The sequence below is a fragment of the Euzebyales bacterium genome (genome assembly GCA_036374135.1).
In the GTDB taxonomy this organism is placed as follows: Bacteria; Actinomycetota; Nitriliruptoria; order Euzebyales; family JAHELV01; genus JAHELV01.
This window is the reverse complement of record DASUUK010000045.1, coordinates 1-101,108: the sequence shown is the minus strand read 5'-3', so window position 1 is coordinate 101,108 and position 101,108 is coordinate 1. Positions and strand designations below refer to the sequence as shown.

The window sequence follows — 101,108 nt, the reverse complement described above, 5'->3', positions numbered from 1 at the left end:
CCCCCCCCCCCCACGCCCGGTCGTGGGTGTGGACCGCGCCTCAGTGGCGGGAGAGCGAGGCGCGGCGGACACCCAGGCCCGCACCGGCCAGCCCGATGGCGGCCAGCGCGGCGAACCACGGCAGCAGCGCGGCGCGCTGCTGTTCGGCGGCCTTGATGCCACCGGTACCTGATTCGACGCCATCGGGGTCGCCGTGCAGGCCGGAGATGGTCTGGACGAGCAGGTCGAGGGTGCCCTCCTCGGCACTGCCGATGGCGTAGATGATGGTGTTGACGCCCTCGGCCAGGTCGACGTCTGCCGGGCCGAGCACGGGGTCGGTGGTGCCGGCCAGCGCGACCGCCGCGGAGACGGTGCCGGCCGCGAGGTCGGCGACGCCCTCGTCACCGTTCTCCACACCGGTGAACACGGCCTCACCGTTGGCGAGGATGTCGACAGCCGGCGCGGCTGCCGTGTGGCGTACCGTCACGCGGGCCTCGCCTGCGTCCAAGGTGGACGTGTCATTGGCGAACACGCTGAGCGTCGGGCTGCCGCTGGCGTCGAGGTGCGCGACCAACGACACGTTGGCCCCGGCGGCCAGATCGGCCGACCCGGCGATCGCCGGATCCTCGGCCTGGGGGTCCGCATCCGCCGGGTAGATCTCGACGTCGTAGGTGCCGGCGGGAAGTTCCAGCGGATCGGTGACGGTGCCGGGGGCGAAGTCCTCCAGCGTCAGGTCCCCGTTGACGTACACGTCGACCGTCAGGCCGGGCACGCCGTGCACGACGGTCACCAGACCGACATGCCCATCGGCGGCAGCGGGCGCGGCCAGGATCATGAGGAGCACAATCGCGAGCAGGGCGGTCAGGCGTACACGCATCAAGAAACTCCTCAGAGTTGTCAGTGATCAGTTGCCGGGACATCCGGTGTAGGTGCCCGCCTCGGATGCACGGTCGGATGATTGTGGATGATGGCGCACGCAATGACGTACGAGCGCGCTCGTACCGTCGGACAGGTGTCCTGCAGATGTGAGTGGGACCGTGCGTGCATGCGCCCCGCGCCCGTGCGAGGGTTGACGCGTCGACTGCGGGGCACGCTGAACGCGTCGCTGCATCTGTGGTGGGCGTGCCCGCCGAGCGCGGCGGGGTGGAGGTGCGGTGTCTGACGGCTGGCGGATCCTGATCACTGGCATTTCTGGTGGGCTGGCGGGACGGCTGGCGCGGCGGCTGACCGCACACGACGGCGTCGATCTCGTCATCGGTGTCGACGCCCGGCTGCCCGCGCACGATCTCGCTGATGCGCGCGTGATCCGCGCGGACCTGTCGTCCCCGGTCCTGCCGACCGTGCTCGAACGCGAGCGCATCGACACCCTGGTGCATCTCTCGATCACTGCGGCACCGCCGGACACGGGCGGGCGTGACCGCAAGGAGCACAACGTCATCGGGACGATGCAGTTGCTCGCTGCGGCGCAGCGCGCGCCGCAGTTGCGCACGGTGATCGTGAAGTCGTCGACCGCCGTCTACGGCAGCGACCCCAGCAGCCGGTCGCTGTTCTCTGAGGAGACCGCCACCCACGCCGGCTCGGGGTATGCGCGCGATGTCGTCGAGGCCGAGGGGTACGCCCGCGCGTTCTCGCGCCGACGCGACGACGTGGTGCTCACCGTCCTGAGGTTCGCCAACCTGCTCGGCGCGGGCATCGACACACCGTTCAGCCGCTACCTTGCGCTGCCGGTCATCCCGACCGTGCTGGGCTACGACCCGCGGTTGCAGCTGTGCCACGTCGACGATGCGGTGGAGGTGCTCTACCAGGCGTGCCTCGACACACGTCCCGGCATCTTCAACGTCGCCGGCCCCGGCGTGCTGTACCTCTCCCAGGCGGCGCGCATCGCCGGACGGCCGCGCGTGCCGGTCCCGGTGCCGCTCGTTGAATCGGTCGCCGGTGTGTTCCGGCGCGCCGGGGTGGTCGCCGTGCCGACCGACCAGCTGCGGTTCCTGTCGTACGGCCGCGTCGCCGACATCACGCGCCTGCGTGAGACGTTCGGCTACTCGCCGCGCCACCGGGCACGGGAGACGCTGGAAGCCTTCCTGGCCGAGGAGGGCATCACGCCCTTGGTCGATCCTGGGCGGATCCGGTCGTGGGAGCTGTCGGCTGTGCGGGCGATCCGTCGGATCGCGGCAGACGGCGCGCCGGACGTGATGCACGCCTCGAGCGTCCCGAACGGTGGATTGGGTGGTCCTGATGAGCGGGCGTGAGGGCGACCTGGCGGACGTCATCGCGATCGACCGTTCCGTGCGTCGACGCTGCGAGCAGCCGTTGCCGGACGGTCGCCCTTGCCGCAACTGGGCGGGGCCCGGTGGTCGGTGCCGCATCCACGACCCGCAGGCCGGCCCTCCGGGTGACGCGGCCGACGATCCCGGTGCCGCGGGTGACGTCGAGCGGTTCGTCGTCGGACTGCTGCAGTTCCTACGGCGGCGGGTGACCGGCGACTACGACATCGACGTGTTCGGCTTCGACCGGGAGCTCACCGAGCAGGTCATCCTCCCGCTCGCCCGTCCCTTGTACCGCTCGTACTTCCGTGTGCGCACGACAGGGCTGGACAACGTTCCCGAGCACGGGGGTGCGCTGCTCGTCGCCAACCATGCCGGAGCCCTGCCGCTCGACGCGATCATGATCAAGATCGCCCTGCTGGACGACCACCCCGCGGGCCGCAACCTGCGTGAGCTGGCGGCCGATCTCGCCCTGCGCATGCCGATCGTCGGCGAGCTCGCGCGCAAGACCGGCAACACGCTGGCGCACGATGACGACGCCGTCCGCCTGCTGCGCAGCGGGGAGCTGGTGGGCGTCTGGCCGGAGGGCTTCAAGGGCATCGGCAAACCGTTCCGCGAGCGCTACAAGCTGGCGCGCTTCGGCCGCGGAGGCTATGTACGTGTGGCGTTGCGTGCCGGGGTGCCGATCATCCCGGTCGCAATCATCGGCTCCGAGGAGACGTATCCGATCCTCGGCAACGTCCGCTGGCTCGCGCGTCTGCTGAACCTGCCCTACTTCCCGATCACCGCGCAGTTCCCGTGGCTGGGCCCACTCGGCCTGCTGCCGCTGCCGTCGCGCTGGACGGTCGACTTCGGCGAGCCGATCCGGGTCACGGACCTGCCCGCGGACGCCGTCGAGGATCCGATGCTGATCCTCGAGTTGTCGGACCGGGTCCGCGACACGATCCAGCACATGCTGTACCGCAACCTGATGGGTCGGCGCTCGGTCTTCTTCTGAGGCGGGCGCGGCGGGGGGAAACGCAGCCGCCCGTACGCATGACGCAGGGCCGTAGGTGGGTAGGTGGACGGTCCGCGCCGACCGAGATCGTCGATGTCCACCGCGATCGTCCTGTTCACCCGTGACCTGCGGGTCCATGACACCACTGCGCTGGTCGCCACCAGCGCCGAGGCGGACCGCGTCGTTTCATCGTTCGTCTTCGACGACGCGGTCCACCGACCATGGGATCTCGACGACGACGTCCGCGTGGCTCGACCAAACCGGAACCCGTCGTCGACCACGTGGACGCGGTCGAGCGCCTCCGGGCAGCACGTGGGTTGGACCAGCCGCGCACACGATGATCACAGGAGCAAGGCGATGTCGGACACGCAACCGAGTACACGGCCCATCGAGGCGGCGTTCGCCGATGCGGCGCAGGCCGAGCGCGCCGCCGCACAGCTGCAGGAGCACGGCATCCCGCCGGACCGCATCGACGTCGAGCACGGCGCGACCGCCGCGCCCGGCCGCACCGCTGCGGAGGACGCCGAGACCGTCCGGCGGATGGCCGGCTCGTGGTGGGTCGGCGTGCTCGTCGGCGCCGTGGTCGGCGGCGTGATCGGCGCGATCATCGGCGCCGTGGTCGGTGGCGTCGGCAGCGGCGTGTTCTGGGGCCTGGCGTTCGGATGCGGTGGCGCCGGTGCGGGTGCGGGCGCGTTGTACGGCATGTTCACCGGGTTCGCCGGTCGGTCGCGACAGACGCGGGCGCTCGGCGACGAGCACCGCCCCGAGCTGGCCGACGCGGTGCGGTTGATCGTTGCGGCCGAGGCCGGTCAGATCGACACAGTGCGCCGCATCGTCCGGGACAAGGGCGGCGAGCTCACGTAGGTCGTCGGTGGGCGATCCCACGTGGTGCGCGCGGGGCGGCTCGGCTTAATGGGGAGACCTGTCAACGTATGGCGGGTGTTGTCTCCCCGGTTGCCCGGGCGCGGACGCTAGTGGGGAGACCTGTCAACGTGTGGCGGGTGTTGTTTCCCCGGTTGCCCGGGCGCGGACGCTAGTGGGGAGACCTGTCAACGTATGGCGGGTGATGTCTCCCCGGTGGACGGATGCGGCGGCAACTGCCGGGGTGGACGTCAGCGCGCGAGCAGCAGCTGGACCGCCATTGCCCCGACGATGACGATCAGCAGCACGGTGATGGTAATGGTGGTCGCGGGGCGCATGCTCACCTCTGCGGGGCGGGGCTGTGGGGTCGGCCGGCCCGCCGGTAGTCGTCGCCGGTCACGCCGATGCCCGTTTCGTCCAGCGCGAGCTCCTCGGCGATGCGTTGCGCGTCGGGGTCGGCTTCGTGATCCGCAGCGGGTAGCTCGCCACGCAGCCAGCGTTCGGCCTTGTGTCGCTCGCCGTCGAGGAAGCGCACGAGATCATCGCGGTCGTCGGCGTACGGTCGGATGTCCAGCTCGAGCGTGATCGTGCCCGTGTAGCCGCTCCTGCCGACGTGCGCAAGGAACCGGTCGATCGGCAGGACCCCGGTGTCGAGCGGGGCGTGGCTGTCCTTGCCGTTGCCCAGGTTGTTCGATACGTGTAGGTGGGCGACCCGGTCGGCGAGGACGTGCCAGGCGGCGAACAGGTCGACGCCGCTGACCGCGAAGTGGCTGGTGTCGAACACGACGTGCCGGTACGCGGCCATCTCGCCGGGTTCCACGACCGACGAGAACGGCACGCCCCACAGCGGGTACAGGTTCTCCATTGCGAATCGCAGGAGACGCGCATCGGCCTCGTCGGCGGCCTCCGACCGCGCCCACTCGGCGTGCGCCCGCTCCCAGCGCATGGGTGGGTGCGCCACCAGCGTGTGGGCGCCCACCTCGTCGGCCAGTTCGAGAGCCCGCCGGGACTTCTCGACGTAGTTGGCGCTGAAGACATTGCGCAGGAACAACATGTAGGGACCGTGCACAACCGGTACGGACAGGCCGGCCTCACGGGCGAAGTTGCAGATCTTGTCACTGTCGCGCGTCTCGGCGCTCTGCGAGAACAGCACCTCGACGGCCGAGTAGCCGGCGGCGGCGAACACGTCCATCGTCCAGCCAAGTGGGCTGAACATGAACGGTCCAGTGGCGCCGAGCACCTGCGGGGAGGTCGTCATGATCGGTGGCCCGCCGCTACGCTCGCCGGCGTCGCCTCGTGACCTGCTGCTGCGTTGCTCGCGGTCATGGTGCCAGGCTAGCGAGCGCGCCCGCGTCACCGTGCACCGTGGCGGACTCCATGGAAAGGCCGAGCACGTGACCGACCGACGCCCGAGGATCACCGTCTACACGAGGCAGGGCTGTCACCTGTGCGAGGACGCGATCGCGATCGTCAGGCGGGTGGCAGCGGGGCGGGGGGACATCGACCTCGTCGACATCGACGGCGACCCCGAACTGTTCGAGCGCTACACCGTCCGGGTGCCGGTCGTGGCGGTCGACGACGTCGAGATCGCCGAGTATCAGATCGCGCCGGAACAACTCGAGTGGGCGCTGCGCTGAGTGCGTGTCCGCGTGCCGACGACGTCAGGTTCGCGCGGGCGGGTTGGGAGGGTTCGAGGAGGAACGCAGCGTCCTTTGAGGGGGCGGGTCCGCGCGCCTACGCTGGGGGAGTCCAGCGCAGCGCGTCGGAGGCTGTCCGTGTCCGCTCGTCAGATCCCCGAGGCCAGCGTTTCCCGGCTGCCCGTGTACCTGCGGGCACTCGTCGACCTGGCCGAGCGGGGCGTGCACACGGTCTCGAGCGTCGCGCTCGCTGAGGCCGCGGGCATCAACTCGGCGAAGATCCGCAAGGATCTGTCCTACCTGGGTTCGTACGGCACCCGTGGCGTCGGCTACGACGTCGAGTACCTGATCCACCAGATCAGCCGCGAGCTGGGGCTCGAGCAGGACTGGGCGACCTGCATCGTCGGCATCGGCAACCTCGGCCACGCACTCGCGCGGTACGCCGGGTTCAGCGAGCGCGGCTTTCGTATCGCGGCGCTGTTCGACGCGGACGTCTCCAAGGTCGGCGAGCGGCTCGACGGCCTGACGATCACGCACATGGACGACATGGACCGCGTGATCAAGGAAGAGGAGATCACGATCGGCATCGTCGCCGTCCCGGCGCGCAACGCGCAGTACGTCGCCGACCGCCTGGTCGCTGCGGGCATCACCTCGATCCTCAACTTCGCCCCCACCGTGCTGGCGGTGCCCGACCACATCAGCCTGCGCAAGGTCGACCTGTCGATCGAGTTGCAGATCCTGTCGTTCTACGAGCAGCGCAAGGTCGCGCAGGAATCGGTGCTGCGGGGCACCACACGCCGCCGCCTCGAAGCGGCGGAGCGCGACGCGGAGATCTGACGTCCGGTCATGACGGATGACGACCCGCCCCCGGGCGGCATCCCGCTGCTGATCCATCCGTCCCGCCTGCGGGTCCTCTCCGTGGGCGGAGGTGATGTCGCCGCCGCCAAGCTGTTCGGGCTGCTCGATGGGGGCGCACACGTGCGCGTCGTCGCGCCGCAGGTCTGCCATCGGATCCACGACGCTGCGGAACGCGCGCTGCTGCAGTGGATCCCGCGGGAGTATGCGGCGGACGACATCGGTGACGCCCACCTCGTGATCGCCGCCACCGACGTCCCGGGTGCCAATGCCGCGGTGGCCGCCGATGCGGACGCCGCAGGACGGATGTGCATCCGCGTCGACGACGGTCGCGCCGGGACGGCGGCGATGATGGGTGCCGTGCATCGCGGGCCGCTTGTGCTCGGTGTCGCCACGACCGGGGCTGCGCCCGCACTGACCCGCCTGATCCGCAGCGAGCTGGCGGACGCTTACGGTCCTGAGCACGCCGAACTGGTCGCGCTGGCCGGCGAGCTCCGGAGTGACGAGCGGGTCGCGACCGCCCTGGCTGCGCTGGGCGTCGCGGACCGCCGCGCGCGTTGGCGCGCGTTGTACAGCCCGGATATCCTCGGCCACATCCGGGCCGGACGTCTCGATCAGGCAAAGGAAGCTGCGTTCGCGTGTCTGTTGTCGTCGTCGGACTGAACCACCGGCACGCCTCCGTTGACCAGCTCGAGCGGTTGGCGGTGTCCGCCGAGCAGGCGCCCAAGGCGCTGCGGTCACTCACCGAGCGACCGCACGTCGCCGGGGCCGTCGTGCTCTCGACGTGCAACCGCGTCGAGGTGTACGCGCTGGTCCACCGGTTCCACGGCGGCATCGCCGACCTACGCAACTTCCTGTGCGAGTGGGGCGGATTCGCCCCCGAGGACCTCGACGGACTGACGTACGAGTACCACGATGAGCGGGCGGCGTCGCACCTGTTCTCCGTCGCATGTGGGCTCGACTCGGTGGTCGTGGGCGAGCGTCAGGTGGCGCGTCAGGTGAAGCAGGCGCTGCTGACGGCGCGGTCCGAGCAGGCCTGCGGATCCCGCCTGGGGCTGGTCTTCGAGCGGGCGCTGCGGGTGGCGCGGCGTGTGCGCACCGGAACGCGGTTGTCCGAGACCGCGTCGTCGATGCTGGACGCGGGCATCGCCGCCGCGCGTGCGCACACCGGTCCACTGGCGCAGCGCACGGTGCTGCTGGTCGGGGCGGGCAAGATCGGCGCGATGGCCGCCCGTTCACTCGAGCCACCCGCGGTGCAGCGCCTGCTGGTCACCAACCGCACACCGGATCGCGCGGACCGGCTGGTCGAGCGCGGCGCGGTCGCCGTGCCGCTCGACGAGCTGTCCGACGCGCTCGGATCGTCCGATCTGGTCATCAGCTCGACCGCGTCGCGGTATCCGATCATCACCCGTGCCGTGCTCGACGACGTGATGCGCCGGCGGCCGGACCGTCCGCTGGTCATCGTCGATCTGGCGGTGCCCCGTGACGTCGCCGGCGACTGCCGCGACGTGCCGGGCGTGACCGTGCTCGATGTCGACGCCGTGTCGGCCGCCGTCACCGCAGACGACGCGACCCACGACACCGGCGAGGCCGGGAACGGTGGCGCCGCCGCCGAGGTCGACCGCGCGCGGGCGCTGGTGGCCGAGGAGGTCGCGGCGTTGACGGCCTGGCAGCGCGCCCGGCCGGTCGAGCCCACCGTCGCGGCGCTGCGGCGACGGGCCGAGGACGTCCGCGCGTCCGAGCTCGCGCGGCTGGCGTCCCGGCTGGGAACCCTGGACCAGCGACAGCGCGAGGCGGTCGAGCAGTTGACGCGCGGCATCGTCAGCACGCTGCTGCACGAACCCACGGTGCGGCTCAAGGCGGCGTCCGACGGCGACGACGCGGCCCACCAGGCGGAGGTCGTGCGCCACCTGTTCGATCTCGACGACGTCGTCGACGACGCCTGAGCGGCCCGGGCATGCTGCGCATCGCGACACGCCGTTCGGCGTTGGCGCGCGCCCAGGCGACACAGGTGGGCCTGGCGCTCGGCGGCGACTTCGAACTGGTGCCATTGGCGACCACTGGCGACCTGCACCCCGACCAGGCGGTGGAGGCCTTCGAGACCAAGGGACTGTTCGTCGACGCGATCCGCGCGGCGGTCGCCGACGGGACGTGTGATCTCGCCGTGCACTCCGCCAAGGACCTGCCGGGCGACCCCGTCGACGGGCTGAGCATCGGCGCCTATCCGCGCCGTGAGGACCCTCGCGACGTGCTCGTCACCGGCGACGGACATCTGCTGCGGTCGCTGCCATCGGTCGCGACCGTCGGGACGTCCAGCGCCCGCCGGAAGCTCCAGCTCCTGCGCGTGCGCCCCGATCTGCAGGTCCTGGCGATCCGCGGCAACGTCGACACACGGCTGCGCAAGGTGGTCGACGGCGAGCTGACCGCGGTGGTGGTCGCCCTCGCCGGCCTGCGGCGGCTGTACACGGATCCGTCGATCGGCGGGATCGGCCCGCTGGGCCTGCCACTGAAGGCGGTGACCCTCGAGCCGGGAGAGTGCCTGCCGGCACCTGCGCAGGGTGCGCTGGCCGTCGAGTGCCGCGCCGACGACGACGCGACGTTGGCCGCCCTCGCGACGATCGACGATCCGGCGACCCGGGCGGCGGTCGCCGCCGAGCGCGCGTTCCAGCGCACGCTCGGTGGCGGGTGCCTCACGCCGATCGGTGCGCTCGCCACGGTCTCGGGCGACACGATCGAGCTGGCGGGCATGCTCGCCGATCCCGTCCGCCGGCGGGTGGTGCGCCAAACGGCTTCGGGTCCCGTGGACGCCCCGACTGACGTGGCGCAGTCGCTCGCGGGACGGATCCTGCAGCTCGGCGGCGACGCGATGCTGCGCAACATCGACCAGCAGGTGCGGGCAGGCCATGTGGGATGAGGCGGCCGGCCTCGCCGGCCCGCCCGCCGAACCGGGCACCGTGCACCTGGTCGGCGGCGGCCCCGGCGACCCCGCACTGCTGAGCCTGCGCGCGGCGCACCTGCTGTCTACCGCGACCGTCGTCGCCTATGACCGGTTGGCGCCGGCCGAGGCGCTCGCGCTGTGCAGCACTGACGCGCGACTGGTCTTCGTGGGCAAGTCGCCGGATCGCCACGCGCTGTCGCAGGACGAGATCAACGCCCTGCTCGTGCGGGAGGCGGCCACCGGCGAAGCGGTGGTCCGCTTCAAGGGCGGCGATCCGTTCGTGTTCGGCCGCGGCTCCGAGGAGGCACAGGCGTGCCGTGCCGCCGACGTCCCGTACGAGGTCGTGCCCGGGGTCACGTCCGCGATCGCAGGGCCCGCGTATGCCGGCATCCCGGTGACGCACCGCGGCCTGGCCCCGGCGTTCGCCGTCGTCACCGGGCACGAGGACCCGACCAAGGACGCCACGCAGGTCGACTACGACGCACTGGCGGCGTTCCCCGGCACGTTGGTGCTGCTGATGGGCGTGGGCCGGATCGGTGCGATCGCGTCGGCGCTGCAGGCGGCGGGCCGCGCGGCGCGCACACCGGTCGCCGTCGTGCAGTGGGCGTCGACGCCCCGTCAGCGGACCGTCGTGGCGTCGTTGGAGACCGTCGCGGAGCGCATCGCCGAGGCCGGGGTGTCGTCGCCGGCGGTGATCGTGGTCGGCGACGTGGCGGCGCTGCATCATCAACTTGCGTGGTTCGAGGGCTCCGGGGTCGACTCGGTCACCGACCGGCGACCGCTGCACGGACGTCGCGTGCTCGTGCCGCGCACCCGTCAGCAGGCGAGCCAGCTGTCCGCCCGGCTGCGCGCGCTCGGTGGCGAACCCGTGGAGGCACCGACGATCGCGATCGAGCCGACGCGTGCACCCGAGGCGCTGGCGCAGAGGGTCGCCGAGGTCGCCGACGGCGCCTACGACTGGATCGCCTTGACCAGCGTCAACGGCGTGGCCGCGCTCTGGGATCAGATCATCGCGCTCGATGCGGACGCGCGCCTGCTGTCCCGTGTGCGCCTCGCGGCCGTCGGATCGGGCACCGCCGCCGCTCTGGCCCGGCACGGCCTGGTAGCCGATCTGGTGCCCGAGCGCTACACGACGCGCGGGCTCGCCGACGCGTTGATCGCCGCGGACGACCCCTCACGGGTGCTGCTGCCCCGCGCCGACATCGCCACGCCGACCCTGGCGCAGGCACTGCTCGAGGCCGACTGGGACGTCGTCGAGGTCGAGGCGTACCGCACCCGGCGGGTCGACGGCCTCGATGCGGACGCGCACGACGCGCTGCGTGCCGGGGCGATCGATGTGGTTGCGTTCGCGTCGTCGTCAACGGTGCGCAACCTCGTCGACCTGCTGGACGGTCCGTTGCACGACTCCGTCCGGGTCGCGTCGATCGGGCCGGTCACCTCCGAGACCTGCCGTCAGCTCGGTCTCCGCGTGGACGCCGAGGCGACGCCGCACGACATCGACGGACTGGTCGACGCCGTCGTTGCGGCCGCCCGCGAACCGGTCAGGTCGTAGCCAGGCGGCGGCGGGCAGGAGAACCAGGGCGGGGGAGAGGAAGGCGCAGCGACTGACGGAGTGGCCTGAGCCGCACCGATCGGCGTCCAGGACTGTCGTACACGTGTCGTAGGTTGCCGGCATGGGCATCTGCACACCACATCCGTCGCCCGAGGAGACCTGCGATGCGTACACGCCTGGCAGTGCTGCTGATGCTCGCCCTGTTCCTGCTGTCGGCCTGCGCCAACACCGTCGAGGGTCTGCAGGAGGACACCAACCAGAACATCGACGAGGCCCAGGAGGAGGTCCTGCAGGACGACGGCGAGTAACGTCGCGGGCGGGGCGCACGACAACACGATGCGCCGCGACTAGGCTCACGATCATGCAACCCGCACCGTTCCCGCACGCCCGACCACGCCGCCTGCGCCGGACGCCGGCGCTGCGGACGCTGGTCCGCGAGACCACGTTGACGCCGGACCGCCTCGTCGCCCCGCTGTTCGTCAAGGAGGGCATCTCCGAGCCTCGGCCCGTCGACTCGATGCCCGGGGTCGTGCAGCACACGGTTTCGAGCCTGTGCGACGAGGTCAAGGACCTCCGCGCGGCCGGCGTCGGCGCGGTGCTGCTGTTCGGCGTGCCGGCGCACAAGGACGCCGAGGGGTCCCAGGCCTGGAACGACGATGGGATCCTCCAGCAGGGGCTGCGCGCGCTCCGCGACGATCACGGCGACGGCCTCGTGCTGATCGCGGACACCTGCCTCGACGAGTACACGTCGCACGGTCACTGCGGTCCACTGCGGAACGACGGCACCGTGGACAACGACGCCGCCAACCAGGCGTACGGGCGCGCTGCGGTCAGTCAGGCCACCGCGGGCGCGGACATGGTGGCGCCGTCCGGGATGATGGACGGCCAGGTCGGCGTCATCCGCCATGCCCTTGACGATGCGGGGCACGCGGAGTCCGCCGGGATCATGGCGTACTGCACCAAGTACGCCAGCGCGTTGTACGGGCCGTTCCGCGACGCCGCCGAGTGCGCCCCGCAGTTCGGCGACCGCACGACCTACCAACTCGACCCGGCCAACGGTGACGAAGGCGTGCGCGAGGCGCTGGCCGACGCAGCGGAGGGCGCCGACGTGCTGCTGGTCAAGCCGGCCGTGGCGTACCTCGACCTGGTGTGGCGGGTCAAGCAGGAGACCGGCATGCCGCTCGCCGCGTATCACGTGTCCGGCGAGTACGCGATGATCCACGCCGCCGCCGAGCGAGGCTGGCTCGACGGGGACCGCGCGATGGCCGAGGTGCTGACGTCGGTCGCGCGCGCCGGCGCGGATCTGGTGATCACCTACGCGGCGGGGTGGATGGCGCGCCGCCTGACGAGTGTCTGACACGGGCCCGGCCGGACCCCACGGCGTCGTCGAGGCGCACATCGCGGCGTTCAACGCAGCGGACCTGCCGGCCGTCATGGCCGACATCGCCGACGACGCGGTGTTCTCCGTCGGCGAACAGACGGCCATCGGTGCCCGTGCGATCCGTGCGCTGTTCGCGGACAGCTTCGCGTCGCCGGTCACCGCACGCCTGACGGTGCAACGCATCGTCATCGATGGTGACACGGTGGCATGTGAGCTGACGGAGCAGCTGACCGTCGACGGCGCCGCGCACGACATCGCTGTCGCCGCCTTCTACACCGTCCGCGACGACCGGCTCGTTCGCGTACGCATCTACCGGGACCTCCCTGCGGCCTGACATCGCGCCGCGCACCGGTCGTGCGGCCGGCCGGTCTCCGTCAACCTGAGCGGGGGCCGGCTTTCTGCATGTTCCGATCACGGACGGGACGCCCGTCAACGCGGGGTCGTGTGGCGGAGCATTGCGCGAACGGGCATCGCGGGACGATGGTCCGGTGGCAACGAGGCGGTCGACACGCTGGCCGATTCGACGTGGGTGCGCGGGGCCCCGCGCACCGTCGCGCACTAGGCTCGGCGATGCCCGCTCGAACGAGGAGTCAGACGCCATGCGGTACCGCCAGCTCACACCGGACATCGATGTCAGCGAGATCGGCTTCGGCAACTGGACGGTGACGACGGGGTGGTGGGGCGACTACACCGAGGCCGAGGCGATCGACCTGCACCGCGCCGCCTTCGACGCCGGCATCACGTTCTTCGACACGGCCGACGCCTACGCCGAGGGTTACGCCGAGCAGGTGCTCGGCAAGGCGCTGGCCGGCGTGCGCGATCAGATCGTGATCGGTACGAAGTTCGGCTACGACATCTCCGACGCGTCGACCGCCAGCCGGCGCGGCCAGCAGGAACGCGCGAAGGACTTCTCACTCGACGGGGTCCGCCGGGCACTCGATGACAGCCTCCGTCGTCTCGGGGTCGAGCACATCGACGTGTGGCAGCTGCACAACCCGCGGATGCCCCACATCGATGACGACGCGCTGTTCGAACTGCTGGACGATGCCCGCCGCGCGGGCAAGATCCGCGCCTTCGGCGTTGCGCTCGGCCCCAAGATCGGCTGGCTCGACGAGGGCGTCCACGCCATGCGCACCCGCCAGGTGCCGGCCGTGCAGATGATCTACAACCTGCTCGAGCAGTCGCCGGGCCGCGAGCTGCTGGATGTCGCCGCCGAGACTGGCACGCAGATGATCGTGCGGGTTCCCCACTCCAGCGGGATGCTCGAGGGCAACCTGACCGTCGACACCGTGTTCGACAAGACCGATCACCGCCGACATCGTCCCCGGAGCTGGCTGGTCGAGGGCGTACAGAAGGTCGGCACGCTCGACTTCTTGAAAGAGCCGGGGCGCACGCTCGGGCAGGCGGCGCTGCGCTGGATGCTGGCCGACGACCACGTCGCGACGACCCTGCCCAACATCTACGGCCGCGATCAGATCGCGGAGTTCGCGGGCGCGTCCGACACGCCGGACCTCACCGCCGACGAGCTCGCACGTGTCGCCGCGCTGTACGCCGACAACTTCGGCGTGACGCACATGTCGGACCAGACGACGAAGGTGAACGCCTGACGCACCCGGTGCACTGGGGAGAGTTGTCAACGCGGGGCGGTGGATTGTTCCCCCGGTCGTGGGCGTCGCGCGCCATCTGGGGAGAGTAGTCAACGCGGGGCGGTGGATTGTTCCCCGGTCGTGGGCGTCGCGCGCCATCTGGGGAGAGTTGTCAACGCGGGGCGGTGGATTGTTCCCCGGCTGACGTGGAAGTTCGCGAACGAGGATCAGTGCGATGACGACATCCGAGCAGGCGGCAAGGTCGGCGGAGCTGTTCGCCCGCGCCCAGCGGGTGATCCCCGGTGGGGTCAACTCGCCGGTCCGGGCGTTTCGTGGCGTGGGTGGCACGCCCCGGTTCATCGCCCGTGGTGACGGGGCGTACCTGTACGACGTCGATGGACGCCGCTACATCGACTACGTGAACAGCTGGGGCCCGCTGATCCTGGGCCACGGTCGCCGCGAGGTGGTCGACGCCGCGCGGGACGCGCTGGAGCGTGGGTCGAGCTTCGGCGCGCCGACGGAGGCCGAGGTGGCGCTGGCCGAGGAGATCGTCGCGCGCGTGCCCGGTGTCGATCAGGTGCGGTGCGTGTCCAGCGGCACCGAGGCCACGATGAGCGCGATCCGGTTGGCGCGCGGTGCGACGGGGCGCCCCAAGCTGGTCAAGTTCGCGGGCCACTACCACGGCCACAGCGACGCGCTGCTGGCCGCTGCGGGCAGCGGCGTCGCCACGTTCGGCCTGCCGGACTCGCCCGGCGTCACGCCGGGCGCGGCCGCCGACACGATCGTCGTGCCCTGGAACGACTCCGAGGCGATCGACGCCGTGTTCGCCCGGGTCGGGGCGCAGGTCGCTGTCGTCATCTGTGAGCCCGTCGCGGCCAACATGGGCGTCGTGCCGCCGGAGCCCGGCTTCCTGCAGCACCTGCGCGACGTCACCCGCGCACACGGTGCTCTGCTGCTGTTCGACGAGGTGATGACCGGGTTCCGTCTCGCGCGTGGCGGCGCGAGTGAGGTCTACGGCATCACGCCGGACCTCGTCGCGCTCGGCAAGGTCGTCGGCGGAGGGTTCCCCCTCGCCGCGTTCGGAGGCACCGCCGACGTCATGGCGCAGCTCGCGCCGGTCGGTCCCGTGTATCAGGCCGGCACGCTGTCGGGCAACCCCGTCGCGGTCGCCGCCGGGCTCGCGCAGCTGCGCCTGCTCGACGACGACGTCTACGCGGGTCTCCGGGCGCGTGCGGACCGCGTGCTGGACGGCTTCGCGAAGGCGTTCGCCGAGCACGGCGTGCCCGCCCAGCTGCAACGGGTGCGCTCGCTCGCCGGCGTGTACTTCGCCGACGCCCCCGTCCGCGACTTCGATCAGGCGCGTGCCGCCGACCACGCCCGCTACGCTCGCTTCTTCCACGGCATGCTGGAGCGGGGGGTGTACCTCCCGCCGTCGGGCTACGAGGCGTTCTTCTTCAGCCTCGCCCAGTCCGACGAAGACCTCGAAGCGACAGTGGGCGCGGCCGCTGAGGTGGCCACGACCCTGTAGGCCGCGCCGATCGAGGGCTTGCACACCTGCGACTGGCCGGCGTGTCGCCCGTGGTCCGCGGTGGCTGCTGCGGCACATGCCGCCTGGTGGACCGTGCCACGTCCACCCTCGGTGGAGCGGCGACGACCGCGCACGCGCGCTGGTGCGATCAGCGCCGTAGCGATCCGTCCCGCCAATCGTAGGCTGGCAGGCGCTCCTCACTGCGTCGTCGGGTCAGCGGATGTCCAACGCGCACATCACCCACTGCAACGTCGCGACGCCGCGCTCGAAGGTCGTCGGCAACGGCATCGTGCAGACCGCGATCGACAAGCACCCCACAGACGGGCCGGTCGAGGTCGACATGGAGGGCTTCGTCACCGACCAGGTCGGTGACACACGGCACCACGGCGGCAACGAGCAGGCGCTGTACGCGTTCGCGGGCGAGGACTACGACCACTGGGAGCGCGAGCTCGGGCGTGCGCTGCGGCCAGGGACCTTCGGTGACAACCTCACGACCCGCGGAATCGACGTCAACGCCGCCCTGATCGGTGAGCGCTGGCGCATCGGGACCGTCACCGTCGAGGTCAGCGGCCCGAGGATCCCGTGCGCGACATTCGGGGCACAGGTGGGGGAGCAGGCCTGGCCGAGGCGCTTCGGTGCGCTGGACCGCACAGGTGCGTACCTGCGCGTCATCGCTCCGGGGCGGATCGGTCCCGGTGACGAGATCATCGTGCTCGACCGCCCCGACCACGACGTGACCGTGTCCGACACCCACCGGATCCACCGCCGCGACCGCGGTGAGGCGGCCCGTCTGATCGACCTGCCCGGCCTGGTGTCGTCCATGGCCGCCTGGGCCCGCCGACAGGCCTTCGCGGCGGGCTGACCCCCCGACCGTGTGGCCGCCGTCGTCGCGCCCGACGCCGCCGCTGACGCTCAGCTGCCTGCGCTGCGGTCCTTGGCGCTGATCGCCCGTGGGTCCCAGGTCCCCCGGGCGACCTGGTCACATCGGGACGGATCCGCCGGACGCCCGAGATCGTCGACGTCACGCGGCGCATGGCCGCGCGCGGCGCGCACGTCGTCGCCGTTACCAACGACGACACGAGCCCCCTCGCCACCGTGAGCCACAGCGTCGTCCACCTGGAGGCGGGACGCGAGCGTGCCGTGCCGGCGACCAAGACGTTCACCGCGCAACTGCTCGGCATGGCGGTGATCGCCGACGCCGTCGGCACCGTGCCCTGGGAGGACGATGACTGGGACCGGCTCCCGCACGCCGTCAGCGATGTGCTCGACGACGCCGCCGCGCTCGACACCCCGGCCGCCCGCATGGACCAGGTCCCGGGTCTGCTGGTGACCGGGCGCGGGTTCCTCCTCGCGATCGCCCTGGAGGCTGCGCTCAAGCTCAAGGAGTGCGCCGGGCTGCTCGCGCAGGGGTACTCGACCGCCGATCTGCGTCACGGCCCGATCGCCGTCGTCGAGCGCGACTTCCCGGTCATCGTGCTGTCGTCGCGCGGCGCCACTGCCGCTGACACGGCCGAGCTCATGGCCGAGCTGGGTCAGCGCGCTGCACGCCTCGTCGAGATCGGTCAGCGCGACGAGGCCGACGTCGCTGTTCCTTCCCGGGTACCCGAGGGGCTCGCGCCGGTCCTGACCGCCGTCCGCTGCCAGCAGCTTGCGCTGACGGCGGCGCGCCGTCGCGGTCTGGACCCTGATCACCCCGTTGGGCTGTCCAAGATCACCCGGACCCGCTGACTGCAGGAGGGCCGGCGAGCAGGTCGATGAGCTGTGCGGCGTTGCGCACGCCGTAGTCGGCGTAGCAGTTGTTGAAGATGGCGTGGGTCTCCGATGCCGACTCCGCCAGCTCGGCGACCTTCGGCGCCCACTCCCGCAGTTCCTCGCGCTCGTACAGGTAGCGGAACCGCTCGGCGGCCGAGATGCCGCGCGCCTCCCACGTGTCGGCATTGTGGCCGTGGAAGCGCACGACGGCCAGGTCGGACGTCACGGCCAGCACGGGCGGGACCGAGGAGTCGAAGCCCTGCGGCTCGTCCACGCACACGTACGCCAACCCGTGGTTCTCCAGCTGGCGCAGTGTCCTGGGGCCGCTCTCGCCGGAGAACCAGCTGGCATGGCGGAACTCGACGGCCACGTCGTACTCCGGCAGGCGGTCGGCGAGCGAGTCGAGGAAGCGACGGTTGTCACGGCGGTTGGTGAACCACTTCGGGAACTGCAGGAACACGGCGCCGAGCTTGCCGGCCGAGTGCAGCGGCAGCAGCGCGTCCGCGAACCGCTCGAAGGCCAGGTCCACGCCCGCCTCGGGCAGGTGGGACAGGTAGATCGACGACCGCTCCGCGTGCTCGGCGGGCAGCAGCGCCAGCACGTCGTCCCACACCGCGTCGCGCCGCGCCGGGTGGTGGGTCAGCAGCGCGAACGCCTTGACGTCCATGCGGAAGTCCGCGGGCGTCCGGTCCGTCCACAGGCCGGCCAGCTCCCGTGACGGCGGGTGGTAGTAGGTCGCGTCGACCTCGACGACGTCGAACTGCGAGGCGTAGTACCGCAACCGCTCCTCGGCCGACATCGTCTTCCGCGGGTACCAGTCGCTGTCGCGGGTCAACGTGGGGTCGGTCCACGATGCCGTGCCGACGCGGATGCTCATGGTGCCCCCGTGGTCAGTGCGCGCACGCCGCATCCTAGGGTGACCACGCGACGTCGCTGTCGCGGTGGGCCGCAAGGCGTCGCGGCCGCTCCGCGTGGCCCTGCGACGGCGGCGTGATCTCCGTGCCGGTCCGATCAGGAGCGCAGCGCGTGGTGGCAGCGCAGGATCGCATCGACGGACCGGTCGACGTCGCCCGGGTCGGTCTGCCAGTTCGAGACCGAGATGCGCATCAGGTGCTCGCCGCGCCAGGTGGTGCCGCTCATCCAGCACGTCCCGTCGTCCTGCACGGCGGCGATCAACCGGCCGACGTCGATGTCGTCGAACCCGACGAGCACCTGGTTCAACACGACAGTGGGTCTTGGCCGGAGGTCCGCCGCGTGTTTCGTGGAACCAGGCTCTACGAAGTTGCGGATGTGGACGCCCGGCTGCGCGCCGAGCAGCTCCGCGAACCGTTGCGCCATGGCGCAGCCGCGCTCGACCATGTCGATGACGCCCTGGCGGCCCAAGGACCGCAGCGCCGCCCAGACCGGCACACCGCGTCCGCGCCGGGAGAACTCGGGTGTCCACGTCACGGCGTCCCGCGTGCCTTCGCCGAACTGCAGATAGGTCGACTGGTGGGGATCGGTGCCCAGCGCCGCGGCATGGCTGGCGGGGTGCGCGGTCACCGCGAGCCCGGCGTCGTAGGGGACGTTGAGCCACTTGTGCGCGTCCACGGCCCAGGAGTCGGCACGATCGACCCCGTCGGTCTCATCGCGCAACCGGGGCAGGCACGCGGCCCACAGCCCGAAGGCGCCGTCGACGTGGAGCCAGGCACCGTGGTCGTGTGCGATGTCGCTGAGCGGGCCGACGGGATCGAGCGCCCCGGTGTTCACGTTGCCCATCTGCGCGCACACGATCGCCGGGCCCGCGACGTCGCCGAGAGCCGCCGCGAGGGCGTCCGGGACCATCGCGCCATCAGCGTCGACATCGACGAGCACAGGTCGGGCGCCGAGGCCGACCTGACGCATCGCCCGGTCGATGGACGAGTGCCGTTCGCGCCCCGCCAGCACCGTGACCTCGGGGCCGCCGGCCAGCCCGTCGAGCTCGACGTCCCAACCGGCGGCGGCCAGCACGTGGTGGCGCGCGGCCAGCAGTGCGGTGGTGTTCGCCATCTGCCCGCCGGTCACGAACGCCATCGACGCATCGGGCGGCAGCCGCAACAGGTCGAGCAGCCACGTGCGCGCCACCTCCTCGGCGACGGCCGCGACCGGCCCGATGACGTACAGCCCCGCGTTCTGGTCCCAGACCGGCGTCAGCATGTCGGCTGCCATCGCCGCGGGCAGCGCGCCACCGACCACGAACCCGAAGAACCGTGCCGAGGATGTGGCGATCGTGCCCCGTTCAGCCGTCGCCGCCAGCAGGTCGAGCACGTCGACCGGATCGGAGGCCCCGTCCGGCAGCGGGCCGCCCAGCGCCTCGCGCAGCTCCGCGGTGTCGGCCGCCGGCCGTACCGGGCGTTCGTCGAGGGACGCGAGGTGGCGCCCGGCGTGCGCGCGGACGTGGTCGAGCAGCAGATCCAGACGCGTGGGGTCGGGGCGTGGCATGGACAGCTCCTGACGATCGCTCGGCCGCACGACCGTGACAGTGTCGCCCAGCTGCCGTGGAGCCTGCCACCGGTCGGTGGCGTGCCATCCTTGGTCCCACGATGTCAACCCCGGACGCCTCCGCCCGCACCGACGCCGCCACCGAACCCGCGCCGCAGCCGTCGACCGGTCGCCGCACGATCGTGCTGCTGGCCGTCGTCGCGGCGCTGATCATGGGCGCGATCGTGGTCGTGGCCGCACTGCGTCCGACGGTAACCGACTCCGTGGGCACGGTGACGGCCGACACGCCGCCCCTGCTCGGCGATGCAGGCGCGATGGTCGGGCGGCCGATCCCCGCCGTGACGCTGCCGCCGTTGGCGGACCTCGGCCCGGCCGGCGGTCTGAAGCTGCCGGCGACGGGGAGGCCGATGGTCATCAACTTCTGGGCCAGCTGGTGCGCGCCGTGCGTCCACGAGATGCCGATGCTGCAGCGTGTGGCCGACGACGTGGGTCTGGCGATGGTTGGCGTCGACTACATCGACCAGGCCGACAAGGCGGTCGCGCTCGCCCGCGAACTGGGCATCACCTACCCGCTCGTCACCGACGCCGACGGCGCGTTCGGGCAGGACGTGCAGCTGCTCGGCACGCCTACGACCCTGATCGTCGACGCGGATGGTGTCGTGCGGCGCCAGCTGACGGGCGAGCTCACCGAACAGCAGTTGCGGGCGGCCGTCGACGACGTGCGGTGACCTCTGCGGACGGCGCGCGTGGTTGGCGTGTTCCAGGGGTGATCGGTACAGTTGCGCTACGCCAACGGGCCGGTGTCGGCGTCTGTTGCGACCCGGCAGCGCCACTGGACAAGCGATGAAAGGCCGAACGTGATCGGGGAGTTCTTCGCCAATCTGCCCGATGCGATCGCCGCTCTGTGGAACTTCGGCGACGGCCTCATCGGCCTCGTCCTGATGGTGGTCAGCATCGGCATGGTCATCGGCTTCGCCGTGGCCGCCTACGTCCTGCGGGAGAGGCAGGGCTGGCTGTCGGCGCTGTTCGGCTCGATGGCGGTGCTCCTCGGGCTCTGGTGGGCGCTCGGCATCATCCCCTCGGCCTGGGTCTACTTCGCGGACTCGCAGAAGGACCTGCTGGCCGACTCCATCATCCCCAGCCAGATCGTCATCGGTGATCTCGAGTTCGCGACCAACTTCTACAACGTGTTCCGGGACTCGATCGTGATGATCGAGGCCACCATCGTCCTTGCAGCGGGCGCGTGGCTGATCTTCGCGGTCCAGAAGCGTCTTCCCGGCGGACTCGCTGAGGGCGAGGAGAAGGGACCGACCACCGGTGGCTACAAGTAGACAGGACGGACGCACCCGATGGGCCTGACCGACAAGGGACTGCACCCGACGATCTTCGATGACTACCGCATCGAGACCGTCGACGCCGGATGGCTGCAGGAGCGTGTCAAGCCGAAGCGCCACATCGGGCTGACCGCCGAGCTGTGCATCCTGTGCCGGGCGTGTGAAGATGTGTGCCCCTGGGAGTGCATCTGGATGTTGGCGCCCAACATCGTGGCGGACGCCGAGTCCGACGAGGTGATGACCCTGGCGAACACGGCCTCGGCGGTGTTCGTGATCGACGACAACGAGTGCACGCGGTGCGCGATCTGCGTCGAGCGCTGTCCTTCGGACGCGCTCTGGCTGGGTCGCACCAGCGCGTGACGTCCGACGGAGAGACAGGACGAACCGCGTGGCGAACATCCCCAGCGCCGACGAGCTGAAGAAGCGGCTGCAGGACAACGTCATCTACAAGTCGGTGTTCCGGCCCGGCTCGATCTACCGCAAGGGCTACCGCGACACGTCGCGGGACCGCGCGCTCGCCGCGATGAACAACGTGCTCTACCACCTCCACCCGGTCAAGGTGAAGCGGCACGGGCTGAAGCTGACCTACACCTACTGCCTCGGCGGCACCAGCTTCTTCCTGTTCATCCTGCTGACCGTCACCGGCATCTTCCTCATGTTCTTCTACCGGCCCGCCGCCGGTGCCGGCAGCGAGATCGCCTACCTCGACATGCAGAACCTGCGCGCCAACGTCCAGTTCGGCGACCTGGTCCGCAACATGCACCGCTGGGGTGCCCACCTCATGGTCTTCACGACCTTCCTGCACATGGCGCGGGTCTTCTACCACGGCGCCTACAAGCCACCGCGGGAGTTCAACTGGGTCGTCGGGGTGATCCTGCTGCTGATCACCCTGTTCCTCGCGTTCACCGGCTACCTGCTGCCGTGGGACCAGCTGGCCATCTGGGCCGTCCAGGTCGGAACCAGCATGGCGGGGTTCACACCTGTGTTCGGTCAGCAGATCCAGTTCGCACTGCTCGGTGGGGTCGAGATCGGCCCGGAGACGCTGCTGCGCTGGTACGTGCTCCATGTGCTCGCGCTGCCGTTCATCCTGACGATCTTCCTGGCCGTGCACTTCTGGCGCATCCGCAAGGATGGCGGCATCTCGGGACCGCTGTAAGGGAGGTCGACGATGGCTGACGACCCAGGGATCGACCAGGAGACCTTCGACAAGCTGGTCGCGGAGGGCCAACCCGAGCGCGTCGCCCGCGCGAAGGCCAAGGCGGCCGCCGCGCGCAAGGCGCGCGCCGCCGACGCGTCCGCGGGCAACGGTGGTGGGTCCACCGGCGACGGCGGCGGCGAGACGCCCGAGCAGGTGCAGGAGCGCGTCTTCAACGAGCTCGTCGAGGAGGGCCAGCCCGAGCGCGTCGCGCGCGCCAAGGCCAAGGCCGCGGCCGCCCGCGCCAAGCGGGCCGCCGAGTCGGAGTCCAAGCCCGAACCGGCCAAGCAACCCGCCGGGGCAGGCGCCGGTGCCGGCGCCGCACCTGCCGCCGCCACGACCGGCAACGGCGCGAACGGGGCCGGCAACGGCGCGGGCGTCGCCCTCACGCCGGAGCAGCGCCAGCAGCGGGTCGCCGCGGCGCTCGCCGCGCGGACCGAGGGCGGTCCCCACGAGCGCACGGGTGGGCCCGAGACCAAGTACGCGGGCCAGGAGCACACCCACCGCCTGCTGGCGATGGTGCCGCCGACCGGCATCCAGCAGATCCGCGGCAAGCAGGACGACAAGGCCTACACCTGGCCACACCTGCTGACCGCCGAGTTCGTCTGCCTGATGGCGGTCACGGCGTTCCTGTTCGTGTTCAGCGCACTCGCGCCGGCGCCGCTGCGCGAGCTGGCGAACCCGAACGTCACGCCCAACCCCTCGAAGGCGCCCTGGTACTTCCTGGGCCTGCAGGAGATGCTGCGCTACTGGCACCCGATGATCGCCGGGGTCACCATCCCACTGATCTTCGGCCCACTCGGGCTGATAGCGATCCCCTACCTGGACCGCAACCCGTCGATGAGACCGGAGCGGCGCAAGTTCGCCTACATGCTGTTCACGATGTTCCTCGTCGCGTCGGCGTCGCTGACGATCTCCGGGTCCTTCTTCCGCGGTCCCGGGTTCAACTGGACGTGGCCGTGGACCGACGGCATCTGGTTCACCCTGTGAGGAAGGTGGCGTGATGATGCTCGAGATCCTCACCGCGACGGCCGCCGGGCTGGCGGTCCTCACGTGGGTGCTGCGGCGGTCGACGCCCCGGACCGTGCCGGTACGCGTCCGCAGGGACGCCCCGTCGTCCGCGGCGGTGGACCAGTCGCGCGGCGGTGTGCCGGACAGCGGGCGTGGGCCCCGGGCCGACGGCCGCCTGCTGATGGCGGCGCCACCGGACACCGCCACGGGCGCACAGCCCGCGGCACAGCAGACGGCTCCTGCGGCGAAGAAGCCACCCAAACGCAAGCCCAGCGGCCCGAGCCGCCGTCAGTTCCTCAAGTGGGCCAGTGGCATCGGCTGGCTCGGCGTGCTCGTCGGCTTCGGCGGCGCGAGCCTCGCGTTCATCTGGCCGAACCTGCGTGGCGGGTTCGGCGCCCAGATCCCGGTCGGCTCGCCCGACGACATCCTGGGCGAGATCGACGCCAACGAGGGCCGCGTCGAGTTCCCCGAGGCCCGCTCGCTCATCGTGAAGTACGACGAGAGCCAGGACCCCGACGGTCAGTACGCCGACCTGACCAACGGCACCGGCATCATGGCGCTGTACCAGAAGTGCGTGCACCTGGGCTGCAAGGTCCCGTGGTGCGCCGAGTCGCAGTGGTGGGAGTGCCCCTGCCACGGCTCGAAGTACAACCGGTGGGGCGAGTGGCAGGAAGGGCCGGCACCGCGCGGGCTCGACCGCTTCGTCGTGCAGGAGGTCGAGGGGCAGCTCGTCATCGACACATCGGCCGTGATCACAGGACCGTCGCGTTCGGCGGCCGTGTTCAACCAGCCGCCCGAAGGCCCCCATTGCGTCGACGTATGAGGTCACGCGTTCACGCTGACCTGCCACACACGGAAGGACCGATCTGGTGAGCCCTCTGGTAGCCGTTGCGATCCTGGCCCTGGCGGCCGTGCTCGTACCGGTCGTGCTGTACACGCGCAGCTCGCGCGGGCGCAAGCCGTGGATCGAGGACGTCCCCAGCGCCATGCGTCCCGGCTACTCGGACGAGGAGCTCGAGGGCCGCATCCGCATGCGCTACCTGACGTGGGGTGTGGTGCTGACGATCTTCTTCGCGCTCGCCCTGCCGATCTACTGGGTGCTCGAGCAGCAGCGCCTGTCCGAGGAGGTCGAGGGCTTCTTCACCGTTTCGGTCGAGCGGGGTGAGACGCTGTACGCCGAGAACTGCGCGCAGTGCCATGGCGCGGACGCCAGTGGCGGTGGCGCGCCATCGCCGTACAACCCCGACGAGACCTGGCCGGCCCCGAACCTGACCACCATCGCGGCACGCTACGAGAACAACCCGAACATCACCGACGTCCGCGAGTACATCATCAACACCCTCGCGCAGGGTCGCCCCGGCACGCCGATGCCCACGTGGGGTGCGGCGTACGGCGGACCGTGGAACGACCAGCAGATCGAGGAGGTGGCGGACTTCCTCCTCTCGCGGCAGGTCGACGACACCGCCGAGCCGCAGCAGGCGGCGGCGCTCAGCGGACAGGACCTGTTCGAGGGCAACTGTGCGCGCTGTCACGGCCAGGACGGCCAGAGCGGGGAGGGACGACCCGGACCTTCGTTGGTCGGCGTGTTCGAACGCCACGAGCCCGAGACGGTGCTCGGGATCCTGCGGAACGGGATCTACCTCGGCACCGGCGTGACGATGCCGCCATGGCAGAACGGCTACTTCTACCCGACGAGCCCGGGCGAGGACGACGGCCCGGCGGTCTACGAGGACGCGGCCCTCAACAAGATCATCGACTACCTCGAGACGCTGCAGCCCGATGAGCTGCCCGAGGACGCTGGGCAGTACAGCACGCCCGGCGTCGGTGAGGGCGAGGGCGGCCAGTCCGCTTCGGCCGGTGACGGCGAGGGAGACGCGTGATGCTCGCACTGCACAGGGTCGTGCTCGCGGTCGCGGCGGCCGAGGAGTACGTCCCGCCCGACGACTGGCGGGGTGCGATCGCGCTGCCGGCCGCCATCGTCATCTTCTTCGGCGCGATCTTCCTGCTGCTCAAGAGCAACCTGGGCACCCGTCGCGCCTACCTCGTCGAGGCGTCCACGTTCTTCGGGTTCATGTTGATCCTGAGCCTGTTCTGGGGCTTCGGTGCACCCGGCACGCCACGCAACACGGGACCGCAGTCGCTGCCGGGCCAGCCGGCCGACTACTACACGCCGAAGTGGGTCGCCTTCGCCCCCGACAGCACGTTGGCGCAGGAGCGCTTCGGTGTGGTCAACCAGTTCCCGGAGGGCTTCCAGGAGGAGGCCGGCAGTGCTGGCGCTGAGGAAGGTGCCGACGGCGCCCAGGAGGGCGGCGGCGAGGGCGAGGCCGACACTGAAGGCGCCGACGACAGCGCAGCCGGCGGTGCCGACGAGATCGGGGCGTTCTTCCGCGAGGAGCGAGGCGGCGAGCAGTTGATCGGCGACGACTGGGTCGTCGCCGGAGCACCGCTCGTGGCGACCGCGGAGGGCGGCGAGAAGGTTGTCGGCGCGACCTTCGCCAAGCCGTTCGCGTTCGACGACGCGGGCGAGGTCCCGACCGGTCCGGACGGGCAGCCGCTGTTCAGCGAAGAGGACGTCGGGCAGCCGATCCCCGAGGACTTCGAGGTGCCGGCAGGTGCGGACAGCGCTGTGACCGAGCTGCTGACCCCCGAGACCTACACGGCGTTCGCGTTCTTCGATCCCGGGTTCGCGTTCTTCCCGTCGCTGGTGATGATCATCATCTCGTTCGTCGGGTTCGTCCTGCACGCGTTGCTGCTGGGCTGGGACGAGAACCGCGAGAAGGAACGCAACGTCGAGGAGCTCGTCATCGAGCGCGAGCCGGTGGGCGCCAGCCGCTAGTTCCCGGGAGACGTGGCACGTGGCGCCGGACGCCCGCGGCCTAGACTGGCCTGCCATGCGCCGCACCGTGCTCGTGATCGTGCTCCTGGGCGTGCTGACGGCCGGGTGCTCGCTGGCGACCGCATCGACGGACGGCGGCGGCTTCGTCGCGGCCGACGGCACGACCGACATCGCGGCGGCCGAGCGCGAGCCCGCACCCGACGTGAGCGGTCCCACGCTGGACGGGTCGACCCTGGCGCTCAGCGACCTCGACGGACCCGTGGTCATCAACTTCTGGGCGTCGTGGTGCGGGCCGTGCGCCGCCGAGGCGCCCCATCTCGCATCGATCGCGGAGACCTACGGCGAGAAGGGCGTGTCGGTCGTAGGCGTGAACGTGCGGGACACCACCACCAACGCGCGCGCCTTCGAGCGCGAGCACGGCATCGCATATCCGTCGTGGGACGACGAGAGCGCATCGATCGCCTCGCAGTTCGGCGCGCTGGGTCCCGCCGGGTTGCCCAGCACGGTGCTGCTCGACGCCGACCATCGGGTCGCGAGCCGGCTGTTCGGCGCCGTCACCGCACGGCAGCTCGCCCCCCGGCTCGACGGTCTGCTGGCCGAGGCCGGCTGAGGTGCTGGAAGGCATCGGACCACCATGGTGTTGTCACTGATGCAGGCATTCAACGACCCGACGTGGGAGCGCGCGTGATCCGACGCAGCCACGACGACGGTGGTCGGCGATGACACCTGGTGAGCTGATCACCGACGCCAACGTGCTGGTCGCCGCAACGGTGGCGTTCGCGGCGGGCATCGTCTCGTTCGCCTCGCCGTGCGTCGTGCCGCTGGTGCCCGGCTACCTGTCGTACATGACCGGGCTGTCGGCGTCGGAGATCTCGGCGTCGGGCGGCAGTCGGATGCGGGTGCTGGCCGGCGGGCTGCTGTTCGTCTTTGGCTTCGCGATCCCGTTCAGCCTGCTCGGTCTGCTCGGTGGCAGCCTGTCCGCGACATTGCAGAGCCGCGGCTGGCAGATCGTGCTCGGCGTGCTGGTCGCGGCGTTGGGACTCGCCTTCACCGGCCTGCTGCCGTTCGATCTGCTGCGGCGCGAGGCGCGTGTGACAGATCAGGCGATCGATCGTGGCGTCCTCGGCGCCATGCCACTGGGATTCGTGTTCGGTGTCGGCTGGACCCCGTGCATCGGACCGGCGCTGTCGGCGATCTTCGCGCTGTCGGCGGCCACAGGTGGCACAGCCGTGCGTGGCGGCGTGCTCGGCTTCATCTACGCGATCGGCCTCGGTGTGCCGTTCATCCTGATGGGACTGGCGTTCCAGCGGGCGGGCAGCGCACTGAGCTTCCTGCGCCGCCACGCCCGCGCCATCCAGGTGGGCGGTGGGATCCTGCTGATGCTGGTCGGCGTGGCGATCGCGACCGGGCTGTGGAACGCGTTCATCCAGCGGCTCCTGCCGGTCATCGGGGGTTTCGAGACGGTGCTCTGACGCTCCCGGGTGGGGATGCGCCCGTACGGGCGGCATAGGGTGGGGGCCGATGGCCGAGACGACCACGCGAACGACCGACCCCGGCCCCGCCCAGCCCCCGCCTTCGGGTTGGGAGAGACTGCCGATGATCCCCGGTCCCTGGGAGACCGTGGTCATCGCCTGGCGCCGCCTCCAGCGCATGTCGACCGCCCTGATCCTGTTGTTCTCGCTGGCCATCGCGTCCGTCGTCGCGACGTTCATCCCACAGGAGCCGCTGGTCCCCGAGACGGTCGCGCAGTGGCGCACCGGTGCGGCGGGACCCGGCAGCGACGTCGCACGCGTGCTCGACGGCGCCGGCATGTTCGACGTGTTCGCGTCGTGGTGGTTCGCCACGCTCACAGCCCTGCTGCTGATCAGCCTGACCGGCTGCCTGCTGCCGCGGTACCGCGCGTTCATCAGGACCGTCCGACGGCAGCCGGTCGCCGGCCGCAACCTGACGCGGCTGAGCAACACGACCACGTTGACGACCCACGCCGATCCGAACGCCGCGCTGACGGCGGTCGATGCGGTGCTCGCGCGACGGCGGCTGCGGCGTCGACGCCTGGCCGCGGAGGAGACCGCCTCCGGTCACGCGCAGATCGCTGCCGAGGGGGGCCACTGGCGCGAGGGCGGCAACCTGCTGTTCCACACGGCCTTCTACGTGCTGCTGATCGGCGTGGCGGTCGCGCAGTTGTTCGGCTTCACCGGGCAGATCAACGTCGTCGAAGGCACGACGTTCACCGACACGCGCATCGTGTACGGCAACATCCGGGCGGGACGGTGGTTCGGCATCGACGATCACCGCGGGTTCCAGGTGCGCCTCGACGACTTCGACGTCACCTACCACGGCAGCGGCGTCCCCGACGACTTCATCTCGACGGTCACGATCCTCGACGAGGGCGAGGTCGCACGCGAGGGCTCCACGATCCGGGTCAACCATCCGCTGCGCTACGACGGCATGAAGCTGTTCCAGTTGCGGTTCGGAATGGCCCCCCGCGTGATCGTACGGGCCGGCGACACCGTCCTGTTCGACGACAGCGTCATGCTCGGAGACAACGGCGGCGTGTGGACGGGCACCGCCAAGGTGAAGACCAGCGGACCGGACCAGATCGCGCTCGACCTGGCGCTGCTGCCGGACTTCGGGCTCGATGCCCGGGGGCGACCGATCTCGCGCAGCCCGAGCGCCGACAACCCCGTCCTGTTCGCCGACCTGTGGGTCGGCGACCTGGGCCTGGAGCGCCCGATCGATGCGAGCCGGTTCATCCGCGACGGCGAGCCCGTCGCCGGCGTGTCGCTCGTCCCCGGCGGCACGAGCGATCCGTTGGTGGGCAACCTCACGGTCGAGTTCGCCGAGTTGCCGATGTGGTCCGGGTTCCAGGTGTCGCACGCCCCGGGGCGCTGGACGATGCTGGTCGGCTCCACGCTGCTGCTGATCGGGCTCGTGTCGTCGCTGTACAGCTACCGCCGCCGGGTGTGGGCCGAGGCGTGGCGTGACGACGACGGGACCACACGGGTCGTCATCGCCGGCGTCGCGCTGCAGCGTAAAGTGGCGTTCGCCGAAGCGTTCGCCGCGCTGGCCGACGAGGCGCGTGCCGACCTGACGACCTCGGACGCTCGCCCCGCACGGGAGACCACGATGAGCGATGCACACCATGGCTGAGTTGTCCGACACCTTGTTCTACGTCGCGCTCGGCGTGTACGTGCTGGCGATGGTCGCCTACTTCTTCGCGATGGCGTTCACGCGGGTGACCGTGGACGGTGTCCTGTCGTCGACAGCCGCGGGCACGCGGGCAGGACGTGTCGGGACGGTGCTGGCCCTGTTCGGGCTGACCACACACCTCGGCAGCAGCGTGCTGCGGGGGCTGGAGACTGGGCGCATCCCGCTCGGCAACATGTTCGAGTACTCGTCGGTCATCGCGCTGCTCGCGGTCGCGGGCGGCCTGTTCGTCGTCCAGGCCCGGTGGGGCCACGTCCACTTGATGGGGTTCGTGCTCGCGGGCGCGACCTTGATGATGGGATCGGGCTGGCTGTTGTTCGTGCCGGCGGGCCCCCTGGTGCCGGCGCTCGAGAGCTACTGGTTCAACATCCACGTGACCGCGATGGTCGGCTCCGCCGCGATCTTCATGCTCGCGTTCCTGGCGACGGCGCTGTACCTCGCGCGCGACACGGCCGAGCGCCGCGTCGCCGCGCGGTCGGGTCAGCGCTTCGGTGCCGGCACCGTCGGTGCCGCGAGCGTGGACGTCGGTGACGGTCGTGACGCGGTGACGGCCGATTCGGTCGTCGCGTCCCCGCTCGAGCTGCGTCGGGCGCTGTCGCCGGGGTGGTTCGTCGCGCTGCCCGCGATCCTGCTCGGCCTGTACGGCTCCCAGGGTGGAGCGCGTGGCGTCGTCGGCGCGGCCGCCGTCGGTGGTGCTCTGGGCGGCTGGGCGTGGTACGCCATGCCGCACCTGCCGTCCGCCGGGGAGCTCGACACGTTGGCGTACCGCATCACCGCGTTCGCCATGCCGATCTACACGTTCGGCGTCATCTGCGGTGCGATCTGGGCCGAGGAGGCCTGGGGCCGGTACTGGGGCTGGGACCCCAAGGAGACGGGCGCGTTCTTCACGTGGGTGCTCTACGCCGCCTACCTGCACGCCCGGGCGACCTATGGTTGGCGCGGCCGCCGTGCCGCGTGGGTCGGCATCACCGCGTACGTCGCGCTGCTGGTGACCTACTTCGTCGTGAACCTGGTCGTGGTCGGACTGCACTCGTACGCGACCTGACGTCCCGCCGCGCGAGGCCGGGCCGGGTTGGATGACTCGACGGCGCCGCATGTCCCGATGAGGGATAGGTCTGGTCCGCACAGGGGTATGGTCATCCCAGGTCAACCAGCACAGGTGTCGATCACGTGGATGATCCGCCACGTGCCACAGCACTGGGGTGCCGGCCGCGCCGGGGGGTCGGTCGGCACCCCTTCACTCGCGGACGGACCGGCGCGCCGTCCTACCGCGCGTACAGCTCCGACGGCCGCATCACGCCCTTGCCGTCGCGTGCGAGCACGACCACCTCGTCGGGCTCGGCGTACGGTGCCTCCCGCAGCAACTCGCCGAGGCGTCGTCGCTCGCGGTCGATGTCGGCGTTCGTGGTCCATTGCGCGGTGCCCGCAGCGACCGCGGCACCCCCCGCGAGGGCGAGGGCGTCGACCTCACCGTCCCCGGTGGTCGACCACCACGGTCCGCAGTCGGCCTGGTGCTCGTCGGCGAGCACGGACCGGAGGACGGCACGGAGGCTGCGCTGCTGGCTGGCCGCCAGCGTCGGCCGGTTCGCTGCCAGCACGCCAGCGCCGCGACCGAGTTCGAACGCTTCGCGATGCGGGAGCACGACCGCCAGCCACAGCCGCAGGAACGCATCCCGGACCTCGTAGCGGACCCGCCGCGTGCGTCGCGGATCCTCGCCGACAGGTGTGATCCGGTCGACGAGCCGGAGCGCCTCGAGCAGCGCCAGCGCCTCGCTGGTCGACGCCGGTGCGAGACCGGTCCGCTGCCGCAGCGTCGAGAAGTTGTCGGCGCCGAGCGCGATGAGCTCGAGCACGCGGGCGGCGGCCGAGCCCGGCGTGAGCTCCTGCAGCACGACGGTGCCCTCGTCACCCAGCGGTGCGCCGGGACCGTCCAGCAGTTCGGTCAGGTTGGTCAGAATGTCCTCACGGGGATCCCACAGCGTGAGGTAGCGCGGCATGCCGCCGAGCGTGCAGTACGCCTCGAGCCACGTGTCGGGATCGTCGCCACCGACCAGGAGCGGGGCCTCGAGCCACGTGAACGGTGCCAGTCGCAGGTGGGCGTCGGCACGTCCGAACAGCGGTGCGTCGGCGGAGACCAGATCCTCCATCAGCCCGACGTGGCTGCCGGCCAGCACGATCGACAGCCGGCTGTCGCCGCGGTGGTCCCACCGTGCCTGCAAGGTGCTCGGCAGCGTCGCATCCCCTTCGCACAGGTACGGGAACTCGTCGATGACGAGCAGCAGCGGCTCGGCGCGGCCCCGCGCCAGCAGGTAGCCCAGCGCGGCGTCCCAGCTCGGGAGGTGGCCGAGGTCGAGCAGGTCCCCGGGCTGTGGCGGCAGCGTGGCACGGATGCGCTCCTCGAGGCGGCGCAGGGCCTCGCCGATGGGGGCGCGTGTTCCGGGAAGGAAGATCGCCCGTCGCGACGATGCGAAACGATCGATCAGCGCCGTCTTCCCGACGCGGCGACGCCCCGAGACGATCGCCATGCCGCCGCTGTCGCCGCAGGCGCGCTCGAGTGACCGCAGCTCGCGTTCACGGTTGACGAACGTCTGCCGGACCCGCACGGCGACGTCCGGCCTCGGATGCGGCGCCGCGACATCTTCCATGCCCGGTGAGTGTGCCATCCTCGGCCTCCGTGCTGCGCGAGGCGCTGCGGCCACCGATGTTCGTCATCGCCGAACTTCGGGGTTGGTGAAGTAATGGTACCGCCTGGCCATCCGCCACAGTCCGCGTGTCCCGTTGCGCAGCAGGCGCACCCCGTGACGGCCGCTACCGTTGAGGTCCTCGGGTGGCGAGGAGCGGGACATGTCGAGATCCGCGGCGGGAGCGCTGTCTGCGCTGCTCGGCGCGCTGCTCGGTGTCGGCCTGCTCGTCGTGCTCGAGCAGCCACGGGACGGGTCGGAGGCGATCGCTCCACTGGCGGCGGCGGCCACCGCGGCGCCGTCGTCGGCGCCCGCCCCGAGCGGAGGGCCGACAGCCGCGCCCGTCGCCACCCCTGCCCGGGTGGTCATCCCGAGCATCGACGTCGATGCCGACCTCGTCGCGGTCGGCCTGAACCCCGATCGCTCCATGGAGGTGCCCGACTTCGGCGAGGCGGGCTGGTACGAGCCCGGACCCCGCCCGGGGGAGGTCGGGCCCGCGGTCATCACCGCCCACGTCGACTCGGTCGACGGACCGGACGTGTTCCACCGCTTGACCGACCTGGCGGTTGGCGACCAGATCACGGTCGAGCGCGCCGACGGCACGAGCGCGGTGTTCGTCATGCGCCGCGCGGAGCAGCAACTCAAGGAGGAGTTGCCCGTCGAACGCATCTGGGCCGAGACCGACGAGCCGGTCCTGCGGTTGATCACGTGCGGCGGCGAGTTCGACGAGGCGCGTCGCAGCTACCGTTCGAACGTGATCGTGTACGCCCGTACTGCGGGTGCCTGACCGGCGTCAGTCCTCGTCGGGATCCAGGGTCGACGGGCCGCTACCGGCCATCGTCCCACGCGACCGGTTGGCGATGCCGGCCCACAGCGCGGCCGCGAGGAACACGACGATGCCCAGCACCAGCACCCACGGGGAGCGGAACACAAAGACCGACGCGGCGATCAGAGCACCGATCGCCATCAGCACGATCGGACCGTTGCTGCTGGCCGCGGTCGACCCGTAGGGGCCGGCGCCCGGCTCGGTGAGCGCGTGGGTCTCGTGGTCGGGCAGCCTGGCGAAGTCGGACTTGGCGTCGCGCTCCTTGATGCGGTCGGCGCTCTGCTCGACGGGAGGGGGAACCTGATGCTCGTCGGCCACCGCGTCGTGCCTTCCGGGAGATCGTCTGATCGGTCAGTACGACGATAGCGGCCGCGGGGCCGCCGAAGCCAGACCTGTCCTGCCGATACGGCACGGCCACTGTCGCGCGGCCGGTGACCGTCGACACTCATGGTCCCACCGATTCGTCGAGCAGGGGTGGACACGTTGCGAGCCCAGGGTCGGACGCTCATCGTCGCCACGCTGTTGGTGGCGCTGCTGGTTCCCACCGCGGCGCTGGCCCAGGACGCGGGGACGCCGTTGTCCCAGGTGCCGGACGAGTACGAGCCCGCGCTGCGCCTCGTCGCCGACGAGCTGGGCGTGTCGTACGACGACCTGGCGACGGCGTCCGCCGGCGAGCTCCAGGGTGCGCTGTGCACACAGCTCGACGCGACGTCCACCGATGAACTGGTCGCGGACACGCGGACGGCGCTGGCCCAGGTCCCCGACAGCCAGCTCCAGGCGTTGAGCGACGCCGAACGGGCGCGACTCGACGAGAACCTGCCGGGCATCATCGCCCGGATCGAGACCGAGTACTGCGCCGGGGCGGGGGAAGCTCCGAGGAAGGTCGGCGACGTTCCCGTACCGGAACGCGTCGACACCGGTGGCGGGGGCACGGGCGACGACGCCGCGCTGCCGCTGGCGTTCGGTGCGCTGTTCGCCACCCTGTTCGGTGCCGTCGGCATCACGCTGACCGGCAGGCGCGGGCGCGCGACGTGACTGCGACGCCGTCCTTCTTGCGGGTGACGTCCTCCCAGTAGCAGCCGCTTGAGGACGGGCCCGCGCATCGGCCACCGCGTGTCAGACGCGGGCGGCGCCGGTTGCCTCGACCGTGTGGCTTTCGACCGAGGGGGCGCGCGTCGTCGACGTCAGCCACAGGTGCACGACCGCCATCCACACCAGGCACGCCCCGAGCAGGTGCGCGCCGACGAGCAGCTCCGGCAGGCCGGTGAAGTACTGCACGTAGCCGATCAGGCCCTGCGCCAGCTCGATCCCGAGCAGGGCCGCCGCGGCGCGGCGCACGCGTCGCGGGGCGTCCGTGGCACGCAACGCGAACACCAGGGCCACCGTCAAACCGAGCAGCAGGAACACGCCGTCCGCATGGAACTGGCTCGTCAGCCGCGGATCGAACGCCAGCCGCGGGGTCCCGGGGTCGCCCGCGTGCGGACCCGTGGCGGTGACCAGGGTCCCCAGCGTCAGCACGACCGCGACGACGCCGACGAGCGTGTGCTGGAGCCGGCGCAGCTGCGGATGCACGACGGCGCGGGCGATGCCAGGCGGTTGTCCGGCGCGGTGGTGCAGCACCAGCGCGACGCTGATCAGCACGATCGAGAAGAGGAAGTGCCAGGCGACGATCAACGGGTGCAGGCCGGTCAGCACGGTCACGCCGCCGACCACCCCCTGGGCAACGACACCGCCGACCAGCACGGCGGCCGGGCGCACCAGGTCGGACCGGCGCGGTCGCTGGCGCCATACCGCGACCAGTGCCGCCACGGCGACCGCCAGCACGACGAAGCTGAGCAACCGGTTGCCGAACTCGATCGCCTGGTGCCAGGGCGTGACCTCGGCCGACGGGAGCGGCACCACGCTGCCCTCGGTGCAGGTCGGCCACTCGGGGCATCCGAGCCCTGATCCGGTGAGCCGCACGGCGCCACCGGTCACGACGATCGCGACGTTCGTCACGACCGCCGCCAAGGTGATGCGGCGCATGCCTGCGGTGGACATGCGACTGATGGTAGCGACGGCGGGGCGGCCGGGTCGGCGCTCAGCCGCCCGTGACCTGGTCGCGTCCGGTCGTGGCGTCGCCCCGGCCCGCGTCCCGGCCCGGGCCGGGACGCGCGTCGCGCCGCAGTGCTCCACGATCGATCTTGCCCAGCGCGGTCCGTGGCAGCGCGTCGACGAGGAGCACGCGCCGTGGGGCCATGGCGTCGCCGGCGGCGTCCGCCACATGGCGCCGGAGCGCCTCCGGCGCGGGCGGCGTGGCACGGGTGACCGGCACCACGAATGCGATGGCCTGCTGACCCCACTCTGGATCGGCCACGCCGACCACCGCCGCATCGGCCACCCCCGCGTGCGACCGCAGCAGCGTCGCGACCGCCGCCGTCGAGACGTTGACCCCACCGCTGACGATGACGTCGTCCGCGCGGCCGCTGACCACCAGACGTCCGTCCACGAACCCACCCACGTCGCTGCTGCGGAACCAACCGTCGGCACCGGGCAGGGGCGTCAGACCGTCGGCGGTGCGGTAGCCGTCGGCGAGCACGTCGCCCCGCAGCAGGATGCGGTCATCGGGATCGACGGCGACCGCGACCCCGTCGAGGGGCAGGCCGCCGTACACACACCCGCCGCACGTCTCAGTCATGCCGTAGCTGACGGTGACGCGCGCGCCGGCGGCGGTGGCCCTGGCCAGCAGGTCGTCGGGCGGGGCGGCGCCGCCGAGCAGGATCCGATCGAAGCGCGCGACGTCGACGCCCGACTCGAGCAGACGGTGCAGCATCGTCGGCACGAGCGCGACGTGCGTGGCCGGAGCGGCGGCGACGGCGGCGACGTCGAACCGGTCGTGGACGATCGGGGTGACCCCGGCGACGCGGGCCCGCAGCACGACGAGCAGGCCGGCGACGTGGTGCACCGGCAGCACCGCGAGCCACCGGGCGTCGCCGGCATCGAGCCGGTCCACGCTGGCCGCGACCCCGGCGGCCAGCGCGGCGTGGCCGAGCACCACACCGCGCGGGGTGCCCGTCGCGCCCGAGGTGCGCACGACCAGCGCCGTCCCCGGTCGCACGCCCGTGCCGCCGCTGAGCGGCTGTCGACCGGTGCGGTCGACCATCGCGGCGGCGCCCAGGTACCTGGCCGCCGCGAGCGCGGCGTCGTCGGACAGCGACGGATCGAGTGGCAGCGCGGCGTCGCCGTCGCGCCACACCTCGTCGATCATGGCGACCGCGTCGCGGCTGTCGGCGCGGACAGCGACCAGACGTGCGCCGTCGGCGGGCGCGCTAGCCTGCGTTGGGTCCATCGGACGGACACGCTAGCGATCGAGGAAGGACGAGGCGGCACGTGGCGGCTGACGTGTGGGTCGATGCGGCCAGGCCACGTACGCTGCCGGCCGCGATCTCCCCGGTGCTCGTCGGCACCGCGGCGGCGACCCGTCTGGTGCCGTGGCGGATGGTCGCCGCACTCGTCGTCGCGCTCGCGGTCCAGGTTGCGGTCAACTACGCCAACGACTACTTCGACGGGGTCCGGGGTGTCGACACGCCGGACCGCCGCGGACCACAGCGGGCGGTCGCATCCGGCGCCGTCACACCATCGCAGATGAAGCGGGCAATGATCGTCGCCCTCGCCGTCGCGGGGCTCGCCGGCCTCGCCCTCGCGGCCGCGGTCGGCTGGGAGCTGCTGCTGGTCGGCGCTGCGTGCTTCCTGGCCGCACTCGGCTACAGCGGCGGGCCGCGACCGTACGCGTCGGCGGGTCTCGGCGAGGTGTTCGTGTTCGTGTTCTTCGGCCTGGTCGCAACCATGGGGTCGGCCTACGTCCAGGACGAGCAGCTGCGGTGGCTGCCGGCGGTGGCGGCGGTCCCAGTGGGCCTGCTGTCGGTCGCGCTGCTGGTCGTCAACAACCTGCGAGACATCCCCACCGACGAGCGGACCGGCAAGCGCACCCTGGCCGTGCGCCTCGGCCACAGGACGACGCTGTACCTGTACATCACCCTGATCAATACGGCCGTGCTGGCGACCGGCATGGTGGCGCTCGTGTCGCTGTCGCTGTGGCCGGCGGTCGCGTTCCTGTCGCTGCCGCTGGCGTTGGTGGCCCAGAACCGCACCGCGGCCGGCATGGAAGCCGGCGATCCCGGCCTGCTGGTCGACGGGCTGGTCGCGACGGGGCGTCTGCAGCTGGTCTATGGCCTGCTGCTCACCGCGGGGCTCGTGGCAGCGGGCGCCGGCCCGGCGGCGCTGCTCTAGCATCGCGACGATGCGGCATCCGGACGTGACGGTCGCCGACGGCCGTGTGTCGGTCGCCGGGGCGTTCGCCATCCCGTTGCGGCTGCGATTCCGCGGTGTCGACGCGCGGACCGGCATGCTCGTGCGGGGTCCCGCCGGCTGGGGCGAGTGGTCGCCCTTCGCCGGGTACGGGCCGCACCTGGCGGCCCGCTGGTGGCGCGCAGCGGTCGAGGCGGCGATGCGACGATGGCCCGCCCCGCGTCGCGACACCGTGCCGGTCAACGCCATCGTGCCCGCCGTCGCGGCAGACCGGGCGTACGAGATCGCCCGCACGTCGGGCTGCGCGACCGTCAAGGTGAAGGTCGGCGACGGTGACGACGTGGCGCGCGTGGAGGCGGTGCGCGACGCGCTGGGTCCCGAGGGCCGCATACGTCTGGACGTCAACGGCGCATGGGACCTCGACACGGCGGTGACCCGCCTTCGTGCGCTGGCCCGGTTCGACCTCGAGTACGTCGAACAGCCCGTCACCGACCTCGCCGACTTCGCGCGGCTGCGCGCCAGGGTCGACGTGCCGCTCGCGGCGGACGAGTCGGTGCGCCTGGCACCCGACCCGCTGCACATCGACGGCATCGACGCCGCCGACGTCGTGATCCTGAAGGTGCAGCCCCTCGGTGGGGTCCGGCGCTGCCTGCAGGTGGCCGAGGCCTGCGCCCGCCCTGTCGTCGTCTCGTCGGCCGTCGAGACGTCGGTCGGCCTGGCCGCCGGCCTGGCCCTCGCGGCGGCGTTGCCCGACCTGCCGTACGCCTGCGGACTTGGCACGCGTGCACTGCTCGCGGGGGACGTGGTCGACGATCCGCTGGACCCGGTCGACGGGGCGCTGGCCGTGCGCAGGCCGGTGCCGTCGCCCACGCTGCGCGAGCGATGGGCGGCGACCGACGCGGTCGCGGACGCCTGGACCCGTCGGCTCGACGCGGTCAGGCGGGAGCCCGCGACGTGAATCCCTCGACGGCGCAGGCCCGTGTGCTGATCGATGAGCTGGCGCGCGGTGGCCTCCGCGACGCCGTCATCGCGCCCGGCTCGCGCTCGGCGCCGCTGACGCTGGCGTCCGACCAGCATCCCGACGTGACGGTGCACGTCGAGATCGACGAGCGCTCAGCCGCATTCCTGGCGGTCGGCATCGCACGCGCCACAGGTCGGCCCGCCGCGGTCATCTGCTCGTCGGGCACCGCCGCCGCCAACTTCCACCCAGCGGTCGTCGAGGCTGCGTACGCCCGGGTGCCGCTCGTCGTGCTGACGGCCGACCGGCCGCCCGAGCTGCGGGCGACCGGCGCGAACCAGACGATCGACCAGCCCGGTCTGTACGGTGCCACGACCCGGTGGGCGGTCGACCTGAGCGTTGCGGAGGAGCGCGCAGGGCAGGTCGCCTACTGGCGGTCGATCGTCGCGCGCCTGCTCGCGGAGGCCGCCGGCCGTCCCGCGGGACCCGTCCACTGCAACGTCGGGCTGCGCGAGCCATTGGTGCCGGATGGCACTGACGACTGGGTCGAACCACTCGACGGCAGGGCCGGTGGCCGGGCGTGGACGGCGCGGGTCGTCGATCTCGCGCTGCCGACACCGGCCGACGTCGCCCTGATCGCCGGCGAGGTCGCCGCGCATCCCCGCGGGGCGCTGGTGCTCGGCGACGTCGAGGTCGACCCGGTCGTGGTCGCAGGGTTCGCGGCCGCCGCGGGATGGCCGGTGGTGGCGGAGCCCCACAGTGGCGCACGCACCGGCGATCATGTCGTGTCGACCGCGGACCTCCTGCTGGCGGACGCCCGGTTCGCCGATGCGCACCGCCCCGACCTCGCGATCGTGGTCGGGCGCCCCGTGCTCACCAGGGCGGTCCGACGCTGGCTCGACGGTGTCGCGCGGACCATCGTCGTGGACGCCGACGGCGCCTGGCTCGATCCCGGTCGGACGGTCGAGCGCATCCTGCGTGCGGCGCCGACGGCGCTGCTGCGCGACGTGACCGACCGGTTCGACGATCACCGCGTCACGCACTTCCTCGCGCAGTGGCAGCACGCCGAGCGGGCGGCGCGTCATGTCGTCGATGACCTGCTCGACGGGTGTGGTGAGCCCACCGAACCGCGCGTCGCCCGCGATCTCGCAGCCTGCGTGCCCGACGGCGCGGTGCTCGTCGCCGGGTCGAGCATGCCCATCCGGGACCTGTCAGCGGTCATGCGTCCCCGGCACGGGCTCCGGGTGTTCGGCAACCGTGGCGCGAGCGGCATCGACGGCTTCGTCTCGACGGTGCTCGGCGTCGCGATCGGCCATGACGGCCCCGTGGCGGGCCTGTGCGGCGACCTGTCGTTCCTGCACGACCAGAACGGCTTCCTGCTCGCCGGTGCGCGCGCGCTCGACGCCGTGTTCGTCGTGATCAACAACGACGGCGGCGGCATCTTCTCACTGCTCGAGGCGCGTCAGGTCGACGGCTTCGACCGGCTGTTCGGGACACCGCACGGCATCGGGCTGGCCACGCTGGCCGCGACCTACGAGCTGGCCTACCACCCGCTCGCCCGCGCGGCCGATCTCGCCGACGTCGTCACGACCGCCTTCGACGCCGGCGGCCTGCACGTCATCGAAGTGCGCACCGATCGTGAGGAGAACGCAGCGCTGCACCGGGAGCTGACCGCGCGCGTGGCGGCAGCGGTCACCGGTTGACGGCGGGGACGGGTCAGTTGGAGCTCAGAACGCCGACTGCATCGCGCGCAGCTTCAGGCGTGTCTCCTCGAGCTCGGCCTCGGGCAGCGAGTCCGCCACGATGCCGGCACCAGCGAACAGGCGTCCGCGTGCCCCGTCGAGCTGGGCGCACCGCAGCGCGATGGCGTACTCCCCGTCGCCACTCGCGTCCAGCCAGCCGACCGGACCCGCGTACCGCCCCCGGTCGATGGTCTCCAGCTCGCGTATGAGGTCCAGCGCACGGTCGGCCGGCATGCCGCCCACGGCGGCCGTCGGGTGCAGCCGCTGCGCCAGCGACAGCGCGTCCACGGGCGAGGCCAGCGTGCCCGTGACGCGGGTCGCGAGGTGCTGCACGTTGGCCAGGCGCAGCAGGTGCGGCGCGGCGTCGGTGTCGAGGTGGGTCGTCACCGGCCTGAGCGCCGTGTCGACGGACGCGACTGCGGGGTGGTGCTCTGCGCGGTCCTTGGTCGACGACAGCAACGCCGCACCGAGCCGCCGGTCCTCGTCCTCGTCGTCGCCCCGGCGCGTCGTCCCGGCCAGCACCAGGGATGACAGCTGCAGTCCCGTCCGGCGGATCAGCAGCTCGGGCGACGCGCCCACCAGACCCTCGACACGGAACGTGTAGCAGGACGGGAACCGCGCGTGCAGGCGCGTCAGCAGGGCCGGGGTGTCGAACGGGACGTCGCTGGACACCAGCCGGTCGCGCGCCAGCACGACCTTCTCGAGCTCGCCGCCGCGGATGCGGCGCACCGCGCGGTCGACAGCGTCGAGCCACGCGATCTCGGCAGCGGTGGCGCCCGCGTACCGGACGCGCTGCGGCGGTGACGGCGGAGGGGCCGGCGGCGGCATCACCAGGACGTCGTCGTGCACCGGACGGTCACGCACGACGGTCAGCCAGGCGCGCCCGTCCTGCACCCGCAGGACCGTCTCGGGGACCACCAGCACCGAACCGCCGACGGCACGGTCGAACGTGAGGCTCGCGAACGCCAGCGCGCCGGGACCGTCACCGTCGTGGTCCATCGCCGCCAGCAGCTGCCACATCACGTCGCCGGCGACGGCGCGCTCCGCGGGGTCGTCGATGTGCACCCGCTTCGCGACGCCCCAGCCGGCGACCGACGCCGTGGGCGCCATCCAGCACAGCTGCCCGGCGGGCACCGCCGCCTCGGCTGCGGCGGGGTCGATCTCAACTGTCCGCGACCAGCGGGGCGTGTCGTCGACCGGCTGTGCCATGCCGCCCGCCGGACCACGACCGGCCTCGGGACGCGACACATCGCTGACGCTATATGAGGTCATGGACGTGACCTACCGCTGCGCTACATGAGGTCATGGACGTGACCTACCGCTGACGCTACATGAGGTCATGGACGTGACCTACCGCTGCGCTATATGAGGTCATGGACGTGACCCGCCGTCGACGCCACCCGCGAGCCGCTCGTGCGCCGCGTTGACCAGCAGGCGGCGGAAGTGGTGGCCGACGAGGACGCTGGTCGCCGGCAACATGTGCCCGAAGGCGTCGAGCAGACGCGCCGCGGCGTCCTGTTCGTCGTACGCCTCCGAACGGATGGGATCGCGCACGAAGCGCACGAACAGCTCGACCGCGTGGTCGGCGATGGTGCGCATGGCAGCCGTGTGCTCCCGGGCGAGGCTGAACAGTTCGTCGAGCGGCAGCCCGGCCTCGACGAGGGTCAGCCCTGCGCGCAGCGCCTCGACGTCGGCCATGCTGTACCGGCGGTCGTCGTCGGTCGTGCGGGGGATCAGCAGGCCCTCCCGCTCGACGGCCTCGAGCAGCGACTCGGGCAGGTCGGAGCGGTCGGCCAGCTCGGCAAGGGTCAGCAGGTCGGCGTCGGTGCCCGTGTCCTCACCGGGCAGAGGTCCGGCGAGTGCAGCGGCGAGCGCAGCCTCCGCAGGCGGAAGTCGATCGGGATGTGACGCCATGACGCCAATGCTAAGGTGCCGCCGTCCGGCCGGGGCGACGCCGACGCGATCACTCGCACACGGTCCGTCGCAGCGCGGTGCCGCACCGACGCCACGCGCGCGCACGTACTACCCTGCGCGCGGTGTCCACCGTCCTGTTCTCCGCCAGGGTCGTCCTGCCGATGACCGGTCCGCCACTCGACGAGGGTGGTGTGCTCGTCTCGGACGCGACGATCGTGGCCGTCGGCGAGGCGACGGTGTTGCGCCGGGAGGCCGATCGCGAACAGCACGTCGACGGCGTGCTGCTGCCGGGTCTGGTCAACGCGCACACCCACCTGGAGCTGGCCGAGGCCGCACCGCTGGCGCAGCCGGGTCCGCGCCACCACTGGCAGCGCGCCGTCGACGGGATGACCGCCGGGTGGGACGCGGCTCGATGGAAGCACTCGGCCCGCCGGGGCGTGCTGTACGCGCTGCGGGCGGGGACCACCTGCGTCGGTGACGTCGTGCACCGCGGCCCCGGCGTGCCCGCGGCGTCGCGCGCCGGCCTGGCGGGCGACTCGTGGGTGCGGATCGCCGACGTCGACGTCCGCGACCAGGACGCCGTGCTGTCGGCGCTGCGCCACACCCTCGACCTTCCGGCTCCCGGGCGTCGGGTCGGCGTCGCGGTCGAGGACATCACGCGGATCGGCACCGGCAGTCTGCAGGCGCTCGCCGCCCTGGCCCACGAGCTCGAGGTCCCGCTGCACGCCCACGCGGCCGTGGACCAGGCGGAGGTCCGCGCCATCTGGCACGGTGACGGGCCTCTGGCCGAGGCGGCCGCGGACGTCGGCGCGGAGTACGAGTGGGTGGGGGAAGGCACCGGCTTCGGACCGGTGCGGTACCTGGCCGAGTGCGGTGCGGTGCGTCCCGGCAACTCGCTGGCCCATGCGGTGTGGGCCGACGACGCGGAGGCGCGCGTGCTCGGCGCGCAGCGGACCGCGGTCGTGCTGTGCCCCCGTGCGGCGGACCGGCTCCAGTCCGGTGCCCCACCGCTCGAACGCTTCGCCAAGGCCGGCGTCGCAATGGCCCTGGGCACCGAGAGCCTGGCGGCGGTGCCCGATCAGGATCCGCTCGCCGAGGCGGCCGCGTGGGTCGCGCTGGCGCGCGAGCAGCAGATCGCGCTCTGGCCGGGCGCGGGCGGACCGGTCGAGCTCGAGGAGCACGCGGTGCGCCTGCTCACCTGCGATGGCGCGCGTGCCATGGGATGGTCCACCCACAGCGGTGTGCTGGTCCCCGGCCGCCGGGCGGACCTGGTGGGCGTCGACCTCGCCACGACCGGCGCGGCCGCCTACCGCGACCTGATCACTTCCGGTGTGGGGCGCCAGGTGCTCACGGTCGTGGCCGGGGTGCGACGCTCCCGCCGCGGTGACGGCGACAGCGCGTGGCCGGAGCTCGACGACTTCGAGGAGACGGACGGGTGATGCCGGAGCACCCGGCACTGCCGGACCACCGCCCCGTCCGCGACAAGGACGCCGCGCTCGTCCAGCGCATGTTCGACCGCGTCGCTCCGCGGTACGACGTCGCGAACACGCTGCTGTCGCTGGGCCTGGACCGGCACTGGCGCGCTGTGGCCGTCGCCGCCGTCGATCCCCGGCCGGGGTCGGTCGTGCTCGATCTCGCCGGTGGCACCGGAGCGCTCGCCGCTGCTGTGGCGGCGCGCGGCGCCGACGCGGTCGTGGCCGATCTCAGTCACGAGATGGTGCGGGTCGGCATGGCGCGGGTGCCGGCGGTGCGCGCGTGGACCGTCGCCGACGCGCTGCGGCTTCCGCTTGCGGACGCCAGCGTCGACGCCGTCACGATCGCCTTCGGTCTGCGCAACCTCAACGACACGCTCGCCGGTCTGCGCGAGATGCGGCGCGTCGTGCGCCCCGGCGGGAAGCTGGCCGTCCTGGAGTTCAGCCGTCCGACCAGCCGGGCGTTCGCGCACGTCTACCGCCGTTACTTGCTGGAGGTCGTGCCGCGGCTGGCCAGAGTGGCGACCAGTGATCCGGCGGCGTACGGCTACCTGGCCCGGAGCATCCTGGCGTGGCCCGACCAGCCCGCGCTGGCCGGCATGATCGGCGACGCGGGCTGGACGGCGGTGCGCTGGAAGAACCTCACGGGCGGCATCGTGGCGCTGCACCACGCCGTACGTCCGTCCTGACCGCCGCGGTGGGGAGGTTCGTCAACGCGGGGCGCGTGTTGATTCCCCACAGGGCGGTGTCGGCGCCGTTGTGGGGAGGTTCGTCAACGCGGGGCGCGTGTTGATTCCCCACAACACCCGCACGGCTCGCGCGACGATCGCGTCACGGACGCCGACGAGCTGGAACGGCGACGCGCTTTGTGAAGCACTTCACATGCCCGCCCGAAACGCTACGCTGGGGCGTCGACCGAGCACCCGTGGTGGCTCGGCCCCTCGGATCGGACGGAGGAGCGCGTGGCCGACAGTGACATCGCCCAGCGCCGCCGGTCGGCGCCGGCGTCGCGGCTCGAGCCCGTGGGGCCGCCGGAGCGCAACGAGGCCGACGTCGTCGTCGTGGGCGCGGGCCCGGGTGGCTCGGCTGCGGCCACGTTCCTCGCCCGGGCGGGTCACGACGTGCTGCTGGTCGAGAAGTCGTCGTTCCCGCGCGACAAGGTCTGCGGTGATGCGTTGACCCCCCGCGCCGTGAAGGCGCTCGAACTGCTCGGTCTGCACGACGAGGCCGCCGGCACCCCACCCGGATGGGCGCGCCAGGAGGGCCTGCGCATGTACGGGGGCGGCGTCGTCCTCGACCTGCCCTGGCCGGAGCTCGATGACTTCCCCGCACACTCGGTGACGGCGACCCGTGCGATCTTCGACCACACGCTGGCGCAGCACGCGGTCGCCAATGGCGCGCGGCTGTGGGAACGGACGGAGGCGCTGGCACCCGTCCGCTCCGACGACGGCGGCCGCATCCACGGCATCCGCTACCAGCGCGACGACGGCCGGCACGGCGAGGTCCGCGCGCCCATCGTGGTGGCCGCCGACGGCAACTCGTCGCGCATCGCGGTGGCCGCCGGTCTCCACCGCGACCACTCCCGTCCGATGGGGGTGGCGATCCGCGGCTACTACCGCAGCCCGCGCGCGTCGATGGACGTGATGGAGGGCTACCTGGAGATGCGGGTGCCACCGTCCGGCGACGACCCCGGTGAGCTGCTGCCCGGCTACGGATGGATCTTCCCGCTCTCCGACGGGCTCGTCAACGTCGGCTGGGGCCTGCTCGACTCGTCGGCGCACTTCCGCTCGACCAACTACCGTGACGTCCTGACGTCGTGGGTCGCCGGCCTGCCGCCCGAGTGGCAGCTGCGGCCCGACACCTTGGTCGACCGCCCGCGCAGCGCGGGCCTGCCGATGGCCCACAACCGTCGCCCTATGGTGCTCGACGGGTTGGTGCTGCTGGGTGACGCGGCCGGCATGGTCAACCCGTTCAACGGTGAGGGGATCAGCTACGCCATCGAGGCGGCGGCGTTCGCGTCGGAGGCGATCGACCACGCGCTCACGACCGGATCGCCGGACCGGCTCGCGGCGTATCCGGCGGCGGTGGCCGAGGCGTGGGGCGGCTACTACACGCTCGGACGCGCGTTCGTCGGCCTCATGGGCCATCCCACCGTCATGCGGGTGTGCACGGTGTACGGCATGCCGCGCATGCGCCTGATGCGGTTCGTGTTCAGGACCATGGCGCACCTGGTCAACCATCGCAGCGGCGACGCGACCGACGCGGTGCTCAACCTGTTGTCGCGGGCCGTGCCGGCAGCGTGACCGCCGACCGTCCCGTGATGCATGGCCTCGAGCCGACTCCCGATAGGCTGGGCGCCGGCAACGCCGGCCGCCCGACCCGACCGCCGAAGGTCGCCGTCTAGGATCACCCGACCAGAACCGCCACCAGGAGGAATGCACCATGTTGGCCGAGTACCTGCCGCTCGCGCTGCTGGTGCTGGCGGCCGTGCTGTTCGTGGGCCTGTCGCTGCTCGTGTCGGCCCGTCTCGGACCCAGTCGGCCGAACCCCACCAAGCGCGCGGCCTACGAGTCCGGCATCATCCCCACCCAGAGCCTGACCGGCATTCGCTTCCCGGTGCAGTTCCACCTGATCGCCATCCTGTTCATCATCTTCGACGTCGAAGCCGTGTTCCTGCACCCGTGGTCGGTCGTCGTCCGCGATCTCGGGTGGTACGGCTTCGGCGTGATGGGCGTGTTCGTCGCGCTGCTGTTCGAGAGCTACTTCTACGTCCTGCGCAGGGGAGGCCTGGAATGGGAATAGAGGCTCGGCTGCCCGACGGGATCCTGCTGACGACCGTCGAGAAGGTCGTCCAGTGGGGTCGTGCCGGTTCGATGTTCCCGGCCACGTTCGGACTGGCGTGCTGCGCGATCGAGATGATGTCGACCGGCGCGGCGCACTACGACCTGGCGCGCTTCGGCATGGAGGTGTGGCGCGGCTCGCCGCGGCAGGCCGACCTGATGATCATCGCCGGTCGCGTCAGCCAGAAGATGGCGCCGGTCATCCGCAACCTCTACGACCAGATGCCCGATCCCAAGTGGGTCATCTCGATGGGCGTCTGCGCGTCGTCCGGCGGCATGTTCAACAACTATGCGATCGTCCAGGGCGTCGACCACATCATCCCCGTCGACATGTACGTGCCCGGCTGCCCGCCCCGACCGGAGATGCTGCTCGACGGCATCGTCAAGCTCCACGCCAAGATCAGGCAGGAGCAGTTCGTCGAGCGCAAGCGCAAGGGCGAGTCGGACGAGGAGTTCGCCCGTCGCACGGGCTGGCCCGTCGACGACGAGTCCGAGATGGAGGGGTGGGCCGCGCACCAGCCGACCCGCAAGAGCGGTGACACCGCGGTCGCGGCCGGGACCGGACACGGCCAGCACGCCGGGCACCGCGCGGCGGGGGAGGCGCTGTGACGGGAGAGGTATCGGGCCCGCGCACGGGTCGGAGGCGTGACTGATGGCGGGTGCAGGCTCAGGCAACCCGAACATGGCCTCGGGTGAGGCGACCAAGCTCCGATCACGTTCGGTCCCCGAGGCACAGCTGTCCGACCGTCTGCGCCAGGTGCGCGACCGGCTCACGGCGACATTCGACGGGCTCGAGGTGCTGGGCTTCCGCGGTGAGCTCACCGTCGTCTGCCCGGCCGAGCTCGTCCCCGACGTTCTGCGCCACTGCCGCGACGACGCGGACCTGTCGTGCGAGATGTTGATCGACGTGTCCGGCGTGCACTGGCCGGCCGGCCAGCGCGAGGAGCGCGCCGAGGAGACGACCGGCTGGCCCCGGTACGAGTTCGGTGACGAGGCCGGTCGCATCGAGTTGGACTACATCGTCCGGTCGTTGCGGCACAACTACGTCGCGCGGATCCGCACGTTCCTGCCCGACGACGAACCGCGCATGGCCAGCGTCGCGGGGATCTACCGGTCCGCCGATTTCATGGAGCGCGAGGTCTTCGACTTCTTCGGCGTCGACTTCGACGGCCACCCGGACCTGCGGCGGATCCTGATGCCCGAGGAGTGGGAAGGACACCCGCACCGCAAGGATTATCCACTCGGCGGCGTCGAGGTGCAGTACGAGGGCGCGACCATCCCTCCGCCGGACCAGCGCAGCTACTAGGAGGAGCCGCCGATGTCCGACCAGCAGCAGGTCGCTCCCGATCGTCCCGCCCAGGACCGGGAGAGCGACCTGACGACCGAGCAGTCGCAGGAGGAGCGGGCCACCGCCGCAGCGGCCGGCACGATCGTGGCGCCCCACACCTACACGGTCGCCTCCGGCCAATGGGAGGACCTCCCCGACGCCGTCGAGGACGACCTGATGGTCATCAACATGGGTCCGCAGCATCCCTCTACGCACGGGGTGCTGCGCATGGTGCTGACGCTCGACGGTGAGACCGTCGTCGACAACAAGCCCGTCATCGGCTACCTGCACACGGGCATCGAGAAGAACCTCGAGTTCCGCCCATGGGTGCAGGGCGTGACCTTCGTGACGCGGATGGACTACCTGTCGCCGCTGTTCAACGAGCTCGGGTACTGCCTGGCCGTCGAGAAGCTGCTGGGCGTCACCGACCAGATCCCCGAGCGCGCGTCCGCGCTCCGGGTGATCCTGACCGAGCTCAACCGTGTGTCGAGCCACATGGTGTGGCTGGCAACCGGCGGCATGGAGCTGGGCTCGACGACGGCCATGATCTACGGCTTCCGCGAGCGCGAGACGGTGCTCGACATGCTCGAGTACGTCACGGGGCTGCGGATGAACCATGCGTTCATCCGGCCGGGAGGGCTGGCACAGGACGTGCCACCTGAGTTCGGTGACCGCATCGGCACGCTCGTGTCCGAGCTCAACGACCGCATCGACGAGTTCGAGGACCTGCTGACCGGCAACCCGATCTGGGTCGAGCGCAACAAGGGCGTCGCGGTTCTGACGGCCGAGCAGTGCCTGGACCTGGGCGTCACCGGACCGGTGCTGCGCTCGACCGGCCTCGCCCACGACCTGCGCAAGGCGGCGCCGTACTGCGGCATCGACCAGTACGACTTCGATGTGGTCGTCACCGACACCGCTGATGCCTTCGGCCGCTACCTCGTGCGCATCAATGAGATGCGCGAGTCGCTGCGGATCGTGTCCCAGGCCGTAGCGCAACTGCCCGGCGGCCCGGTCATGGTCGCCGACAAGAAGATCGCCTGGCCCGCACAGCTCGCACTGGGCCCGGACGGCATCGGCAACTCCAACGAGTACATCTCGAAGATCATGGGCCAGTCGATGGAGGCCCTGATCCACCACTTCAAGATCGTCACGCAGGGGTTCGCTGTCCCCGAGGGGCAGGTGTACTGCGCGGTCGAGTCACCCCGCGGTGAGCTGGGCTACCACGTGACCTCCAACGGCACGAACAAGCCGTACCGCGTGAAGGTGCGCGACCCCTCATTCCTCCACATCGGGGCGCTGGCCGACCTGACCAACGGGCTGCTCGTCCCGGACGTGATCGCGGGCGTCGCCTCGCTGGATCCGGTCATGGGCGGTGTCGACCGGTGAGCGCTGATGCGCGGCGGCGGACCCGTGCGGCCGCTCCAGCAGGGACCCCGCCACTCGCCAGGGGCTCGCGGCACCCCGAGTCGCTTTCGCACGGGTCCGCCGCCGCTCCCCGCCATCGCCACGCCACACGCCCGCTATCGTCTCGCATGCGTCCGGTAGCGGTCGGTCCACGGCCGTGCGCAGGCGACTCGGCGTGGCGAGCCCTCAGGGCGAGCCGGGGTCCCTGCTGGAGCCGGAGCATGGGTGTGGACCGACCGCGGTGCAGCGAGGTCGCAGGAGGCGTTGGTGTTCAGTAGTGAGCTCAGGGAGAAGGCAGAGCAGCTGGTCGGGCGGTATCCGGTCGGCCGGTCCGCGCTGCTGCCGTTGCTGCATCTCGTGCAGAGCCAGGACGGCTACCTCTCGGACGACGGCATCGCCGAGTGCGCGGAGCTGCTGGGCCTGACGAAGGCCGAGGTGGCAGGCGTCGCGACGTTCTACACGATGTACAAGCGCGCGCCGCTGGGCCGGCATCTGATCAGCGTGTGCACCAACTTCTCGTGCAAGGTCAGGGGCGCCCAGGACGTGTACGACCGTCTGTCGGCCAAGCTCGGAGTCGGACACAACGGGACCACCGAGGACGGCACCTTCACGCTTGAACACGCCGAGTGCCTGGGCAACTGCGAGGGCGCCCCGGTCGTCACGGTCGACTACTACAACTACGAGTGCATGACCCCGTCCGGGGCGGAGGACCTGCTCGACCGTGTGGCCGACGGCGACGTCCCGCCACCGACGCGCGGGATCAGCTCGCCGGGCATCCGCATGGTCAGCCACCGCCTGGCCGGTCTGGGCCCCCATCCGGACGAGCCTTCCGATCGCGGCCACGCGCTGGGGTTCGCCACGGGGACCGACGGCGGAGCACCGCCGCCCGCGACGTCCGAGGTCGGGCCCCAGGCCGAGGTGCAGGTCGTCACGTCCGAGTTCGCGGGTGAGCGCGAGCAGGAGCGTGCCGAAGCGCAGCGCCAGGTGCGGACGGCCGGTCAGGATCCTGACGAGGTCGAGGCCGAGGGCGGTCCGGACGCACGCGAGTTCCCCACGCGGGACCCCGACGCGGCGACCGGCGAGGGCAGTGGCCCGGCAGCCGATGACGACGCCGGGGAGGACGGGACATGACCGACGACTACGGCGGCAAGCGGCAGGAGCCGATCCGGGTCCTCACGTCGCGCTGGGACGTCGAGGACGCCCACACGCTCGCGGGCTACGAGCGCACGGGCGGGTACAGGACGCTGCGCAGTGTGCTGGACGCCGACCCCGCCCACCTGCGTCAGCAGGTCAAGGACTCGGGGCTGCGTGGCCGCGGCGGCGCAGGGTTCCCGACCGGCGTCAAGTGGGGCTTCATGCCCTTCGACTCGGGCAAGCCGACGTACCTGGTCGTCAACGCCGACGAGGGCGAGCCAGGGACCTTCAAGGACCGCGAGCTGATGGAGCGCGACCCCCATCAGCTGCTCGAGGGCATGGCGATCTCCGGTCGGGCGCTGCAGTCCGAGCGCGGGTTCATCTTCCTGCGCGGCGAGTACCTGTGGCCGGGCATCCGCCTGTCGGAGGCCATCGCCGAGGCCTACGAGGCCGGCTACCTGGGCGCCGGCATCATGGGCAGCGACTTCGACTACGACATCACGCTGCACTACGCCGCGGGCGCCTACATCTGCGGTGAGGAGACCGCGCTGCTGAACGCACTGGAGGGCCGGCGCGGCCAGCCGCGCCTGCGTCCGCCATTCCCGGCCGTGGCCGGCGTGTACGCCGCCCCCACGGCGGTCAACAACGTCGAGACGATCATGAACGTCCCGTGGATCATCGAACGGGGTGTCTCCTGGTACAAGTCGATCGGCACCGAGAAGTCTCCGGGGCCCAAGGTCTACTGCGTGTCCGGAGAGGTGCAGCGGCCGGGCAACTACGAATGGCCGATGGGCACCCCCGCCAAGCAGATCGTCGAGGAGTCGTGCCTCGGCATGCTGCCGGACCGTGAGATGAAGTTCTGGGCGCCGGGCGGGTCGTCGACACCACTGCTGACCGCCGAGCACTACCACGACAACATCACGATGGACTTCGAGTCGATCCAGGCCGCCGGCAGCCTCATGGGCACCACGGCGATGATGATGTACTCGAACAAGACGAGCGTGGTCGACGCGGTGCTCAACTGGACCCGCTTCTATGAGCACGAGAGCTGTGGCAAGTGCACGCCGTGTCGCGAGGGCGTGTTCTGGCTGTCGCAGATCCTGGCGCGCATCCTGGATGGCGACGGGCGTCAGGAGGACATCGACATCCTGACCGACATCACGAAGGGGATCTTCCAGCGCTCCTTCTGCGCGCTCGCCGATGGTGCGTGCAGCCCGATCGACTCGTCGCTGAAGTACTTCCGCGACGAGTACGAGCACCTGGTCGAGCACGGTCGACTGCCCGACCACGTCGAGCCGCACGCCGGCCCGGTGACGGAGAACTCCGGGCACATCCGCCCGAACCACCGTGCCCCGCTGTACGACCCCGAACCGGCGAAGGTCTAGAGCGCCCATGGCAGACGATCAGGTCTCTCTCACGATCGACGGCCAGCAGGTCACAGTGCCCAAGGGCACGCTGGTGATCCGGGCCGCCGAGCAGCTGCGGATCACGATCCCGCGGTTCTGCGACCATCCGCTGCTCGCGCCCGCCGGTGCATGCCGCCAGTGCTTCGTCGACATCGCCCTGGCGCGAGCCCCCGACCAACCCCGGCAGATGACGTCGTGCACGACCGAGGTCGCCGAGGGCATGGTGGTCAACACCCACCTGACCAGTGACGCGGCGCGTGCGTCGCAGGAGGCCCAGCTCGAGTTCCTCCTGATCAACCACCCGCTCGACTGCCCGATGTGCGACAAGGGTGGCGAGTGCCCGCTGCAGGACCAGGCGCTCGCCCACGGCCCGGGGCAGAGCCGGTTCGTCGACCGCAAGCGGCGCTACCTCAAGCCCGTGCCGATCTCGCCACAGATCGGTCTGGACCGCGAGCGTTGCGTGCTCTGCGCGCGCTGCACCCGGTTCTCGTCGGAGATCTCGGGCGATCCGTTCATCGAGCTGTTCGAGCGCGGCGCGCTGGAACAGGTCGCGATCTACGAGGACGAGCCGTACCACAGCTTCTTCTCGGGCAACGTCGTGCAGATCTGCCCCGTCGGCGCCCTGACGGCGACCAGCTACCGGTTCGCGGCACGACCGTTCGACGTGCGCGCCGTCGACAGCGTGTGCAACCAGTGCGCCAGTGGATGCAACCTGCGGGTCGACACGCGTTCCGGACGCATCGAACGGCAGCTGGCGAAGACCAACATGGCCGTCAACGAGATGTGGAACTGCGACAAGGGCCGGTTCGGCTTCGAGTACGTCGCGCACCCCAGCCGCATCGTCGAGCCGGCCGCCCGCGACGAGCTCGGTTCGGTCGTCCAGACCACGTGGACCACGGCGATCCGCACCGTGGCGGACCGGCTGACGGCCGCGCGCGACGCCGGTGGGGTCGGTGTGTTGACGGGCGGCAACCTGACCGACGAGGACGCCTACGCGGTCAGTCGCTTCGCCCGTGACGTGCTGGGCACCGACGACGTCGACTTCCGACGCGTGACGCGCACCGCCGAGGAGCGGCCGGTCCTCGCCGCGGTCGCGGGATCGCCCGGTCCGACCTACGACGAGGTCGAGCGGGCCGGTGTGGTGGTCGTGGCCGGGCTCGACCCCGAGGAGGAGTCACCGATCCTGTACCTGCGGCTGCGGAAGGCCGCCAACAAGGGCGGCATGAAGGTCGTCACGATCGGGCCGACGCTCGGGTCGATCAGCGATCTCGCCTGGCGGTGGATCCGGACCGCTCCCGGCGGCGAGACACGCATCCTGCGGTCGCTGCGGGAGATGGCGAGCGCCAGCGAGCCGGCAGGCGGGGATCGTGATGGCACCGGTGACACGCCGAAGGACGACAGCGATCTCGCCGCCGTGGCCGAGGCGCTGACCGCAGCCGACGATGCCGCGATCGACGGCCCCGGCGTCGTCATCCTCGCCGGTGAGCGGCTCGCGACGACCGCGGGCGGACTGGCCGCGGCCGCCGAACTGGCGTCGGCAGGATCCCGCCGCGGCTTCGCATGGGTGCCGCGCAAGGCCGGCGCACGCGGAGCGGTTGATGCAGGGCTGATGCCGGGCCTGCTGCCAGGTGGCCGGGGGCTCGACAACGCGGGCCCGGTGGCCGATGCGTGGTCGCACGTGCCCGATGCTCCGGGTCGTGACGCCCATCAGATGCTGCGCGCCGCGGCGGACGGGGAGTTGTCTGCGCTGTACCTCATCGGCGTCGACCCGATCCGCGACTTCGAGGATCCGCTGCTTGCCCGACGGGCGCTTGAGACGGTCGACACCGTGATCCTGCAGGACCTGTTGGAGACCGACTCCACCCGTTACGCGGACGTCGTGCTGCCGGCGGCCGCCGCCCAGGAGCGCGTCGGGTCGTTCACCACATGGGAGGGTCGACGACAGGCGTGCGCGCAGGTGGTGCCGCCGCCGCGGCGCTGCATCGAGGACTGGGACATCATCCGCCAGGTCGCGCGCGCGATGGGCTCCGACCTCGGCTGGGAGACGGCGATGGACGTGCGCCGCGAGGCCGCTCCGCTGATGGCCGCCGAACGGTCGGTCGCCGACCGCTTGGCGGAGCTGACCGTCGATCGGGATCCGCCGGAAGGGGACAGCGTGCCGGCGGACGCCGATGATGACCGGCTCACCGTGGAGGCCGTCCCGGCCCTGCTGGGACACGGCGTGATGCTGCGCGGCGCCGATGCGCTCAACGCGACGGCGCGTCCGCCCGAGGCGTGGGTCCATCCCGACGATGCGGAACGCGCTGGTGTGCAGGCCGGCGACACCGTCGAGTTGGTGGGTACCGGCGGGCGCCTGTCGCTGCCGGTGCGCGTCACCGACGCCGTGGCCCGGGGCTGTGTGCGGGTGCCGCGCAACGCGCTGGAGACCCCGCTCGGCATGCTGGTCGATCCCGAGGCCGAGCCGGGTGCCCCCATGCGGGCGCGTCTGGGCGTCGCGGACGGATCCGAGGCCGCCGACACGTCCGAACCCCATCCGGCGGAGGCCTAGGAGGCGTCATGGACCTCGTCGACTTCACGATCACCTCGGCCGTCGTCATCGCCGGCTTCGCGCTGTGGCTGCTGTCGACGGCCGTGTTCATCTGGGGTGAGCGACGCATCGTCGCCAAGATGCAGTCGCGCATCGGCCCGAACAGGCTCGGCCCGTTCGGCATCCTGCAGACCATCGCCGACGGGGCGAAGCTGTTCTTCAAGGAGGACATCCGTCCGGCGGGCATCGACCCGGTCGTCTACTTCATCGCCCCGGCGTCGTCGGCCATCATCGCCATGCTCACGATCGCGGTGATCCCGTTCGGTGGAACGTTCGAGATCGGCCCGGTCCTGGACCTGCCGCTGCTCGATCCCATCGACATCGGCGTCCGTGAGGTGTCGCTGCAGATCTGGGACCCCGAGATCGGCATGCTGTGGATCCTGGCGATGGGCTCCGTCGCCGTCTACGGCGTCACGCTCGGCGGCTGGGCGTCCGGGTCGAAGTACTCGCTGCTCGGTGGCGTCCGGTCGACCGCCCAGATGATCTCGTACGAGCTGGCCATGGGACTCGGGCTGGCCGCGGTGTTCGTGTGGAACGGCACGCTGCAGTCGTCGGCGATCGTCGAGGCGCAGAGCCGCCTGCTCGAGCTGGGTCCCATCAGCCTTCCGACCTGGAACATCCTGCCGCAGCTGCCGGCGTTCGCTTTGTTCTTCATCTCGGCAGTGGCCGAGGCGGAGCGGCCACCGTTCGACCTGCCCGAGGGTGAGGGTGAGCTGGTCGGTGGCTTCAACACCGAGTACTCGGGCGCGAAGTTCGCGATGTTCTTCCTCGCCGAGTTCATGGGTGTCATCACGATGTCGGCGATCACCGTCACGCTGTTCCTCGGCGGTCCCGCGGGCCCGCTGTTCGGTCTCGACGGGACGTTCGCGGGGGCGCTGCTCGGCCTTCTGTACTTCGCGATGAAGGTCTTCGCCTTCATGTTCGTCTTCGTGTGGCTGCGCGGCACGCTGCCCCGGATGAAGTACGACCGCCTCATGGACATGGGATGGAAGGTGCTGCTGCCGATCGGGCTGGTGTGGGTGATGGCCACGGCCGGGATCGTCGTCGCGCAGGAGACCGTCGAGCGGGGCACGGTGCTGCGCGGGGTGGGCCTGGCGGTCGCCGTGCTGCTGGGCATCGTGCTGCTGCTGCCGCTGTTCGAACGGCGTCGGGGAGTCGAGCCGGCTGACGGCGACGTGGAAGGAGACGTCGCTGCGAGCGATGACACCCTGGGTGACCTGCGCCGCGTCATCGATGAGCGCACGCCGGACCGCGTCAGCGTCGAGTCCTGACTGTACTGTGACCTTCCGTTTCGCTACTGAGTCCCGCGGCTGGCGCCGCGCTCCTGACGCCTGAAGGAGCTCCACCATGTTCAACGCACTGCGGAAGGGCTTCGGGCTGACCGGCAAGACGATGTTCCGCCGGCCGGTCACGACCCAGTACCCGGAGGTCAAACGCGAGCCGCAGCCCAGGTTCCATGGCCGTCACATCCTCAACCGCTACGAGGACGGCCTCGAGAAGTGCATCGGCTGTGAGTTGTGCGCCTGGGCGTGCCCGGCCGACGCGATCTACGTCCAGGGCGCCGACAACACGCCCGAAGCCCGCTACTCGCCCGGTGAGCGGTACGGCGCGGACTACCAGATCAACTACCTGCGGTGCATCTTCTGCGGGCTGTGCATCGAGGCGTGCCCGACGCGGTCGCTCACGATGTCGCACGAGTACGAGCTGGCCAGCGACAGCCGCGAGTCGATGATCTTCACCAAGGACATGTTGATGGCGCCGCTGCCGGCGGGCGCGAAGCCGACCCCGCACACCGACGCGGAGGTCGCCGCGCGTGGCCTGACCTACTATCCGGGCCCGGCCGCACAGCGAACGATCGGCGGTCCGCCGGCTCGGGCGTGGCACGATCCTGACGATCCCGCCACGCCGGAGGAGGCCGTCGGACCAGCCACCGTCAAGCTGGGCGGCGGCGAGACCGAGCCACCCACGCACGGGGAGCACTAGATGCACGCACTGCTGGCGCAGACGGCGCCGGCCACCGGGGTGGTCGGCAGCAGCGCCGAGTTCTGGGTCTTCTGCGTGACCGCGGTGCTCGCGATGGGCACGGGCTTCAGCGTCGTGGTGCTGCGCAACGCCGTGCACGCCGCACTCATGCTGGTGGTCAACCTCTTCGCGATCGCGATCCTGTACGCACTGCTGGAGGCCCAGTTCCTGGCGGTCGTGCAGATCATCGTCTATGCGGGCGCCATCATGGTGCTGTTCCTGTTCGTGCTGATGCTGCTGGGCGTCGGAAGCGAGACGCGCTTCAGCACCCGGGTGAGGGGCCAGCGGACCGCCGCAGTGCTGCTGGGCCTCGGGCTGGTGATCCTTCTGGTCGGGGCCGGCGCCGGGCAGTTCATGGGTACCGACGCCATCTGTCCGGCCGACGGCAGCACCGGCACGGTGTGCACCGGACTCGCCGGCGCGAACGTCGATGGCAACGTTGCGGGTGTCGGGCGGCTGCTGTTCACCACGTACATGTGGCCGTTCGAGGTCACGTCGGCGTTGCTCGTGATCGCGGCGCTGGGCGCGATGGTGCTCAAGCGGCGCGCCGACGCGGACGTGACCGATCTGCCGATCGACGACGAGGCGGAGCCGGGTCCCGAACCCGACGATCAGCGTCCACGTGAGCTCGTCGGCGCGGGCGAGGAGGAGCAGGCGTGAGTGCCTCGAGTAGCGACAGCGGTAGGCACACGCCATGAGCGGTGTGCCGATCGGGTGGTACATCGCGCTGTCCGCGGTGCTGTTCACGACGGGTCTGGTCGGCGTGCTCGTGCGCCGCAGCGTCATCGTGATGTTCATGTGCATCGAGCTGATGCTCAACAGCGTGAACCTGGCTCTGATCACGTTCTCGCGCCTGCACGGCAACCTCGACGGGCACGTGCTGTCGTTCTTCGTGATCGTCGTCGCCGCCGCCGAGGTGACGATCGGGTTGGCGCTGATCGTCAACCTGTTCCGGCTGATGGGCTCGACCGACGCCGACGACGCAGATCGTCTGCGGGCATGAGGAGGCACACACGATGACCAGCGTGCTCGCGGCTGCGGGACTCGCCGGGCCGGCACCGGGCGCGCCTGGTGGGACGCTCGGTCTGCTCGCCACCGAGAGCGGGTTCGCCGGCGAGTACGTGACCGCCGCCGCCGGATCACCTGCCGACTTCGCGTGGCTGATCCCGGTGGTGCCGGCCCTGTCCGCCGCGCTCCTGCTGCTGTTCGGCCGCCGCATCGGCAAGGTGTCCGCCGCGATCGCGATCACCGCGGTCGGCTTCAGTGCGACGCTGTCCACCGCTGTGTTCCTGCAGCTCGCCGCAGCCGACGAGGCGGAACGCAGCCTCGTCACGGTGGTGGCCGAGTGGCTGCCCATCGGCGACTTCACCGTCGACTGGGCGCTGCTGGTGGATCCGCTGTCGGCGGTGATGCTGCTGCTCGTGACGTGGGTCGGCCTGCTGATCCACATCTATTCGCTCGGCTACATGCAGGGTGACGACCAGTACACGCGGTTCTTCGCCTACCTCAACCTGTTCGTCGCGTCGATGCTGGTGCTGGTGCTCGGCGAGAGCCTGCTGGTGCTCTTCGTCGGGTGGGAGCTGGTCGGCCTGTCGAGCTACCTGTTGATCGGCTTCTGGTTCACCGAGCTGCCCAACGCCGTCGCGGCCAAGAAGGCGTTCATCGTCAACCGCGTCGGTGACGTCGGGTTCATGATCGCCATGTTCCTGACATTCTCGGCGCTGGGCTCGCTGTCGTTCACCGAGATCCTGCCGCGCGCCGGTGACATCGCCACCGGCACGGCTGTGGCGATCGGTCTGCTGCTGCTGGTCGGCGCGGCGGGCAAGAGCGCCCAGATCCCGCTGTTCGTGTGGCTACCGGACGCCATGGCCGGACCCACACCGGTCAGCGCGCTGATCCACGCCGCGACCATGGTGACCGCGGGCGTCTACCTGGTTGCGCGCATGTCGCCGCTGTACGCGTTCCTCCACGAGGCCGCGACGGTCGACGTCGGCCTGCTGGTCGCGTGGGTCGGCGTGCTGACGGCCCTGCTCGCCGCGCTGATCGCCTGCGCCCAGAACGATCTCAAGAAGATCCTGGCGTACTCGACGATCAGCCAGCTGGGCTACATGTTCATCGGTGTCGGGCTGGGCAGCCAGGCCGCGGGTGTGTTCCACCTGCTGACGCACGGCTTCTTCAAGGCGCTGCTGTTCCTGGCCGCAGGATCGGTCATGCACGCCATGCACGAGGAGAACGACGTCTGGAAGATGGGCGGGCTGCGGCACAAGATGCCGGTGACCTTCGCGACGTCGGCCGTGGGCACGCTCGCGATCGCCGGTCTGCCGTTCTTCGCGGGCTTCTACTCCAAGGAGGAGGTGCTCGCCGCCGCGATCGAGACGCCCGGTGCCGAGCTCATCTGGGTGCTCGGTGCACTGGTGGCAGGTCTGACCGCGTTCTACATGTGCCGCTGGTTCTTCCTGATCTTCCTTGGTGAGTCGCGCGTGCCCGACGGCATCCACCCGCACGAGTCACCGTTGTCGATGACCCTGGTGCTCGGCGTGCTCGGGGTCGCCTCGGTCGGCGGTGCGTTCATCGGCGTCACGCCGGCCAGTTACCTGCGCTTCTGGGAGCTCGAGCACGGGTGGCTGTTCGAGTGGCTCGCGCCCGCCGTGCAGCCGTACGTCGGCGAGGAGGCGTGGTACAGCGAGATCACCGCCGGGTTCGTCGTGCTGGCGGTCGTGGCCGCAGGCATCGCCGCCGCCTACGCGCTGTACATGCGTCCGGTCGACATCGCCGCCGTGCGCGGTCGCATGGGCTGGCTGTACCAGGCGATGCTGCGCAAGTTCTACGTCGACGAGCTCTACGAGCGGACGGTGGCGCATCCGGGCCTGTTGATGTCCGAGGGAATGGCCGAGTTCGACGCCCGCGGCATCGACGGGTTCGTCAACGGACTCGGGCGCGGCACGTACGAGCTCAGCCAGTCCGGCCGTCGGGTGCAGACGGGGTTCGTCCGCAGCTATGCGCTGGCAGTGCTGCTGGGCACGGTACTGGTCTCTGTCCTGTTCCTCGGCGGCTCCCTGCTGAGCCAGTGACATGAGCTCAAGGAGCGAAGCGGTAGGTCGCGTGACATGACCACGAACACCGGCTGGATCGACGCAAGGACGTACCCACGATGATCCTGTTCGCACAGGCGATACCCGAGATCCCGTGGGCGGCACTGTCGCCCGAGCTGGTGCTGTTCGGGGTCGGCATCCTCGTGCTGCTGCTCGAGACGGCGGGCGAGCGTCGCGTGGTCGCGTCGGCAGCGGTCGCCGCGGCGTTGTCGGCCGGTGCGCTGCTGCGCGTGCTGAATGCTGAGGACGGCGCAGTCACCCTCCCCGCGCTGGTGATCCTGGCCGCGGCCGCGCAGCTCGCGCTCACCTATGTGTGGCAGCGGCGGCCGCGTGTGCTGTCGGCCGTGCTGTCCGCCCTCGGGCTGATGGCCACCCTCGGAGTGGTCGCCTGGCAGTGGACCGCCACCAGCGACGCCGGGCTGATCCAGCCGTCGAGCGTGCTGGGCGACATGGTCGCGATCGACGGTGTCGCGTTGTTCACCCGGATCATCGTGTGCTCCGCGGCGCTCGTGTCGATCCCGCTCGGATGGATGTATCTCGAGGACCGTCGCATCCACCGGGCCGAGTACTACCCGCTGCTGCTGATCGCCGCCGTGGGCATGAACCTGCTCGCCGCATCGGCCGACCTGATCATGGTGTTCATCGCGATCGAGGTGCTGTCGCTGGGGCTGTACGTGCTGTCCGGGTTCGCCACGAGGGACCTCACGTCGCAGGAGTCGGCGTTCAAGTACTTCCTGCTGGGTGCGTTCTCGAGTGCGATCCTGCTCTACGGCATCGCGCTGACCTACGGCGTCACCGGCTCGACGAACATCGCCGAGGCGGGCCGCGCGCTGACGTTGAACGGCGGTGACCCGCTGACACTGACGGCCATGGGCCTGCTGCTCGTCGGGTTCGCCTTCAAGACGGCGCTGGTGCCGTTCCACATGTGGACGCCCGACGTGTACCAGGGCGCGCCGACGCCGGTCACCGGGTTCATGGCGGCCGGCACCAAGGCTGCGGCCTTCGCGGCGTTCCTGCGTGTCTTCGTCGGCGCCTTCGGTCCGCTGGAGTGGTCGTGGGTGCCCGCCATCTGGACGCTGGCGGTCATCACGATGCTCGGCGGAGCGATCCTGGCCGTGGTGCAGACCGACGTGAAGCGCATGCTGGGCTACTCGGCCATCGCGCACGCCGGCTACGCCCTGATCGGTCTGCTGAGCGTCAACGCCTCGGGTGTCGGCGGCATGCTGTTCTACCTGCTGGTCTACGCGATGATGAGCGTCGGGGCGTTCGGCGTGCTCAGCATCATTGAACGCCGGCAGCAGCGTTCGGTCGCGATCTCGGACCTGCGTGGACTGTGGCGACGCAACCCCGTGCCCACGATCATGCTCGGGCTGTTCCTGTTCTCGCTCGCAGGCATCCCAGGGACCGCGGGCTTCATGGCCAAGCTGGCGGTGTTCCGGGCCGGGCTCGAGGCAGGTCAGGTCGCGCTGGTGATCGTCGCGGTGGTCTCGAGCGTCATCGCCGCGTTCTTCTACCTGCGCGTCACCGTCGCGATGATCATGGACGACGAGCCCGACGACCTCGTCGACGCCGAGCCTGCGATGCTCACACTGGGCTCCCAGGCGGGCCTCGCACTGACCGCCGCGGCGGTGGTCGCCCTGGGGGTCATACCTGGCATCGTCGTCGACCTCAGCACGACAGCATCGTCACTGGTCCGGTAGGTGTCGCTATCCGCTGACGTCATCGATGATCTCGCCGCACGTGGTGCGGAGCGGGGCATCGATCTGCGCCCCGGCATGCTCGCCGTCGAGGAGCGTCTCGACGCGTTGGTGACCGTCGACCGGCTGCCGTTCCTCGAGACGGCGTCGCGCTACCTCCTCGATGCAGGGGGCAAGCGGTTCCGTCCGATGCTCGTGCTGCTCTGCGGGCTGGCCGGTGGTGCGTCGGTGACCGACGACGCGCTGGTCGACGCCGGCGCGATCGTCGAACTCGTCCACGTGTCGACGCTGTACCACGACGACGTCATGGATGATCCGCCGCTCCGGCGCGGCCAGCCACCCGCCCACCGTCGGTGGTCGGCGACCGTGTCGGTGCTGACCGGCGACTTCCTCCTCGCCCGGGCGTCGGAGCTGTCGGCCGCCCTGGGGGTCGAGGTCACCCGGATCATGTCGCAGACCATCGCGGCGCTGTGCCAGGGTCAGATCCGGGAGGTGCAGGGCACCGCGTCGGCCGCCGATCACGGGATCGCCACCGTCGAACCGACGCGGGAGCACCACCTGGCGACCATCGGCGAGAAGACGGCGTCGCTGATCGCCTCGTCATGCCGCCTCGGTGCACTGCTCAGTGACAAGAGGCCCGAGGTGGTCGAGGGCTTCACGCGTTTCGGCTGGCACCTGGGTATGAGCTTCCAGCTGGCGGACGATCTGCTCGACCTGATCGGTGAGGCGACCGAGTCGGGTAAGGAGCCCGGGACGGATCTGCGTGACGGTGTCCTGACGCTCCCGGTCCTGCTCGCGCTCGAGGCCGACGGACCCGATTCGGAGCTCGCCCGACTGCTGCAGCAACCGGCGGAGGCGGACGTCGCGCGGGCACTCGATCTGCTGTCGCGCCATGTGGCGCTCGACCTGGCCCGCGACGCGGCCCGCGTGGAAGCGGCGATGGCGCAGTCGCACCTGGACGCGCTGGCGCCGTTGCTGGCATACCCGGCGGCACTCGACGGACTGGCGTTCCTGACCGAGTACGCAGCGGACCGCGCGGGCTGACGGTGGGGGACCGGCCGCGCCCCGGCGGTGGCGCCCGCGGCGATCACAGCGTCGAGCCTGGCCCGGGAGAGCCGGATCTCGCCCCGGCCGCGGACGGCGACGATCCCGCTGATGGCGATCGGGACGCCGGCTCGGTGACGGCGGACGAACCGGTTGTGCGCGCGTTGGATGCCCGACGTGCGGGGGCCGTGGACGGCGCCGGCGATGTACCTGCCGACGAGGGTTCCGACGCCGACGCACCCGGACGCGTAAGTCGACGTCTCGTGCTGCGGCGTGCGGGAGTCGTCGCGGCCGCTGCCGGCCTCGCGGCGTGCACCGGCGACGTGGCACCCGTTACAGACGCATCCGCGGCGCCACCGACGCCCAGTGCCACGCCGTCACCGTCCGCGCCCGCGTCGGCGGCCGCGCCGACGCCCACACCGCAGGCCGTCGCGCCGCGCGGGCTGGCACCGGCGATGAACCCCCAGTTCATGGCGGTGCCACCGGTCACGCTGCCCGCGCCGGGCGCCGGCAACGGCATGAACGTCGTGATCGTGATCCTCGACTCGCTGCGACAGGATCACGTCGGCGCGTACGGTGCCCGCGACGTCGAGACGCCCGCTCTCGACGAGTTCGCGCGCACCAGCACGCGGTTCACCCAGGCCCGTCCCGAGGCGATGCCGACGGTGCAGGTCCGTCGCTGCGTGCACACCGGTCAGCGCACGTACCCCACGCGTGACTGGTGGCCGCAGAAGGGCGGGCGCGTGCGGATGCCGGGATGGCAGCGCATCCCCGAGGACCAGGTCACGCTCGCCGAGATCCTGGAGAGCGCCGGCTACTACACGTCGTTCATCACCGACGTCCCGCACCTGTTCCACCCGTCGATGAACTTCCATCGCGGGTTCCAGCACTGGGATCTGATCCGCGGCCAGTACAACGGCATGTTCCGTGGCGGCGCCGCCGCCGAGTTCCGCAACCGTGAGCAGGACCATCAGGCCCCCAAGGTATTCCGCGCTGCGGCGGAGGTGCTGGCCTCGGCCGCACGGCTGCAGCCGTTCCTCATGGTCGTCGACTCGTACGATCCCCACGAGCCCTGGGATCCGCCGACGTCGTACGTGACCCGTTACGGCGACGCCACATTCGATGGCGAGGAGCCGACAAAGGTCAGCTACGGGCCCAGCTCGGTCATGACGGAGGCGGCGCTCGACCGCGTCCGCGTGCTCTACCGTGCCGAGGTGACCATGGCCGATGCCTGGCTCGGCAAGTTCCTCGACGACCTCGATCGCCGCGGCCTGCTGGACAACACTCTGGTCGTGTTCCTGTCAGACCACGGTGTGCTGCTGGGAGAGCACGGCCTGATCGGCAAGCCGGTCGACGATTCGTTGTGGCCCGAGATCACCGACATCCCGCTGCTGATCCGGCACCCCGAGCGACGCGCCGGACGTCGCGACGATCGGATCGTGTCAACGCACGATCTGGTTCCGACGGTGTTGTCGGCGCTCGGCATCGCGCCGCCGATGGCGCTGCCGGGCCTGGATCTGACGCCGGTGCTCGAGGGGAGGCCGAACCGCGTCCGCCGGAGACGTCAGTTGACGATGGGCTACGCGCAGCACGCGCAGATCCGGACCAACCTGTGGGCATTGACCACCAACAGTGACGGCACACGTCGCCGGCTGTACGACCTGCGCGCCGAGGGCTTCGCGCGCGACGTCGCTGCCGCACACCCCGACATCGTCCGCCGCCTGGTGCAACGGATCGAACGTGACGCCGGTGGCCCGCTGCCCGTTCACGACCCGGGCGCCGTCATCGCCCGGCTCGGTGAACGCGGGTAGGCCACGGAAGCCGCGCTGACCCGCGGGTGTGCCGGACGCGCGGGCGCGCCCCGCTGGTGGCGGGTGCGCGTCCACGGGGTTGGCGCCATGCGGCCGCCACGTCTCCGGCGCCCGTCCCGATGATGTCGGGCGCTATTCCTCGTCGTGCTCGCGCCGGCCGCTGCCGCGACGCCCCCAGCCGAGAGCGCGTTCGATGGTCCGGCCGGACGTCCGGACCACACTGATCGTCCCCTCGCCGACGCCGGTCACCAGCGCCGGCAGCGCGGGCTGACCGGCCTCGCGACGCAGGAGCGCCCAGTTGATGATGAACAGGACGGTGGCGGCAGCGGGCAGCACGATGTACGGCGCCGTCCGCACGATCTCCCCACGCAGCATGATGTCGCGCAGCGCCTGGATCGCATACGTCGCGGGCAGCAGCAGGCCGACCAGCTTCCCGACTCCGACGAAGAACTGTGTGCTGAGCACGAAGCCACTGAAGAACACGCTCGCCAGCAGGACGCCCATTGCCATCTGCACGGCCTGCGTGGTCGACGATGACAGCTCGGCGATCAGGAATCCGATGCCGGTCGAGGTCAGCAGCAGCGCCACGACCACCGCCGTCAGCAACGCCCACGATCCGAGCATCGGTACGCCCAGGCCACCCACCAGCAGCGCCACCATCAGGGTCATGGTCGGCATGGCCAGGACCAATGCGCCCCCGTACCGTCCGAGCAGGCGTTCCAGGGGTGTGAGCGGTGCGACGGCGAACAGTTCGATCGTGCCGTACTGCTCCTCCTGCACGGTCGCGAGGGAGACCGTGGTGATGAGCAGGTGCTGTCCCAGCAGCACGAGCACCGCCGGGGCGTAGAAGTCCGGCAGGCCGATCGCGCCGCCCTGTACGCGCTCGACCCGGCTCGTCAACGGGCTGATCGCGACCTCCGGCGACAGGCTGGTGAAGGCGTCGATCTCCTGCTGCGCCTGTTCCAGGTCCTGTTCGATCTCGGCCAGGCGCGCCGTGTCGGTGGTGGCGGGATCGGCGACCGCCGTGATGCGGTCCAGCGTGACCAGGGTGCGGTCGAGCTCGTTCAGCGGTGTGCTGGCAGGGTCCCCCGCGCCGCTGGCCGCCGCAGCCGTGACCGGGCCGAGCAGCAGTCGAGCGGCAGCGAGGTTGCGCCGTACCTGGGGAACGGCCCGGCGGGCGCGTGCGATGTCGCCTTCCTCCAGCGAGGTGCGGAGCAGTCGGACCGCGGCCAGCGTGCGTTCGAGGCGGTCCCGGCCCTCGACCGCGTCGCGCTGCGCGTCGCGGAGCAGCGCCGCGACGAAGCTCTCGTTGAGCTCACCGACCGACAGTTGCGTCGCGGTGCCGATCGCCCGCGCCTCCAGGGGGTCGATGAAGTTGTGGTACAGGATCGCCTCCGCCGGTTCGCCGCGACGGATGGTCTGCTGCGGCTCGTTGGGCAGCGCCAGGACGATGTCGATCTGTCCGTCGCGCAGACGCTCGAGCGCGTCGTCCCTCGCCGGGGTGACCTCCGAGATCTCGAACCGGCCGGATTCGTTGAACCGGAACTGCTGGAACAGGTTGAACAGGGCGCTGTCCCGCTGGACGACGACCACCGTCTCGAGCTCCGGCGCCAGGTCGCCGAGGCTGGCGCCGAACACGAGCAGCAGGATGAACGGTCCGAGGATCACGCCGAGCAGCAGCTGCGGCTGGCGGATGATCTCGACGACGTCCTTCCGCACGAAGGCGAGGGTCCGGATCATCCACGGCTGCAGCCGTGCTTCCACGCGCATCCTCCGAGTTGATCCAGCGGGCTGCTGGCAAGGTAGCGCAGGGCCCTGGTGTCCGCCGTTGGCCGCCGACGCGGTGTGCCGCGTACACTGGCCGCCCGACCGGTGCACCCGGTCGAGCGCCGTTACGTCCGTATCCCACGAGGAGCCGATGCAACCCGCCATCGACGACGCGATCTACTTCCAGCAGTACGGCACGGTCCTCGCCCTGGCCGCCGCCGGCGTGATCCTGGTCGCTGCCGCCTTCCTGATCAACCGCCTGGTCAGTCCGGACCGCAAGTACGGGTACAAGCTGAACACGTACGAATGCGGCATCGACCCCGTGGGTCAGGGCTGGTCACAGTCGCACATCAGGTACTACATGTTCGCGTTCATGTTCGTGGTGTTCGACGTCGAGACGCTGTTCGTCTTCCCGTGGGCGACGGTGCTCGGACGTGAGGGCAACCCCGAGGCGGTGTTCATGCTCGGCGTGATGCTGGTGTTCCTGTTCTTCGTCACCATCACGCTGCCCTACGAGTGGAAGAAGGGCGTGCTCAAGTGGGTCTGATCGACCAGGTCGAGACACCCCAGCCCCTGAAGTTCGTTCTCAACTGGGGACGCCGGTACAGCCTGTGGGTCATGAACTTCGGGCTCGCGTGCTGCGCGATCGAGTTCATCGCCACATCGGCCGCGCGCCACGACTTCATCAGGCTGGGTGTCATCCCGTTCGCCCACGGTCCACGCCAGGCGGATCTCATGGTCGTGGCCGGCACGCTGACCGACAAGATGGCACCGGCGATCAAGCGGCTTTACGACCAGATGCCCGACCCCAAGTACGTGATCTCGTTCGGGTCGTGCTCGAACTGCGGTGGGCCCTACTGGGACAGCTACTCGGTGACCAAGGGCGTCGACCAGATCGTGCCGGTCGACGTGTACGTTCCGGGCTGTCCGCCGCGCCCGGAGGCGCTGCTCGAGGGCATCGTGAAGCTGCAGGAGATGATCCAGGGCGAGTCGCTCAAGGAGCGGTACGCCGCGCGAGAGGCCCGCCGGCCGATCGTCGTGGGCGGCGGTGACCCGACCCGCCACCCCGCCGACGACCCGATGTGACGAAAGGCCGGCTGTGAGCAGTGCCACAGGGGCGGTCGAGCCCGCCCGCATGTCGCCCGATGACCTCGCGACCTACCTCGGCGACCGACTGGAGCAGCGGGTGCTCGACCGCCTCGTCGCGCATGATCAGCTGACCCTCACGGTAGAGCCGTCGGCGGTACCCATCGCCGTCCAGTTGTGTCGTGACGACCCGCGACTCGCCTTCGACTTCTTCGACTTCCTGACCGGTGTCGACGAGCGTGAGGACGGCTTCGCGGTCATCATCCACCTGTACTCGACGCAGCATCGTCATCACATCCAGATCCGGGCGCTGGCCGACGGCGGTCGCGACGCGCCGACGTTGCCGACGATCAGTCACCTCTACCGCGGGGCCAACTGGCACGAGCGCGAGACCTACGACATGTTCGGCATCACGTTCGACGGGCATCCCGGGTTGCTGCCGCGCATCCTGACGGTCGAGAACTTCGAAGGCTTCCCGCTGCGCAAGGAGTTCCTCCTGATGACGCGGGAGGTCAAGCCGTGGCCGGGGCTCAAGGAGCCCAAGGAGGTCGAAGAGAACGGCGACGACGACGGCGACGCTGCGGCGTCGCGCGGCCCATCCGCCGAGGAGAAGGCCCGCATGGCGCGCGAGAAGGCCGAGCGCGCGAAGGCCAAGGCCGCCGAGGCACGCAAGAGGCGCGCCCGGGAGCGGACGAGCGCGGACACGCCTCCGGCCGCCTCTGAGGAGGTCGAACAGCCAGCCGGCGCGGGCGAGGTCGGCCCCGAGAAGGAGGCGGCACTGGCCGCTGGTGCCGGTGACGACGAGATCGCCAGCGACCCGCAGCAGGCGGCGGCCGTGGCGGATGACGCCGTGGCCAAGGACGCCGCCGCGGGCGCCGTCGGTGGGGACACCGCCGCCGGTGCACCGGGTGACGTCAGCGGTGAGGACCAGCCGGTCGCTGACGAGGCACGTGAAGCGGAGATGGCGACCACCGGCGCCGATGCGACTCCCTCCGGTACGCCCGGGGTGGAGGCCGAGGGTCGTCATGCCGGAGCAGGAGCGCAGGCGGGAGATGTCCCGGCCGACGAGACGCCGCAGATGACGTCCGACACGCAGGACGCCGAGTCGGCCCCACCGGCCGGTCAGGCGCCCGACGCCGGCGCCGGTGTCGCGCCGGCGTTCCAGGGAGATGACGGCGTCGCAGGACTCCCGCCGCGCGGGCCGGGCGAGGAGGAGCCTCGCGCGCTCGCGGGCGACGGCGTGGGTGCCACGCCGCTCGCCGATGAGGTCGACCCGCTGGCGACCGGGACCTGGGCCGACCGACCGGATCTCGACCGCCCTGTGGGCACCGACGCCGACGACCGCATCAGGCGGCTGGAGGACGAGCGCCCGGACGAAGGGGCGGGGACACCCGACTCGATCACGTTGCGTCCCGCCGTCGGCGGCCAGTTGCCGCCCGTGCCGGGGGAGGACGAGGACACCGCACGCCCGGACGATGCTGACAGCACCACAGCCGAGGACGCGGACGTGGCCGACGCCGGCGCGGTCGACGACGAGGACGAGCAGGCCTGAGTGCTGCTCGTCGGCACCGACGCGGCACCCGCCGTGCGCGTCGGCGTGTCGCGGTCCGGCGCCCCGATCATGCTCGCCGTGTGACCGCGGCCGTTGGGCTCGGCGGGGCATGTCCGCATACACTGGCCCCCCGTCCCGGGAGGCAGCTGCCCCGGGACTGCAGCGACGTCCGCGGACCAGGAGCCGGAACATCCACATGACCTCATCCAGCGGCAGGTCGCGTTCCGCCGCCGTATGGGCCGCGGTGCTCAGCAGCGACGCGGCGGATCGCCGCAGAGGGGCGCAGGCATGACGGAGACGATGCTGCCCAAGCCCGGAGCGAACGTCCTGCCCGGGCCTCCCGGCGAGTCGATGCTGGTCGAGGTCCGGGGCGAGGGCGAGCTGGCCACGCAGGACATGAGCCTGAACATCGGCCCGCAGCACCCGGCCACCCACGGCGTGCTGCGGGTGGTGATCGATCTCGACGGCGAGGTCATCGCGCGGGCCACACCGGTGATCGGCTACATGCACCGGGGCTTCGAGAAGCTGGCCGAGGCGCGCGACTACCGCCAGATCATCGCGCTGGTCAACCGCCACGACTGGTTGTCGGCGTTCTGCAACGAGCTCGGCGTGGCCATGGCCGTCGAGCGCATGATGGAGCTCGAGGTGCCTGAGCGCGCCCAGTGGATCCGCGTGCTGATGGCCGAGTGGAACCGCGTGCTCAACCACCTGATGTTCGTCGGCTCGTTCGGTCTGGAGCTCGGCGCGATCACGCCCGTGTTCTTCGCCTTCCGTGAGCGCGAGGACATCCAGCACCTGATGGAGAGCGCGACGGGCGGGCGCCTGCACTTCACCTACAACCGGGTCGGCGGCCTCAAGGAGGATCTGCCGCGGGGATTCCTGGCGGCCAGCCAGCAGATGGTGCGCAACGTGCGCATGCGCAACCAGGAGTACCGCGACCTGTTGCAGGGCAACGAGATCTTCATGGCCCGCACCAAGGGCGTCGGCGTCCTCGATCCCCGGGTGGCGCTGAGTTACGGCGTGTCGGGTCCGACGCTGCACGCGACCGGTGTCGGCGAGGACTGTCGGGTCACGGAGCCGTACGCGATGTACGACAAGGTCGACGTGCACGTGCCGACCGGGACCAACGGCGACAGCTTCGACCGGTTCATGATGCTGCTGGACCGCATCGACGCGAGCCTCGACATCATCGAGCAGGTGCTCGGCAGCATCCCATCCGGTCCGGTCAACGTGAAGCTGCCGAAGGTCGTGAAGGCGCCGGAGGGCGCCATCTACGTCCGCACCGAGAACCCGCTGGGCCAGGGCGGCTACTACCTGGTGTCGGACGGGCGCAAGAACCCGTGGCGGTTGAAGATGCGCACGCCCAGCTTCAACAACATCTCGATGGTCCCGCACCTGCTCGAGGACGCGCTGCTGCCGGACATGATCGCGATCCTGGGCAGCGTGTTCTTCGTCGTCGGCGACGTGGACCGTTAGGGGCGGACGAGCTCGATGGAAACCCTGTTCACGCTGGACAACGTCTGGCTCGCGCTGATCCTCAAGGTGCTCGCCGTCATCGTGATCTTCCTGACCGTGCCCCTGGTGATGGGCTACATGGAGCACAAGGTGCTGGCGCACATGCAGGCGCGGCTCGGGCCCATGGAGGCGCTGCCCCACGGCGTCGGTCAGCTGGTTGCCGACGGCATCAAGTTCCTCCAGAAGGAGAACATCGTGCCGGCCGCGGCCGACAAGCGGGTGTTCGGACTGGCGCCCGGCGTCATGCTGATCCCGGCCATCGTCGTGCTGACCGTCATTCCGTTCGGACCCGGGGCGTTCGCCGAGAACCTCGACGCCGGCATCTTCTTCGCGCTCGCAGTGTCATCGATCGGCACGATCGGGCTGCTGATGGCCGGGTGGTCCAGCGCGAACAAGTACTCACTGATGGGCGGCCTGCGGGGTGCCGCGCAGCTGATCGCCTACGAACTGCCGATGGTGCTGGCGGCTGCTGCGGTGGTCCTGCAGGCAGAGACGCTGTCGCTGGTGGGCATCGTCGAGGCGCAGGCGGACTTCCAGCTCTTCGGCACGATCACCATCCCGTACGCCGTGCCGCACTTCTTCGGCCTGGCCCTGTTCTTCATGTCGGCGGTCGCCGAGCTCAACCGTCCGCCGTTCGACATGCCGATCGCGGACGCCGAGCTGATCGCCGGCCACATGACCGAGTACACCGGCATCCGCTTCGCGTTCTTCCTGCTCAGCGAGTACGCGGGCATGGTTGTGTTCGGCGCCCTGGCCACCGTGCTGTTCCTCGGTGGCTGGTATCCGTGGCCCGGCTTCCTGCTGCCCGACGGCTGGCTCGGGGTGGTGGTCGGCTTCGGCACGACCATCGGCAAGATCGCCGCCTTCATGTTCCTGTTCATCTGGCTGCGGGCGACGTTCCCGCGGCTGCGCGAAGACCAGCTGCAGCGGCTGTCGTGGCTGATCCTCATCCCGCTCGCGATCCTGCAGATCGTCGTCGTCGCGATCGCCAAGGTGGTGGCATAGTGCCGTCGCTGCCCGCTCCGCCGAAGATCGGCCTCGTCAAAGGTCTGGGCCTGACGCTCAAGACCTTGCTGACGCCGGCCACGACGGCGCAGTACCCGCACGTCAAGCCCGATCTGCCGCCACGCACGCGCGGCGTCATCGCGCTGATGGAAGAGAACTGCACCGTCTGCATGCTCTGCGCGCGCGAATGCCCGGACTGGTGCATCTACATCGACTCGCGCAAGGAGACGGTCCCGGCTCCCGGCGGTGGCGGCCGCATGCGCACCCGCAACACACTGGAGCGCTTCGCGATCGACTTCGCGCTGTGCATGTACTGCGGCATCTGTGTCGAGGTGTGCCCGTTCGACGCGCTGTTCTGGTCGCCCGAGTTCGAGTACTCGACCTACTCGATCCGCGAGCTGACGCACGAGCGCGACCAGTTGCGGCGCTGGATGGACACGGTGCCGCCACCGCCCGCGCTGGAGGTCGGCGCTGAGACGCCCGGTGAGATCGAGACGGGACTCGACAAGGCGCGCAAGGAGGCCGAGGACCAGATCTCGGCCCTGCTGGCCGCCCAGGGGCAGGCCACTGACGGTGCCCAGCCCGATGCGTCCGGCGGCGGCGGCGCTGCCACGGCCGTCGACGACGAGCCGCACGTCGAGGCGCAGGTCGACCAGGAGTTCTACGACGCGCAGATCGCCGACGGCGTACCTGAGCGCGTCGCCCGCGCCAAGGCCAAGGCCCACTACGTCCGCACCGAACGTGTCCGCATCAAGGCCCAACGCGCCGAGGGCTGACGGCCGGGCCGTGGTGCGTCGGTCGCGCTCAGTTGGTACCGTGCCGCGTACACTTGGCCGGGTCCTGCGAGGCACGACGACGCGCGTTCGGCCGCGTCGGTGCGCGGTGCCGCGCGACGGACGACCGCGTCACGCTGGCACGACGGATCTACGAAAGAGCACAGCTTGCTGAGCATCCAGGACCTCGCGATGTTAGGTGTCGCGGTCATCGGCGGCGCCGCCGCGCTGCTGGTGGTCCTGTCGCGCAACGTCGTGCACTCGGCCCTGTATCTGGTGATCGCCCTGTTGTCGGTCGCCGGAACCTTCCTGCTGCTCGGCGCGGAGTTCCTCGCCTGGGCGCAGGTGCTGGTCTACGTCGGCGCGGTCGTCGTGCTCATCCTCTTCGGCCTCATGCTCACACGAGCGCCGATCGGGCCGATGCCACAGGAGAGCGACGTCGGCCCGTGGTTCCCGCTGGTGCCGGCCGGTGGGCTGTTCGGCGTGCTGACGTACCTGATCTTCACCCAGTTCGGCGGTGAGCGCATCGACCTGACCGTGGTGCGCACGAGCGCGCTCGGCCAGCAGCTCTACGTGGAATGGGCGTTCCCGTTCATGGTGCTGGGCTACTTCCTTACCGTCGCACTGATCGGCGCCGTCGTCATCGCCCGTCGCGAGGAGGGCGAGGGCCCGGTCCCGGCCGAGGATCACGAGCGGCTCGAGGCCACCTACACCGACGCGACGCCGTCGCCCGGTCGCCTGGCACCGCATGCGGGCGCCCGTGACCGGGTCGACACGTCGGGTACCGAGGGTCCGGTGCCGGACGAGGTGCGCTCATGACGCACCTCACCGTTGGACGCGATCGAGTGGACGCATGAACGCGTCGTTCCCGCTGCTGTTCGCGGCCGCGCTGTTTTGCATCGGTGTCTACGGGGTGCTCAGCCGACGCAACGCCATCATGGTCCTGATGAGCGTCGAGCTGATGTTGGCCGCCGTGATAATCAACCTCGTGGCGTTCGGCGCGCTGGCGCCGGTCGTCGAGCGCGAGCACGTGGGCCAGATCTTCGCCCTGTTCGTCCTGGCGATCGGCGCCGCCGAGGTGGGCATCGGCCTGGCGATCGTGCTGCTGCTGTACCGCAACCGGGCGTCGGTCAACATCGACGACGCCGATCTCATGAAGTACTGATGCGCGCCACGAGCGCGCGGTCGGTCCCCGCCGCGCCCCGCCACCGCACCCGTCCCACGACCACACCGCCGGCACCGGCGCAGGAAGGAGTCTGACGCATGGCGCAGTACGCGTGGCTCATCCCGCTGCTGCCGGCAGTGTCCGCGTTGATCATCTGGCTGTTCGGCAGGAAGCTGGCCAGGGGCGGCGCGTTGGTCGGCATCACGGCGGTCGGGCTGGCGTTCCTCGCGGCGCTGGGCGTCGCGGCGGAGGTGTTCCCGGCCAACGTCGACGCCGTGCTCACGGCCGAGGAGGCGCTCCACGAGGAGGGTGGCGTCCACAGCGAGGAGGGCGAGGGCGACCACGGCGAGGTGGAAGGTGCCGCCGAGGGCGAGGATCACGCCGGTGCGGCGACCGTGCTCGTGGCATCGGCGGACGACGCGCTGATCGCCGCCGCCGAGAACGAGGCGGAGGAGGTCGTCCAGGTGCCCGCTGGGGCACAGGCGTTCCTGTACGAGTCCGGCACCGACATCACGGGCATGGAGCAGGCACCGTTCGACGCGGGCATCCGCGTCGACGGGCTCGCGGCGATGATGTTCCTGCTGGTCACCTTCGTGAGCCTCATGGTGCAGATCTACTCGCTCGGCTACATGGAGGGCGACCCGCGGTTCACCTGGTTCTACGCGCTGTTGAGCGTGTTCACGATGTCGATGCTGCTGCTGGTCATCAGCAACAACCTCATGTTGCTACTCGTCGGGTGGGAGCTCGTCGGCGTCTGTTCGTTCCTGCTCATCGGCTTCTGGTGGGAGGAGAAGGCGAACTCGAGTGCGGCGATCAAGGCGTTCCTGACCACCAAGTTCGGCGACGTCGGGCTGGTCGTCGGGATCATGGCCATGTGGGGCATGTTCCGCACGTTCGACATCGGCGAGATCATCACGATGGTGGACGAGGGCACCCAGGCCGGGGGAGCGGAGCTCAACACCGGGTTGCTGACGTTTGCGCTGGTGGCCATGTTCGGCGGAGCGATCGGCAAGTCGGCGCAGTTCCCGCTCCACACCTGGCTGCCGGACGCGATGGCGGGCCCCACGCCGGTGAGCGCCCTGATCCACGCGGCGACCATGGTGACCGCCGGCGTGTTCCTGATCGCGCGGCTGTTCCCGGTGTTCTCGGCCTCCGCGACCGCCCAGGGCGTGATCGCAGTGATCGGAGCGATCACGCTGATCTCGGCCGGGCTGCTGGCCCTGGTGCAGGACGACGTCAAGCGCGTACTGGCCTACTCGACGGTGTCGCAGCTGGGATACATGGTCGCGGCGCTGGCGTTCAGCTACACCGCCGGCATCTTCCACCTGTTCACCCACGGTTTCTTCAAGGCGCTGCTGTTCCTGGGCGCGGGATCACTGATACACGCGGTGCACAGCAACAACATGAGCGACATGGGTGGGCTGCGGAGGTTCATGCCCTACACCTACGTGACCTTCGCGGTCGGCTCGTTCGCGCTGATGGCCATCCCGCCGCTGGCCGGGTTCTGGTCGAAGGACGAGGTGCTCGTCGGTGCCTTCCAGGCCGGCGGCTACGCCGGCAACCTGGTGACGATCCTCGGCGCGGTCGGTGGGTTCGTGACCGCGCTGTACATGACCCGGACGCTGTGGCTGGTGTTCGGGGGCGAGTACCGCGGGCACGGCCATCCGCACGAGAGCCCGGGATCGATGACGTGGCCATTGGTCGCGCTGGCCGTGCCCGCCGCGCTGATCGGCTTCATCAACATGCCAGTGCCGTGGTTCCACGAGCGGGGCTTCGCCGCCTGGACGATGTTCTCGACGGAGTACTTCATCGGTCATCCGGCGGAGTTCAACCTGCTGATCGCCGGTGCCTCGACCCTGCTCGCCATCGGGGCCGCCGCGCTCGGGACCATGTGGTACCGGGAGGCGTGGTCCGCCGAGCGCGATCCGCTGCTCAACATGGGCGCGGTCACGCGGGTGCTCGAGCGCAAGTACTACCTCGACGACCTGTACACCGACCTGATCGTGCGCACCGCGATCCGCGACAAGCTGGCCCCCGCCGCCTACTGGAGCGACCAGCGGGTGCTGGACCGCATCGTGTACGGCGTGGGCGTGGGCGTGAACCGCTTCGCACAGTGGGTCTACGACGTCGGTGACCAGAAGGGCATCGACGCGGGCGTCAACGGCCTGGGGCTGTCGATGCTGTGGTCGTCGGCCAAGGTGCGACTGGCCCAGAGCGGCAACGTGCAGCTCTACGCAGGTGCCATGTTCACAGGTGTGGCGGTGCTCGCGATCGTGTTCGCGGTCGCGTAGCGCCGGCAGGAACGACATGCACGACGTAGCGGTGGCGGCCAGTGACGGACAGACCTCAAGTAGCGAAGCGGTAGGTCACGAAGAGAGAAGAGGGAAGCACGCATGAGTTGGGAAAGCTCGGCGCTGACGATCACGGTGTTCCTGCCACTGGTCGGTGCGGCGCTGATCGCGCTCATCCCCAAGGAGCGGGAGGAGAGCGCCCGCCCGGTCGCGCTGATCGTGTCGGTGATCGGCTTCGCGCTGTCGCTGCTGATCCTGGCCGGCTACGACTTCGGCCTGCGCGGGCTGCAGTTCGAGGTCGAGGCGCCGTGGCTCAGCGTGATCGGGGCGAACTACCACCTCGCGATCGACGGCGTCAGCCTGCCACTGTTCGTGCTCAGCTACCTGCTGACGTTCCTGTGCAGCGTCTACGCCTACAGCCACATCGAGGACCCGGGCAAGCCGAAGGCGTTCCTGGCACTGATGCTCGTGCTGCAGACAGGCATGGCTGGCACGTTCGTGGCGTTCGACCTCGTGCTGTTCTTCATATTCTGGGAGCTCGTGCTCGTCCCGATGTACTTCATGATCGGGATCTGGGGCGGGCCCAACCGCATGTACGCCGCCGTCAAGTTCTTCCTGTACACGCTCTTCGGCTCGGTGTTCATGCTGGTCGCGTTCCTGGCGATCTACTTCACGCTTCCAGGCGCTGAGCGGACCTTCGACATCCCGCAGTTGACGCAGCTGGCCATGGAGGGCGCTTTCACGCAGGAGTTCCAGATCCTGGCCTTCACCGGCGTCTTCCTGGGCTTTGCGATCAAGGTGCCGATGTGGCCGTTCCACACCTGGCTGCCCGACGCGCACACCGAGGCCCCAACGATCGGCAGCGTGCTGCTGGCCGGCATCCTGCTGAAGATGGGCACGTACGGCTTCGTGCGGATCGCGCTGCCGATCCTGCCGGACGGCGCCGTCGCGTTCGCGCCGCTCATCGCCGTGCTGGCGGTCATCGCGATCCTCTACGGCTCGCTGTGCTGCCTGGCCCAGCGTGACCTCAAGCGCCTGATCGCCTTCAGCTCGGTCGGCCACATGGGCTTTGTGATGCTGGGCATCGCCACGCTGACCCCGATCGGCATCAACGCCGCCGTGTTCGGCATGGTCGCCCACGGCGTGATCACCGGCATGCTGTTCTTCGTGGCCGGCAGCATCAAGGAGCGCTACCACACCCGCGAGATCGCCGAGATCGGCGGCGGCATGTTCCAGACCATGCCGAGGATGGGCGCGATCTTCGCCTTCGTGGCGATCGCCAGCCTCGGCCTGCCCGGCCTGGCCGGGTTCTGGGGCGAGATCATGGCGCTGCTCGCGGCGTTCTCGCCGGCCGAGGTGCTCGAGCCCTATCTGGGTCTGTACCGCGTGCTGATGGTGCTCGGCGCCATCGGCACCGTGCTGACGGCCGGCTACTTCCTGTGGATGATGCAGCGGGTGATGATGGGTCAGGCCCCGGAGAAGTGGCGCGAGGCGTCGTTGGCCGACGTCTCCGCGCTCGAGCTCGGCACCTGGCTGCCGCTGCTGATCATGACCGGGCTCCTGGGCGTGCTGCCGGTGCTGGTGACCGGCATCACCGACAGCGACGTGACCCGCATCATGGCCGTGTTCAGCTAGGCGGTCGTGATGCGTCCTCAAGTAGCGGAGCGGTAGGACCCGTGGAGTCCTCAAGTAGCGGAGCGGTAGGACCCGTGGAATGACTGATGTGACCACCGTTGACCTGTTCGCGCTGGCGCCCGAGCTGTCGGTGTTGGCGGGAGCGCTGCTGGTGCTGCTGATCGAGCTGTTCGTCCCCAGCGACCGCAAGCAGCAGGTCAACGCCATCGGCGTGATCGCTGTGCTCGTGGGGCTGGCGTTCGTCGTCGCGCTGGCGGTGTCCGGCGGTGAGCGCGCCGCGTTCGGCAACATGTTCGTCGTCGACACCTATGCGTTGCTGCTGAAGGCGTTCTTCCTGGCGGTCGCGCTGGCGGTGCTGTTCATCTCCTACCGGTACTTCGCGGAGTTCCGCACCTACCAGGGCGAGTACTACTTCCTGCTGCTCAGCGCGTTCCTGGGCTGCATGCTGATGGCGTCAGCGCGTGACCTCGTGATGATCTTCATCGCGCTGGAGCTCGTCAGCGTGCCCGGGTTCGTGATGGCCGGCCTGCGCAAGTTCGACCTGCGCTCCAACGAGGGCGCGATGAAGTTCTTCCTCATCGGTGTGCTGTCGGTCGCGGTGCTGCTGTATGGCCTGTCGATCGTCTACGGCTTCACCGGCACCACCGACCTGGTGGGCGTGGCCGACGCGCTGCGTGGCATGGACGACATCCCGCTGCTCAACGCGAGCATCCTGTTCGTGATCGTCGGGTTCGGGTTCAAGATCTCGGCGGTGCCGTTCCACTTCTGGGCGCCGGACACGTACGAGGGCGCCCCCGTGCCCGTCACGGCCTTCCTGTCGGTGGCGTCGAAGGCCGCCGGGTTCGCGGGGCTGCTGCAGGTGTGCTTCGTCGCGTTCGAGCCGGTCGCCGACGTGTGGGCGGTCCCCCTGGGCATCATCGCCGTCGTCACCATGACGGTCGGCAACCTGACTGCCATGAGCCAGACGAACATCGTCCGCCTGCTGGCGTACTCGTCGATCGGCCACGCCGGCTACATGCTGACGCCGTTCGGTGTTGTGGCCGCCGGCGCGGCGGAGATCAACAGCACGGCGTTCTCGGCTGTGCTGCTGTACCTGCTGGCGTACGGGATCATGAACATGGCGGCGTTCGCCGTCGTCACCGCCGTCACGCGCGGCGATCCGACCCGTGATCTCTCCGACTACGCCGGACTGGGCCAACGCGCCACCGGCATGGCCATGGCGCTGACGATGGCGCTGCTGTCGCTGGGCGGCATCCCGCTGCTGGTCGGATTCTGGGCCAAGTTCTTCGTGTTCCGCGCGGCGGTCGTCGCCAACACGTCGTTCGGGATCTTCCTCGCGTCCGCCGTGGTCATCAACTCGGTCATCGCGATGTTCTACTACCTGAAGATCCTGCGGACGATGTGGATGGACGAGCCGGCGTCCGATGCCGCGCTGCGCCCCGGATTCGCGTTGAACTTCGCAGCGATCGGTCTGGCCGCGCTGACGGTCGGGACGTTCTTCGCGTTCAACCTGTTCGCCAGGGCCGCGGACCTGTCCGCGGTGCTCCTGGCGTCCACCGGCTGACCAGCACGACCGCCGGAATGGGTGGCGGTTGCTCCCGCGTGGCCGGGGCGGTTGCCACGGTGGCGGGCGGCCGTTTGCCGTTTACCTGAGGTTGACCAGATCCGGGGACATCCCTGACGGCCAACGGTGCACGGACTGGCTACCGTTGTCGTGGAGGGTCAGCCGGAACCGGCGCCGGGCCGGATCCGCAGGGAAGCTGACGGACCACGATGTTCAAGTCGCTCAAGACGGGTGTGCTACTGGCCGCGCTGTCCGGCCTGCTGCTGTTCATCGGACAGACGCTCTGGGACGAGAGCGGTCTGATCATCGCGCTCGGCATCGCGCTGGTCATGAACGTCGGCAGCTACTGGTTCTCCGACAAGCTGGCCATCAAGATGGCCCGTGCCCAGCCGGCGAGTCCGCAGCAGTACCCCTGGTACCACGAGCTGGTGCAGGAGCTCGCGGCGAAGGCCAACCAGCCGATGCCGACGCTGTACATCTCGCCGTCGCCGCAGCCCAATGCGTTCGCGACCGGGCGGAACCCGCAGCACGCCGCAGTATGCGTGAACAAGGGCCTGATCGACATCCTCGACCACGATGAGATGGAGGGCGTGCTGGCCCACGAGCTGTCGCACGTCTACAACCGCGACATCCTGATCGGCAGCGTCGCGGCGACGATCGCGACCGCCATCACGTTCGCGGCCCGCATCGGGTTCTGGTTCGGCGGTGGCCGCGACAGCCGTGACAACCCCATCGCGAGCATCGCCATGATCTTCCTCGCCCCGATCGCCGCGATGATCCTACAGCTCGCGGTCACGCGCAGTCGCGAGACACAGGCCGACGCCAGCGGCGCGGAGCTCAGCGGCAAGCCGCTGGCGCTGGCGAGCGCGCTGCGCAAGCTCGAGAGCGGCGGTAGGCAGCTGGCCCGTCAGGGGATCGGTGGCACGCCCGCGGAGCAGCCGACGTCGGCGTTCAGCTCGCTGTACATCTCGGCGCCGTTCGGTGGCCTCGTGCGCGGTGGGATGGGCAGCCTGTTCCGCTCGCACCCCAAGACCGAGGATCGCGTCCGCAACCTCGAGTCCATCGCCCGCCGGATGGGCCAGATCGCCTGACCGGGCGGCTGGCGCGGGCCGGGTCGCGCCGTCAGCCGTCGGATCGACCGGACGGCGCACCCGGGCATCCGCCGTCGTGGCCACAGGACGACCGGCAGGACGGTGACCGGTACCGCCCACAGGTCGGTCGCGTCGGCCGTGACCCCCACCGTTGGCGGCGATCGCCGCGCTCCGGTCATCAGCCACTGCAGCCAGCCGAGCCCCACGGCGTACGCGCGTGTCGCTCCGGGCCAGATCTGCACCAACGCGAAACCGACGGCCCAGACGGTCGCGATCGACGCGGTGGCGGCGCCGGGCAGGCGGCGCCGCAGCAGCAGCAGCTCAGTGCAGGACACGACGACGCGGGCGGCACGACGAGTCCCGCGACGTCCGGCAGCTTGCCGGTGACTGGATCGGGCCACACGTCCTTGAGCACATGGTCGTTGAGGCCCAGGATCACCACTGCCGCCAGGTGTGCCGGATGCAGCATGAGCGCCCGTCGGCGACCGGCATCACGTGTGGACGGACCCGAGGCGTCGCGCCCGGACGTTCGCCGCTCGACGTCTGGCGACGAGGCGACCCAGGGCTACTTGTAGTTGGTGAAGCGCAGCGGGAGGTCCTGGTCGTTGGCGCGCAGCAGTGCCTGGACCTCCTGCAGGGCGTCCCGGGACTTCGAAGAGATGCGCAGCTGGTCGCCCTGGATCGCGGGCGTGACCTTCAGCTTCGAGGCCTTGATCTGCTTGACCATCGCCTTGGCCTTGTCGGTCGGGATGCCGTTGACCAGGGCGATGTCCAGGCGGTAGTGACCGCGGGATCCGGGCCTGGGCTCCTCGTGCTCGAGCGCCTTGAGGCTGACCTTGCGCTTGACCAGCTTGGACTTCAGCACGTCGAGGGCCGCCATCACCCGTTCCTCGGAGTTCGCGCCGATGGCGATGCCTTCGCCGGACCACGCGACGCTGGCGCCGGTGTTCTTGAAGTCGTACCGCTGGGCGATCTCCTTGGCGGCCTGGTTGATCGCGTTGTCGACCTCCTGGCGATCGACCTCCGCCACCACGTCGAAGCTGTTCTCGGCCATCGCTGGCTCCTACGTCCTCGCTGTCGTGCGTCGACCCGGCGCCCGTCGTCCACGCGGTGCATCGCGGCCGGAGGTGCGACGACGGTCGCGCGACGTCGGAACGTACCGGACCCGCATGCAGGCGTCAGGTCGACCGACACGTCTGTACGTGGTGGGAGAAGGATTCGAACCTTCGAAGGCTGAGCCGCCTGATTTACAGTCAGGTCCCTTTGGCCACTCGGGCATCCCACCCAGGTGCGGGCAAGCCTAGGTCGTCACCACGGGCACGCGCAACCTGCCCGGGGAGGTCGTGTGAACGATGATCCGGCGCCGTCAGCGTCTGGGATCGGCGACGTCGGACCGCGCTCGTACGGTCTCGATGGCGAGTCGGGCCTGCAGGTCGCCAGCGTCGGCAGCGGTCAGATCGATCAGCCGGGGATCGCGCCCTCCGCGGGACCGTGCGATCTCGAGCCGGAGCGTCGCCAGCCCCCGACGGCGCTGGAACGGGGAGCTGGACAGGCGCACGCTCTGCAGCGCTCCCACGGGCGTGACGCTCAGCCGACGGACGAGCCAGCCGGATCGCGCCATGACCACATCGCCCTCGACCGCCCACCCGAGCGACCGGTACGACGCCAGCGCGACCAGCGTGCCCAGCACGGCGACAGCCGCACTCGCCACCAGGGCGGCACCAGCGCCTGCGAACGGCCACACGGCGGCGGTGAGCGCGACGGTGACGGTCGCCGCCCGCACGAGCCGGCGGCTGCGCGCGGCGATCGGCATGGGGTGCAGGTCGACCATCGTCATGTCGGTGTGGTCCCACGCCTCGTCGACGAGCCGGAGCGCCTGGCCCAGGCTGCCGATCGGCAGGAGGGTGCCCGTCACTCCCGCGTCGTCGCCCGCCCGTCCCGCGACCGTCATCCTCACGGCCGCAAGCCCGAACGCGCGGCGCAGGATGTTCTGCTCGACCGTGACCGTCTGCACGCGGGTGAGCGGCACGGTGTCCCGTCGTTCGTCGAGCAGGCCGCGGTGCAGGCGCAGCAGTCCACCGTCGCGGCGGACGGTGAAGTCCCAGTACGTGACGGCGGTCGCGGCCACCGACAGCACGAACGCCGCGACGATGCCGAGTGCGACGAAGACGAGTGCCGTGCGCAGGCCGTACCTCTGCGGTGCCGACAGCGCCGTCTCCGCGATCCGTTGGCCGTAGAACTGTTCGGCCAGGCCGATCAGCGCCGCCGCCACGCCGACACGTCCACCGGTGAGGCCGGCCAGCAGCAACCTCGCGGGCGGGCACTGCGCGATCACGGTGCCCGGTGGCGCCTCGTCGATGACCAGTGACGTGACCGGCCTGTCGCCCGCATCCGCCCGCTCGGTGCTGGTCGTCGCCTGTTCGGCCGGCTCCTGCCGCAACAGCGCCTGCTGGACGTCGCGGGCGAGATCGACGCTGAGCGCGTCGAGCTGCCCCTCCGTCTCGGACCCACCGATCGCCTCGACACGGAGGCCGACGACGCCGAACACGCGGTGTTGCACCTTGCGGACGGTCTGGACCGCCTGGATGCGCGCCAGTGGGATGACCCGGCGTGTCCGCTGCAACAGCCCGCGCTCGATGACGAGGTGCCCACGCTCGACCCGCCACGTGAACCGCAGCCAGCGCATCCAGGATCCGCCCAGCAGCAGGATGAGGAGCATGATGCCGAACACGACGTCCCCGGCGTCAGAGGCGATCCAGACGGCGGCCAGGGGAGCGAGCCCGCGGACGCTCCAGACCGCGATCACGCTGGGATGCAGCCGCCCGCCCAGCCGTGGACGTTCGTCCGCCGGGGCGATCGTCGGGTCGCCGTCAGGGTCGTGGTCGTCGTCCGCGGTGACCGACCACCCGCGGTCTGTCGTCCATCCGGCGTCCGGCGCGGCGTCCTCAGACATCGGGCGCCGACTGCCGCACGTGTGCGAGCCGCTCGCGCAGCGCCTCCGCCTCAGCGGATGCCAGGCCCGGCAGCTGTCCCGATGTTCCCGGCGCGGCGGTGTGCACGACCAGCTGTGACAGGCCGAACAGGCGGTCCAGCGGTCCCTGGATGGTGTCGACGAACTGCAGGCGGGCGTAGGGGATGACGCTCGTGCTCCGCCAGACCACGCCGCGTCGGATCCAGAGATCGTCGTCGCGCAGGGCGAACCGCCACCGCCGGTAGCGCAGCCAGGGAACGAGCACGGCGGTCGGCACGCCGGCCGTCAACACGATCAGCGGCGGCAGGCCGCCCCACCCGTCGCGCAGGATCAAGCCCGCCGCGGCCGCGCCGACCAGCACCACCAGCAGCGTGATCGCGCTCGTCGTCCACCACATCGCACGGACGCGCGGGTCGAGCGGGCGCATCGCCTCGACGGGTGTGGTCACGGCGTCGCGGGTAGGTTGCGGCGTCACATGGGGGCCTTCATACTGTCGTTCCATCCGCCCCCCTAGCTCAGTCGGCAGAGCGTCTCCATGGTAAGGAGAAGGTCAACGGTTCGATTCCGTTGGGGGGCTCGACTCGGCACGGCGCCCGCGGACGCGGGCATCGGGTGCGGGTCGCCCGGACGGGCAGCATTCCCCGGCGGCGTAGCTCAGAGGTAGAGCAAGCGGCTCATAATCGCTGTGTCGGTGGTTCGAGTCCACCCGCCGCTACGAGATCACACGGTGGCGACCGCGGTGGGTCGCGAAGGCGTATGATCCGTCTCCCGTCCGGGTCACACCACCAACTGCACCACGTTGAAGGGAACGCTGTCATGGCCAAGAGCAAGTTCGAGCGGACCAAGCCGCATGCGAACGTCGGCACCATCGGCCATATCGACCACGGCAAGACGACGCTGACCGCGGCCATCACGAACGTGCTGCACAAGCACAACCCGGACGTGTCGTTCACGCCCTTCGACCAGATCGACAAGGCGCCCGAGGAGAAGGAGCGCGGCATCACGATCTCGGTCGCCCACGTGGAGTACGAGACGGCGAACCGCCACTATGCGCACGTCGACTGCCCGGGCCACGCCGACTACGTCAAGAACATGATCACCGGCGCGGCGCAGATGGACGGCGCGATCCTGGTCGTGTCCGCCGCCGACGGCCCGATGCCCCAGACGCGTGAGCACGTGCTGCTCGCCCGCCAGGTCGGCGTGCCGTCGATCGTCGTGTTCCTGAACAAGGCCGACATGGTCGACGACGAGGAACTGCTCGAGCTCGTCGAGCTGGAGGTCCGCGAGCTGCTGAGCAGCTACGAGTTCCCCGGCGACGACATCCCGGTCATCACCGGCAGCGCTCTGGGCGCGCTGAACGGCGAGGAGCAGTGGGAGCAGTCGGTGCTCGACCTGATGGCTGCGGTCGACGAGTACATCCCGCAGCCCGAGCGCGACATCGACAAGCCCTACCTGATGCCGGTCGAGGACGTGTTCTCCATCACGGGCCGCGGCACCGTGGTGACCGGACGCGTCGAGCAGGGCATCGTCAAGGTCGGCGACTCGGTTGAGATCGTCGGCATCCGCGACACGACCAAGACCACGGTCACCGGTGTGGAGATGTTCCGCAAGCTGCTCGACGAGGGGCGCGCGGGCGACAACATCGGTGTGCTGCTGCGCGGCACCAAGAAGGACGAGGTCGAGCGTGGCCAGGTGCTGGCCCAGCCCGGGTCGATCACGCCGCACACCCACTTCGAGGCGCAGGTGTACGTCCTGTCCAAGGACGAGGGTGGCCGGCACACGCCGTTCTTCAACAACTACCGGCCGCAGTTCTACTTCCGCACCACCGACGTCACCGGTTCGGTCGATCTCCCCAGCGGGGTCGAGATGGTGATGCCCGGCGACAACACCGAGATGACGGTCGAGCTGATCCAGCCGATCGCGATGGAGGAGGGGCTGCGCTTCGCGATCCGCGAGGGCGGCCGGACCGTCGGCGCCGGCCGGGTCACGAAGATCCTGAAGTAGTTCGGTGATCGTCGGTCGGTGCTCCGGCTCCAGCAGGGACCCCGCGACGACGGCCGTCAACGGCGCTCCGCTCCAGCAGGGACCCCGCCCTCGCCTGGGGCTCGGGCACCCCGAGTCGCCTTCACGCCGCCGACGGCCGTCGTATGTGATGGACCCTCGGACCCTCTAGCCCGCGCGGATCGCGAAGTGCAGGCTAGAGGGTGTGGTCGGCGAGGGCGTGGAGTTGGGAGAGGTCGGCGGCCATCGGCCAGAGGCAGACCTCTTCGACGCCCGCGTCGGACAGTTCCCGTAGTGCCGTGTTGATGTCGTCCGGGGTGCGCAGCACGCTGGCGTGCACCCGGTCGACGAAGTCCGGACCGCCGAAGGCGTAGTAGGTGGACACGTTGTGCCGCACCTCGTCGTCGACCTCGTCGCCGAGCGCGAAGTAGCGGGCGCTGAGCAGGCGTGGTGCGGGGCGGCCGGCGCTGGCGGCGTGCCGACGGACGGTCTCGTACATCTGGGCGACGTGCGGCGCCGGAGCCGGCGGGGCGACGTAGGCATCGGCGCGCTCGCCTACGCGGCGCAGCGCCTTCGGACTGGATCCGCCGAGCACGATCGGCGGGCCGCCCTCCGTGAACGGCAGCGGCCCGATCGCGGTGTCGGCGCCCCCGATCGGTTCGCCCCGCCACGTTGCGGACAGCGCGTCGAGTTGCGCGTCGAACAGCGCGCCGCGTTCGTAGAAGTCGCGGCCCATCACGGCGTAGTCATCGGGTCGGCCGCCGACGCCCATGCCGAGGCGGAAGCGTCCCTCGGCGATGTGGTCGAGCGTCGCAGCCTGCTTGGCCAGCAGCGCGGCCTGCCGGACCGGGCCCACCATGACCGTCGACATGAGGTGGATCCGCTCGGTGACCGCGCCGGCCGCGGCGAAGGCGATCAGCTCCTCGTGGGTGTCGAACACGACCCGCCCGATGGTGCCGAGCACCGAGAAGCCCCGTTCGTCAGCTGCGCGCGCCCAGGTCACGAGCGCGCGTCCGCGCACGCTGGCCAGCGCGTTCGGGAGCCCGACTCCGACATCCATCAGTGATCCGATCGCGCGGCTGCCATCGTCGGTGACCGTAACGCATGCGCGAGCCCAGGACGCCCGGCGGACCGGGGCGGTGCCAACCGCCGTCCCGAACGGCGTACCGTGATCCCATCCGGCGCCGCCACGAGCTGACCGCCCGATGTGCGACCACGTGCCGGTGGGGTTAGGCTTGCGTCCCTGGCCGTCGTCGGCACATTCACGTCATCGCACCGCCGCCAGGTCCCGTCGAGAGAGAGCCATGCCCAAGAGCGACACGCGCCCGAAGATCACCCTTGCATGCACCGTGTGCAAGGAGCGCAACTACATCACATCGAAGAACCGTCACAACCAGCGCGAGCGGCTCGAGCTGCGAAAGTACTGCCCACGCTGCAACCAGCACCAGCCGCATCGCGAAACGCGGTGACGTCGAGGCACCGCAGCTCGCAACGTCGCAGCGCAGTTTCACCGACACGTCGCAGCATCGTCACCCCGCCGCCCATTCTGGGTCTTGGCGGGGTGTTGTCGACCCTGCACAATGATCGCAGCGTCCGGCATCATGATGCACGCTGTGGGCCGACTCGGCGGGCATGATCCGCAGCGGGTCCCGGCTCCACCATGTGCGCCTGAGAACGGACCACTGTCCGGGCGGGCGGCACCGTCCGACAACCAAACCAACTCAGCTCATGTAGGCACCAGGAGGATCTTTGGCTGAACGACTCGCCACGAACACGGAGATCCGCGCACGAGAGGTGCGCCTGATCGGACCGGAGGGCAAGCAGGTCGGCATTGTGCCGCTCAAGATCGCAATCGACGCGGCCAAGGCGCTCGACCTCGACCTCGTGGAGGTCGCGCCCAACGCCAGCCCACCGGTGGCGAAGGTCATGGACTACGGCAAGCACCTGTATGAACAGGAGCGCGCCGAGCGCGAGGCCCGCAAGCAGCAGCGCGGTGGTGGCCAGAAGGCGGTCCGGCTCCGCCCGAAGATCGACGACCACGACTTCGAGACCAAGGTGCGTCAGGCCCGCAAGTTCCTCGATGAGGGCCACTCCGTCCGGGTGCAGATCATGTTCCGTCGCCGCGAGCTGCGGCGACCGGAGATGGGCGTCCGTCTGCTCGACCGCTTCGCGGAGGAGCTGTCGGACATCGGTCAGGTCGAGACCCGGTCGCCGATGGAGGGGCGGTTCATCACGATGGTGCTGGGTCCGCGCGCCGCCCGCAGCTGACCCGGACCGTCGATGCCGTTGAACGCCGACCGGGTCGGCCATCGCTACGCGCCCTACCGCTACGAGGTCGGGCGCGAGCACGTGCGGTCGTACGCCGCCGTCACCGGCGTCACCGACGAGCGTTACCACGATGACGCCCCGGACCACGACATGTCCGGGCTGGCCGTGCCTCCCGCCTACGTCGCCTGCATCGCTGGCGCCCGGGCGTGGACGTTGGTGATGGAAGATCCCGGGCTCGGGGCGCATGCCCGGGTGATGCACGGCGGTCAGGAGTTGACGTTCGCAACGCCGGTGTGCGTCGGCGACGTGCTGGTCTGCACACCGACGATCGCTGATCTGCGCGCCATGCGGAACCTGGAGCTGCTGACGGTCGAGGTCGCGTGCGCCCGACCCGACGGCACTCCCGCCGTGACGAGTCGATCCCGGCTGGTGTTCGTCGGGGAGCAGGCCGATGGCTGATCCTGGCGCCGGTGGGTTGGCGATGGGCGACGCGCTGCCCGAGCGGACGGTGACACTCGACCAGGCCACGCTCATCCGTTATGCGGGCGTCAGCGGCGATCTCAACCCCCTGCACTGGGACCCCGCGTTCGCCGCGACGTTCAGCCCGACCGGCGGCGTGATCGCCCACGGGATGCTCGCGATGGGCCTGCTGTCGGCGCTGTTGACCGACTGGTTGGGGGACGCCGGCAGGGTGCGAAGCATGTCGTGCCAGTTCCGTGCGGCCTGCCCGGTCGGTGCCACCGTGACGTTGGGCGGCGAGGTCACGGGCGTGGACGAGGCCGAGGACACCGCGACCGTCGCGATCTGGGCGCGACTCGACGACGGCGCGAAGGTGATCGACCGGCGGACGTCGCGCGCGGTGGTGCTACGGTGAGGCCGCCGCCGGGGTGACGTCGGTCGGGGCGCGCCGCCGCTCTGCGGCGATCCCACACTGCGCTACGGTCGCCCAGTGGCCGGTTGTCAGGGCCGCAGGGCGATGGCTAGACTTGCCGGACAGCGCTGCCGGCCCGAGTTCCGGATTCCGGAGCGTTCTTTGATGCCCGTGCCCGCGGTACATCGGGGTGGTGGGCGTCGCTCAGGGGCGTAGCTCAACTGGCAGAGCGTCGGTCTCCAAAACCGAAGGTCGGGGGTTCGAGTCCCTCCGCCCCTGCCAGACGCACCGCCGGAGACCCGCGTGGCCCGACCGGCGTAGCCGGAGAACGGACACGAGGACAGACATGCAATCCAAGAGTGCCGACACGAAAGGCGAGCACCGCCGTATGGACGCGTCGCCGCCGCCACCGCGTCGCGAGCGCACCTCCGTCGCGCAGTTCCTGCGCGAGGTGCGGCTCGAGCTGCGCAGAGTCAACTGGCCGTCGCGTCGTGAGGTGGCGTCCTACAGCCTCGTTGTGCTCGTCGCTGTGACGCTGCTCACGGTGTTCGTGGCGATCCTCGATCAGTTGTTCGGCCAGTTCGTGCTTCAGGTGTTCGGATGAGTGACACTCCACAGACCGACAGCGACGTCTTCGACCCCGACCCTGGTGTCGCCGACGACGTCGACGCGGGTGGCCACGACGCCGTGTCCGACGCGCGGGCCGAGGCCGAGGCGGACGCCCCGGTGGACTACAGCGAGGCATCCGAGGATCAGGACGCCCGCGTGGCCGAGGCGATGGCCGAGGCGACCGAGTCCCCGGAGTCGCATGCGGCCGCGGACCCCACCTTCGAGTCCCCGACCGAGGAGCCGGAGCTGACGGCGTCGCCCGTCGTCGACGAGGTCTACAGCGGCGGCAGCGTGCCGTCGCCCCCCGGACCCGACGGGGTCGACGACGCCCTCGCCGACGTGTCTGACGAGCCGGCGGAGGACATCGAGGTCGCCGACGCCGACGACTTCGACGACCTGCTGTCGGTAGCGGGCGCGGACACCGTCGACCAGGCCACCGGCGCCGATCTACGGGCCGACGCCGCGACCGACGAGTCGGACGCCGAGGCCGCCGACGCGGCGGTGACGACGGACGACGCCGCGGGGGCCGACCCCACCGCCGATGGCGCTGGCGAGCCAGCCGCTGACGGCGAGGCCGTCAACGGCTCGGCGCCCACCGTCCCGTCCCGCGCCGACTTCCGTCGGCTGCCCGGCGACTACTACGTCGTGCACACGTACTCGGGCTACGAGCAGCGGGTGAAGGCGAACCTGGAGAACCGGATCACCTCCATGAACATGGAGGACCAGATCTTCGAGGTGATCATCCCGACCGAGGACGCGGTCGAGATCAAGGGCGGCAAGAAGCAGAACGTCAAGCGCAAGGTGTTCCCGGGCTACGTGCTCGTCCGCATGGACCTCGACGACGACTCCTGGTACGTCGTGCGCAACACGCCCGCCGTGACCGGGTTCGTCGGTCCGCCGGGTGCACGGCCCGTGCCGCTGTCGTACCGGGAGGTCGAGGCGATCCTGGCGGAGCCCGAGGAGGGCGAGACCAGCGTCGTCACCAAGGTCGACTACGAGATCAGCGAGAACATCCGGGTGACGTCGGGGCCGTTCGCCGACTTCACCGGCACGATCAGCGAGATCAACGCCGACGCGAGCAAGCTGAAGGTGCTGGTCTCGATCTTCGGTCGCGAAACCCCGGTCGAGCTCGGGTTCGACCAGGTCGCCAAGCTGTAGGTCGACGCGCCGCGTCCGCGCCACACAACCCGTCACACCCGCACGTTGTCCGCCACCGCGGATCCAGGCCCGTGCGTGGGGTCGATCAAGGAAGCGAACATTCATGGCAAAGAAGATGCTGGCCAAGCTGAAGCTGCAGATCCCTGCGGGGCAGGCCACCCCCGCGCCGCCGGTCGGGAACAACCTCGGCCAGCACGGCGTGAACATCATGGAGTTCTGCAAGGCGTTCAACGAGCGCACCCAGTCGCAGGCCGGTGACGTCGTGCCGGTCGAGATCACGGTCTTCGAGGACCGCTCGTTCACGTTTGTCACCAAGACGCCGCCGGCGGCGAGCCTGCTGCTGAAGGCGGCACGGGTCGAGAAGGGGTCCGGCGAGCCGAACCGCGTGAAGGTCGGCACCGTGTCCCGTGACGCCGTCCGCGACATCGCCGAGCGGAAGATGACCGACCTGAACGCGATCGACATCGACGGCGCGATGAAGATCATCGAAGGGACGGCGCGGTCGATGGGACTGCGCGTCGAGTGACGTCCGCTTGATCCGCACCAACGACGTGGGAGGCCGCGCAGGCCGCATGCACCACGCTAGGAAGTGGCAATGGCACGTGGAAGGAAGTACCGCGAGGCGGCCGCGAAGATCGAACCCGACCGCTTGTACAGCCCGACCGCCGCGATGCGGCTGGTCAAGGAGACGGCGACGACGTCGTTCGACTCGACCATCGACGTCGCGGTCCGGCTGGGCATCGATCCCCGCAAGGCCGATCAGATGGTCCGCGGCTCGGTGAGCCTGCCGCACGGCACCGGAAGCACCGTGCGCGTCGCGGTGTTCGCCGAGGGCGCACAGGCCACCGCCGCCGAGGAGGCGGGTGCGGACATCGTCGGCAGCGAGACGATCATCGAGATGATCGAGGCCGGCAACCTCGAGTTCGACGCCGTGATCGCCACGCCGGATCAGATGGGCAAGATCGGGCGGTACGGCAAGGTGCTCGGCCCCCGGGGTCTGATGCCGAACCCCAAGTCCGGCACCGTGACGACCGATGTCGGCACCGTGGTCCGTGAGGTCAAGGCCGGCAAGATCGAGTACCGCAATGATCGGCAGGGCAACGTGCACCTTGTCGTCGGCAAGGGGTCCTTCGAGCCGCGTGAGCTGGTGGACAACTACGCCGCCGTGCTCGAGGAGCTGGTCCGTCAGCGCCCCGCCGCCGCAAAGGGCCGCTACCTGCGGTCGATCACCGTGTCGGCCACGCAGGGCCCGCCGATCGCGATCGATCCGGCGCGCACGCGCAACCTGTGGGAAGAGGACGCGCCCGTCGGGTAGCCCGGCACCGAGCCCATCCGGACGAGCCCGCGGTCCTGTGATCGCGGGCTCGTCGCGATTTCGGCGTGCCCGGACACGTCGCCGGATCGCGACGTGTTCATGACATCCACGTACCGTCCGCCAGGGCATTTGCGCGCTCTCCGCACGATGTCTACCGTGGCCCCGGCAGGGGTTGCGCTGTGGCGGTGAGTGCGTCGCAGCATTGGTGGGACGCAGGGTGCGGGAATGATCCGAACAGTGGCGCACCACGTGCTGCACACGCGGGTGATGCAGGACGCGGTCAGTGAGATCTGGTTCGCTCACCACGAGGAGCGGACGTCCCAGCAGGGCATCGTGCGCGTGCTCGACGTCGATGTCGCGGGCGGTGCGGCCATCGAGGCCTGTCTGCGGGATGTGCGTGCCGCCGCGACGCTGCGGCACCGCAACGTCGTGAGCGTGCTCGGGGTCGGCGACCGCGACACACCGTACGTGCTCAGCCGGTACGTGCCGTTCGAACCGCTCACCGCGCAGCTCGGCACGCGCTGGACGCTCGACGAGACCATCGACCTGGCACGCCCGCTCGCCGACGTGCTCGACACTGGTGCGGCCGCCGGCCTGGCACACGGCGCCGTGCATCCGCGGACCGTCTGGCTCGACCGGCGCGCGGGCAGGATCGAGCGCCGCCCGCTGCTGGCGGGCTTCGGGCTGCACCACCTGCTCGCCGACGTCGCCGGTTCGGGCCGGCTCACCGAGCCGCTCGACGATTTCCTCTATGTCGCCCCCGAACTGCTGCGTGGCGCGGCGCCCACGAATCGCAGCGATCAGTACGCGCTGGCTGCCGCCGTGCACCACGCGTTGACCGGTCGGCCGCTGTTCGAGCGGCAGACGCTGTCGGCGCTGTTCGGCGCACACCTGTTCGCGCAGCCGTCCGGCGTCGAGCGCGTCGGCGCCGACGCGTCGGCATCGCTCGACGAGATCATGGCCCGCGCGCTGGCCAAGGATCCCGACCAGCGGTTCGACCACTGCGGCGACTTCGTGGATGCCCTGGTCGCATGGCAGCGGGCGGCCTCCGGCCAGTCGCCGTCGGACGCCGCCGTCGCCGCCGTGCCCGCCACGGTGTCGCCGACGCCGCCGCCCGACGACATCGACCGGCGGTCCCGGCGTGAGCTGCCCGTCCGGCCGCTGATCGCAACAGCCGCGGTGGCCGGCGTGATCGTGCTCGCGCTGCTGGCTGTGACCTTCGGGCGCGGGCCGATGGTGGACGGGCGGGGCGCAGCGTCGGTGGCGACCCGCTCGGCCGCGTCGCGGCCGGAGCCCGTCCCCCGGGATCCAGCGGTGCGCTGGCGCGTGCGGATCGACGGCGCCCGGCCGACCGCCATGCACGTGACCTCTGCCGGTCTGTTGATCGACATCGACGACCACACCCTGGTCGTCGACCCTGACACCGGCCAGGTCCGTGGCGACCTCGAGTCGGGCGGCGGCGGCGTCGTGGCCGACGGCGACCGGTACGTCACTGGTGACGACGGCAACCTGCGCGCGGTCGACGTCGCCGACGGCACGGTCCGCTGGCAGATCCCGATCGCGACGGCGTCCACACCGACCGCGGTCGACGACACCGTGTACGGGATCAGCGACGCCGACGTGCCACAGTTGATCGCCATGGATGCCCAGTCGGGCGAGCGGCTCTGGGTGTTTCCGGAGGACGAGGTGGCGTTCCCCGCCGAGACGGCCGTCGAACCGGCCGACGACTTCGTCTACCTCGCCGATGACGAGGCGGTCTACGGCATCCTGCCGGTCGGCGCGATCGCCGGCGAGGACACCGAGATGATCACGGCGAGCGAACCGGCGACCGAGCCGTTGTGCCTGTGGCGTCACGAGGTCGACGAGAAGATGTGGACGTCCTCGCTGCGGGCGGTCGACCGGGGCGTGGCCGTCGCCAACCGCTCGGGCACGGTCTGCCTGCGCGCGCACGTCGACGGCGAGCGGCTGTGGTGCGTGCCCGTCGAAGGTGTCGCAGACTCGCGACCGACCCTGTACGAAGCCGGTGACCGCATCGTCGTCGTGACCCGTGACGCCATCACCGCGCTCGACTCGCGCACCGGCGCGCAGGCCTGGCGGCAAGCGGGCCCGTGGCGCCGGACCGTGCGTGGCGGCGACCGTCTCGTCGCCGTGCAGGCGGACGGACGCCTGGCGACCGTGTCGCTGTGGTCCGGGGCGCTGCGCCGCCCGGTCGACGCCAAGGTCGGTAAGGGCGCGCTGCTCGCCGTCGATGGCGACGCGCTCTACGCCGGACGGCGCAACGGCACGGTGCTCAGCATCGACCTTACCGGTTGAGTGCGGCGGCGGGTGGCCGCGGCGTCCTCACCGGTCGACGTCGTGTCGTCGCTGTCCGTCCGGTGTGCCGGCCGAAGGCGGTCAGACGGCACGGTCGTCGCCCACTGCCGCCAGCGCTCGCATTGCGATCTCCAGTTCCTCGTTGGTGGGGACGACCAGCACGCTCACCGAGCTGTCGGGGCGACTGATGATCGTCTCCGAGGCGGCGTTGGCGTCGGCGTCGAGCCCGACGCCCAGCACGCCGAGCCCGTCGCACACGGCCGCGCGGACCCGCGGCGAGTGCTCACCGATGCCGGCGGTGAAGACCAGGGTGTCGAGGCCGCCGAGCGCCACCGTGTAGGCGCCGACGTATCCGCGCACCCGGTAGCAGAACAGGTCGAACGCCAGTTGCGCGCTCGCGTCGCCATCGGCGGCGCGCTCCTCGACGACGCGCATGTCGTTGTCACCGCACAGTCCCCGCAGACCGCTGGCGTTGTTGAGCGCATCCTCGATCTCGTCGGGCGACAGCCCGGCGCTGCGGCCGACGTGGAAGACGATCGCCGGATCGATGTCGCCACTGCGTGTGCCCATCACCAGGCCTTCGAGCGGGCTGAGCCCCATCGACGTGTCAATGCTGCGGCCGCCGCGGACCGCGGTCATGCTGGCGCCGTTGCCGAGGTGGGCGGTGATCAACCGCAGGTCGGTGGGGGACCGGTCCAGCAGGTCCGCCGCTCGACGCGCGACGAAGGCGTGGCTGGTGCCGTGCATCCCGTAGCGACGGACTCCGTGCTCGCTGTACCACGGTTCGGGCACCGCGTAGCGGTGGGCCACCGGCGGCAGCGTGGAATGGAACGCCGTGTCGAACACCGCGACCTGGGGAACGTCCGGCCACTGCCGGCGGGCGACCTCGATGCCCGTCAGGTTCGCGGGATTGTGCAGGGGAGCCAGCACCGACAGCTCGTCGATCGCGTGCATGACGTCCTCGTCGATGACGGTGGGGTCACTGAAGCGGTCACCGCCGTGCACGACACGGTGTCCCACCGCCGCGAGGCTGCCGGCGAGGCCGTCATCGCGCAGTACGGCGACGACCGCGGCGAGCCCGGCGTCGTGGTCGCCGATCGCCGCCTTGTCGCGGCGCTCGTGCGTGTCGCCGCCCTCGTGCCGCACATGGGTGTGCAGCGCGTCGCCGGCGCCGATGCGCTCGACCTGTCCGCCGGCCAGCACGGCGTCCGCGGCCACGTCGATCAGCTGGTACTTGATCGACGAGCTGCCGCTGTTGATCACGAGCACGACGCTCATCTAACCCTCCTCGCCCTGCGTCTGGGCCTGCACCGCCGTGATCGCGACGGTGTTGACGATGTCGGCGACCGTGCAGCCGCGTGACAGGTCGTTGACGGGTTTGTTGAGACCCTGCAGGACCGGCCCGATCGCCGTCGCTTTCGCTGATCGCTGGACCGCCTTGTAGGTGTTGTTGCCGGTGTTGAGGTCCGGGAAGATGAACACGGTCGCGTGGCCCGCGACCTCGCTGCCCGGCAGCTTGGACGCGGCCACCGAGGGATCGACGGACGCGTCGTACTGGATCGGGCCGTCGATCTTGAGCTCCGGCCGGCGTTCGCGTGCCATCCGGGTCGCGTCGCGCACCCGGTCGACGTCCTCACCGGACCCCGATTCGCCGGTCGAGTACGACAGCATCGCCACGAGCGGCTCGACGCCGAAGGTGGCCGCGGTGTCCGCGGAGGCGACCGCGATGTCGGCCAACTGCGCAGCCGTCGGGTTGGGGTTCACGGCACAGTCGCCGTACACGAGCACACGGTCGGGCAGCAGCATGAAGAAGACGCTGGAGACGACGTCGACGTCCGGACGGGTGCGGATGAACTCGAACGCCGGACGGATCGTGTGGCCGGTGGTGTGGGCGGCACCCGACACCATGCCGTCCACATCGCCGGCCTCGACCATCATCGTCCCGAAGTAGCTGACGTCGACGATCGTGTCGTTCGCCTGCTCCTCGGTGATGCCCTTGTGACGGCGCGCCTCGTGGTACCGGCGGGCGTAGTCGGCGCGCTGCTCGGCCGTCGTCGGATCGATGACGGGGATGTCGCCCAGGTCGATGCCGAGGTTGTCGGCGCGGGTGTGCACCTCGTCGGGGTCGCCCAGCAGCACGAGGTCGACGACGTCGCGCCGGCGGAGAAGTTCGCTGGCGTGCAGGATGCGGTCGTCGGTGCCCTCGGGCAGCACGATTCGCTTGCGCTCCGACCGCGCCCGCTCGATCAGGTCGTACTCGAACATCAGCGGCGTCACCCGGTCCGAGCGGGTCAGTTCGATGCGGTCGGCGAGCGCGGGCACGTCGACGTGGCGCTCGAACAGCCCGAGTGCGGTCGCACACTTGCGATCGTTCGACGCCCGGATCACACCGCGGACCGTGGCCACGTTGGACGCCGTCCTGTAGGTGTCGGTGTCGACCGGCAGCGCGGGCAGGGTGCTGGCCCCGAGCAGCGCCGAGATCTGCGGTGCCGGTTCGAGCCCTCCGGTCAGGACCAGTCCGGCGACCGTGGGCAGCAGTGTCGTGGCCCGGGTCGCGAGCGCGCCGAGGATGACGTCGGCGCGGTCCCCGGAGGCGATCACCAGTGACCCCTCCTCCAGGTGATCGAGGAAGTTCGGGACGCTCATCGCCGCGACCTTCAGCGCGGAGACCTCCTGCTCGGCGTCCAGCTCGCGGCCGTGGAGCTCGCTGCTGCCCAGCGCGTCGGCGATCTCGGCGATGGTGGGCATGCCCAGCCGGGGGTCGTCGGGGATGACCCACAACGGGGCGTCCTGGTCGTCGGCATCGTTCTCCAGCGCCCGACGCACCGCGTCGAGGTGCGCAGGGTCGACACGGTTGACGATGGTGGCCGCCACGACGGCGCCGTCGTCAGCCAGCGACTCTTCCGCCACCCGCACCGCCGCGACGATGTCCTCGACGGACCGGTCGGAACCGTTGACCAGGGTCAGGACCGGTGCGCCCAGGTGGTTCGCGACGGCGATGTTGAACTCGAACTCGAATGCGGCCGTGACGCTGCTGAAGTCGGTTCCGTCGGCCAGCACGAAGCTGCATTCGCGCTCGACGCTCTTGTAGGTCCGGAGGATGTGCTTGAACACCTCCTCACGCGCGCCACGTGCGAGCAGGGTCTCGACCTCACCGGCCGAGTACGCGGCCATCTGGGTCGGCTCGAGCGACAGGTCGTACCGTCCGCGCATCAGCGCGATGCGCTGGTCGGTCTCCGCGGTGTCGGGCACCACGGGACGGAAGTAGCCGACATCCTCGGTGCGGCTCGACAGCATCTCCATCAGACCGAGCGCGACCAGCGACTTGCCGCTGTCGGGCTCGAGCGACGCCAGATACAGGCTCGTGGCCATGGTGGTCCTCCCGTGCAGTTGTCCGACGCCGGCCCGCACCATCCTCATGCCCGCGTGCCCGCATCGGAACCGTGCTCGCACGAGAGACAGAGCGGGGCGGCCGCACCGCGTGGCGGGTGCGCCGGTCACAGCGGGGCGCTACACTCGCCCGCTGTAGCCGCAGACCGCTCGGTTTCGCCACGGCGACGAAGAGGCCCTCCCGGGCCGGCCAGCGCAGGCGACGCGACGCGCACCGCGCTCTCGTGCCTCCTGATGTCTGCGGGGGGCACGTTTTTTCATTTGCCGACCCAGCCGAGGAGCGCGTGTCATGCCACGACCTGACAAGGTCGCCGTCGTCGACGAGGTGTCCCGACGCCTGTCCGAGTCGACCGCGACGGTGCTGACCGAGTACCGCGGCCTGTCGGTCGACGAGTTGGCCGAGTTACGGGCCAAGCTGCGCGAGACCGACGCCAGCTACCGCGTGGTCAAGAACACGCTGACCCGACTGGCCGCGCAGGACGCGGGGGTCGACATCCCCCACGACGTCCTGATCGGACCGACCGCCGTCACCTTCTGCGCCGGGGACCCGGTGGCGGCCGCCAAGGTGCTGCGGGCGTTCTCGAAGCAGCATCCCGAGCTCGTCATCAAGGGCGGGGTGCTGGACGGGCGGGTGCTGGACGCGGCGGAGACCACCAGGCTCTCCGAGCTCGAGTCGCGCGAAGAACTTCTGGCCAGGCTGGCCGGCATGATGCAGTCGATCGTCGCGCAGCCCGCGCGCCTGGCACAGGCGAACCTGTCCAAGTTCGCCCGCCTGCTGGCCGCCCTGCAGGACAAGAAGGCCTCGGGTCCGCAGGATGTCGCCGCGGCGGTCGAGGTCGAGGCCGCCGAAGCCGACGATGACGCGCCCGCCGACGCCGAGGCATCCGAGGCCTAGCCCCGGCACCCCGCCCGTTCCCCCGATCGTCAGACCACCCCAGGAGCACACCATGGCAAAGCTGTCCACCACCGATCTGCTCGACGCGTTCAAGGAGATGACGCTGCTCGAGCTGTCGGACTTCGTCAAGCAGTTCGAGGAGGAGTTCGACGTCACGGCCGCCGCGCCGGTCGCCGTCGCCGCTCCCGGTGCCGCCGGCGGCGGCGAGGAGGAGGCCGCAGCGGAGGAGCAGACCGCGTTCGACGTCGTGCTGACCGCTGCGGGCGACAAGAAGATCCAGGTCATCAAGGAGGTCCGCTCGCTGACCAGCCTGGGCCTGAAGGAGGCCAAGGAGCTGGTCGACAGCGCTCCGAAGCCCGTGCTCGAGGGTGTCGAGCGGGAGCAGGCCGATGCCGCCAAGGAGGCGCTCGAGGGCGTCGGGGCGTCGGTCGAGGTCAAGTAGCCTCGCGGTCCACGGTGCCGCCGGCCGTCCGGCGGCGGCACACGGTCGCCATCGTTGACGTGCGCGTCATCTGATGGCAGTCTTGGGGCTCCACCAATCGGGGCCCACAGCGCGGAGTGCTGCGTGTCGGCCGACATAATCACATCATCCGCAGTATCTGACAGCAGGGTAGCCGCGAGCTACACTGCTTGTTCGCGCCTCTTTTTCGCGACCCCTTGTTCGGGGAGCAGCGGGTTGCGCCTGGCTCGGTAGCGCCTCACGGACCTTCCCGTGCGGCGTCCATTCACGTTGTTGCAAGGAGCACGCCTTGACGACCACCGATCTGCTCGAAGGCCCAGCCACGCTCACCAATGGGCACTTTGAAACAGGACGGCTGTCGTTCGCGAAGCTCAAGGAGCCCCTGCCGGTCGACCGGCTCGACCTGGTGGCGATCCAGAGCTCCTCGTTCGAGTGGCTGCGCGACCACGGTCTGCAGGAGATCTTCAACGAGATCTCACCCATCGAGGACTTCACCGGTCAGATGGCCCTGTCGTTCTCGGACCACCGGTTCGAGACCCCCAAGTACTCGGTCGACGAGTGCAAGGAGAAGGACCTCACCTACGCGGCGCCGCTGTTCGTGACCGCCGAGTTCGTGAACCGCTCCACGGGTGAGATCAAGTCGCAGACGGTCTTCATGGGTGACTTCCCGATGATGACCGAGGGCGGCACCTTCATCATCAACGGCACCGAGCGGGTCGTCGTCAGCCAGCTCGTGCGCTCGCCGGGCGTCTACTTTGACACGGCGATCGACAAGGGCACCGGCCGCGACGTCTTCGGTTGCAAGGTGATCCCCTCGCGCGGCGCCTGGCTGGAGTTCGAGGTCGACAAGCGCGGCTACGTGGGCGTGCGCGTGGACCGCAAGCGCAAGCAGCAGGTCACCGTGCTGTTCCGGGCGTTGCGCGGCATCGTGTTCAATGGCGAGACCGGCGAGTACGAACTCGCGCCGCGTGACGTCCTCGACGAGCCCGTGCCGGACGAGGAGATCCGCGAGTGGTTCGCCGGCTCGGAGCTGATCGAGCACACGTTGGAGCGCGACAACGTGTCGACGCCGAGCGAGGCGCTGCAGGACATCTACCGCAAGCTGCGTCCGGGCGAGCCGCCGACCGCTGAGTCGGCGGGCGCGCTGCTCATCAACCTGTTCTTCAACACCAAGCGCTACGACCTCGCGAAGGTCGGACGCTACAAGGTCAACAAGAAGATCGGTGAGGAACAGGTCCGCCTGGGCCTCGTCGAGATGGATGACGCGAAGGCGCTGGCTGACATCGAGGCGCCGCCGCAGCTGGAGGCTGCCGCCAAGGAGGCGCTCGACCGCCGCTCCGTGGCGTTCGTCGTGGGCGAGGCGCGCCCGCCGGCGTTCGGCACGACGCTGACCAAGGAGGACGTGCTCGCCACGATGTCGTACCTGGTGCGCCTGGCCGATGGTCACGACGGCTACGACACCGACGACATCGACCACTTCGGCAACCGGCGCCTGCGCAGTGTCGGCGAGCTGATCCAGAACCAGGTCCGCATCGGGTTGTCGCGCATGGAGCGCGTGGTCCGTGAGCGCATGACCACGCAGGATGTCGAGGCGATCACGCCGCAGACCTTGATCAACATCCGTCCTGTCGTGGCGGCGATCAAGGAGTTCTTCGGCGCCAGCCAGCTGTCGCAGTTCATGGACCAGACCAACCCGCTGAGCGGGCTGAGGCACAAGCGGCGGCTGTCAGCGCTGGGCCCGGGTGGGTTGTCGCGTGAGCGCGCCGGCTTTGAGGTCCGCGACGTGCACACGTCGCACTACGGGCGCATGTGCCCGATCGAGACGCCTGAGGGTCCGAACATCGGCCTAATCGGGTCGCTCGCGACCTACGCGCGGATCAACGAGTTCGGGTTCGTGGAGACGCCGTACAGGCGTGTGGTCGACGGGGTCGTCACCGACCGGATCGACTATCTGACGGCTGACGAGGAGGACCGCCAGATCATCGCGCAGGCCAACGCGCCGCTGGGTGATGACGGGGCGTTCACGGGCGAGCGCGTGCTGTGCCGGGCCAAGGACAACGACGTCCGTGAGGTGCCGCCGTCCGACGTCACCTACATGGACGTCTCGCCCCGCCAGATCGTGTCGGTCACGGCCGCGATGATCCCGTTCCTCGAGCACGACGACGCCAACCGCGCGCTGATGGGCACCAACATGCAGGCGCAGGCGGTGCCGTTGCTGACCAGCCGGGCGCCGTACGTCGGCACCGGACTGGAGGCCAAGACCGCCCGCGACGCCGGCGACGTGGTCGTCGCCGAGACCAACGGGATCGTGGTCGAGGTGGCCGCGGACAGGATCATCATCAAGTCGCTCGACGACGACCGGCTCGAGAAGCACTTCCTGCGCAAGTTCGAGCGCACCAACCAGGGCACCTGCTACAACCAGCGCCCGATCGTCGAGGAGGGCGACGAGGTGATGGCCGGGCAGGTCATCGCCGACGGTCCCTGCACGGACACGGGTGAGATGGCGCTCGGCGCGAACCTGCTGGTCGCGTTCATGTCCTGGGAGGGCTTCAACTTCGAGGACGCGATCATCCTGTCCGAACGCCTCGTCAAGGACGACGTGCTGACGTCGATCCACATCGAGGAGCACGAGGTCGACGCCCGCGACACCAAGCTGGGCGCCGAGGAGATCACCCGCGACATCCCCAACGTGGGTGAGGAGGTCCTGGCCAACCTCGACGAGCGCGGGATCATCCGCATCGGCGCCGAGGTGAACCCCGGCGACGTGCTGGTCGGCAAGGTCACCCCGAAGGGCGAGACCGAGCTGACCCCCGAAGAGCGCCTGCTGCGGGCGATCTTCGGCGAGAAGGCGCGCGAGGTCCGTGACACGTCGCTCAAGGTCCCCCACGGCGAGACCGGGCGCGTGATCGGCGTGCGCACGTTCTCGCGCGACGCCGGTGACGAGATGCCTCCGGGCGTCAACGAACTGGTGCGCGTGTACGTGGCGCAGAAGCGCAAGATCTCCGACGGGGACAAGCTCGCGGGCCGCCACGGCAACAAGGGCGTGATCGCCAAGATCCTGCCCGTCGAGGACATGCCGTTCCTGGCCGACGGGACACCGGTCGACATCGTGCTCAACCCGCTCGGCGTTCCGAGCCGCATGAACGTCGGGCAGGTGCTCGAGACCCACCTGGGGTGGGTCGCGTCCCGCGGCTGGCAGTTCGACGAGAAGCCGGAGTGGTTCGACGAGGTCGGCTGGGACGACGAGCTGATGGACTCGCCCGGCGACCAGCGGATGGCCACGCCCGTCTTCGACGGCGCGCGCGAAGCCGAGCTGACGTCGCTGCTGGAGAACGCGCGGCCGAACCGGGACGGCGACAAGCTGATCGACGAGTCCGGCAAGGCCCAGGTGTTCGACGGCCGCACCGGCGAGCCGATCGACGCGCGCATCGCCGTCGGGTACATGTACGTGCTCAAGCTGCTGCACCTGGTCGATGACAAGATCCACGCGCGTTCGACCGGGCCGTACTCGATGATCACCCAGCAACCGCTTGGTGGAAAGGCGCAGTTCGGCGGCCAGCGCTTCGGTGAGATGGAGGTCTGGGCGCTCGAGGCCTACGGCGCGTCGTACGCGCTGCAGGAGCTGCTGACCGTCAAGTCCGACGACGTGCTGGGCCGCGTGAAGGTCTACGAGGCCATCGTCAAGGGCGAGAACATCCCCGAGCCCGGCATCCCCGAGTCGTTCAAGGTGCTGGTCAAGGAGATGCAGTCGCTGTGCCTCAACGTCGAGGTGCTGTCGGCCGAGGGCAGCCAGATC

The 101,108-nt window shown here is 70.4% G+C and carries 93 protein-coding genes and 4 tRNA genes; 79 read left to right on the top strand and 18 right to left on the bottom strand.

What is annotated here, in order from left to right:
• Window positions 1-40: 40 nt before the first annotated feature.
• On the bottom strand, window positions 41-856 hold the full coding sequence (locus VFZ70_08210) for a DUF4397 domain-containing protein (GenBank protein ID HEX6255782.1): 816 nt from the start codon (window positions 854-856) through the stop codon (window positions 41-43).
• 277 nt (window positions 857-1,133) lie between these two features.
• On the opposite strand from VFZ70_08210, the gene VFZ70_08205 reads away from it, so the two are divergent.
• The 3 genes from VFZ70_08205 to VFZ70_08195 all read left to right on the top strand — a co-directional run bounded on the left by VFZ70_08205 (window position 1,134) and on the right by VFZ70_08195 (window position 4,104).
• Window positions 1,134-2,228: an NAD-dependent epimerase/dehydratase family protein gene (locus VFZ70_08205; GenBank protein HEX6255781.1), complete on the top strand. Its 1,095-nt coding sequence runs from the start codon at window positions 1,134-1,136 to the stop codon at window positions 2,226-2,228.
• Complete coding sequence (locus tag VFZ70_08200) at window positions 2,215-3,240, top strand: lysophospholipid acyltransferase family protein (protein HEX6255780.1); 1,026 nt, start codon at window positions 2,215-2,217, stop codon at window positions 3,238-3,240. The genes VFZ70_08205 and VFZ70_08200 overlap by 14 nt, the downstream gene beginning before the upstream one ends.
• Before the next feature lie 93 nt (window positions 3,241-3,333).
• Window positions 3,334-4,104, top strand: a complete 771-nt coding sequence (locus VFZ70_08195) for a hypothetical protein (GenBank protein HEX6255779.1) — start codon at window positions 3,334-3,336, stop codon at window positions 4,102-4,104.
• Window positions 4,105-4,441: 337 nt separating this feature from the next.
• Here the strand turns inward: VFZ70_08195 and VFZ70_08190 are convergent, their stop codons facing one another.
• Entirely contained in the window at window positions 4,442-5,359 is a 918-nt protein-coding gene (locus VFZ70_08190) for a sugar phosphate isomerase/epimerase family protein (protein HEX6255778.1), read from the bottom strand.
• A 136-nt stretch (window positions 5,360-5,495) separates the two neighbouring features.
• On the opposite strand from VFZ70_08190, the gene VFZ70_08185 reads away from it, so the two are divergent.
• The 13 genes from VFZ70_08185 to VFZ70_08125 all read left to right on the top strand — a co-directional run bounded on the left by VFZ70_08185 (window position 5,496) and on the right by VFZ70_08125 (window position 17,306).
• Window positions 5,496-5,738 carry a glutaredoxin family protein gene (locus tag VFZ70_08185; GenBank protein ID HEX6255777.1) on the top strand — a complete coding sequence of 81 codons (243 nt, stop codon included), beginning with the start codon at window positions 5,496-5,498 and terminating at the stop codon, window positions 5,736-5,738.
• On the top strand, window positions 5,739-6,575 hold the full coding sequence (locus tag VFZ70_08180) for a redox-sensing transcriptional repressor Rex (protein ID HEX6255776.1): 837 nt from the start codon (window positions 5,739-5,741) through the stop codon (window positions 6,573-6,575).
• A gap of 9 nt (window positions 6,576-6,584) precedes the next feature.
• Window positions 6,585-7,256 carry a bifunctional precorrin-2 dehydrogenase/sirohydrochlorin ferrochelatase gene (locus VFZ70_08175; protein HEX6255775.1) on the top strand — a complete coding sequence of 224 codons (672 nt, stop codon included), beginning with the start codon at window positions 6,585-6,587 and terminating at the stop codon, window positions 7,254-7,256.
• Window positions 7,232-8,539, top strand: coding sequence for a glutamyl-tRNA reductase (hemA, locus tag VFZ70_08170; protein HEX6255774.1), 1,308 nt, complete (start codon window positions 7,232-7,234; stop codon window positions 8,537-8,539). Before VFZ70_08175 ends, hemA begins: the two co-directional genes overlap by 25 nt.
• 11 nt (window positions 8,540-8,550) lie before the next feature.
• Complete coding sequence (hemC, locus tag VFZ70_08165; protein HEX6255773.1) at window positions 8,551-9,507, top strand: hydroxymethylbilane synthase; 957 nt, start codon at window positions 8,551-8,553, stop codon at window positions 9,505-9,507.
• On the top strand, window positions 9,497-11,083 hold the full coding sequence (cobA, locus tag VFZ70_08160; GenBank protein HEX6255772.1) for a uroporphyrinogen-III C-methyltransferase: 1,587 nt from the start codon (window positions 9,497-9,499) through the stop codon (window positions 11,081-11,083). Before hemC ends, cobA begins: the two co-directional genes overlap by 11 nt.
• Window positions 11,084-11,247: 164 nt before the next feature.
• Window positions 11,248-11,391 (top strand): hypothetical protein, encoded by a 144-nt coding sequence (locus VFZ70_08155; protein HEX6255771.1) that lies wholly within the window; start codon window positions 11,248-11,250, stop codon window positions 11,389-11,391.
• 53 nt (window positions 11,392-11,444) lie between these two features.
• Window positions 11,445-12,440 carry a porphobilinogen synthase gene (gene hemB / locus VFZ70_08150; GenBank protein HEX6255770.1) on the top strand — a complete coding sequence of 332 codons (996 nt, stop codon included), beginning with the start codon at window positions 11,445-11,447 and terminating at the stop codon, window positions 12,438-12,440.
• A complete protein-coding gene (locus tag VFZ70_08145; GenBank protein ID HEX6255769.1) occupies window positions 12,433-12,798 on the top strand; it encodes a nuclear transport factor 2 family protein in 366 nt (121 codons plus the stop codon). Before hemB ends, VFZ70_08145 begins: the two co-directional genes overlap by 8 nt.
• 265 nt (window positions 12,799-13,063) lie before the next feature.
• Window positions 13,064-14,071: an aldo/keto reductase gene (locus VFZ70_08140; GenBank protein HEX6255768.1), complete on the top strand. Its 1,008-nt coding sequence runs from the start codon at window positions 13,064-13,066 to the stop codon at window positions 14,069-14,071.
• Between the two features lie 214 nt (window positions 14,072-14,285).
• Window positions 14,286-15,578 (top strand): glutamate-1-semialdehyde 2,1-aminomutase, encoded by a 1,293-nt coding sequence (gene hemL / locus VFZ70_08135; GenBank protein HEX6255767.1) that lies wholly within the window; start codon window positions 14,286-14,288, stop codon window positions 15,576-15,578.
• Window positions 15,579-15,798: 220 nt separating this feature from the next.
• Window positions 15,799-16,440, top strand: a complete 642-nt coding sequence (locus tag VFZ70_08130) for an MOSC domain-containing protein (GenBank protein ID HEX6255766.1) — start codon at window positions 15,799-15,801, stop codon at window positions 16,438-16,440.
• Window positions 16,441-16,553: 113 nt separating this feature from the next.
• Complete coding sequence (locus tag VFZ70_08125) at window positions 16,554-17,306, top strand: SIS domain-containing protein (protein ID HEX6255765.1); 753 nt, start codon at window positions 16,554-16,556, stop codon at window positions 17,304-17,306.
• On the opposite strand, the gene VFZ70_08120 is transcribed toward VFZ70_08125, so the two are convergent.
• Both VFZ70_08120 and VFZ70_08115 read right to left on the bottom strand, forming a co-directional pair.
• The gene (locus VFZ70_08120) at window positions 17,290-18,207 is read right to left on the bottom strand and encodes a DUF72 domain-containing protein (protein ID HEX6255764.1); all 918 of its coding nucleotides are present in this window, start codon (window positions 18,205-18,207) and stop codon (window positions 17,290-17,292) included. The genes VFZ70_08125 and VFZ70_08120 overlap by 17 nt on opposite strands.
• Before the next feature lie 134 nt (window positions 18,208-18,341).
• A complete protein-coding gene (locus VFZ70_08115) occupies window positions 18,342-19,790 on the bottom strand; it encodes a pyridoxal-dependent decarboxylase (GenBank protein HEX6255763.1) in 1,449 nt (482 codons plus the stop codon).
• Between the two features lie 101 nt (window positions 19,791-19,891).
• On the opposite strand from VFZ70_08115, the gene VFZ70_08110 reads away from it, so the two are divergent.
• The 12 genes from VFZ70_08110 to ccsB all read left to right on the top strand — a co-directional run bounded on the left by VFZ70_08110 (window position 19,892) and on the right by ccsB (window position 30,418).
• Window positions 19,892-20,518 carry a TlpA disulfide reductase family protein gene (locus tag VFZ70_08110; GenBank protein HEX6255762.1) on the top strand — a complete coding sequence of 209 codons (627 nt, stop codon included), beginning with the start codon at window positions 19,892-19,894 and terminating at the stop codon, window positions 20,516-20,518.
• A gap of 129 nt (window positions 20,519-20,647) precedes the next feature.
• The gene (locus tag VFZ70_08105; protein ID HEX6255761.1) at window positions 20,648-21,121 is read left to right on the top strand and encodes a hypothetical protein; all 474 of its coding nucleotides are present in this window, start codon (window positions 20,648-20,650) and stop codon (window positions 21,119-21,121) included.
• Between the two features lie 18 nt (window positions 21,122-21,139).
• On the top strand, window positions 21,140-21,484 hold the full coding sequence (locus VFZ70_08100; GenBank protein HEX6255760.1) for a 4Fe-4S binding protein: 345 nt from the start codon (window positions 21,140-21,142) through the stop codon (window positions 21,482-21,484).
• Between the two features lie 28 nt (window positions 21,485-21,512).
• Window positions 21,513-22,280 (top strand): selenite/tellurite reduction operon b-type cytochrome ExtP, encoded by a 768-nt coding sequence (gene extP, locus VFZ70_08095; GenBank protein HEX6255759.1) that lies wholly within the window; start codon window positions 21,513-21,515, stop codon window positions 22,278-22,280.
• A gap of 12 nt (window positions 22,281-22,292) precedes the next feature.
• Window positions 22,293-23,309: a hypothetical protein gene (locus VFZ70_08090; GenBank protein HEX6255758.1), complete on the top strand. Its 1,017-nt coding sequence runs from the start codon at window positions 22,293-22,295 to the stop codon at window positions 23,307-23,309.
• A gap of 13 nt (window positions 23,310-23,322) precedes the next feature.
• Entirely contained in the window at window positions 23,323-24,153 is an 831-nt protein-coding gene (locus VFZ70_08085) for a Rieske 2Fe-2S domain-containing protein (GenBank protein ID HEX6255757.1), read from the top strand.
• A 46-nt stretch (window positions 24,154-24,199) separates the two neighbouring features.
• On the top strand, window positions 24,200-25,210 hold the full coding sequence (locus VFZ70_08080) for a c-type cytochrome (GenBank protein ID HEX6255756.1): 1,011 nt from the start codon (window positions 24,200-24,202) through the stop codon (window positions 25,208-25,210).
• A complete protein-coding gene (locus VFZ70_08075; protein ID HEX6255755.1) occupies window positions 25,210-26,166 on the top strand; it encodes a hypothetical protein in 957 nt (318 codons plus the stop codon). The genes VFZ70_08080 and VFZ70_08075 overlap by 1 nt, the downstream gene beginning before the upstream one ends.
• A 55-nt stretch (window positions 26,167-26,221) precedes the next feature.
• On the top strand, window positions 26,222-26,776 hold the full coding sequence (locus tag VFZ70_08070; protein ID HEX6255754.1) for a TlpA disulfide reductase family protein: 555 nt from the start codon (window positions 26,222-26,224) through the stop codon (window positions 26,774-26,776).
• A gap of 109 nt (window positions 26,777-26,885) precedes the next feature.
• Window positions 26,886-27,638, top strand: coding sequence for a cytochrome c biogenesis protein CcdA (locus tag VFZ70_08065; GenBank protein HEX6255753.1), 753 nt, complete (start codon window positions 26,886-26,888; stop codon window positions 27,636-27,638).
• A 124-nt stretch (window positions 27,639-27,762) separates the two neighbouring features.
• On the top strand, window positions 27,763-29,316 hold the full coding sequence (locus VFZ70_08060; protein ID HEX6255752.1) for a cytochrome c biogenesis protein ResB: 1,554 nt from the start codon (window positions 27,763-27,765) through the stop codon (window positions 29,314-29,316).
• On the top strand, window positions 29,309-30,418 hold the full coding sequence (gene ccsB / locus VFZ70_08055) for a c-type cytochrome biogenesis protein CcsB (protein HEX6255751.1): 1,110 nt from the start codon (window positions 29,309-29,311) through the stop codon (window positions 30,416-30,418). Before VFZ70_08060 ends, ccsB begins: the two co-directional genes overlap by 8 nt.
• 220 nt (window positions 30,419-30,638) lie before the next feature.
• Here the strand turns inward: ccsB and VFZ70_08050 are convergent, their stop codons facing one another.
• Window positions 30,639-32,036 (bottom strand): ATP-binding protein, encoded by a 1,398-nt coding sequence (locus tag VFZ70_08050; protein HEX6255750.1) that lies wholly within the window; start codon window positions 32,034-32,036, stop codon window positions 30,639-30,641.
• A gap of 181 nt (window positions 32,037-32,217) precedes the next feature.
• On the opposite strand from VFZ70_08050, the gene VFZ70_08045 reads away from it, so the two are divergent.
• Window positions 32,218-32,841 carry a class F sortase gene (locus VFZ70_08045; GenBank protein HEX6255749.1) on the top strand — a complete coding sequence of 208 codons (624 nt, stop codon included), beginning with the start codon at window positions 32,218-32,220 and terminating at the stop codon, window positions 32,839-32,841.
• Between the two features lie 6 nt (window positions 32,842-32,847).
• Here the strand turns inward: VFZ70_08045 and VFZ70_08040 are convergent, their stop codons facing one another.
• Window positions 32,848-33,198: a hypothetical protein gene (locus tag VFZ70_08040; protein HEX6255748.1), complete on the bottom strand. Its 351-nt coding sequence runs from the start codon at window positions 33,196-33,198 to the stop codon at window positions 32,848-32,850.
• A 156-nt stretch (window positions 33,199-33,354) separates the two neighbouring features.
• On the opposite strand from VFZ70_08040, the gene VFZ70_08035 reads away from it, so the two are divergent.
• Window positions 33,355-33,915, top strand: a complete 561-nt coding sequence (locus VFZ70_08035) for a hypothetical protein (GenBank protein ID HEX6255747.1) — start codon at window positions 33,355-33,357, stop codon at window positions 33,913-33,915.
• Between the two features lie 81 nt (window positions 33,916-33,996).
• On the opposite strand, the gene VFZ70_08030 is transcribed toward VFZ70_08035, so the two are convergent.
• Window positions 33,997-34,920, bottom strand: coding sequence for a COX15/CtaA family protein (locus tag VFZ70_08030; protein HEX6255746.1), 924 nt, complete (start codon window positions 34,918-34,920; stop codon window positions 33,997-33,999).
• A 40-nt stretch (window positions 34,921-34,960) separates the two neighbouring features.
• On the bottom strand, window positions 34,961-36,208 hold the full coding sequence (locus VFZ70_08025) for an AMP-binding protein (GenBank protein ID HEX6255745.1): 1,248 nt from the start codon (window positions 36,206-36,208) through the stop codon (window positions 34,961-34,963).
• Between the two features lie 41 nt (window positions 36,209-36,249).
• Between VFZ70_08025 and VFZ70_08020 the strand changes: the two genes are divergently transcribed.
• Genes VFZ70_08020 through menD form a run of 3 tightly spaced genes read left to right on the top strand, consistent with a single transcriptional unit; the run spans window position 36,250 to window position 39,828 of the window.
• Complete coding sequence (locus VFZ70_08020; protein HEX6255744.1) at window positions 36,250-37,149, top strand: 1,4-dihydroxy-2-naphthoate polyprenyltransferase; 900 nt, start codon at window positions 36,250-36,252, stop codon at window positions 37,147-37,149.
• 10 nt (window positions 37,150-37,159) lie between these two features.
• Window positions 37,160-38,125: an o-succinylbenzoate synthase gene (locus tag VFZ70_08015; GenBank protein HEX6255743.1), complete on the top strand. Its 966-nt coding sequence runs from the start codon at window positions 37,160-37,162 to the stop codon at window positions 38,123-38,125.
• Window positions 38,122-39,828, top strand: coding sequence for a 2-succinyl-5-enolpyruvyl-6-hydroxy-3-cyclohexene-1-carboxylic-acid synthase (menD, locus tag VFZ70_08010; GenBank protein ID HEX6255742.1), 1,707 nt, complete (start codon window positions 38,122-38,124; stop codon window positions 39,826-39,828). The genes VFZ70_08015 and menD overlap by 4 nt, the downstream gene beginning before the upstream one ends.
• Before the next feature lie 24 nt (window positions 39,829-39,852).
• Here the strand turns inward: menD and VFZ70_08005 are convergent, their stop codons facing one another.
• Together VFZ70_08005 and VFZ70_08000 are read right to left on the bottom strand one after the other, a co-directional pair.
• The gene (locus VFZ70_08005; GenBank protein HEX6255741.1) at window positions 39,853-41,139 is read right to left on the bottom strand and encodes an isochorismate synthase; all 1,287 of its coding nucleotides are present in this window, start codon (window positions 41,137-41,139) and stop codon (window positions 39,853-39,855) included.
• 99 nt (window positions 41,140-41,238) lie between these two features.
• Complete coding sequence (locus tag VFZ70_08000) at window positions 41,239-41,781, bottom strand: MerR family transcriptional regulator (protein HEX6255740.1); 543 nt, start codon at window positions 41,779-41,781, stop codon at window positions 41,239-41,241.
• Between the two features lie 122 nt (window positions 41,782-41,903).
• Here VFZ70_08000 and VFZ70_07995 point away from each other — a divergent pair, with 122 nt between their 5' ends.
• The 18 genes from VFZ70_07995 (at window position 41,904) to VFZ70_07910 (ending at window position 63,617) form a co-directional block, all read left to right on the top strand.
• Complete coding sequence (locus VFZ70_07995) at window positions 41,904-43,220, top strand: amidohydrolase family protein (protein ID HEX6255739.1); 1,317 nt, start codon at window positions 41,904-41,906, stop codon at window positions 43,218-43,220.
• Window positions 43,220-43,942, top strand: coding sequence for a ubiquinone/menaquinone biosynthesis methyltransferase (locus VFZ70_07990; protein HEX6255738.1), 723 nt, complete (start codon window positions 43,220-43,222; stop codon window positions 43,940-43,942). The genes VFZ70_07995 and VFZ70_07990 overlap by 1 nt, the downstream gene beginning before the upstream one ends.
• 273 nt (window positions 43,943-44,215) lie before the next feature.
• Window positions 44,216-45,556 (top strand): geranylgeranyl reductase family protein, encoded by a 1,341-nt coding sequence (locus VFZ70_07985; GenBank protein ID HEX6255737.1) that lies wholly within the window; start codon window positions 44,216-44,218, stop codon window positions 45,554-45,556.
• A gap of 139 nt (window positions 45,557-45,695) precedes the next feature.
• Entirely contained in the window at window positions 45,696-46,055 is a 360-nt protein-coding gene (locus VFZ70_07980) for an NADH-quinone oxidoreductase subunit A (protein ID HEX6255736.1), read from the top strand.
• Window positions 46,046-46,702 (top strand): NADH-quinone oxidoreductase subunit B family protein, encoded by a 657-nt coding sequence (locus VFZ70_07975; protein ID HEX6255735.1) that lies wholly within the window; start codon window positions 46,046-46,048, stop codon window positions 46,700-46,702. The genes VFZ70_07980 and VFZ70_07975 overlap by 10 nt, the downstream gene beginning before the upstream one ends.
• A 43-nt stretch (window positions 46,703-46,745) precedes the next feature.
• Window positions 46,746-47,399, top strand: coding sequence for an NADH-quinone oxidoreductase subunit C (locus VFZ70_07970; GenBank protein HEX6255734.1), 654 nt, complete (start codon window positions 46,746-46,748; stop codon window positions 47,397-47,399).
• Between the two features lie 12 nt (window positions 47,400-47,411).
• On the top strand, window positions 47,412-48,806 hold the full coding sequence (locus tag VFZ70_07965; protein HEX6255733.1) for an NADH-quinone oxidoreductase subunit D: 1,395 nt from the start codon (window positions 47,412-47,414) through the stop codon (window positions 48,804-48,806).
• 285 nt (window positions 48,807-49,091) lie between these two features.
• Window positions 49,092-49,955 carry an NAD(P)H-dependent oxidoreductase subunit E gene (locus tag VFZ70_07960; protein ID HEX6255732.1) on the top strand — a complete coding sequence of 288 codons (864 nt, stop codon included), beginning with the start codon at window positions 49,092-49,094 and terminating at the stop codon, window positions 49,953-49,955.
• A complete protein-coding gene (gene nuoF, locus VFZ70_07955) occupies window positions 49,952-51,343 on the top strand; it encodes an NADH-quinone oxidoreductase subunit NuoF (GenBank protein HEX6255731.1) in 1,392 nt (463 codons plus the stop codon). The genes VFZ70_07960 and nuoF overlap by 4 nt, the downstream gene beginning before the upstream one ends.
• A 7-nt stretch (window positions 51,344-51,350) precedes the next feature.
• Window positions 51,351-53,912, top strand: coding sequence for an NADH-quinone oxidoreductase subunit G (locus VFZ70_07950; GenBank protein HEX6255730.1), 2,562 nt, complete (start codon window positions 51,351-51,353; stop codon window positions 53,910-53,912).
• Window positions 53,913-53,920: 8 nt separating this feature from the next.
• The gene (locus VFZ70_07945) at window positions 53,921-55,222 is read left to right on the top strand and encodes a complex I subunit 1 family protein (GenBank protein HEX6255729.1); all 1,302 of its coding nucleotides are present in this window, start codon (window positions 53,921-53,923) and stop codon (window positions 55,220-55,222) included.
• Window positions 55,223-55,298: 76 nt separating this feature from the next.
• The gene (gene nuoI, locus VFZ70_07940; GenBank protein HEX6255728.1) at window positions 55,299-55,934 is read left to right on the top strand and encodes an NADH-quinone oxidoreductase subunit NuoI; all 636 of its coding nucleotides are present in this window, start codon (window positions 55,299-55,301) and stop codon (window positions 55,932-55,934) included.
• The gene (locus tag VFZ70_07935) at window positions 55,935-56,633 is read left to right on the top strand and encodes an NADH-quinone oxidoreductase subunit J (GenBank protein HEX6255727.1); all 699 of its coding nucleotides are present in this window, start codon (window positions 55,935-55,937) and stop codon (window positions 56,631-56,633) included.
• 34 nt (window positions 56,634-56,667) lie between these two features.
• Window positions 56,668-56,976 carry an NADH-quinone oxidoreductase subunit NuoK gene (gene nuoK, locus VFZ70_07930; GenBank protein ID HEX6255726.1) on the top strand — a complete coding sequence of 103 codons (309 nt, stop codon included), beginning with the start codon at window positions 56,668-56,670 and terminating at the stop codon, window positions 56,974-56,976.
• Window positions 56,977-56,989: 13 nt separating this feature from the next.
• Window positions 56,990-59,044 carry an NADH-quinone oxidoreductase subunit L gene (nuoL, locus tag VFZ70_07925; GenBank protein HEX6255725.1) on the top strand — a complete coding sequence of 685 codons (2,055 nt, stop codon included), beginning with the start codon at window positions 56,990-56,992 and terminating at the stop codon, window positions 59,042-59,044.
• Between the two features lie 80 nt (window positions 59,045-59,124).
• Complete coding sequence (locus tag VFZ70_07920) at window positions 59,125-60,765, top strand: NADH-quinone oxidoreductase subunit N (GenBank protein HEX6255724.1); 1,641 nt, start codon at window positions 59,125-59,127, stop codon at window positions 60,763-60,765.
• Window positions 60,766-61,806, top strand: coding sequence for a polyprenyl synthetase family protein (locus tag VFZ70_07915; protein ID HEX6255723.1), 1,041 nt, complete (start codon window positions 60,766-60,768; stop codon window positions 61,804-61,806).
• A gap of 455 nt (window positions 61,807-62,261) precedes the next feature.
• Window positions 62,262-63,617 (top strand): sulfatase, encoded by a 1,356-nt coding sequence (locus VFZ70_07910; protein HEX6255722.1) that lies wholly within the window; start codon window positions 62,262-62,264, stop codon window positions 63,615-63,617.
• A 132-nt stretch (window positions 63,618-63,749) separates the two neighbouring features.
• Here the strand turns inward: VFZ70_07910 and VFZ70_07905 are convergent, their stop codons facing one another.
• Window positions 63,750-65,381 carry an ABC transporter permease gene (locus tag VFZ70_07905; protein HEX6255721.1) on the bottom strand — a complete coding sequence of 544 codons (1,632 nt, stop codon included), beginning with the start codon at window positions 65,379-65,381 and terminating at the stop codon, window positions 63,750-63,752.
• 154 nt (window positions 65,382-65,535) lie between these two features.
• On the opposite strand from VFZ70_07905, the gene VFZ70_07900 reads away from it, so the two are divergent.
• The 12 genes from VFZ70_07900 to VFZ70_07845 all read left to right on the top strand — a co-directional run bounded on the left by VFZ70_07900 (window position 65,536) and on the right by VFZ70_07845 (window position 79,061).
• Window positions 65,536-65,931 carry an NADH-quinone oxidoreductase subunit A gene (locus VFZ70_07900; protein HEX6255720.1) on the top strand — a complete coding sequence of 132 codons (396 nt, stop codon included), beginning with the start codon at window positions 65,536-65,538 and terminating at the stop codon, window positions 65,929-65,931.
• Window positions 65,922-66,470 carry an NADH-quinone oxidoreductase subunit B family protein gene (locus VFZ70_07895; protein ID HEX6255719.1) on the top strand — a complete coding sequence of 183 codons (549 nt, stop codon included), beginning with the start codon at window positions 65,922-65,924 and terminating at the stop codon, window positions 66,468-66,470. The genes VFZ70_07900 and VFZ70_07895 overlap by 10 nt, the downstream gene beginning before the upstream one ends.
• Before the next feature lie 49 nt (window positions 66,471-66,519).
• A complete protein-coding gene (locus VFZ70_07890) occupies window positions 66,520-68,022 on the top strand; it encodes an NADH-quinone oxidoreductase subunit C (GenBank protein ID HEX6255718.1) in 1,503 nt (500 codons plus the stop codon).
• 288 nt (window positions 68,023-68,310) lie between these two features.
• A complete protein-coding gene (locus VFZ70_07885) occupies window positions 68,311-69,498 on the top strand; it encodes an NADH-quinone oxidoreductase subunit D (protein ID HEX6255717.1) in 1,188 nt (395 codons plus the stop codon).
• A gap of 15 nt (window positions 69,499-69,513) precedes the next feature.
• The gene (locus VFZ70_07880; protein HEX6255716.1) at window positions 69,514-70,542 is read left to right on the top strand and encodes a complex I subunit 1 family protein; all 1,029 of its coding nucleotides are present in this window, start codon (window positions 69,514-69,516) and stop codon (window positions 70,540-70,542) included.
• On the top strand, window positions 70,542-71,318 hold the full coding sequence (locus VFZ70_07875) for a 4Fe-4S binding protein (GenBank protein HEX6255715.1): 777 nt from the start codon (window positions 70,542-70,544) through the stop codon (window positions 71,316-71,318). Before VFZ70_07880 ends, VFZ70_07875 begins: the two co-directional genes overlap by 1 nt.
• A gap of 165 nt (window positions 71,319-71,483) precedes the next feature.
• Complete coding sequence (locus tag VFZ70_07870) at window positions 71,484-72,134, top strand: NADH-quinone oxidoreductase subunit J (protein ID HEX6255714.1); 651 nt, start codon at window positions 71,484-71,486, stop codon at window positions 72,132-72,134.
• A 34-nt stretch (window positions 72,135-72,168) separates the two neighbouring features.
• Window positions 72,169-72,480: an NADH-quinone oxidoreductase subunit NuoK gene (nuoK, locus tag VFZ70_07865; GenBank protein ID HEX6255713.1), complete on the top strand. Its 312-nt coding sequence runs from the start codon at window positions 72,169-72,171 to the stop codon at window positions 72,478-72,480.
• 98 nt (window positions 72,481-72,578) lie between these two features.
• Window positions 72,579-74,771: an NADH-quinone oxidoreductase subunit L gene (gene nuoL, locus VFZ70_07860; protein HEX6255712.1), complete on the top strand. Its 2,193-nt coding sequence runs from the start codon at window positions 72,579-72,581 to the stop codon at window positions 74,769-74,771.
• 102 nt (window positions 74,772-74,873) lie between these two features.
• The gene (locus VFZ70_07855; protein HEX6255711.1) at window positions 74,874-76,406 is read left to right on the top strand and encodes an NADH-quinone oxidoreductase subunit M; all 1,533 of its coding nucleotides are present in this window, start codon (window positions 74,874-74,876) and stop codon (window positions 76,404-76,406) included.
• A gap of 79 nt (window positions 76,407-76,485) precedes the next feature.
• Window positions 76,486-77,970, top strand: a complete 1,485-nt coding sequence (locus VFZ70_07850; GenBank protein ID HEX6255710.1) for an NADH-quinone oxidoreductase subunit N — start codon at window positions 76,486-76,488, stop codon at window positions 77,968-77,970.
• Window positions 77,971-78,179: 209 nt separating this feature from the next.
• Window positions 78,180-79,061: a zinc metalloprotease HtpX gene (locus VFZ70_07845; protein ID HEX6255709.1), complete on the top strand. Its 882-nt coding sequence runs from the start codon at window positions 78,180-78,182 to the stop codon at window positions 79,059-79,061.
• 565 nt (window positions 79,062-79,626) lie between these two features.
• Here VFZ70_07845 and VFZ70_07840 read toward each other — a convergent pair.
• The 4 genes from VFZ70_07840 to VFZ70_07825 all read right to left on the bottom strand — a co-directional run bounded on the left by VFZ70_07840 (window position 79,627) and on the right by VFZ70_07825 (window position 82,534).
• Window positions 79,627-80,115: a YajQ family cyclic di-GMP-binding protein gene (locus VFZ70_07840; protein HEX6255708.1), complete on the bottom strand. Its 489-nt coding sequence runs from the start codon at window positions 80,113-80,115 to the stop codon at window positions 79,627-79,629.
• Window positions 80,116-80,264: 149 nt separating this feature from the next.
• A tRNA-Tyr gene (locus VFZ70_07835) sits at window positions 80,265-80,346 on the bottom strand.
• 81 nt (window positions 80,347-80,427) lie between these two features.
• Window positions 80,428-82,014 (bottom strand): PH domain-containing protein, encoded by a 1,587-nt coding sequence (locus tag VFZ70_07830; protein HEX6255707.1) that lies wholly within the window; start codon window positions 82,012-82,014, stop codon window positions 80,428-80,430.
• Complete coding sequence (locus tag VFZ70_07825; GenBank protein ID HEX6255706.1) at window positions 82,007-82,534, bottom strand: PH domain-containing protein; 528 nt, start codon at window positions 82,532-82,534, stop codon at window positions 82,007-82,009. Before VFZ70_07825 ends, VFZ70_07830 begins: the two co-directional genes overlap by 8 nt.
• Window positions 82,535-82,536: 2 nt before the next feature.
• On the opposite strand from VFZ70_07825, the gene VFZ70_07820 reads away from it, so the two are divergent.
• The 3 genes from VFZ70_07820 to tuf all read left to right on the top strand — a co-directional run bounded on the left by VFZ70_07820 (window position 82,537) and on the right by tuf (window position 84,036).
• Window positions 82,537-82,609: transfer RNA gene (locus tag VFZ70_07820), tRNA-Thr, on the top strand.
• 66 nt (window positions 82,610-82,675) lie between these two features.
• Window positions 82,676-82,747 (top strand) — tRNA-Met (locus VFZ70_07815).
• Window positions 82,748-82,848: 101 nt separating this feature from the next.
• Window positions 82,849-84,036, top strand: coding sequence for an elongation factor Tu (gene tuf / locus VFZ70_07810; protein HEX6255705.1), 1,188 nt, complete (start codon window positions 82,849-82,851; stop codon window positions 84,034-84,036).
• Window positions 84,037-84,229: 193 nt separating this feature from the next.
• On the opposite strand, the gene VFZ70_07805 is transcribed toward tuf, so the two are convergent.
• The gene (locus VFZ70_07805) at window positions 84,230-85,093 is read right to left on the bottom strand and encodes an LLM class flavin-dependent oxidoreductase (protein ID HEX6255704.1); all 864 of its coding nucleotides are present in this window, start codon (window positions 85,091-85,093) and stop codon (window positions 84,230-84,232) included.
• Between the two features lie 244 nt (window positions 85,094-85,337).
• Here VFZ70_07805 and rpmG point away from each other — a divergent pair, with 244 nt between their 5' ends.
• The 10 genes from rpmG to VFZ70_07755 all read left to right on the top strand — a co-directional run bounded on the left by rpmG (window position 85,338) and on the right by VFZ70_07755 (window position 92,567).
• Complete coding sequence (rpmG, locus tag VFZ70_07800) at window positions 85,338-85,502, top strand: 50S ribosomal protein L33 (protein ID HEX6255703.1); 165 nt, start codon at window positions 85,338-85,340, stop codon at window positions 85,500-85,502.
• Window positions 85,503-85,782: 280 nt separating this feature from the next.
• Window positions 85,783-86,301, top strand: a complete 519-nt coding sequence (infC, locus tag VFZ70_07795; protein HEX6255702.1) for a translation initiation factor IF-3 — start codon at window positions 85,783-85,785, stop codon at window positions 86,299-86,301.
• A gap of 12 nt (window positions 86,302-86,313) precedes the next feature.
• Window positions 86,314-86,760 (top strand): MaoC family dehydratase N-terminal domain-containing protein, encoded by a 447-nt coding sequence (locus tag VFZ70_07790; protein HEX6255701.1) that lies wholly within the window; start codon window positions 86,314-86,316, stop codon window positions 86,758-86,760.
• Window positions 86,753-87,175 (top strand): MaoC/PaaZ C-terminal domain-containing protein, encoded by a 423-nt coding sequence (locus VFZ70_07785; protein HEX6255700.1) that lies wholly within the window; start codon window positions 86,753-86,755, stop codon window positions 87,173-87,175. Before VFZ70_07790 ends, VFZ70_07785 begins: the two co-directional genes overlap by 8 nt.
• Window positions 87,176-87,378: 203 nt before the next feature.
• Window positions 87,379-87,454 (top strand) — tRNA-Trp (locus VFZ70_07780).
• Between the two features lie 64 nt (window positions 87,455-87,518).
• Entirely contained in the window at window positions 87,519-87,776 is a 258-nt protein-coding gene (gene secE, locus VFZ70_07775; GenBank protein HEX6255699.1) for a preprotein translocase subunit SecE, read from the top strand.
• A 629-nt stretch (window positions 87,777-88,405) separates the two neighbouring features.
• Entirely contained in the window at window positions 88,406-88,939 is a 534-nt protein-coding gene (gene nusG / locus VFZ70_07770; protein HEX6255698.1) for a transcription termination/antitermination protein NusG, read from the top strand.
• A 103-nt stretch (window positions 88,940-89,042) separates the two neighbouring features.
• Window positions 89,043-89,465: a 50S ribosomal protein L11 gene (rplK, locus tag VFZ70_07765; protein ID HEX6255697.1), complete on the top strand. Its 423-nt coding sequence runs from the start codon at window positions 89,043-89,045 to the stop codon at window positions 89,463-89,465.
• Window positions 89,466-89,534: 69 nt separating this feature from the next.
• A complete protein-coding gene (rplA, locus tag VFZ70_07760) occupies window positions 89,535-90,254 on the top strand; it encodes a 50S ribosomal protein L1 (GenBank protein ID HEX6255696.1) in 720 nt (239 codons plus the stop codon).
• A 225-nt stretch (window positions 90,255-90,479) separates the two neighbouring features.
• A complete protein-coding gene (locus VFZ70_07755; protein ID HEX6255695.1) occupies window positions 90,480-92,567 on the top strand; it encodes a PQQ-binding-like beta-propeller repeat protein in 2,088 nt (695 codons plus the stop codon).
• 81 nt (window positions 92,568-92,648) lie between these two features.
• Here VFZ70_07755 and VFZ70_07750 read toward each other — a convergent pair whose 3' ends face one another.
• Together VFZ70_07750 and pta are read right to left on the bottom strand one after the other, a co-directional pair.
• Window positions 92,649-93,845: an acetate kinase gene (locus VFZ70_07750; GenBank protein ID HEX6255694.1), complete on the bottom strand. Its 1,197-nt coding sequence runs from the start codon at window positions 93,843-93,845 to the stop codon at window positions 92,649-92,651.
• Window positions 93,846-95,939 carry a phosphate acetyltransferase gene (gene pta / locus VFZ70_07745; protein HEX6255693.1) on the bottom strand — a complete coding sequence of 698 codons (2,094 nt, stop codon included), beginning with the start codon at window positions 95,937-95,939 and terminating at the stop codon, window positions 93,846-93,848.
• Between the two features lie 307 nt (window positions 95,940-96,246).
• Here pta and rplJ point away from each other — a divergent pair, with 307 nt between their 5' ends.
• The 3 genes from rplJ to VFZ70_07730 form a co-directional block, all read left to right on the top strand.
• Window positions 96,247-96,852 carry a 50S ribosomal protein L10 gene (gene rplJ / locus VFZ70_07740; protein ID HEX6255692.1) on the top strand — a complete coding sequence of 202 codons (606 nt, stop codon included), beginning with the start codon at window positions 96,247-96,249 and terminating at the stop codon, window positions 96,850-96,852.
• Window positions 96,853-96,904: 52 nt separating this feature from the next.
• Window positions 96,905-97,294: a 50S ribosomal protein L7/L12 gene (rplL, locus tag VFZ70_07735; GenBank protein ID HEX6255691.1), complete on the top strand. Its 390-nt coding sequence runs from the start codon at window positions 96,905-96,907 to the stop codon at window positions 97,292-97,294.
• Between the two features lie 307 nt (window positions 97,295-97,601).
• The coding region (locus VFZ70_07730) for a DNA-directed RNA polymerase subunit beta (protein HEX6255690.1) at window positions 97,602-101,108 on the top strand (3,507 nt) is incomplete at its 3' end.

Coding starts and splice junctions, on each gene's coding strand:
- VFZ70_07890 (HEX6255718.1), top strand. CDS start 66,520: ATGTCGCCCGATGACCTCGCGACCTACCTCGGCGACCGACTGGAGCAG.
- VFZ70_08045 (HEX6255749.1), top strand. CDS start 32,218: ATGTCGAGATCCGCGGCGGGAGCGCTGTCTGCGCTGCTCGGCGCGCTG.
- VFZ70_08155 (HEX6255771.1), top strand. CDS start 11,248: ATGCGTACACGCCTGGCAGTGCTGCTGATGCTCGCCCTGTTCCTGCTG.
- VFZ70_07980 (HEX6255736.1), top strand. CDS start 45,696: ATGTTGGCCGAGTACCTGCCGCTCGCGCTGCTGGTGCTGGCGGCCGTG.
- nuoI (HEX6255728.1), top strand. CDS start 55,299: ATGTTCAACGCACTGCGGAAGGGCTTCGGGCTGACCGGCAAGACGATG.
- VFZ70_07840 (HEX6255708.1), bottom strand. CDS start 80,115: ATGGCCGAGAACAGCTTCGACGTGGTGGCGGAGGTCGATCGCCAGGAG.
- VFZ70_08110 (HEX6255762.1), top strand. CDS start 19,892: ATGTCAACCCCGGACGCCTCCGCCCGCACCGACGCCGCCACCGAACCC.
- VFZ70_08140 (HEX6255768.1), top strand. CDS start 13,064: ATGCGGTACCGCCAGCTCACACCGGACATCGATGTCAGCGAGATCGGC.
- VFZ70_07975 (HEX6255735.1), top strand. CDS start 46,046: ATGGGAATAGAGGCTCGGCTGCCCGACGGGATCCTGCTGACGACCGTC.
- VFZ70_08090 (HEX6255758.1), top strand. CDS start 22,293: ATGGCTGACGACCCAGGGATCGACCAGGAGACCTTCGACAAGCTGGTC.
- VFZ70_08065 (HEX6255753.1), top strand. CDS start 26,886: ATGACACCTGGTGAGCTGATCACCGACGCCAACGTGCTGGTCGCCGCA.
- nuoK (HEX6255713.1), top strand. CDS start 72,169: ATGAACGCGTCGTTCCCGCTGCTGTTCGCGGCCGCGCTGTTTTGCATC.
- ccsB (HEX6255751.1), top strand. CDS start 29,309: ATGGCTGAGTTGTCCGACACCTTGTTCTACGTCGCGCTCGGCGTGTAC.
- VFZ70_07790 (HEX6255701.1), top strand. CDS start 86,314: ATGCCGTTGAACGCCGACCGGGTCGGCCATCGCTACGCGCCCTACCGC.
- VFZ70_07920 (HEX6255724.1), top strand. CDS start 59,125: ATGATCCTGTTCGCACAGGCGATACCCGAGATCCCGTGGGCGGCACTG.
- VFZ70_07965 (HEX6255733.1), top strand. CDS start 47,412: ATGTCCGACCAGCAGCAGGTCGCTCCCGATCGTCCCGCCCAGGACCGG.
- VFZ70_08195 (HEX6255779.1), top strand. CDS start 3,334: ATGTCCACCGCGATCGTCCTGTTCACCCGTGACCTGCGGGTCCATGAC.
- hemL (HEX6255767.1), top strand. CDS start 14,286: ATGACGACATCCGAGCAGGCGGCAAGGTCGGCGGAGCTGTTCGCCCGC.
- VFZ70_08070 (HEX6255754.1), top strand. CDS start 26,222: ATGCGCCGCACCGTGCTCGTGATCGTGCTCCTGGGCGTGCTGACGGCC.
- VFZ70_08175 (HEX6255775.1), top strand. CDS start 6,585: ATGACGGATGACGACCCGCCCCCGGGCGGCATCCCGCTGCTGATCCAT.
- VFZ70_08050 (HEX6255750.1), bottom strand. CDS start 32,036: ATGGCACACTCACCGGGCATGGAAGATGTCGCGGCGCCGCATCCGAGG.
- VFZ70_08190 (HEX6255778.1), bottom strand. CDS start 5,359: ATGACGACCTCCCCGCAGGTGCTCGGCGCCACTGGACCGTTCATGTTC.
- VFZ70_08025 (HEX6255745.1), bottom strand. CDS start 36,208: ATGGACCCAACGCAGGCTAGCGCGCCCGCCGACGGCGCACGTCTGGTC.
- VFZ70_07880 (HEX6255716.1), top strand. CDS start 69,514: ATGGAAACCCTGTTCACGCTGGACAACGTCTGGCTCGCGCTGATCCTC.
- VFZ70_07885 (HEX6255717.1), top strand. CDS start 68,311: ATGACGGAGACGATGCTGCCCAAGCCCGGAGCGAACGTCCTGCCCGGG.
- VFZ70_08030 (HEX6255746.1), bottom strand. CDS start 34,920: ATGTCCACCGCAGGCATGCGCCGCATCACCTTGGCGGCGGTCGTGACG.
- VFZ70_07910 (HEX6255722.1), top strand. CDS start 62,262: ATGAACCCCCAGTTCATGGCGGTGCCACCGGTCACGCTGCCCGCGCCG.
- VFZ70_08200 (HEX6255780.1), top strand. CDS start 2,215: ATGAGCGGGCGTGAGGGCGACCTGGCGGACGTCATCGCGATCGACCGT.
- rplA (HEX6255696.1), top strand. CDS start 89,535: ATGGCACGTGGAAGGAAGTACCGCGAGGCGGCCGCGAAGATCGAACCC.
- VFZ70_07785 (HEX6255700.1), top strand. CDS start 86,753: ATGGCTGATCCTGGCGCCGGTGGGTTGGCGATGGGCGACGCGCTGCCC.
- VFZ70_08015 (HEX6255743.1), top strand. CDS start 37,160: ATGCGGCATCCGGACGTGACGGTCGCCGACGGCCGTGTGTCGGTCGCC.
- VFZ70_08000 (HEX6255740.1), bottom strand. CDS start 41,781: ATGGCGTCACATCCCGATCGACTTCCGCCTGCGGAGGCTGCGCTCGCC.
- VFZ70_07935 (HEX6255727.1), top strand. CDS start 55,935: ATGCACGCACTGCTGGCGCAGACGGCGCCGGCCACCGGGGTGGTCGGC.
- VFZ70_08120 (HEX6255764.1), bottom strand. CDS start 18,207: ATGAGCATCCGCGTCGGCACGGCATCGTGGACCGACCCCACGTTGACC.
- secE (HEX6255699.1), top strand. CDS start 87,519: ATGCAATCCAAGAGTGCCGACACGAAAGGCGAGCACCGCCGTATGGAC.
- VFZ70_07950 (HEX6255730.1), top strand. CDS start 51,351: ATGGCAGACGATCAGGTCTCTCTCACGATCGACGGCCAGCAGGTCACA.
- VFZ70_07750 (HEX6255694.1), bottom strand. CDS start 93,845: ATGAGCGTCGTGCTCGTGATCAACAGCGGCAGCTCGTCGATCAAGTAC.
- rplJ (HEX6255692.1), top strand. CDS start 96,247: ATGCCACGACCTGACAAGGTCGCCGTCGTCGACGAGGTGTCCCGACGC.
- VFZ70_07970 (HEX6255734.1), top strand. CDS start 46,746: ATGGCGGGTGCAGGCTCAGGCAACCCGAACATGGCCTCGGGTGAGGCG.
- hemB (HEX6255770.1), top strand. CDS start 11,445: ATGCAACCCGCACCGTTCCCGCACGCCCGACCACGCCGCCTGCGCCGG.
- VFZ70_07850 (HEX6255710.1), top strand. CDS start 76,486: ATGACTGATGTGACCACCGTTGACCTGTTCGCGCTGGCGCCCGAGCTG.
- pta (HEX6255693.1), bottom strand. CDS start 95,939: ATGGCCACGAGCCTGTATCTGGCGTCGCTCGAGCCCGACAGCGGCAAG.
- VFZ70_07990 (HEX6255738.1), top strand. CDS start 43,220: ATGCCGGAGCACCCGGCACTGCCGGACCACCGCCCCGTCCGCGACAAG.
- nuoL (HEX6255725.1), top strand. CDS start 56,990: ATGACCAGCGTGCTCGCGGCTGCGGGACTCGCCGGGCCGGCACCGGGC.
- VFZ70_07845 (HEX6255709.1), top strand. CDS start 78,180: ATGTTCAAGTCGCTCAAGACGGGTGTGCTACTGGCCGCGCTGTCCGGC.
- VFZ70_07825 (HEX6255706.1), bottom strand. CDS start 82,534: ATGGAACGACAGTATGAAGGCCCCCATGTGACGCCGCAACCTACCCGC.
- rplK (HEX6255697.1), top strand. CDS start 89,043: ATGGCAAAGAAGATGCTGGCCAAGCTGAAGCTGCAGATCCCTGCGGGG.
- VFZ70_08210 (HEX6255782.1), bottom strand. CDS start 856: ATGCGTGTACGCCTGACCGCCCTGCTCGCGATTGTGCTCCTCATGATC.
- nuoF (HEX6255731.1), top strand. CDS start 49,952: ATGACCGACGACTACGGCGGCAAGCGGCAGGAGCCGATCCGGGTCCTC.
- VFZ70_07900 (HEX6255720.1), top strand. CDS start 65,536: ATGCAACCCGCCATCGACGACGCGATCTACTTCCAGCAGTACGGCACG.
- tuf (HEX6255705.1), top strand. CDS start 82,849: ATGGCCAAGAGCAAGTTCGAGCGGACCAAGCCGCATGCGAACGTCGGC.
- VFZ70_07855 (HEX6255711.1), top strand. CDS start 74,874: ATGAGTTGGGAAAGCTCGGCGCTGACGATCACGGTGTTCCTGCCACTG.
- hemC (HEX6255773.1), top strand. CDS start 8,551: ATGCTGCGCATCGCGACACGCCGTTCGGCGTTGGCGCGCGCCCAGGCG.
- VFZ70_08060 (HEX6255752.1), top strand. CDS start 27,763: ATGATCCCCGGTCCCTGGGAGACCGTGGTCATCGCCTGGCGCCGCCTC.
- cobA (HEX6255772.1), top strand. CDS start 9,497: ATGTGGGATGAGGCGGCCGGCCTCGCCGGCCCGCCCGCCGAACCGGGC.
- nuoK (HEX6255726.1), top strand. CDS start 56,668: ATGAGCGGTGTGCCGATCGGGTGGTACATCGCGCTGTCCGCGGTGCTG.
- VFZ70_07945 (HEX6255729.1), top strand. CDS start 53,921: ATGGACCTCGTCGACTTCACGATCACCTCGGCCGTCGTCATCGCCGGC.
- VFZ70_07755 (HEX6255695.1), top strand. CDS start 90,480: ATGATCCGAACAGTGGCGCACCACGTGCTGCACACGCGGGTGATGCAG.
- nuoL (HEX6255712.1), top strand. CDS start 72,579: ATGGCGCAGTACGCGTGGCTCATCCCGCTGCTGCCGGCAGTGTCCGCG.
- rplL (HEX6255691.1), top strand. CDS start 96,905: ATGGCAAAGCTGTCCACCACCGATCTGCTCGACGCGTTCAAGGAGATG.
- rpmG (HEX6255703.1), top strand. CDS start 85,338: ATGCCCAAGAGCGACACGCGCCCGAAGATCACCCTTGCATGCACCGTG.
- VFZ70_08130 (HEX6255766.1), top strand. CDS start 15,799: ATGTCCAACGCGCACATCACCCACTGCAACGTCGCGACGCCGCGCTCG.
- VFZ70_08085 (HEX6255757.1), top strand. CDS start 23,323: ATGATGCTCGAGATCCTCACCGCGACGGCCGCCGGGCTGGCGGTCCTC.
- VFZ70_08115 (HEX6255763.1), bottom strand. CDS start 19,790: ATGCCACGCCCCGACCCCACGCGTCTGGATCTGCTGCTCGACCACGTC.
- VFZ70_08100 (HEX6255760.1), top strand. CDS start 21,140: ATGGGCCTGACCGACAAGGGACTGCACCCGACGATCTTCGATGACTAC.
- VFZ70_07830 (HEX6255707.1), bottom strand. CDS start 82,014: ATGTCTGAGGACGCCGCGCCGGACGCCGGATGGACGACAGACCGCGGG.
- VFZ70_07805 (HEX6255704.1), bottom strand. CDS start 85,093: ATGGATGTCGGAGTCGGGCTCCCGAACGCGCTGGCCAGCGTGCGCGGA.
- VFZ70_08005 (HEX6255741.1), bottom strand. CDS start 41,139: ATGACCTCATATAGCGTCAGCGATGTGTCGCGTCCCGAGGCCGGTCGT.
- VFZ70_08075 (HEX6255755.1), top strand. CDS start 25,210: ATGCTCGCACTGCACAGGGTCGTGCTCGCGGTCGCGGCGGCCGAGGAG.